A 115,343-nucleotide genomic window follows, 5' to 3' on the forward strand; every position below is an offset into this window, starting at 1 on the left:
CGTGGCCAGCGTGGTGTAGGCGCCGGTGATGGCATCCCCGTTCAGGACGCCGGTCAGGGTACCGGTCAGCACGGGGTTGGCCGCGCCGTAGACCTTGGTCTGGTTATTTGCTGCCACGGCCAGCGGGGCTCGGGTGATGGTGAGGTTCGCCGGTACGTATGTCAGGGTGTAGTTGGAGCCCGCCGTCAGCGTGTTCTGGCCAATGGCATAGCTGCCCACGCCCCCGCCGGCGGCGCGGCTCAGCACCCCAGTGAACGAATCACCCGTGGCCAGCGTGCCCGTGGTCATCTTGTAAGTCAACGGAGCTGGGTCGGCCGTGCCGTACGTTTTGGTCTGGGTATCGGCCGTCACCGTGATGGCGCGCGTGGTGATGGCGAAGTTGGCCCCGGTGAAGGTCAGGTTGTAGTTGCTCGTCACGTCCGTCGTGCCGTTCTTAATCACGAGCGTGCCCTTGTTGATGGCGTAGGCGCTGCCCACGCCCTCGCCCAGGGCCCGGGCCAATGCGCCCGAGAACTGGTCGCCGCTGGCCAGCGTGCCCGCTGTAAGACTATAAGTCAGTGTCGGGTCGGTGCCGCCGTACTCCTTCTTCTGGTTGGCATCGGCCGTTACCGTGATGGCGCGCTTATTAGATACAACTAAAGTGGCAGTTCCATCAACATTATCTGCAGTGACATTGAAGTTGTATGAACCTGCAGGAGTAGCGCTTGTAGTGGATACAGTCAAATCTGATGTTGCTGTTTGTCCATTACTTACATCAACACTTGAGGGCGAGAATCTGAAAGTTATGCTTGATATAACCGTTGCGGATAGACCGGTAGTTGTTATAATTGCTGATAGTGATGAAGTAACTCCAGCAGGAGCTCTTGATTTACCGACTACAGTTACTCCGTACAAGGTAGTAGCGCCACTCAGAACAGGGTTTGTACCTTGGGAGCCTACCGATACCCCATTGGCAGCAACAGAAACACCATCTGTAAACGAAGTTTTTGCGGTCAATCCAGAGCTTTGGCCCGTTGCAATTAGTGTAAACGATTCTCCTAAGTGAATAGGCTGAATAACAAATTGATTGTTATAAATATGCCCATTATTGTTAGCAGTGGCATACAACACAGTATTACCATGAGAAACGGTAGAGTGGTCAATTTCTAATTTGACCCGTTCCCCAACCATCCATCCATTGCCTTCTATTTTTACTGTGTCACCCGGCAAATAGTCTGACATATCAGTATAAACAGTCGCCGCACTTGTGGCTGCAGTTCCAGCCTGAGCATGTGCTGTCCCGAAGGAAGCAAACAAGCTCAGTAGCAGGAACAGCAAGAACCCGTAGGCCTTAAAGTATCTCCTGCTTGGGGTGGGGGGTAGGGCTGTGAGCATAAAGAAAATGGAAGTAGGAAAAGAGTTAAAAGCGCTGTTTTGTGACATAATCGCAAAAAATCAGAAGCTCTATTTGCTGCCCTAGGCACGTGGCCGGCTCAAGAAGTCACTCTTATATTCCGGTATATTCATCAAAACTAATAAATATAAAATTGATAACAAATATAAACTTTTAAAGTATTTGTGCATTTTAATAGCTTTTTTTTAATAATATCAGTTTACTGTAACCTTCATGGCAATACTTACTCTCCTCCATTTTTCGGGCTTGGGCTACTTCGTTCTCTCTTTAGTTCGGCTGCAGCCGATATCACTGTTACCTACTGTAATTTAGCCGATATACTGGGTAAAAATTACTATAAATCCTTAATTTAACTCTAAAATCGGACGAGGTATGCTCCCGCAGTGGCCAATGGCTTGCTGCAATCGTTCGCTTCCCTGGCTTTTTTCGTGCGGGGGTGTCTAGGCGCCCGCGACGCTCAGTTGGCGGCCCCTTCCGCAAAAAGGGGCGATAGCTGAGCCTTATTAAACGCTACTAAGGCCAACAGCACTAACCCGGTTATGGGCCCTGGACCCAAGCGCCATTAGACGATTCATGGTACCCATCCCAAAGCAATTGGCCGGATATGATTCTCAATCTGTTACTTCAGGACGGCAGGGTGGGTCAGGGTTCTGTACTGGGGTGGTTCAATAAAACGGACAGTGAGCTAAGGCAGGTTGTTTTTTCAGGTTCCGTTCAAACTGGTTGGGCGAGCGAGAGGAGAGTGGCGACGGTCCAGATTGAAGTAAGCGTCGAGGTAATGGGCGACTTCTAAGCGAGCTTCTTCGAGACTGGCGAACGCCCCGCCATGGGGCAGCAAATCGGTTTTGAGCGTGCTCCAGTCGGCTTTGGCCCGAGCGTTGTCGTAGGGGGTGCCTGGCCTGCTGAAGCTGGGCACCGCCCCGGCTTATGTAAGGCGAGCGCGGCACGCGGCGCTGGTGTATTGGCTGCCGCGGTCGGTATGGATAACTAGACCCGGCGCGGGCTGGCGCAGCGTCAGGGCCTGTTCCAGAGCTGTGAGGACGAGTTCGGTGGGCATCTGCGCGAATAAGTGCCAGCCCATGACGCGCCGAGAACAGGCGTCACGCCAGGTGGCCAAGTCGCACCAGCCCCGCTCAATCAGCGGCAAATAAGTAATGTCGCCTACCCGCACCATGTCAGGGGCGGTGGGCGCGGGTTGGCCCAGCAACCGATTTTCGGCCACGATGGCCGCCGGGTCGGCCACGATGGCCGCCGGGTCGGCCACGGGCGTGCGCGGGCGTTGCGCACGGGTACTCAGCACCTGTGGGCCGTGGCGGTGCAGCCAACGCCTGCTGGGCCGCTGGGTGCCAGGGCGCTGGGATAGCAGCAGGCAGCTTCACCCACTGATAATAACCGGCCGGGCTCACCGCCAGTACCCGGCAAAGTGCCTGCATGGGCCGGGGCTCGGCACAGGCTGAGATAAAGGCGTAGCGGCTCATGACTGAAGCGGTTGGGAGAGCCTGCGCGTAAAGTAGGCCTTGGTTACAACTTTTTCGAAATATCACGCTCCATTTCCACGCGCTTCAGCTCGGCCCGCAACCGCTTAATTTCGTCGCGTTCCGTGCTATAAGGCACGGCCGCCTCGAGGGCCTGACGCAGCCAGCGGCCCAGCAGGGCCGGCGAAATACCCTGGGCGCGGGCCACGTCTGCTTACCAAGCACCGGCCTTGAAGGCCGGTGTATATTTCTTGCGGGTGGTGGGCAGCCCACCAGGATTCGGTTTGTCAGTCATGAGCAGCGGAAGGTAAGACTTCCCACTGTCCGTTTCAGCTAGACCACCTCAATCATAACAAAGAAGCGTTGCCGTTGCCGTAAACTCTCTAGAGGGTTCACGGCAACGGCAACGCTTTTTTTACTTAAAAGCTATGCTACACCGAGCATGTTTTCACGAAGGCGTTTTCGCCGCTTTTTAGAAATTTCTATGCAAACTGTGTCTGGCTCGGCTCTTCCAAAAAATGATACTGCTTCGTCGGCGTCTTCAACTTGTTCACGCAATTCCCGCAAGTAGTCGCGAATCAGGTAAAGGTCGGCAAGTCGGTTATGGGCAGGGTGGGAGGGGGTGCGTAGACCTGGGTGTTGACGGTATTCAACCGCGGCTTCATCCAGTTCCTCAATGAAGTCGTCCAACCAGTTTGAATCGAACTCATAGCCATCTTCTTTCAAAAACGAATTCACAAGCTTTATGTAAGCTTGATGCAGGTCTTCTAATTGGCGCTCGATTTCCAATTTTAAATCGTCTTCATCATCCTCGTCATACGCTGCGACTGCCAAAGGCACGCGCTGAAGCGGTGCAGGTAGTTGTTTGAAGTCATAAGAAGGAGTCGGCTGGGGCTGGTGTACGGCAGCAGGTTGTGCCTTCTCATTTTCGCGGTTGTAACGGGCTTTACAGGCGCTGTCGCAAAATTGCTTATCCGCACGGCCTGAAATGGGGGTATCGCACTGAAGACATTCGCGAGGTTGTTCTTGAGGGTATTTCATGGTAGAGATGATTTAGTAGGACTTACGCACTCGACTAGACAAGTGCTTGGATGAGTGGTTTTTGGAGCAACTGCCGCAGGTAAGGAGCCCATTGCTGTTGGTGTGCCTGGTAAATGATTTGCCCCATCCGGCGGGCGTGTTGACGCAGCGAAACCCAGGCCAGGTAACAACACGTCAGATGGTTGCGCTGGGCCGCGGCCTTGCGGCACTGGCACTTCTCCGACCCGGTCAGTTGCTTGAAGCTGCGGTGAAATTCCTCCACTTGCCAACGCACCTGCACGGCCTCAATCACCATTTCGCGGGTCAGATGAGCAGCCAAATGGTTGGTAATGACCCATTCAATGTTGCCGTTTGTGGCCACCAACTTGAAGAGCTTTACCCCAAAGGGCACTTCTTTCAGGCGCACTTCCACGCCCTGGTTCCAGCCCTGGGGCGGCGGTTCGAGCGTATCCAGTCCCTGGTAGCCGCTTTCTTTGGTCAGACTCACCAACCGGTTGCTTTTCAGGGTCGTGAAAAACGTCCAACCCGCGCGGTGAATGCGCTTCAAATTCGTGCTGCCCGCGTACCAGGAATCAAATAAAATGGTGCGGGCCAGTAGCTTATCCTCGGATACGGCTTGGTCAAACATGGCTAGGAAATGGTCGTTTTTCGTCTGCCCGTCGTGGTCGGGCGCGTAGACGCGGTAATCCAGGGGCAGAAAGTCGCCCGCTTCCCCACTGCTGTGCACCAGATTGACCAGCCCGATGCCCGTGACCATGCCGTGCGCGTTGCCCGAGTACTGGCGCTTGGCCACGTCGATGAAGCGGCTGTAGCGCTTGTCCTGCACACTGTCGTCCACCAGCAGAAACGCCTCGGGCGAGTCGCGGAGCAACGGCAGAACCAACTCGCGCAACTGGTTGATGGGTAGCGTGCTCGTGCGCAAAAACCGGTTCACCTGGTCATGGCTCACGTCGGGCAGATGGGCCGCCAAATGCGTGCACGTGTAGTTGGTGGGCGTACTGAGCAGGTACTCGATGTAGGTGGTTTGGGTCAGCATGAGCGTGCGTTTTTGCCTAAAGTACCCCAAAGTGCGTAAGTCCTATTTAGTCGTCTGTTTGCCCTCCAAAAGCATTGTAGACGGCTAACTGGTTTAATTAAAAAGATTGGATGGGTGGGTAGTCCCAAAATATGGGGTAGCCATCTGGTTCGGTTAGTGCCCAACGAACTGGACCAGTAGTAAGCATTGTGGTGGGTGCAAAGGCCAGAAATTCGTCGGCCAAATCCCAGTTTGGGGGTCGGGCGAGGTTGGGGGCTTCCAAGTCATCGCGCACCTGCACTCGTACTCCTGCTTTGCGCATCTCTTTGGCGTACGCTACCCACTTGTCGGTTGCCCCGGTATCAGGAAACAACAGCACTTTACCACAAGAATTTAGCGCGGTGAGAACCTCCGCATCTTTCAACTGCGGGGCACCACACCCACCAGTGGCCAGCCATCGGTAAGCGGGTAAGAATACGGAGCAGAGAACCGCTGTTTTTTCTGCTTCAACGATGGCGACCGGGAGGTTATCAGGCGAAGCCAGTAAGTGTTGGCCGAACAGGCATTGGCGTAGGTTAAAGCCCGCTTGGCCTATCTTGGAATGTGCCCATTGGGGAACTACGTCATTGCCATTTGCCCCACGTTTGATGCGTTTAAGCGTCTCGACATCGTAATGGATGATTTTTCCGGTACGAACCACTTGACGCTCATCTACCTGCCAGAAGATGGTGCCACCGTTTTGTGTGGTTCCGATGTGGTAACGGCGAGCCAGGTCAAAGGCCACTTCCTCTGTTAGAAGTTGGGATAGGCCCTCGATGAAGGGATTACGGTCGTAATGGCCCAATGAGCGTTTTACTACCTCCCAGGCCACGGTACCGGCAACACGTTCTGAAGCGCGAGGTTTGGGTTTGTATGTGTCTTGGTAGGAGGGGGTAAAGGAATTGTAGTTGGGATTATCAGTAAAGAATTGCTTGGGCGTGTAGTGGTAGCCACACTGCGCTTGCCGGTTGCAGATGCCAACTCGTTCCCCTACGGGTGTAATTCAAAACTACGCGGCCCTTCTCCAATCAGGAAATCGGACCTGTGTCTGATGCCCTCAGCGATGCAAAGAGGCCTGTACCGATGACTGATGAAAAAGACAGCGCGTAGTTTTGAATTACACCCTTCCCCTACTGGCTCGCCCGTTTGGACGTTCAGGTAGCGTGTGAACTGATGTGGCTTCTCACAAGAAGGGCATGGATAGCGACTGGTACGGCCAGTATAGCGCTCCAGGATGAATTTGAAGTCATTCATGATGGTTAGCTATGAAGGGCTGTCAAACTTCGACAGCATGCGTGAAACGGCGCTCTTGTTGGCATATCCCAGCACTTCAGCAATTTCTGTTAGCGACTTGCCTTCATCGCGCAGCTTAGCGGCCGTTTCGTACTTTTCTTGGGTGTAGCCAGTCGATTTTTGATTGGTATTGTCGCCCCCTAAACTCGGGATTTTGGTCAGCGTCTCTAGCGACTGCCGTTCACCAGTTTCGTGAAATGTCAGGTCCTCGTCGAATGTGAGAACGTGGCTGTTCTTCTTGTCCTCGCTCGCCAGGTAGTTACCTTTCAGCACGCATAAGTGACGCTTCTCCGAATAAATTGGGTCGACACGTAGCTCCATCACCATTCGCATTTTAGCCTCGAACGCCTGCGAACCAACTACGTGGTGTTTCGAGGGTACTTGCTCGTCGCGGTACTTTCCGGTATGGTGCAGCAGGATGATGAGGCAATCGTGCTTAACGATGAGCTGGTGGTAAGCCTTGAAAAATGCCCGAACCGATTGGCTGTCGTTGAGCCGCCCATCAAACAAGTCGCTGAAAGCATCCAGCACAACTAAATCCGCAGGGTAAAGAGTAAGCACTTCGTCCAGCTGCGTTAGAAGGTCATCGGCATCGAAAAGGTATAATAGACGCTCGTAGTCGTCTATACTGCTGACACGACCCCGAATTTGCTTTCTGGTCAGGTATCCAAGGCTGCGCTGGTCGTCTTCCGTGCTCACATATACGGCCCGGCGGTGCGTTAGCGAAAGGGGCAGCCCCACAAACGTGGAGTCACCTAGAGCTACCGCCAGTGCGAGCTGCCGCAGAAATGCCGACTTACCTGTGTCGCTGCTGCCGACCAAGGCCACCAAACCCGTTTTAGGCAGGATGGGGTCCAGCAGCGTGGCCATCTTATCATTGCTGCCCTCCAAGAGCTGCCGAGCCGTGATGAACTTTCCTATCCCTTGAGTTTTGGAGCCATCCTCGTTTACTAGACGTTGCTGTAGAATTCCAGGTGTGAGGTAGTTGCGGCTCGCATGGTCTTTGATTTGGCTAGACATTGCGCTTTCCTTTCAAAGTAGGGAAAACGCCATTCCTTTTCAGGTCGGCATCAATAGCTGTGCGCGACCGCTTCGTCTTCTTGTTGAAAAACTCCTCAAGTTCATTTGCGTCGAACTGAATATTCTTGCCAACCCGGCGTGTCGTAACGTCTCCATTAGACGAAAGACGGTAGAGATACGAATCGCTTACATTGTACTTCTTCGAAGCCTGAGCAACGGGCAAGTACTTAATGTTGTCGGTTGGGCCACTAGAGCGTGAGGACAATTATCTTTACCAGTCCATTGGCAAAAAATAATAACCTTAATTATTAAAGTATATGCGTCGTCATGAAATCACGGACCAACAATGGGCTGCCATCGCGCCCCTTTTGCCTGGCAAGGTCACGGATTGCGGCGTGACAGCCAAAGACAACCGGCTTTTTTTCAATGCTATCGTGTGGATAATGCGCACTGGCTGTCCGTGGGCCGACCTGCCCGAGCGGTTCGGCAAGTTCAATTCCGTCTGCCGCCGTTTCCGCCGCGGGGCCCAAAAGGGCGTGTGGGAAGCCGCCTTTGAGGCGTTGAAAGCCCCTGAACTGGACTGGATGATGCTCGATTCGACCGTCGTGCGGGCCCATCAGCATTCGGCGGGCCAAAAAAAAGCAACCCCGAAACCGAGTGCCTGGGCCGCAGCCGGGGCGGGATGAGCACCAAGATTCATGCCTGCACCGAGGCCTTGGGCAACGCCGTGCGCCTGATTGCCACTGGCGGGCAGGCCGGCGACTGCCCGCAGGCCCTGCCCTTGCTCAAGGGCTTACAGCCGGGCAAAGTGTTGGCCGATACGGCCTACGACAGCGACGAAAACCGCGCCTATTGCGCTCAAAATGGCATTGAAGCCGTTATCCCCAGCCGTCCCAATCGCCTCGAACCGGCCCCGATGGACGCGGAAACCTACCGCGACCGCAACAAAATCGAACGCTTTTTTGGCCGTCTCAAGCAATATCGGCGCTTGGCCACGCGCTACGAAAAAACGGCCGTTTCCTTTCTGGCGTTCTGGCATATCGGTGCAATGATTGATTGGCTTAGATAAATAACTGATTGTTTTATTGTCCTTACGCTCTAGCCAGCTTGGCTATGGCCCTTTCAAACTCCTCTCGGCATACTTGCCGCAGGACGTCGGGGGGGAGGTAGATGAATGTGTGTTCCATTGGTACATCGGTGAATGATGATGCCAAGGACCGCCATATTGCTTTCTTGAAAAATGGCGCGCCAATCCAAACGCCATTTTTTTCTTTACCTAGTCACCTGTATATCAGTTAGAAAAAAATTATAAATTAATTTTTGGATTTACCTTTATACTCTTGAAGGCAGCTAAATCCTTCTTAAATGGGGCTTCCTCTAGCAAAGGTTCCAAGCTACTTGGGCGAAGAATTTTATCTATAGTATCCGATTTTGTGAAGGCGGATTGTACGGCCCTGTAAGGCTTATAATCCCGTACCCACCCCTTCTCTTTTAAAATCACCAGAAGCGCAGCAAGGGAGTTTTGGGTGCCAAGCCAATCTAGCTTGAGACTATCCATCCCCTCACCCTTTGTCTCGGGCTTGAATTGCCTCAAATAATCGGCAAATAATGTTTTGCGCGATGGGGGCAAGGTAGAATAAGTGGGTATGTCCAACTGGGTTGGATTCAGGCGCTGGTACTTTATCCTCCTGAAGACGAGTACTTGTAGTATGAATCGAAAGGCGTCCCTTGGGGATTTCACGCCTCTGCTCAATTCAGAAATATGATTATCTCCAACATCCTCGGATAAACGCCCAATCCTACGCAGAGTCGAGATGGTCATTTCTAAAGCCGAGGCTCCTAATCTGTATTCCTGCTCAAGGTGGTCTACAATCTCGTGTGTGTGGGTACCCCCAAATAATTCGGCCTCCCACCACTCAAGCACCCCTTCTTCTGCGTAGGCCTTATCCCGAGAATCAATGAACACTCCCTTGATTCGCCTTTCGGCTAAAGCCGCCACACGCACTAGCAGCTTCTCAAAAGTGGCAGAATCAATATTGGGGAGGAATGACTGTTCAAAGGACATTGCGATTGGGATGTTTACACCATGTTTACACCGGAAATTCTGGGCAAAAAAAAAGGCAGCTACGGAAAAGACCGTAACTGCCTGATTGTCTTCATTCACACCTTCAGTGGAGAATATCGGAGTCGAACCGATGACCTCTTGCATGCCATGCAAGCGCTCTAGCCAACTGAGCTAATCCCCCTGATTTGTTGTTTGCCGCCGTGCCATTTGCGCTTTGGTTCGACAAAAGTACAGCCGTTTTGCGGTTTGGCAAGCGCTGAGTGTGCTTTTTTTGCTGAGGTAGCGCAATTGCCAAGCAATCAGCCACAAAAAAAGAGGGCAGGAAGTAATTCCTGCCCTCTTCGAGGCTTCGGCTAGCCGAAAGGCTTAGTTGAAGATGTAGCGAACGCCCACCTGCGCCTGCCACCGCGAACCAAGGCCGCCAGTTTCGTTACGGAAGGTTTTGGTGAGTGGAACGCCGGGCGCGAGCACCGCCGGAACAGCGGGGTTGCCACCGCTGGCCGGGATTGCCGGGGTGACGATGCTCTGATTGGTCAGGTAAGGGAAGGTGAAGTTTGGCCGGCCCTGCTGGTCGTAGCCGGCAAAAGACAATGGGTTGGATACGTTTGCCGTGCGGAGGGTGCCCCAGCTGCTGTTGAGCAAGTTACCGATGTTGAATACGTCGATGCTGAGCTGCAAGGTGTTTTTATTATCGCCAATGGAAGTGAAAAGGTCCTGAAGCAGGCGCACGTCCAAGCGGTTCTGCCAAGGGCGCACGGCCCCGTTGCGCTCGGCATACTCGCCGCGCCGCGTTTTCAGGTAGTCGTCCTGGTCGATGTACTTGTTGAGGTCCGTCCACTGCTGGGCCGCCGAGTAGGTGCCACCGCCCTGGTTGGCCGAAATGGTGATATCGCGCAGCACAATCTCGCTTTGGTTCCGGGGAACGTATATCAGGTCGTTGCCCGCGCCGCCGGAGTTATCGCCGTTCATGTCGCCGGCATAGGTGTAGGAGAAGCGGCCCGCTGGAGCGGCCTCGTAGAACAGCGAGAAGGTGGTGCCGAGGTGATTGAGGTACTCGCGGCGATACGAGAGCGAAGCAATGACGCGGTGTTGCTGCAGGAAGTTAGAGTAGCTCAGCACGTTGGCATTCGGGTCGCCCGACACCGTGCGGTCGCGCCAGTTGGTTTGGGCAATGCTGCCGCCGTCGTTCACCGAGCGGGAATCGGTGTAGGTGTAAGCCGCCATCGCGTAGAGCCCATTGCTGAAGGACTTCTGGAGTTGGCCCGTTACCGAGTACGAGTACCCTTTGTTGGTGTTCTTCATCAGGATAGCATCGGTGATGACGGGGTTGGTGGCCGAAGCGCCGCCCTGACCATTGTAGAGGCGGTTGTTCTGAATCAAGCTGGGCCGGGTGTTGGGGGCAGTGCCCACCGGGGCCAGTGTGTAGAGCCCCGCGTTGGCCCCCGTGGTGTTGGGCACGCCAAAGGAGTAGAAAATCGGGCGGGTGTCGGGACCAACGGCGCGGCCAATGGGCTGGGGCAGGTTCACGTTTTGGAAATACACGGCATTCAGGTCCTGCGTGTAAAGCGCCTCCAGGGTGGCTATCACGCCGCCGGGCAACTCCTGGTCTACAGCCAGGTTGGTACGCCACACCTGCGGAAACTTAAAGTCGCGGGCCGTTACGGCCAGGTTGTACTGGGTGTTGGGGGCCGCGCCTGCGGGACGGTAGCGGTCCACGCTCGGGTCGAAGTAGTTGCCCACCGGACCCGTTGGGTCATTCGGGTTTACGGCCGCCGACACCTGCGCCCCGATTCGCGAAAACGAGCCAAACTGCACGCCGTTGTTGCCGGCCTGGTTGGACAGCCACACGAACGGAATGCGGCCCGTGAACACGCCCGTGCCGCCGCGCAGCTGGGTTTTGCGGTCGTCGTTCACGTCCCAGTTGAAGCCGATGCGCGGCGAGAGCAACACTTTGGTGTTGGGCAGCTTGTTGGTTTCCAGCTTCACACCGTCGCGGAAGGTCAGATTGGCTGCATTTTCGTTGCGGGCAATTTCCGAGAAAATAATCGGTACATCGCCGCGCAGGCCCACGGTCACTTTCAGGTTGCTCCGGGGGCTCCACTCATCCTGCGCATACAGGCCAATTTGCGCGGCCTCGGTTACGGCAAAGGGAAACGAGCCATCGGGGAGCGCCGAGTACGAAAGGTTGTAGCGCTGCGGAAAGGCAAGGGTGCCCGTGGTGTTGGCCGCAGGCACACCGGTAGTGGCGTTGCGGGTGTAGCCCAGGGGCGAGGCCGTGGTGCGGGCCGCGGCGTAAAAATCGTCTAGCCCGTTGAAGGTATAAGCACCGTAGTAGTTGGGCGAGAAGCCGTTGGTGAACTTGTACAGTTCATTATAAGTGCCCACCGTGAGGTTGTGCTTGCCCAGAAAGGCCGTGAAGTTGTCGCCCAGCTGGTACACGTCCGAGTTTAGTACATTGAAAGCCGTGAAGGGCTCGTAGCCGAGGGATGTGAAGCTGTTGGCAGCCGTGACTCCGCCGCCGGCCGCCGTGCGTGCGGTGGCCGTTCCGATGTCGACCAACGGAAAACTGCCGCCGCCCAGGCTTTCGCGCTCATCGCGAAAGGCGGAATAACCGGCCGTCAGGTTGTTGGAAAACCGGCTGCTAAAGGTGCTGTTCAACTCGGCAATGACAGAGTTGAGGTTGTTATTGATAACGTAGTACGACGAGGCGAAAGGCAGACCAAACTGCGACTGCGAACGGCCGATGTTGGCCGGCCCGATGGCTCCGGAGCCGCTTGGGGGCACGTCGCGGTACGAGCGCAGGTAGTTGTATTTCAGGCTGAAACGGTGGTTGCTGCTGATGTTCCAGTCGAGCTTGGCCGTGGCCTTGCGGCTGAACGAGCGCAGGTCATAATTCTGGTACGCCCCGGCATCGTAGCCGTAGTTGTCTTTGAGGAAATTTTTCAGAATATCAAGGTCGCGGACCGAAGCCGCCGAGGTGGTTGAGTTCGGCCCTGGTGCCGGGGCCCCGTCGCGGTTGGCGATGTAGCTGCCGGCGGGCGGGTCGATGCGGTCTTCCTGCTCGGCATTGACAAAAAAGAACAGCTTGTCTTTGATGATGGGACCGCCCGCGCGGAAGCCGAAGTTCTTTAGGTTGAAGTTGGGAAAGTCCCGCTGAAAGTCACCTACCTTACTTCCCACGAAATTCTGGTTGCGGTAGAAGCCATAAACTGAACCCGTGAACTTGTTCGAGCCGCTGCGGGTCACGGCGTTGATGCCGGCCCCCGTGAACGAACCCTGGCGAACGTCGTAGGGGGCGATGCTCACCTGAATCTGGTCAATGGCATCGAGTGAAATCGGCTGCGCGTTAGCCTGGCCACCTACTGTCGAGGATAGACCAAACGAGTTGTTGAAGATGGCTCCGTCGATAGTGATGTTGTTGTAGCCGCCGCTCCGGCCGCCAAAGCTCTGGCCATTGGCCTGGGGCGTGAGGCGGGTAAAGTCATCAAACGAGCGGCTGATGGTGGGCAGGCGCTCGATGGTTTCGCGCTGCACCGTGGTGCTGGCGCCGGTGTGGCCGGCGTTCATCACCGGGTCGCGGCGGCCGCTCACGGTCACTTCCGCCAGCTCGGTGCTGGTATCGCTCAGCTTCTGGTCGAAGCGCAGGTTTTGACCCAGCGTCAGGTTGACATCGTTGCGGTTTACGTCTTTATAACCCACAAAAGTCACCTTCACCGTGTACGGTCCCACCCGCATGTTCTGAATGTTGAAGCGCCCATCTGCGTTGGTGGGGGCTACGTACTGGGTGTTGGTGGGTGTGTGAATGGCAATAACAGTGGCCCCGGGCAGACCCGCGCCGGTTTTGTCGGCTATCGTGCCGCTCATGGCCGCCGTAGTAGCGCCCTGGCTCCAGCCCAACCGGGCGGTGAGGAGCATCAGCGCCAACAGCAATACGTGGCGTAAATGTGTATTATTCATGCAAAAAAAAATGGTAACCGTTAGAAAAAGGTGCCTGCCAAAAAGCAGGGACAAAGGTAAGGCCAATCCAAGTGGCTCTGCGTTACGGCAACTTTGCGATTGGGGCAGCCGATGAGCGTTTCTACAGATAGCCCACCAAGCCCGCGCGTAGTGGCTTGCCGAGCCACCGCATAAAAAAAGACGGCTGGATGTAAATCCAGCCGTCTTCCATAAGCTCATTCTGTACTGAGCCAGTTAGTTGTGCGTCACTACCGAAATGCGCAACGGGGTATTGGTATTACCGGCTATACCTCGGGTGTATAGGGTGTAGATTTTGCCGGCCACCAGCGTCACTACTTGCTGAGTGCCTGCGAGGGGAGTGGTTGCCACGCTGCGCACGTCAAGCGTGTACGGGCCGGCGGGTACCTCCGTGAAGTTGGCGAAGTTGGTGACTGTTGGCGTGGTACTGGGCGCTACAGCTTGCGTAGTGAAGGTGATATCACGGAAGCGTCGGGTAGGAACCGCCGAGAAGAGAGACGTAGCAGTGGGAACCGTGGTGGCGTTAAAAATCCCGTAGGTGCCGGAAGACGATAAATTCACGAAGCGAACCTTGGCTCTTGTTGCCACCGTGGGCGCAGCCAGGTTATCGGCCAAAACGATGGTGCGTACTCCGCCGGGGTCAGTTCCGGAAGCTGCACGGGTCGGGCTGTCCGTAAGAAAGACGGTGGTGTTGGTGTTGGTGTTGAAAGTAGGGCGTACGGCCACCTGCTGGCTATTCAGATTACCGGTAACTGAAAACCGCAACAGGCGCAGACCAGCCGGCAGGCTGGCATAAGTAGCAATTCCTAAATAGGGAATTGAGGCGAAAGCTGAAGTCGGAGCGGAGTTATCAATGCTAAGCAGCTGAGCGTCGTTTCCCCCGGGAGAAGCGTTTACAATCTGATAACTGGCCTGCGCGGTAGAAGCCGTTTCTATCGGGCTCGGCGCGGGGTAAGTTGGGTCATCGCAGCCAACCAACGCGCCGGCTACCGAAGTAGCCAGCGTGAGTTTGGTGACGAGCGAAACAAAAGAAAATTTCATACGAAAGTGCGGTTAGCTAAACTGACTGATTAAAACAAGTAGCGGGCACCAAACTGGGCCTGCCAGCGCGAAGCCAGCTGGCTAATCTGGTAGGCCACGGCTGGAGTAGTCGTAGTGCCGGTGCCGTAGCTGAAGGTAGGGCGGCCGGTGGTGCCGTTCTCCAGGCCTTGGTAGCGCAGCAGACCGAAGTTCTGGTTGGCTACGAAGTAGTCGCGGCCCCACTCATTGTTTAGCAGGTTGCCAAAGTTGGTGACGTCGGCCGTGAGCTGGAAGGTGTGGGTTTTGCTGCCCACCTGCACGTAGAAGTCCTGCATCAGGCGCACATCAATGCGGTGCTGCCAGGGGGTGCGGGCCCCGTTGCGGGCCGCGTACTCGCCGCGGTGCTTGCTCAGGTAGTCATCGTTCTCGATGTAGGCATTCAGCTCGCTCCAGGTTTGGGCGCTGGTGCGGCGGTCGTTCACGCCATCGGTCACCAGTACGATTTCGTTCTGGCTGCGCGGGATGTAAATCAGGTCATTCGAGCTGCCCGTGGGGTTGCCGCCGTCGCTGTTGATGTCGGAGCCAAAGTAGGTGTAGGAGAAGGGCGTGCCCGACTGCCCGTTGTAGAACGCCGACAGGGTGGTGGCAAAATGGCCGCCGTACTCCTTGCGGTAGGAGAACGAGCCAATCACGCGGTGGCGCAGGTCAAAGTTGGAGTACGACAGCGGCAGGTTATTCGGGCCCGATACGTGGGGGTTGAACTCCCAGGTCGAAACAGCTACCGAGCTGGAGCCTGAGTACAAGTCGCGCGACTGGCCGTAGGTGTAAGCCGCCGTGGCGAAGAAGTCGCGGTTGAACTGCTTCTTCAACTCTCCCGTGACGCTGTACTGGTAACCCTGGCTGGTATTGGTGAGCAGAATCACGTTGTTGAAGTCGCGGCTGTTGCGGTAGCGGTTCGGGCCGCCGGTGGCGGGGTTGTTGCCGGGCGTATACACCGGGCGACCATCGCCCTGTAGCGTACCGGTCGGGTTGGCCAAGTTAATGTCCTGGGGCAGCACATCGTTCAGCGTCTTCGAATAAATGCCTTCCAGCGTGGCCACGATACCGCCCGGCAGGCGGTAGTCCACGGCCAGGTTGGTGCGGAGCAGCTGCGGGTTACGGAAGTCCTTATCGGTTACGGCAATGCTGCCCTTCGAGGCCCGGGCCGGCAGACGAGAGATGGAGTCGGGGACGCCAACGGCCAAGCGTGGTGCGGGTAATGTTAGCGGTGTGGAGGCTCCAGTGCGGTCGAAGCTAGCAAAGTCTACGCCGGTGCCGCCGTACTGGTTCGAAATCCACACGTAAGCCGGGCGGCCGGTGAAGATGCCCACGCCACCCCGGGCCTGAAGCGTCTGGTCGCCGCGCACGTCCCAGTTGAAGCCCAGGCGGGGCGATACCTGCACCCGCGATTTCGGCAGGCGGTCGGTCTTAACATCGTAGGCCGCGCCTTGGGCAGGGCCGGTTTCCACGGCGTTGGCGAAGGTCGAGTCGACGCGTGGGTTGTACGACGGCGTGTCGAAATACACCGGCAAGTCGAGGCGCACCCCGCCGGTCAGCCGCAGCCGGTCGGTCAGGTTGTACTCATCCTGCACGTACACGCCAAACTGCGCGGCGCCAAACTTGGCGGTGGGCTTGCCGCCGGGCAGGGCGTAGTTCTGGCGGTATCGATAGGCGGCAGTATTGCCGCGCCCGACCAGGAAGCTGTTCAGGTCCGGGAAGTCGTAGCGGCCGGCGGCATCGTTTATAAACAGGTTGTCGAAGCGGAAAATCTCGTTGTTGGTGCCGAAGGTCAGCACGTGCTTGCCGGCGAACACGTTGAAATTGTCCGTGATTTCGAGCACGTCCTGGCTAAGCCGGTTTTGGGTCGAGCTACGCTCCGAGCCCGCTACCACGGTGTTGGCCCCGAAGGCAATGGTGACCGACGGGAACAGCGTGCCCAGCGTTTTGCGGCTGTCGCGGATGGTAGAATAGCCCACCAGCAGGTTGTTGGCGAAGCGGCTGCCGAAGCGGCTTTTCAATTCGGCCACCGTCGAGTTGGTGCGGCTCAGAAACCGGTAGCCGTTGTTGCCGAAGCGGAAGTTGGTCAGGCCCCGCGAAATGTTGTCGTCCGTGGCATCAACGAAGTTGTGCCGCAGCGTGAGCTGGTTGTTTTGGTTGATGTTCCAGTCCAAACGCAGAAAAGCCTTGTTCGACTGGGTTTCGGCGTTGATTTCACCAATGCTACCGGCATCGTAGCCGTAGCGGGTGCGCAACGTATTCGAAATCAGCTGCAAGTCGGTGTTGTTGACGAAGCTCACCACGTTGGAGCCAGTTTCGTTGCCGCCACCTGGCAGGGCGTTAGACGTGCGGAACAGCAGCGGCGCGCTGCGGCGGGTGATTTCTCCGTTCACGAAGAAAAACAGCTTGTCCTTGATAATCGGGCCGCCCAGACGGAAACCGGTCTGGTAGTCGTAAAACTCAGCCAGCTTGGTGCGCTCCCCGGTGGCGGGGTCGGGCGTGGGGCTTTTGCCCGCGGTGTTCTGGTTGCGGCCGAAAACGAATGCCGAGCCGGAAAATTCATTCGTGCCGGAACGGGTCACGGCGTTCACGCCACCGCCGCTGAAGCGGCCCTGCCGCACATCGTACGGCGCGATAACCACCTGAAGCTCCTGGATGGCATCGAGCGAGATGGGGTTGGTGCCCGCCTGGCCGCCCGGCGTGCCCGAGCCCCCGAGGCCGAACAAGTCGTTGTTGGAAGCGCCGTCAATCTGGATGTTGTTGAAACGGCCGTTACGGCCCGACAGCGAGTTGCCGTTGGCCTGGGGCGTGAGGCGGGTAAAGTCCTGAAGGCTACGCGAGATGGTGGGCAGGCGCTCGATTTGTTCGCGCTGCACGGTGGTAGCGGCTCCGGTGCGGCCGGCGTTCATCACCGGGTCGCGGCGGCCGCTCACGGTCACTTCGGTTAGCTGCGTAGAGCTGTCGTCCATCTTCTGGTCGAAGCGCAGGTTCTGGCCCAGTGTCAGGTTGAGGCCTTCGCGCGTGATGTCCTTAAAGCCTACGAAGGTGACCTTCACCGTGTAAGGCCCGCCTATGCGCATGTTCTGGATGTTGAAGCGGCCTTCCGAGTTGGTGGGGGCCACGTACTGCGTGTTGGTGGGCGTATGAATGGCAATAACGGTGGCTCCGGGCAGGCCCGCGCCGGTTTTGTCGGCTATCGTGCCGCTCATGGCCGCCGTGGTAGCGCCCTGGCTCCAGCCCAGTCGTGCTGTGAAGAGCATCAACGCCAACAGCAATACGTGGCGTAAACGTAAGTTATTCATACAAAAAAAGTTAGTGGAAATTATGAGCTTCTTTGAAAAGCGGGACAAAGGTAAGGCTTTCCTTAGCCGCTGAGATTACGGTAAATTTACCATTTATCGGGTACTACATACCTGGCCATTTTCGCCACAAAGGTAGCCGGCGTGAGAGTTTAGAGCCGCGGGCGCACGGCACGAATAAACCGACTGAGGTAATAGTCCGATTCCAGGCTGTTTTCGACCACGCCGAGCGACGTTGACGCGTGAATAAAATCCACGCCTTCGTCGTCGACCACCGTCACGAGACCGACGTGCGTGATAGCGCGGCTGCCCGGTGAAGCTCCAAAAAACACCAAATCGCCGGGTCGTAAATCGGTGGTTTTAACGCCCTCGCCCCACACGGCCTGCTCGTTGGATGAGCGCGGGATATTGACGCCCGCCTCGCCAAAGGATAATTGCAGCAGGCCTGAGCAGTCGAGCCCCAGCCGCGTGGTGCCGCCGTAGAGGTAGGGCACGCCCTGGTAGGAGCGGGCCGCGTCTACCACCGAAGCCAGGGTGCCGGTGGCGCTGCCCATGCGCGGGGCGCGCCGGGTCACGGTTTTAGTTTTGCTGCCGCTGGGTGTCACGCCCACCGTTTTGGTTTTGCCCGAGGGCCGGGCGCTCAGGCGGCTACCGCCCTTTTTCAGGCGCACCATCTCGCGGGCCGAGCGGTACTGGCCGTCGCGGTAATTGAGCTTGCGTTGGCAGCCGGCCAGAAAAACTAAAGCCAGCAGTACCGGTAGTATCTTCGTTGTCACCCTCCCCATTGGCTGCAAAGATAGTTTGCGCGGCCTTTCCGGAATCACCGCTCATGAACTTCAACGCCCTGACCCCCGAAATAATTGTGGCCTTAGAGGCCATTGTTGGCCCCGCGCACGTGCTCACGGCCCAGCGGGCCGAAGCCACTGCCACTGCCGATGCCTACGCCGACTACGGCCGCGACCACACCGAGGATTTGTATTTTGCGCCCGATGTGGTGCTGCGCCCGGCCGATGCCGAGGAAATCAGCCAGATAATGCGCCTGTGCCACGCGCATCGCATTCCCGTCACGCCCCGGGGCGCGGGTACTGGCCTGAGCGGCGGCGCCCTACCCATCGAGCACGGCGTGGTGCTGAGCACGGAGCGGCTCAATAAAATCATTCAGATTGACGAGCGCAACCTGCAGGCCACCGTGGAGCCCGGCGTGGTGAACGAGGCGTTCCAGAACGCGGTGAAGGAAGTCGGCCTGTTCTATCCGCCGGACCCGGCCAGCAAGGGCAGTTGCTTTTTGGGCGGTAATCTGGCCCACAGCAGCGGCGGCCCCAAAGCGGTGAAATATGGCACCACCCGCGACTACGTCCTGAACCTGCAAGTGGTGCTGCCCACCGGCGAAATCATCTGGACGGCCGCCAACACCCTCAAAAACTCCACCGGCTACAACCTCACGCAGCTCATGGTGGGCTCGGAAGGCACGCTGGGCATCATCACCAAGGTCGTGTTTCGGCTGCTGCCCTATCCGCAGCACAACATCCTGATGCTGGTGCCCTTCCGGCAGGAGGCGCAGGCTGCGGAAGCGGTTTCGGCAGTGTTTCGGGCGGGCATCATTCCCTCGGGCATGGAATTCATGGAGCGTATTGCCATGGAATGGTCGGCGCGCTACCTGGGCATTGCCCTCACCGTGCCCGACGATGTGCGCGCCCACTTGCTCATCGAACTCGACGGCCAGGACCTGGACCAGTTGTATAAAGAAGCCGAGCAGGTGTACGCCGTGCTGGAGGGCTACGATGTGGGCGAAATTTTACTGGCCGACACGGCCGCCCAAAAAGACGAGCTGTGGCGCATCCGCCGCAACATCGGCAACTCGGTGAAAGCCGCCGTTTACAAGGAAGAGGACACCGTGGTGCCCCGGGCCGAACTGCCTGCCCTGCTGAAAGGCGTCAAGGAAATCAGCACCCGCTATGGCTTTCAAACCGTATGCTACGGCCACGCCGGCGACGGCAACCTGCACGTCAACATCATCCGCGGCAACCTCAGCGACGAGATGTGGAACGTGGGCCTGCGCCAGCCCATCACCGAAATATTTGAGTTGTGCGTGAAGCTGGGCGGCACCATTTCCGGCGAGCACGGCATCGGGCTGGTGCAGAAAGGCTACATCGGCATTGCCCTTGCCGAAACCAATTTGAACCTGATGCGCGGCATAAAGAACGTGTTCGACCCAAATGGAATTTTGAATCCGGGGAAGATATTTTAAAACTGTAAGGCAAGTATAGTAGAACGTCATGCTGCGACAAGCGCAGCATGACGTTCGTTTTTACTCACAGTTGCCTACGGCCCTGGTGCCACTTTATTTTACTCCGCCACCGTCGCCAGCATCTTCGGCGCTGCCCGTTTGTGCGTGGCCTGCTCGTAGGCGTAGCCCAGCCCTAACAACAGTCCTTCCTGATAAGCCCCACCCACAAACGACAATCCGACCGGCAACCCGCGCACCATCCCCATGGGCACGGTGAGGTGCGGGTAGCCCGACACGGCCGCTGGCGTTGAAAAATCGGTGCCCGTGGAATAGTCACCATTCACCCAGTCGATGCACCAGGCCGGGCCGGTCGTGGCACCTACAATGGCCGTGAGCTGGTTGGTGCGCAGCATAGTGTCGATGATTTTGCGTGATTCCGTCACCGTTTTCAGTACGGCGGCTTTGTATTTGGCATTGTTCAGCCCATCGGTCGCTTCTGCTTGAATCAGGGTTTCCTGCTGGAAAAACGGCATGGCCTCGGCCGCGTGGGCCTTGTTGTAGGCAATAACATCGGCCAGGGTGCGCACGCTGGTCCCGGCACTGGCCAGGTACTTGTTCACACCTTCCTTGAATTCATAGAGCAGCACATTGAATTCAGCTTCGCCAAGCGGGTTTATCAGTTTGTTAAGCTCAACCTCCACCACCGTCGCCCCCTGGGCTTTGAGTGCGGCCACTGCTTCTTTGAGCAGCGCGGCCACGGCGGGCGGGCCGTTCAGGTGCGCTTTTTCTACCCCGAGGCGCTGGCCTTTGAGGGCATCTGATTTTAGGAAGGTGGTGTAGTCGGTGGGCCTATTGGCTGGTATGGGCAGCCGGGCCGGGTCGGTGGGGTCGGGGCCAGCCAGTGCGGCCAGTAGCAAGGCCGCGTCGCGCACGGTGCGGGCCATGGGGCCGGCCGTGTCCTGCGTGCTGGAAATGGGAATGATGCCACTGCGGCTCAGCAGGCCCACCGTGGGCTTGAGGCCGACAAGCCCGTTGCAGGACGCGGGCGATACCACCGAGCCGTCCGTTTCGGTGCCAATGGCCACGGCGCACAAATTGGCCGCCACCGCCGCGCCCGACCCCGCGCTGCTGCCGCTGGTGCTGCGGTCGAGCGCGTAGGGGTTGCGGCTCTGGCGGCCCCGGCTGCTCCAGCCGCTCACCGAGTGCGAGGAGCGGAAATTCGCCCACTCGCTCAGGTTAGTTTTGCCCAGCAGCACGGCCCCGGCGGCCCGTAGCTTCTGCACAATAAAGGCGTCCTGCTTGGCCTTATGGCCGATGAGGGCCGAGGCTCCGGCGGTGGTCATCATCTGGTCGCCGCTGTCGATGTTATCCTTAATCAGCACCGGAATGCCGTGCAGCGGGCCGCGCAGCTTGCCGGCCTTGCGCTCCCGGTCCAGGCCGTCGGCAATGGTGAGCGCATCGGGGTTGGTTTCGATGACGGCGCGCAGCATGGGCCCGGCCTCATTCAGCGCTTTGATGCGGGCCAGGTATTTTTCGCTGAGGCTCCGGGCCGTTTCGGTGCCTTTGGCCATGCGGTCCTGCAAATCGGCCACGGTGGCCTCGTGCAGGGCAAACGGTTCATCGGAAGTTTTCCCGGTGGTTGCAGCATCCGTCGGGGCGTCGGCTACCGGCTTGTCGGTGGTGGGCTGGCAGGCCACGGCGGGCAGCAGCGCGGCGGTGAGGGCCACGCGGGTACCATGATTTAGAAAAAGGCGACGGTCCATAAAAGACAACGCAAATAGAAGAGGAGGGCCGGAGAAAATGCTCCGCCCGGCAATGATACTGCGCAAAGGGCGGCAGACAACTCCCCGCCGCAGCCCACGGCCATTACCCTTGGCAAAACGCTACTGGTACCCCCACAAAATAACAGCCGGCCTTGGGAAGAGGTCGGCTGTTTTCTATTAAAACCGGAAGCCGCTGGGGCTCCAAATCATCCGTTTACCGGGCTTGCTGGTCTTTGAGCTTGTCCTCGCCACCGTAGGGCGCGCCGGCGGTGATGTCGCCGCGCAGGCCGCCGTGGTCGGTGGGGGTAGGGGCTCCGGTCTGGCCGTCGGTGGGCACGGGGCTGGCCGTGGCACTGCCGCTACTGCCGCCCGTAATTTCGGCCACCCGGGCCACGTAGCGCTGCTTGGCTTCGTCCTCGGGCACGCCCTTAAACTGGTTCCAGGAGTCCCACTGGGCCTGCGAGAGGCCGGCGGGGCCGCTGGCCTGGTCGGCTTCGGTGGGGGAGACTTCCCCCGCTTTCATGTTCACATCGCCTTCGGTAGCCTGCTTGTAGAGGCCGTAAAGCTCAGTCATGTGCTTGGCGGCCATGTCGCCGGGCAGGTTGTTTACTTGGTCGGCCGCAGCGCGGAATTGGTCGTTGGTATTCATAAAAGGCAAAAAAAGAAAAGAGAATGGAAGGATGAGCGGGCGCGGACAGCAGGAATAACGCTGCGTAGCCAGTGCCGCCAAAAATCCGTACAGGCGGGCTGCAGCGGCTGAATTCATCGGCAAACCTGCTGTTGTCAATACCCCGAGGCCGGGCTTTAGGTTGCGGGGTCGTACTTTTGCCTACGATTATGTGCGGAATAACCGGAGTATTTGCCTTTACGGAAACAGGTCGTCAATCATTGGCCAACCTGCAAGCATCCACCGATGCTATCATTCGCCGCGGGCCTGACTCGCAGGGCCATTTTGTCTACGACCAGTGCGGGCTGGGCTTCCGGCGGCTGGCTATTCTCGACCTCTCGACCGACGGCAACCAGCCGATGACCGACGCGTCGGGGCGCTATACCATCGTCTTCAACGGCGAGATTTTCAACTACCGCGAGCTGCGCGAGAAGCTGCTCAAGCGCGGCTGTAAATTCCATTCGCAGACTGATACGGAGGTCATTCTCCAGCTCTACATCACCGAGGGCCGCAGCTTTATCAAGAAGCTGAATGGGTTCTTCGCGTTCTCTATTTACGACAAGGAGGAAAACTCGCTGCTCATCGCCCGCGACCGGTTTGGCGTGAAGCCCTTGCTGATTTACCGCGACGAGGACAAGCTGTTTCTGGCTTCGGAAATGAAGTCCATCATGGCCCTGGGCGTGCCGCGCAAGCTCGATTACGTGGCCCTGAGCCAGTACCTGCAGCTCAACTACATTCCCGGCCCCGCCAGCATTTTCAAGGGCGTGAAAAAGATGCTGCCCGGCCATTACCTGTACATTAAGGACGGCAAGGTGGTGGGCAAGGCTTGGTACAAAATCCCCTACGACGCCAAAAAGGTCGCCAAAAATAAGCTCAGCTACGAGCAGCAGCAGCACAAGCTGGTCGACCTGATGGATGGGGCCGTGCAGCGCCGCCTCGTGGCCGACGTGCCGCTCGGCTGCTTCCTCAGCGGGGGCATCGACTCCAGTGTCATCGCCGCGCTGGCCGCCCGCCACACACCCCACCTGAGCACGTTCAGCATCGGCTTCAAGGACGAGCCGTTCTTCGACGAAACCAAGTATGCCAACCTCGTGGCCGCCCGCCACAAGACCAACCACACGGTTTTCTCGTTGACCAATAACGACCTCTACGAGCACATCCACGACATGCTGGACTACCTCGATGAGCCGTTTGCCGACTCCTCGGCCCTGGCCGTGTACATCCTCAGCCAGCGCACCCGCCAGAAAGTGACCGTGGCGCTGAGTGGCGACGGTGCCGACGAAATGTTTGGCGGCTACAACAAGCACATGGGCGAGTTCAAGGTGCGGCAGGGCGGCGTTAAGGCCGAAGCGGTAACGGCGCTGGGCTTCCTCTGGGATGTGTTACCCAAGTCACGCAACGGCTTTATTGGCAACCGTATCCGGCAGCTGCAGCGTTTTTCGCGCGGCATGACGGCCGGCGTGAAAGACCGGTACTGGGACTGGGCCAGCTTCGCCTCGGCTGCCGATGCCCGCAACCTGCTCAGTCCCGCCAGCCGGGCCAAAGTGGGTAAGAAACTAGCCGCCAAGCGCCGCAAAGACATTCTGGAGCACCTGCACGCCGACGGCGACCTCAACGAGGTGTTGCTCACCGACATGACCTTGGTGCTGCCCTACGACATGCTCACGAAGGTGGACCTGATGAGCATGGCCAACTCGCTGGAAGTGCGCACGCCGTTCCTCGATTACAAAGTGGTCGACTTTGCTTTCTCCATTCCCGTCACCAGCAAGGTGGACGCGACCATGAAAAAGCGCATTGTGCAGGACGCCTTTCGCTCCGAGCTGCCCGTGGAGCTCTACGACCGGCCCAAGCACGGCTTCGAAGTGCCCCTGCTCAAGTGGATGCGCGGCGAGCTGCGCTCCTTGATTGAGGACGACCTGCTGCGCGATGACTTCATCGAAGCGCAGGGCATTTTCGATGTCACGGCCATTCGCGCCCTCAAAACCCAGCTGTTTTCGCGCAGCCCCGGCGACGTACACGCCCGCATCTGGGGCCTCATCGTGTTCCAGACCTGGTGGAAGCAGTACATGGCGTAATGATTGGAAAAACAGGGATAAGAAAGGAGGAATCGGGAAGTCTGGCTGGGACTATGCCGCCTGTCGGCTCCTCCTTTTTTAGGCGTCACTTTTCGATTCCAAAGCTGGCTTTACTGGTGGGATTAGCCATTACGGCGGTACGTATCAGCCTGATTGGCAAGGGCACCATGGCGTTTGTGGACGAGCAGCGCTACGTCACCGCCATGCTGGGCCTCCGGGCCCTGGGCGAAGGCCACGTGCTGGAGTTTTTGCGGGCCATTAATTCGATGGGGGCCCGGCCCGGTGACGGCTTGTGGCGCGCCATCCCCGGCTTGGGGCAAGCTGCGTTGCTGCTGACCACCGGGCTCAATCCCAATTCTCCGCCGTCGCTACAAGTACCGCAGTTGTTCAATGTGCTCGTGATGAGCCTGAACATGCTGCTCCTCTACAAGATATACCGGCGGTTTTTCCAGGCAGGTATGGCCTTGCTCGGTATCGTGCTGTATTCAAGTCTGGTAAATACGAACCTCTACCTGCGCCACCTACTGCCCTACGACCACGCGCTATTCTTCTTCCTGCTGGCGCTGTGGTTGCTGCTGCGGCTCACGGCCCGCTCGGCGGGATGGAAATATGGGCTGGTTGGGGCGCTGGCCGCGTTTAGCTACGCCGTATACCCAGGCTATTTCATGGGTCCGGTGGTACTGCTGGCGCTGGGAACAGTGCTGGCTTTGGCCTCCCCAACCGATGGGAGTGAAGCAAAAACCGCAGGACGCTTGGTACCGGTTGGGCTTCAACTGGCAGGCGTGCTTTTGGTATTGGGGGGGCTACAGCTCCTCTCGCTTCTGGCGGATACTTCCTACTGGGCCAGTAGCCGCTACATATCCACCACTATCACCCAAGGCAGTTTCGATGAAGGCCTCAGCTTTATTGGCCGGTATTATTGGCAGGTTGAGGGCTGGATGGGATTTGGGCTGGTGTTGTTGTTTGGGATTGGTTTGCTGCGGTGCCTCGGGGCGGCTGTGCGGCAGCCCGCCTCGTTGTCGCTGGCAGCTCTGCTGAGCATTTCTTTTCTGGCCTGGCTGGGCTATGCCGGGGCCGTGCTGGCGCACAAGCTGGTGTTCTATGGCCGGATTCTGCATTTCTTCGGCCCGTTCATCGTGTTGGGGGCCTTGGTGGCGCTGCACAAGCTAGCCAGTGCCCGGCTGGCCGTAAACACGCTGTTGCTCATCTTCGGCAGTGCCTTGGCACTAGAGCATTTCGGGGCTTTTGCCAGTGCTTACAAAGCCATTGAGTACCCGAGTGATGTAGCCTATGACCACGGCATTCATGACTATAATCAGATTGCCGCCAATGAAATCAGCGTATGCGATAAGAATATCATCTTCAACCGCTTGTTCGGCCCCCGGCTGAGACCAATTCAGGTGATTGTACCACAACCAACCCGCTATCAATTCATCAACTTCGCCTATCTCTATCCCATCAGCTGCTACAAAGCTCCTGGGTTGAAGGCTGGAACCGTAGTCGCTGCAGTGCCATACTTCATGAAATACCCGGCTTACCAGTTCGAAGGCCACAACCAGGCCCAACGCGTTATTCTGCAGAATTATGCAGTTGAATTTCGGATTGTAAAAATGAACTGAAAATAGATAAATTATTGGAAGATTGCGTCATTAAATTGGCAGTATCTTTGCGGCATGCGCTTGTAATCGCCTCCGTACTCGTGCCAACGAGCGCTGAAGGCCTAATTTGCTGCGCTGAATTATTAATCTCTGCGCCCAACGCATCATATGAAAATAGCAGTTATAGGTACCGGTTACGTTGGTTTAGTGACGGGAACGTGTTTTGCCGAAGTGGGCATCGACGTGACCTGCATCGATATCGACCAGAAAAAAATTGATAATCTGCACCAAGGCATATTGCCGATTTACGAGCCGGGCCTGGAAGAAATGGTGACCCGCAACGTGGAAAAAGGGCGTCTGCACTTCTCCACGGACCTGACCGAAGCCATTAAAGACTGCGATGTAGCGTTTATCGCCGTGGGCACCCCGCCCGGCGAAGACGGCTCGGCCGACCTGAAGTACGTGCTGGCCGTAGCCCGCGGCATCGGTGAGCACATGAGCAGCTACGGCGTGATTGTGACCAAAAGCACGGTGCCCGTGGGCACTGCCGCCAAGGTGCGGGCCGAAATCGAAAAAGCTCTGGCCAAGCGCGGTACCGACGCCAGCGCCATCGAGTTTGACGTAGCTTCCAACCCCGAATTTCTCAAGGAAGGCGCGGCCATCGACGACTTCCTTAAGCCCGACCGCATTGTGGTAGGCATCGCCTCTGACCGCGCCGAAGAAGTAATGCGCCGCCTCTATAAGCCTTTCCTGCTCAACGGCCATCCGATTATTTTCATGGATATTCCGTCGGCCGAGATGACCAAGTACGCGGCCAACGCAATGCTGGCCACCAAAATCAGCTTCATGAACGACGTGGCCAACCTATGCGAAATCATGGGGGCCGACGTGAACATGGTGCGCCGGGGCATTGGCTCCGATGCCCGCATCGGGACCAAATTCATCTACCCCGGCATCGGCTACGGCGGCTCCTGTTTCCCGAAAGACGTGAAGGCGCTGATTAAAACCGCCCAGGAAAACGGTTACGACATGCAGGTGCTGCGCGCCGTGGAAGGGGTGAATGAGAACCAGAAATCAGTACTCTTTAACAAGTTGAGCCAGCATTTTGGCGGCGAGCTGCGCGGCCTGAAAATCGCCGTTTGGGGCCTGTCCTTCAAGCCCAAGACCGACGATATGCGGGAAGCTCCTTCGCTGGTCATTATCGAGAAGCTGCTGGCCGCGGGCTGCATCGTGATGGCCTACGACCCCGTGGCCATGCCCGAAGCCCGGCATTCGCTCGGTGACACCATTACTTACGCCAAGGACGAATTCGAAGCCCTCATCGATGCCGACGCGCTGCTAGTGGTGACGGAGTGGCCCGACTTTCGGGCCCCCAACTTTGAAGTAGTGGGACGCCTGATGAAGCAGAAGAATATCTTTGATGGCCGCAACATCTACGATGCCAGTGAGTTGAAAGACATTGGCTTCGTGTACCACTGCATTGGCATCAAGACTGACCACAAGGAGCCGGCTAGAGCTTAACTTTAAAACGTGTGTCATCTTGAGTGTAGCGAAGGACCTTATCACGGCTGCATTTTTTAGGGTAATCATTAATACCAAGTTGCACGGACGTGATAAGGTCCTTCGCTGCGCTCAGGATGACAAGAAAATTTATGTCTGAAGAAAAAAAACGCGTCCTAATCACTGGCGGGGCCGGTTTTCTGGGCTCCCACCTCTGCGACCGGTTCCTGGCCGAGGGCTACCACGTCATCGCCATGGACAACCTGATTACGGGTTCGCTCCAGAACATCGAGCACTTGTTTGGCAAGGAAGATTTTGAGTTTCACCATGCCGACGTGAGTAAGTTCGTGTTCGTGCCCGGCAAGCTCGATTACATCCTGCACTTCGCGTCGCCCGCGTCGCCGATTGATTACCTCAAAATTCCGATTCAAACCCTGAAAGTGGGCTCGCTGGGCACTCACAACCTGCTGGGCTTAGCCCGCGTGAAAGGGGCCCGCATGCTGATAGCCAGCACTTCGGAAGTTTACGGCGACCCCGAAGTTCACCCGCAGGTAGAGGAATATTACGGCAATGTAAACCCCGTCGGCCCCCGCGGCTGCTACGACGAGGCCAAGCGTTTCCAGGAAGCCATCACCATGGCCTACCATAACCATCACGGTCTGGAAACGCGCATCATCCGCATTTTCAATACCTACGGCCCGCGCATGCGCCTCGATGACGGCCGCGTGCTACCGGCCTTTCTCTCGCAGGCCCTGCGCGGCGAGAACCTGACCGTATTCGGCGACGGCTCGCAGACCCGCTCGTTCTGCTACGTCGACGACCTGGTGGAAGGCATCTACCGCTTGCTGCTCAGCGACTACCATATGCCCGTGAACATCGGCAACCCCGATGAAATCACCATTAAGCAGTTCGGTGAGGAAATTGCCCGCCTCACTGGCGTCGAGTTCAAGCCCACGTTCCAGGCCCTGCCCGAAAACGACCCGATGAAACGCAAGCCAGACATCACGAAGGCCAAGGAAATTTTGGGCTGGGAGCCCCGCGTGAACCGCGCCGAAGGATTGCGGCGTACCTTGGAATACTTTAAGGAGCACGTAAAGTAGCCGTTGGCGAGGCACTGGCGGTAGAATGCCGGGTTAGCGTCGTGGTGTTTTAGCAGGGGCTTGCTACCTTCGTGGCGTAGCACTGCCGGAATAACTGCGGGCGGAACCTGACTTAACAAGCGGCAGGCCGGTATAATCCTAGATTCTACCGGCCTGCCGCTTGGTTTGTTTTAGGAAGATACTTAGATATCGGCCATGAAGTCGCCCGTACGACGACTATGATCGAGACTGGCTTCATCTACGGTCCGGCTACGGTGGAGCTACGGCGCAGCCAATTAGCACGCTGCCACGAAGCGGCAGATGCGGGTAAGCTGCTGGGTTATTTGAAAAATGCAAGAAGAGTACTTTCAATATGTACATGTTATCCAGAGGACAACTGGCTCGTAGGAACTCCCTGTTGTCGGGACCTTCGACCTATTTCGCACCTGCATTTGTATTTTAAGCATGGAGAATCCCTTTCTCATCGACTTTCCTAAACTCGGGGCGCCGGAAATCGGCTACATTTCCGTTACGGAGCAGCAGCAGCAGGTTCCCTTTGAGGTGAAGCGGATTTTCTGGACTTACTACACGCCGGAGAGCATTGTGCGGGGCCGCCACGCCCACTATGCTACCGAGCAGGTGTTGATTGCTGCTGCCGGGCGCATCATTGTTACCACCGAGCTGGCCGATGGCACCATCCAGACCTTCCGGCTCGAAGACCCGCATGTGGGTTTGTACGTGCCCCCGCACGCCTGGCACACTATGCAGTACTCGCACTCGGCGGTGCAGCTGGTGCTGGCTTCGATGCCATATGATGAGGCCGATTATATCCGGAGCTACGACGAGTTTAAACGGGTATGGCAGAACAAGTAGCGGACTTGGCTCCGGTCTCGGCCCCAAACCCGGTTCTGGTCGCTGCCCGCGCGGCCGCGCTGGGCTTCTATTCGCCTACTCATTTCTTGCGCGAGTTGCCCGCGGCAACTCAGCAAGCCCAGTACGGCACCGGTGCCGCTGCCCGTTTTGGAAGCAGTGCCGGGGAGCAGGTGCTTGCCATGACAGCTGCCGAGGGTCAATGGCTGCTACAGCATTTGCCCTGGGATACCGAGTTTTTTGGCACGGACACCTACCGGTTATTCACGGGGCTATTTGGGGCCGAAACCAACCCGGCGGCGCTGGCGCTGGCCGCTGGCAGCCTGCGCGCTCAACTGGCCCAGCGGGGGCCGTACTATGCGTTCAGTGTGGTGCCGGCCGAAGACGTAGCCTTGCTGCAAGCGCTTAGCGGCGGGGGCTGGCGGCTGGTGGAAACCCGGCTCAACTTTTACCGGCCTACCGCGGAACCCTTGGCCACGCTACCGGCGGCAGTGCGGCTGGCTCGGTTTGATGAGGCGGCGCACATTGGGCGGGTGTCGGCGTCGGCCCGCAACGACTACGACCGGTTTCATGCCGACCCGTGGTTTGGGGCGGTCCGGGCTGATGCGATGCTGGCTCGTTACGCCGAGGCCACTGTGGCTGGTAGCTACGCCGCCGATGCCGTGCTGGTACCCGATGAACCCGGCCTGCCGGTCGACTCGTTTCTGGCTATTGGCGATTCTCCTGCCGACCCGACGGTGGCCGGTAGCGGGTCGTCGCGGGTGCTGCTCACCGCCGTAGGACCACAAAATCGGGGCTGGCACATCAGGCTAGTGGCTGAAACGGTGCGTCGGGCAGCGGCATTATCGTTGCCCTACGTGCTGATGACTACTCAGGTCACCAATCGGGCGGTGTTCCGTACCTGCGAGAAGCTGGGATTTCGGTTGGGAAGCACGACTCATGTAATGGCCTGCCACAGCCTCTGACTTTTTTGACTGTGCGCCAGATGCATTATTTTAAAATCCGTTGTTAGCCTACATTTATGCCGAAGCTTTCCGTTATCATTCCCTGTTATTTCAACGAGGACAACATTCCTATCACCGTACCGGAGCTCATTGCCAACGAGGCGAATTTTCCGGCTGGGTTGACGTTTGAGTACGTTTTCGTCGACGACGGCTCGCGTGACAACACGTTGCAGGCGCTGCTGCGCGCCCGCGCTCAGTACCCCGACCGGGTGCGGGTGGTGGAGCTGGTGGGCAACGTGGGCTCCTACAACGCCATCGTGGCGGGCATGGCCCATACCACTGGCGACTGCATGGCCGTTATCACCGCCGACATGCAGGACCCGCCCGAGCTGATGGTGCAGATGTACGACTACTGGCTCAAGGGCTTCAAGCTGGTCATCGGCAACCGGCAGGACCGCGAAGAAACCGGGCTGACCAAGAAATTCGCCGAAACGTTTCATTGGCTGATGAAGCACTTGGCGCTGAGCAATATCCCCGACGGCGGGTTCGACTTCGTGTTTTTCGACCGGCAGGTGCGCGACGACGTGGTGCGGATGCAGGAGCGCAACAGCAACGTGTTCTACCTCATGGTGTGGCTGGGCTACGCCTACGTTAATATTCCCTACGTGCGGCGCAAGCGGGAAGTGGGCAAGTCGCGCTGGACGGTGCAGAAGAAAATCAAGCTCTTTATCGACTCGCTGCTCTCGTTCTCCTACTTTCCCATTCGGGCCATCTCAGTGGCCGGCATTGGCCTAGGGACCATCGCGCTGTTGTATGGGCTGTATGTAATAGGGCTGAAGATTTTTGAGCCCCAGGGCCCCGCCGGCTGGACTGCCCTAATGGTCGTGGTCCTGTTCGTGTCCGCGTTTCAGATGATTGCGCTCGGCGTGATTGGGGAATACGTGTGGCGGGGCATGGATGCCGCCCGCAACCGACCGCTGTACGTGGTGAAAAGCCTGTATGGGGCCGACGCGACCCCGGTGGTATCGCGGTAGGAACCCCCTTCAATTCCGTAGCTAAACTCTTCCAACGTGTTGCTATTTGTTAAATTGCTGCTTACCACAATGGTCACGCTGCTGACCGCTTACGGGGTGGGCCATGCCGGGTTGCGCCTGGGGCGGATGGTCCCGGCCGACCGATTTTTTGCCTTATTTCTCTCTTTACTTACGGGCCTCACCATTGGAGTAGTGGGCTATGCGCTCCTGAAAACTCGGGGAGTAACGGTACTGCTGCCCTTGCCTCTGCTGCTGCTGGGCGTGCTGCTGGCCCTGCGCCGGGCGACGGGTCCAGTGGAGAGTGAGCAGAAGATTATTCCAGTGTCGATACTATCCCCACTGGCGTTACTGCTGCCATTGGGCCTGGCAATCTTTGCCGTGCGGTACCTGCTACTCTATGACGTTACGTCGGAGTTTTTGCTTACTCCTTTTCAGGATTATGTGTACTACGGCCGGCTGACCCAGCCTTTGAACGTAGCCGGCATTGAAACCAACGTGTTAGAGGCAGTATACCCGCAGTTTCTGACGGAGAACCCTTACCACTACTTTGAAATCTGGTTGAACGCGCTATTAGTGCGCGTTACGAATCTGCCCGCCGCCTGGTGCCTGTATCTCGGTACTTATTCCGTGCTCATTACCGTGGTCGGAACCGGATTTATAGCTATTCTGGCGCAGTTTCAGCTTGACCGCCGCTGGCTGCCCGTTCTCGGCGCGCTTCTATTGACTGCGACCGGTACCTGCTGGCCGGTAGTGTCGGACATTCCTTTCGTACACAACGGCGGCCTTATGGCGAGTGGGCTGCTCCCGGTGCTGCCCAAGCTGGCCCCCGTGTACCTCTTCGTGCTGTTGGCCATGCTGCTACTATTGCGGCGGCAGTACGTAGCCACCGGCATGGCCATGGCGGCGATGCCCCTCGTCTTTGTTTCCACTACTCCAGTGGTTGGGCTGGGGGCAGCTACACTCGCTCTGGGCTTGTGGCTGAGTCATCAGCTGTCCATTGGCAAGGCGCTGGCCATGGTAGTACCCATCTTGCTGGTGTGCCTGTTCATCGCGGGTTTCTACGGGCTGCAACCCGAGCCCTATCAGTTCCCTGGTACGGGGCGCGGCTTCACGCTGGCTACCATTATCCCGCGCACAGACGAAGTCCGTCTGCTTATCAATATCGGTATCGGAGCCCTGATAGTATTTGGTATCTACTACGGCGGGTACTTAGCCCTGCTACTTGCGCTGGGCGCGCACCGGCTACTTCAGATAGAGCGGCAGCACGTAGTGTTGCTAGGTTGGTTCGGGAGCTGCTTGGTGTGGGCTGCGCTCATGCGCGCTTTCGGCTCTCATTTTCTTGATAGTTTTCAGTTTTTCTCCAATATCATCGTGCCCGCAGCGGCTACGGTAGTAGCCGTGCTGCTAGGTGCAGCCTTGGCCAATGCCCCCCAGCGGCGCTACGTGGTAGCGGCAGCCGGGCTGCTTCTGCTGGCGGGTATCAACGGCTACAAGCTGTTTATTGACCGGCAGGGAATGCTGGAAACCACTCGCTACTCGCCCGCATTCCTGCGACAGGTGGGCCGCGTACTGCCCGGACTTGGCTCGCGGGGAGCCTATATATGGGCCAACGCCGACTACGAAAACGCCTTTATGCTGTCGCCCGATTCCTACACCTGCGGCAACTACGTGTCGAATTTCAAAAACAACTATGCCTTTACCACGCTCTCTCCACTCAACTTGGAGAACCGGAGCACGGACCCCCGATTCCGTCGCGATTCGGTGCAGGCCGAACAGGCGGTGCGCAAGTCCACCTTTTATCGGTTCTATCGATTCGAGCAGATGGCCGGACGGGTGCTGCCCCTGGACAGCGCTAAATACCAGTTTGTGGTGCAGCACGGAATAAGCTTTATCTGCACCTCGCGCCGTGCCCGGCTGCCCACCACCCTCCGGCCTCTGGTGCGGGCTACCTACACCGATGCCTATTCGGGGGAGGCGCTACATGTGCTGCGGGCTCCTGCTAAGGAATCTATCAGCGTCTATCCCATGTCGGCGGAAGCGCCTTAGCTCTTACCTTTGCGGTCTCAAAACTTAGGTCTTCTCTCTTGTATGAACGTTCCTTTTCTCTCCTTCACTCCCCAGCACGCGCCCATTCGGGAGGAAATACTGGCCGCCATTGCCGACGTGTACGATAGGCAGTGGTATGTACTGGGTGACCAGGTGCGGACGTTTGAGGCGGCCTATGCCGAATTCAACCATGTACAACACTGCATTGGGGTCGCCAACGGTCTTGATGCCCTCCATCTGGCCCTAGAAGTTCTGAACGTAGGGCCCGGCGATGAAGTGCTGGTGCCGAGCAACACCTACATTGCCACTTGGCTGGCCATCTCATTCGTAGGAGCTACGCCTGTGCCGGTCGAGCCCAACCCTCATACTTACAACCTAGACCCGGCTCAGATTGAGGCCGCCATCACGTCCCGCACCAAAGGCATCATGCCGGTGCATTTGTATGGGCAGGCCTGCGAAATGGGTCCGATTATGGCCGTGGCCAAAGCCCACGGCCTGTGGGTGGTCGAAGACAATGCCCAGTCGCAGGGCGCTACCTGGCAGGGTGGGGTCACGGGGAGCTTCGGCAACGTGAACGGGACCAGCTACTACCCTGGCAAAAACCTGGGAGCCTTGGGCGATGCCGGAGCCGTAACCACCAACGACGAGGAGCTGGCCGCGCGCATCCGCACGCTGCGTAACTACGGCTCCCAGAAGAAATACTACAACGAAGTCATTGGCCACAACTCTCGCCTCGATGAGTTGCAGGCCGCCGTGCTCAGCGTGAAGCTGCCCAAGCTCATGGCCTGGACCCGGCAGCGCCAGCAAGTCGCCCGCCTCTACGACCAGCGCCTGGCCGGCCTCGGTGACCTCGTTCTGCCGGCTGTGGCCGAAGGCGCTACCCACGTCTACCACCTCTACGTGGTCCGCAGCGCGATGCCTTGCAGCAGCACCTCACCGAAGTCGGCATCGGCACGCTCATTCATTACCCGGTGCCCCCGCATTTGCAACAGGCTTACGCGCACATGGGCATTGCGGCGGGCTCATACCCCATCGCGGAAGAATTGGCCGCTACCAGCCTGAGCCTACCCATGTGGCCCGGAATGACGGAAGAGCATGTTGCGGCTGTAGTAGCTGCGGTTGAGAGTTTTTACTAGAAGCCTTTGCATAATCCGCATTCTTGATGGGGGAGCAAATAGTAGTTTTCTTTTCTCAAAAATCATATAGTTGATATGACCAGCACCTCCTTTATTCGCACTGAATTGCGTCCTGACGGTATTCAGCTCCTGACTATTGACAGAATTGCGCAGTACAATGCCTTGAATATTGAAGCAGTGCAGCAACTCGAATATTTGCTGACTCAAGCTAAGGCCGATGTCAATGTTCGGGGGATAGTGGTTACGGGAGCAGGTAGTAAAGCTTTTGTGGCGGGCGCTGATATCAACGAATTTAAGTTGCTAGCTCCTTCAGAAAGCCGAGACTTTGCTGAGCGTGGCCAGCGGGTCCTGCAACAGCTTGAGGACATGCCCATCCCGGTCGTTGCGGCTATTAATGGATTCGCGCTCGGTGGTGGTTGCGAACTTGCGTTGGCCTGTCATATTCGCATCGCAAGCGAGCAGGCACAGCTAGGATTACCCGAAGTAAAATTAGGTATCATTCCTGGCTACGGTGGTACACAGCGCTTAACGCAATTGGTTGGTAGAGGACGAGCACTAGAGTTGATGCTATCAGGGGGTTCAATAAAAGCCGGTGAAGCATTTCGGATTGGGCTGGTCAACCGCGTGGTTCCTGCCGAACAATTATTAACTGTCAGTTTCGAAATACTTGCTCAAATGATTGCAAACGCTCCTTTCGCTTTGACAAAAGTTCTTGAAGCAGTTTCTGGTGCTTTAGCAGGTGGTATCAATGGCTACGAGATGGAGGCCGCTGCATTTGAGGCATGCTGCCACACCATAGACTTTCAAGAAGGGGTGCAAGCATTTGTAGAAAAGCGCCCGCCTGTTTTTACTGGCATGTAGGTATTACGCAATTTTAAAGTCTGCATAACTTCTTAAATTACCCCAATTCTGTGTGTTGTCTTTCGCCAATGAATTGACGGTGAAGGGTTGGAATATCAATGATTAACTAAAGTCAGCAGAAAGAGGATGCATAATGGTTTTATTCTGAGCAATTCAGGGGTGCACACTATTTGCAAACTTACTCGAAATACTCGTATAGCTAGATTTCGCTGAGCAACACTTGTTTTATAATCCTTTATTGCTCTCAATAACACTAACCATGTCAGTTTCTCGACTTATCGAATTTGCTAAAATTGGCTCATCAGAGCTAGGCTACATCTCGGTTGCTCAAAATAGCACTTTGCCTTTTGAAATAAAGCGAGTTTATTGGACATATTTCACGCCTGATTCCGTTGTTAGAGGTCACCATGCTCATTGGGATTTAGAACAATTAATTTTTGCAACAAACGGCCGCATTGAGTTTGTTTTGGAGGATGTGAGGGGGCAAAAAACTGAATACGTATTGGATTCCCCTAACATAGGCTTATACATTCCAAGATTACATTGGCGCACAATCAAGTTTTCGCATAGTGCAGTACTCATGTGCTTAACTTCTATGGAGTATGATGAGCAAGATTATATCCGGTTATATTCCGAATTCAAAAAATTGACTGCTCATGAAATTTAATAATCGTAATGTTCATTTGGGCTCCAACGTCCACATTGGAAAGAATGTTAGAATCGGTGATAACACAACTATCTACGATAACGTAATAGTTGGTGACAATTCTATTATCGCCAATGATTGTGTAATAGGCGAGCCGCAACATGCCTACTATTCTCAAGAGGATTACACAAATCCAGAGACTGTTATAGGGGCTGATTCATTTATTCGTAGCCATGCTATCATATATGCGGGCTGCACCTTTGGAAAAGGGTTGAATACTGGTCACCGTATCACGGTTCGTGAAGGAGCAGTTTTTGGTACAAACTGCTTGATTAGTACTTTAGTCGATATTCAGGGAAACGCGACGTTCGGCAATTATTGCCGTTTGTACAGTAACGTGCACATTTGCGAGTTTTCTAAGCTGGGAAACCACGTTTTTGTATATCCTTACACCATTTTCACAAATGATTCTCGCCCACCATCCAATAATTACGTTGGTCCGACGGTGGGAGATTACACGATAATAGCAGTGCATTCAGTGCTGCTTCCCGGCGTAAATATTGGCAGTAATTGCTTAATTGGTGCCAATTCAGTAGTGAGCCGGGATGTGCCTGGTTTTAGTTTTGCTGTAGGAAGCCCAGCTAAAGTCACTCGTGATATTCGTGAGATAGGTTCGAAGGAAAAAGAAGGAAGTCAATACCCTTGGATGTATAATTTCGAGCGGGGAATGCCATGGCAGGGAGTTGGTTTTGATGCGTGGAGCAAACAACAGATAAATTCTAATGCATCATAGTCTTTTTCTTTGAATGAGTAATATTCATCCGTCGGCATTAGTGGAAACCAATACCATAGGTTTTGGTACCACTATCTGGGCATTTGTGCATATTCTACCTGATGTTTTTATTGGTGATAATTGCAACATTTGCGACCATTGCTTTATCGAGGGCGGAGTATCAATTGGAAATAACGTTACCTTAAAGAGCGGCATTTACCTCTGGAAGGGAGTAACTCTTGAGGACAATGTTTTTTTGGGACCTAACGTTGTATTTACCAATGATTTGCGTCCGCGTAGCAAGCAATATGATGTTGAAATGATTCAAACGGTGGTTGCGCATGGAGCATCAATCGGAGCTAATTCTACTATACTGGCAGGGATTCGCATAGGGCGCTTTGCCATGACAGGCATTGGAGCAGTTGTAACTCGTTCTGTACCCGACCATGCTTTAGTATATGGTAACCCTGCGCGGCAGAAGGGATGGGTAGATACAAAAGGGCAGAGACTAGCAGCCGATGAATTTAAGCCAGGCCATTGGCATTCTTCAGGAGGAGATATTTACGTAGAAACCCCTGCCGGATTGCAACTGAAATAGGTATTTCTTTGCTACCTGGAGAATTTTAAATTAGTAATGGCTTTGCTCACTCTTAAACATATGCCCAAACTACCCCTTGTAACTGTGGGAGTTGCGTCGTTCAATAACGCCCAATATATTGTGGAAACATTAGATAGCATATACGCTTTAGATTATGCCGCCATTGAACTTATTATTGTAGATGATGCCTCCTCTGATGATTCTGTAGCCGTTATCGAAGATTGGCTCTCTAGGCGTTATGACTATAATGGTCGACTCATTGCCCATGCTACCAATCAAGGAGTATGTCGAGTCTGCAACAGGTTCGTCGAAGAATCACGAGGTAAGTATGTTTGTTTTATTGGTTCAGATGATATTTATCTGCCACACAAGCTAGCCGTACAGGTAGCAATCATGGAAGCGGCTGCGCCTGAAGTGGGAGTTGTGTTCAGCGACATTAGCAGGATGAACTCAGATGGTCAGGTAACGCTGCCTCATTTATATAGTGGCGGCGAAGCGGTACCATACGAAGGTTGGGTATGGCTGGACTTATTACGTCTGAACTATGTACAAGCAATGGGAACGTTGATGCGTCGGAGTTGCTTCGACATGGTAGGTGCTTACGATGAGTCACTTAGTTTTGAAGATTGGGATATGTGGCTACGCATAGCTCAGCAATTCCAATTTATTTACCATTCTGAAGTAACTGCCATTTATCGTGTGCATGGGGGTTCGGCTACGTTTCAGCGACGTGCTCAGATGGCTGAATCTTGTCTCAGATTGCTGCAAAAACAAATAGGGTTAAGCGCGGATGGGGATGTAATTATTACTCAACATATCGCCCATTATGCTGAAGTGCTTTACTTGTTAGACCATCCGGACAGCGTAAAATGGCTGACCCGTCGCTGGCAGGTCCGGTACGACACGCGCAGTTTGGCTCTGCTCGTGCTGGCACGGATGGGAATACCGGCCCGGCGCATGTCGCAAGTATCTGGAGCTATCAAGCGGCTAATTGGTAGGAGCACGCCTTCAGTTTGAACAATAGCCAAATATGTGTTCAGGGTCGCTAGTCAGAAGTGCTTGACTTTTGATTTGGTGTTTCTTTCATACCCAAGACATTCCGACTCTTTTATTACGCAATAATTTACATGCCTACAATTAGAGGAGTCCGCTATCGATTATCGAATGCCCTGCACGCCGCAGCCAAAAAACTGTTTATGCCCCCCGGCGGCGGCTCTATTCGGGACATTGGTCAAGGGCAAATCGGTTCCCAGTCGAAACGTGCGCTCATCGTGTACGTGCTGCACGTTATTCCTTATTACGTGGCTGGCAAACTTGATAGCGCGCCCATGCTCAACGAGCACTCTATGTATTGGGAAACCGTGGAGATGGTACGTCAGCTGAACGAGCGGGGCTACATCGTCGATTTCTACGACGTGCATTGTCCGGAGGCTATAGCCTGGGAGCGGTACGAGGTAGCCTTCGTGCAGAGCGACCGGCTGGCCGAATGCCCCGCGACGGCAAAGGTAAAAAAGGTGTTCTATTGCACCGAGAATTACTGGGCCTTTCAGAACCTAGCTGAAATGACCCGCTTGCGCGACTTTCATCGGCGCACCGGCATCTGGGTGCGGCCCGAGCGGCAGACGCGCATTAGCTTTTCCGACGAGTACGCCGACTATATTACCTCGTTTGGGACGCCGTTTCAGCGCGAGCTCTACCATCCCCGGCCCGAACGCCACCAGCTCAATATTTCGGTGGCCCAGCAGCCCGAACATGTGGTCAAGGACATTGCCGCTGCCCGCGCCAGCTTCGTGTGGCTGGGCAGCGGCGGAGCGATTCTAAAAGGCCTGGACCTGGCCGTGGAAGCCTTCGCCGGGCTGCCGGAAGCCACCCTCTACATTGCCGGCAACATTGAGCGCGAGGAGCGGCTGTGGCAGTGGCTGAAGCCGCAGCTGGCTCGGTACCCCAACCTGCGCTACTTGGGCTGGGTCGATGTGACTTCCCCGGCCTTTGCCAAGGTAGCTAATGGTAGCATCGGGCAAGTGTACCCCAGCGCTTCTGAAGGCGGCGCGGGGGCCGTCGTTCAACTCCTGCATTTCGGATTGATTCCCATCGTGACACAAACTGCGGCAGCTTGCTCGGCTCACTTGGGCTTCGAGATAGACTCTCAGGAGCCGGAAATCATTATTGCCGATATCCAGCGCCATGTGCGCACCCTCTTGGCCTTGCATGATGCCGACCTGCGCCAACGCTCCGACGCGGCCCGCGAATTTGCCGTGCAAAATCACACCCGGCCCGCCTACGCGGCCAGCTTTGGGGCCTTACTCGACCGCATGGAGTTATAGCCCCCAGGCTACGTAGTAAAATCGTACCTTTACGTAGCCAATGCCACGCCGCTTCCGGTACCACTGAAGGCCGGCCGCTTTTCTTTTTGTTGCCCATTACTATGTCCAAAACGCACGTCGTTATCACGTCCATCTTCGCGCCCACCGAGGCCGTTGCCAAAATCGCTGCCATGTCCGACTACCAACTGGTGGTAGCGGGCGACAAAAAATCGCCGGCCAGCTGGCAGGTCGATGGGGTAGAGTACCTGTCGGTTGCCGACCAAGAAGCCCAGGGATTCAGTCTGAGTACCAAGCTCCCTTTCAACCATTACGGGCGCAAGATGATGGGCTACTTGCACGCCATTCAGGCCGGGGCCAGCGTAATCGTGGATACCGACGACGACAATATTCCGTACGATGGCTGGGTATTCCCGGCTTTTGAAGGGACGTTCGCGGCTTCCCCAGTCAATAAAGGCTTTGTCAATATCTACAAGAATTTTACCAGCCACCATATCTGGCCCCGCGGCTATCCACTCGACCTGATTCTGGACGACACCCACAACCTGAAGAAAGCCGACCTGACCGAGACGACGGCCAAAATAGGCATGTGGCAGGGCCTGGCCGACTCCGACCCGGACGTGGATGCCATTTACCGGCTGATTGACAACACGGAGGTATTCTTCGACAAGCGCAGCCCCATTGTGCTGGCCGAAGGCACGCTTTGCCCCTTCAACTCGCAGAATACGGCCGTGCGCCAGGAGCTTTTCCCGTTGCTCTACCTGCCGGCTTTCGTAACATTCCGATTCACCGACATTCTGCGCGGCCTCGTGGCCCAGCCCATTATGTGGGCGCACGGCTACCGCCTGGGCTTCACCGAGGCCACGGTGCTTCAGGTGCGCAACCCCCACGACTACATGAAGGATTTCGAGTCGGAAATCCCCTGCTACCTGCACCCCAACCACGTTATTGCCGCTGTAACCCGCGCCATCGACAAAGGCAATACTGTGAGCGAAAATCTGCGCCGGGCCTATGCCGAGCTGGCCAAGGAGAACATCGTGACAGCCCAGGAAATTGAATTGCTGGACCTGTGGCTGGCCGACGTGGCGGCCCTGACCAAATAAGCGGCCCCATGCAGGAATTTCCTTCTGTTTCGGTGGTCATTCCGTCCTGGAATCAGGGCCGGTTCATTGACCGCACGCTGCTTAGCATTCTCAAACAGGATTACCCCGGCCCGATTGAGATTATCGTCTCGGACGGGGGCTCGACCGATGAGACGGTAGACGTGCTGAAGAAGTACGGCGACCGTCTCATCTGGTGGTCGGCCAAGGACGAGGGCTTCGTTGATGCCGTAACCAAGGGCGTAGTCCGGGCTACTGGCGAGATTCTGGCCATCCAAAGCTCCGACGACTACTACTTGCCCGGCGCTTTTCGTAAGATGGCGGCCGCGTTTCAGCAGTATCCCGAAGCCAGCTTCATTTCTGGGGGCGAGTATGCGATTAACCTCCAGGGTAACATCATTAGCAGCAGCGCTCCGACCGGGGCTATTACGCCGCGCACCATTCTGTTTCAAACGGTGCCGCCTCAGCACGCCACGTTTGTTAAGCGCCGGTTCTTTGAAGAAACCGGCGGCATGCGGCGGGAAGTGGATATGTGCGCCGACATCGACCAGTGGTACCGGGTAGCCCACCTGGCTGCCGGGCACTACATTCCCGACATGCTGGCCGTGTACCAGCTGCACCCCGACCAGCGCACGGCCACCAGCGACAAGTGGTTTCCGAACCTGGTGAAGATGGTAGAGCTCTGCGAGCAGGAGCCGCGCTACGGGCAGCTGTTTCACCTCACCGACGAGGAGCGGCGCAACCTCTACACCTATTGGGAGATTAATTGGACAGGCAAGCGTGACATGAGCGCCGCCCGGCCCATTGCCTTCCGCAAGTTGTCCGGTCTACTGGGGTACAGTGCCCGCACCCGCCGCATGATTCTGGGGGCTAGCATCAATCCGCTGGTGAAGAAACTGATGCCCCAAAGCCTGCTGAAAACTCTGAAACCAGTCCCCGCCGCCGCGGCTCAGGCCCCAGCCGTGGACCTGGACTGGTGGAAGACAGCTTAACTGTTAACTGATGTTACGCAGTCGTTGGGCATCTTAGCCCGTTTAGCAGCTTATGATGACTTGCACGCTGGACCTGTACACGGATTATTTGCTGAGTTCGACGGGTCCGACCACGGCCACGGGCTTATCGCGGCTGCTGGACGGGGCGTTGAGCCACGACCACATCACGCGCTGGCTGAGTCAGGGAACCTACGGCCCGGCCGAGGTCTGGCGGCAGGCCAAGCCCCTGATTCGGCAGGCAGAAGCCCGGCGGCCGACCGAAGAGTTTGCCGTGCTCATCGTCGACGATTCGGTGCTGGAAAAGGCGCACACCGACGCCAACGAGCTGATTTGCACGCACTGGGACCACAGCCAGCAGCGGTACGTCAAGGGCCTGAACTTCGTCACCTTGCTCTACCAGGCCGGGGAGTTGGCCCTGCCCATCGCCGTCGAGCTGGTGCGTAAAACGGTGCCCGTCTACCAGCCCAAGACCCAGAAAACCAGCTACCAGAGCCCGTTTACCAAGAATGAGTACCTGCAGCAGATGCTGCGCGTAGCCCAGCAACAGGTGGCCTACCGCTACTTGCTGGCCGACAGCTGGTATGCCTCGGCCGAGAACATGACCCTGGTGCGGGCCCTGGGCCACCACTTTCTTTTTGCCCTCGAAAGCAGCCGCACCGTGGCCCTGAGCGAAGCCGACCGTGCGCAAGGCCGGTTCCAGTCCGTGCAGTCGCTGGTGTTTCCCGATACGCAACCCTTGCGCGTCTATTTGCGGGCCGTTCAAGAGGCGGTGCTCGTGAGTAAACAAGTCTTTACAAACCAGGACGGGAGCCAGGGTATTTTGTATCTGGTCAGCAGCGACACCGACCTGGACCAGGCCCAACTGACCACGATTTACCAGAGACGGTGGAAAGTGGAAGAATACCACAAGTCGCTCAAACAGAATGCCTCGATGGCAAAATCACCCACCAAAACCCTGGCCACGCAAGCCACGCACTTCTTCGCCGCCGTGCTGGCCTACACCAAACTGGAGGTGCTCAAGCTCAAATGCGGCATCGGGCATTTTCGCCTCAAAGCCCAACTCTATACCGTCGGCCTGAAAGCCATGTACCATCAACTCACCCTACTCCGTGCGTAACATCAGCTGTTAAGACCAAGGGAACATATTCAGTCTCAGACTGCTTTAGAAAAAAATTAAGCATCAATAGCTTTGTATAAATGTATTAAATAATGGAAAAAAGTGCTAAAATCTACGTAGCCGGCCACCGTGGAATGGTTGGCTCAGCCATGATGCGCCGCCTGAAAAAAGCAGGTTACAATAATTTGGTAACGCGTACCTCAGCTGAGCTGGACCTGCGGAATCAGGCAGCCGTGACAGACTTCTTCGCGGAAGAGCGTCCTGAATACGTGGTGCTGGCTGCTGCCAAAGTAGGGGGCATCAATGCCAATAATACCTACCGGGCAGAGTTTTTATTCGACAACTTGATGATGGAGGCTAATGTCATTCATCAGAGCTACGTGCAGGGGGTGAAAAAGCTGCTGCTGCTGGGCTCGTCGTGCATCTACCCCAAGCTGGCTCCGCAGCCACTGCAGGAAAATGCCTTGCTGACCGGCCCTCTTGAATACACCAATGAGCCCTACGCCATTGCCAAAATCGCGGGTATTAAATTGTGTGAGACCTATCGTGCACAGTACGGTTGCGATTTTATCTCGGCGATGCCCACTAACCTTTATGGGCCAAATGATAATTACGACCTGCAAAACTCTCACGTATTGCCCGCCCTTATTCGTAAGTTTCACGAAGCCCGGGAAGCCGACTTGCCCGAGGTAGAGGTGTGGGGCTCGGGCAATCCGCGCCGGGAGTTTTTGCACGTCGACGACCTAGCCGATGCCTGCTTCTACTTGTTAGAGCATTACAGCAGCCCCGAGCCCGTGAACGTGGGTACCGGCGAAGACTTGAGTATTCGAGAACTGGCTGATTTGGTGGCGCGCACTGTAGGGTATACCGGGGCTTTACGCTTTGATGCCACTATGCCCGATGGTACCCCGCGCAAGCTCATGAACGTGGATAAGCTGGCCGAGTTGGGTTGGCGTTACCAGATTGGGCTGCCAGAAGGGTTGCGAGCTGTGTACAAGGAGTATGCTGAGCAGCCCGAAGCGGCGGTGATGCGGTAACTGTCAAGCCTGGCAGGCAGTTAGCCAGCACGACGCTTTGGGGGCCTGAAAAATAATTTCTTTGCTGTGGGTTGTAGAAGCCGACGGAACGGTACTGGAAGTTATATTTCAGTACAGGTTCTGTGGGCTTTTACAGCTTATAGAATGAAGCTATCCACTCAAATGTCAGCGGAGCTAATGGGAGACGCAAAAATGCGTATTTACACCGTTCTCGCAATATAATTCGTGATGAGTACAAAAGCACACACGCTAAGTCCTCGTAATATGATATGGCTTGTATTAATAAAAAAAACAAGTATATTTATCACTATTAATAAATAAATAAGCGTTTCCACTTGAATAGTTTATCTTTGTAGCCGCGTTCTCCGTACTCTGATGGCCCATAGTTCAACCGCGCCGCTCGCGCCATTTGTGAATCTTTCACCAGGCGGCACCATTTCTCTGTTTGCCACTTTCGTGCATCCTATGGCCCTGCAGCGCGTTGGCGATGTGCTGGCCAGTACCTTTCTTAGCGAAGGAAAGCTGGTTCGGGAATTTGAAGCCTGCTTGAGCACTGATTTGGGCCTGTTGCACCCGGCGGCACTCAACAGTGGTACCAGCGCACTGCATCTGGCCCTGGAGGTTGCCGGGATTGGAAGGGGTGACGAGGTCATTCTGGCTCCGCAAACGTTTATCGCCTCGGCCCTGACTGTGGTGCAGACCGGCGCCACTCCCGTTTTTGCCGACATACAGTACGAAACCGGCAATATCGACCCCACCAATATCGAGCACCGCATCACGGCGCGTACAAAGGCCATTATGGCGGTACACTGGGGGGGCTACCCTTGCGACCTGGCCGAAATACAGGCCATTGCCGACCGGTATGGGCTGGTGGTAATTGAGGATGCCGCCCATGCGCCGGGCGCAACCTATCAGGGCCGCGCCATTGGCTCGATTTCCGATTATACCTGCTTTTCGTTTCAGGCTATCAAGCACCTCACTACCGGTGATGGCGGCGCGCTGTGCGCCCGCGACCCGGAGAAGGCCTACGAGGTATTCCGCCGACGTTGGTTTGGTATTGACCGGGCTAGCTCGCCGGTATCGGAGCTGGGAGAGCGAGAGTATGACCTGACCGATATAGGCTACAAGTACCACCTCTCAGACTTTGCCGCGGCACTCGGGCTGGCCAATCTGGAGGGCTTTGGCGAGCGGATGCTGCGGCGTAGGGCCCTGGTGCGCCGGTATCAGGATGGATTACAAAACGTGACCGGGCTGACGCACTTCGTGCATCAGCCCGACCGTGAAAGCGCGCACTGGCTGTTTGGATTTCACGTGGCGGACCGGCTGCAGTTTGTCCGGCGGCTCAAAGCCAGCGGAATTGCCAGTTCGGTGGTGCATGACGGTATTGACCACAATAGCTTATTCGGTGGTAAGCGTTCGGAACTGACGCAGCAGCGCCGATTCGACCAGACCCAGATTCATATCCCCATGCATGATGAACTGACCAGCGAGCAGGTGGATTACATTATACACACAATTCGACAGGGATGGTAAACTCAGCCATGCAAGTTGTGTTATTCGGGGCCTCAGGCTTTGCTGGCCATAACGTGGCCGATGCGCTGCGCCAATATGGCGTGGCATTCGTGGGCGCGTCGCTCAGTACGGGTGTCGATTTGCGAGACCCGGCCGGAACCGCCGCGTTTCTGGCACGGCACCGGCCCACGCATATCATCAATTGTGCCGCCCACGTGGGCAGCCTCAACTACGTGACCGACCAAGCCGCTACCGTGATAGTCGACAATGCGCGCATGATAATGGGCATGTATGAGGCTGTCGCGGAGGTCTGTCCCGAAGCATTGGTCATCAATCCTATTGCCAACTGCGCCTACCCGGCTGCGTCCGATATCTTTCAGGAGGACGAGTGGCTGAATGGTCATCTGCATCGCTCGGTGCTGAGCTACGGGGCCAGCCGCCGCTTACTATGGGCCGTGGCCGAGTGCTTCCAAATTCAGTACGGGGTACGGAGCATTCACCTGCTCACGCCCAATATGTACGGTCCTTACGACTCCACCGACCCCGACAAAGCGCATGCGTTGAATGCGCTGATTTCTAAATTCGTGAAAGCTCGGAATACTGGTCAGGCTGAATTGGATATCTGGGGAACCGGGGCGGCGATTCGCGAGTGGCTGTTCGCCCCCGACTTTGCGCGGCTGGTGTGGGAAGTGCTGCAACATCCTGACCGGGTGGGGCTGGAAGAACCAACCAACCTGGCCCAGCACGAAGGCATCAGCGTAAAGGAACTAGTGGCAGTCATTCAAGCCATCTTCAATTACCAGGGCAAGCTCGTTTGGGATTCTACGAAGACTGATGGAGCCCCTAAAAAAGTGATGAGCGATGTAAAGTTTCGTCAGGTATTCCCTGATTTCGAGTTTACGCCTTTTACACAAGGAATCGCGACTACAATTGCTTACTACGAATCAGTTTATCCGTATTAAGTAATGGCTACCGCCCACCTGTTGCATTCGCCGGCCTATGATACCACCAAGCTGCTGAGCTGCGGTGAGGATGTATTCATCAGCGCCAACGTGGAAATCCGGCGGCCCCGTCTCATGCGGGTGGGCAGCCACGTCGCCATTGATTCGGGCCTCTACCTGACTACTGCTGCCGAAATCGGCGATTATACCCACCTGGGCCCTTATCTGACCATCATCGGTGGGGCAGAGAGTGTTTTTGTTATGGAGGATTTTGTAACCATCGGAGCGGGGAGTCGGCTAGTCTGCGGCTCTGACCGTTTCCTGGGCGATGGCTTCACCAGCATCACCGTGCCCGAGGAATTTCGGGATACCGTGGATATTGGTGTTATTCGCTGTGCCCGCTTCGCGGGCATTGGGACCAATGTGGTAATTATGCCCAATGTGACGATTGGAGAAGGCAGCGTGGTGGGAGCCTGCTCGCTGGTGACAAAGGACACCGAGCCCTGGACTATCTACGTGGGCGTACCAGCCCGGCCGGTAAAGGTTCGGCCGCGTGAAAAGATGCTGGAATATGCCAGGCAAATGGGCTACTAGGCTGGTTTTTCGCGTATCATCAATTAAGTTACTTCACCCGCCGCAATTTATTTATGCCCGACTACGCACTCTCTTACGTCCTCACTACTTACAACAAGCTGCCTTACTTGAAGCAGGTGGTGGAGCGGTTGATAGCGGCCCGGCAGTCCGACGAGGAAATTGTAGTGGCTGACGGGGGAAGCAAGGATGGAACGCCGGAATATTTGCAAGGTTTATTTGATGCTGGTCTGATTCAGCAATTTGTATCGGAGCGCGACCGAGGTGAGGCCCACGGCTTTAACAAGGCGATGCTACGGGCCAAGGGCGAAGTATTGAAGCTAGTGACCGACGACGATGCTTTTTGTTATCCGGCCATCCAGGAGGCTAAGGCATTTATGCTGGCCAATCCGGAAGTAGACGTGTTGGCGGGTAATACCGGGCTGATACACATTGAGCATCTGGATTCTGCCATGCTTTACGACGACGTAGCCGAGAACTACCGCCGCTGGCTTTTGCACCAGGAAGTTGTCTGGATGATTGGGCTACCGCTCATTATCCGGCGCAGCTCGCTGGCCATTACGGGATTGTTTCACACCGGCGTTGTGCAGGTTGATACAGAATTCACCTATCGTATCACCAGCCTGAACGTGAGCTTAGCCTGGAGCACAGCTATGCTTAGCGTACGGATTGAAAATCCGCAGAGTAACTTTCGGGTTATGAACCAAGGCAAAGGGGCCGATACCAGCTCCCGGGAGGCTGACCGAATGCGCTATTATTACGATAAGCGCTTTGGCAATGACCTGGGCAGCCTACTGCGGCAGCGTGTGCCATACATTGAGTGGTTGAAAAAACCTTTACGGCCACTTAAACGAGTGCTTTTTGCGATACTAAAACGTCCTGACTACCAGAGTAATGCTACGATGCCTACTGGATACTCGTCCAACTCCGCGCCCCTTAGTGCCAATGCTCAGCTGGCCGCAGCTTTTGTGGTGGCCGACAAATTTATGGCTGAGTATAACCGTGTACATCCTACCGAATTTCTTTTCAAAAATAATCAATTGACCAAGGCAATGGGCTAGGCTTAGGCTGATGCCCGTCCGCACTTTACCAGCGAAGCAAAACGATATGAAAGTTGCCCTCATTACCGGTATTACGGGTCAGGATGGTGCCTACCTGGCCGAACTCCTACTCGAAAAAGGCTACGAAGTACATGGCTTGAAACGCCGTTCCTCGCTTTTCAACACTGACCGCATTGACCACCTGATGGCCGATAAGCACGGCCGCAAAAATCCTCGCCTCACCAATCATTATGGCGATTTGTCGGATTCAACCAATCTTATTCGCATCATTCAGGAGGTGCAGCCCGACGAGATTTACAACCTTGGGGCTATGTCACATGTGAAGGTGAGCTTTGATGCCCCTGAATATACGGCTGACGTAGATGGGGTAGGAACGCTGCGCATTCTGGAAGCTGTGCGCTTACTAGGTCTTGCCAAGAAAACCAAAATCTACCAAGCTTCCACCTCGGAGCTTTATGGCTTGGTGCAGGAAGTACCTCAGAGCGAAACTACGCCTTTTTACCCGCGTTCGCCTTATGCCGTGGCCAAGCTCTACGGCTATTGGATTACGGTGAATTACCGCGAGGCCTACGGCATGTTCGCAGTGAACGGCATCCTGTTCAACCACGAAAGCCCTTTGCGCGGCGAAACCTTTGTGACTCGCAAAATAACGCGGGGAGTAGCCCAGATTGTACTGGGAATGCGCGACGATATTTCGCTCGGCAACCTTGATGCCAAGCGGGACTGGGGCCATGCTAAAGACTATGTGGAAGCCATGTGGCGCATTTTGCAGCAAGACGAGCCCGAGGATTTCGTCATCGCTACCGGCATCACTACTACCGTGCGCGACTTTGTGCGCCTAGCTTTTGCCGAAGTAGGCGTGGAGGTGGCCTTTGAAGGGGAAGGCGTGGGCGAAATTGCCCGCGTAGTAAACTGCTCCATGGGCGAATACCAAGTGGCGACCGGTACCATCGTTTGCCGCGTGAACCCAGCCTACTTCCGTCCCACCGAGGTAGAACTACTCATTGGCGACCCGACCAAGTGCAAGGCCAAGCTGGGCTGGGAACCTAAGTATGACCTGCCCGCCCTGGTGAAGGATATGATGCAGGCTGATGTCGAGTTGTTTAAGCGCGATGCTTATCTAATGAAAGGTGGGCACAAAGTGAACTGGCAGCATGAGCAGCACCAGTAAGCTACTAGGGTTCATACCAAGAGGGCGTGATTAAGCGGGCTCAGAATGTGGTGCGCCGCAACGTGCAGGCGTTGCGGCAGCAAGGTTCCTTTGCGCAAAACTTCGCCGTTACGTTTTCGGGAACAGCGGCCGTGGCCGTTATTGGCTTTGCGGTCACCCCTATTATGTCGCGGCTATACGCTCCGGCAGCTTATGGCTTGTTTGCGGTATTCAATACCATGGTCGGCAACATCGCGCTGCTGTCCACGCTGGCTTACCCGTCGGCGTTTCTGCTGCCGCGGCTACGCAAGCGGTTCTATGCCCTCGTGCAGCTAAGCATGGTGCTGGCCATCGGGATGCTGCTGGTAATGCTGCTGCTGGTGTTTCTGTTCAAGCAACCACTGCTGCGGCTGCTCAGCGCAGAGGCCTTGGGCAATTGGGTGTACATGGTGCCGGTCAGCGTGTTTTTATTTAACATGATGATGCTCATGAACTCTTGGTACCTGCGAACCAAGGATTTTGGTAAGCGCGCCGGCATCGATGTGGGCACTTCACTGGCTGGCCGCGCCCTCACCTTGGGGGCGGGGGTGGTGCTGCACGGTAGCCCGACGGGTCTGCTGCTGGGCGACTTGTTTAGTAAGCTAACTGGGGCGGGTACGATGCTATTCAGTGGTATTCACCGGCAGGTGGGGGAGGTGTGGCGCTCGTTTTCCTGGGTGCGCATCCGGGCAGTAGCGTACGAATACCGGGAGTACCCGTTTTTTGTGATGCCCACCGGCTACCTCAACACGCTGGCTTCCCAGCTTCCCGTCTTCTTTCTCACCAGCTCGTTTGGAACTACCGCGGTTGGGCTATACGCCTTTTCGACCAGCCTGCTGGAATTGCCTATCGGCTTGATTGGTAATGCTATTGCTCCGGTTTTTTTGCAGAAGGCCACTGAAATATATGAGCAGGAGCCCGAGCGACTAAAGCAGCTATGCCTGGGCCTCTACAACAAGCTGTTTTACCTGGGCTTACTTCCATTCGGAATCATTACCGTATATGGCGACTGGATTTTCAAGTTTGCTTTTGGCGCCCGCTGGGAGCAGGCCGGCGTGTTCACTGCCTATTTGGGCTACTACTACATTTTTAAGCTGGCTTCTTATGCCACCAGTCCCATCTATGCGGTATTTCGGAAGCAGCGCACCGTGCTGCTGGGCACCGCGCTGCTGGTGCTGTGCCGGGCGGCCAGCCTGACGCTGGGCACCTACACGCACGACCTGAACCTGGGGATGCTGCTGTTTGGGGTGAGTAGCCTGGTTGTTACTTTCCTTATAGATATGCATATCCTGCACTTGCTCAAGCTGCCGGTGTTGCGCGTGGCTATCCGCAGCATTCTGCTCGTGCTGGTTACGCTGGCTGTGCTGAAAGGACTACGCATCGGACTGGTGCACTTTTTCGGCTAAAGCAATTTCAGGGCCTCTTCTTTACTTGACTGATAAGCAACTGTGAACACCCCTTTTTTCTCCATCGTTATTCCCACCTACAACCGGGCTGACCTTATTGGTCTGACACTGGACTCGGTGCTGGCCCAGACGTTTGCTGAGTTTGAGATTTTGGTAGTGGACGACGGCAGCACCGACCACACGGCCGCCGTAGTGCGCGCTTACACCGATTCGCGTTTGCAGTACCTGCCCAAGGTCAACGAGGAGCGTGGGGTGGCCCGCAACTACGGTTTGGCGCGGGCTACCAGTGAGTATGTGCTGTTTTTGGACTCCGACGACTTGTTTCATCCTGGTCATCTTGCTGCCTTGCACGCCGCCATTCGGGCTCAGAATCCGCGCCCCAACTTCATTGCCACCAAGTACGATTTCGCCCGTGACGGGGAACATCGGCCCAGCGGTTTGCACCCGCTGCCAGCAGGGCCGCTGGGGTTTGAAACTTTTTTGCAGGGCAATGTGCTAGCGTGCAACGTATGCGTGCGGCGGGAAAACCCCGCCCTGCACCCGTTTGAGGAGGACCGCCGGTATGCGGCTGTGGAAGACTGGATGTTCATGCTTCAGAACACCCAGCGCGATGCCGTGCAACTGGTTGACGCGCTGACGCTGACCATGAACGACCACGACCAGCGGTCGATGCGGGCCGATAACCAAGGGCTTATCCGTCGGCTCGACCTTGCCGCCGGCTGGATGCAGCAGCACCTGACCCTGACCCCGGACCAGCGCCGCCGCCTGCTGGGGCGATTACACTACCTGTGTGCCATTCATGCCCACATAGATGGCCACCGCCGCCAAGCCCTCGCGTATGCCCGGCAGGCTGCCCCCGGCCTGCCGTTACAGCAGGCTGCCGGGCTGCTGTTGCGCTGCCTGAGCAGCCCTTCATCAATCCAATGGTTGAAGGGCCGGCTTGGACGCTAACCCTTCACTCCGCCTATTTCGTACCAAGCTGCGATGCGAATACTTTTTCTGGGTTATTGGGGATTTGAAGACCCTTTGACGACTGCGACCGTGTTGCCGCACCTGCGCCTGCTTCAGGACCGAGCCGATGTTGAGGCCATTCAGCTCGTGACGATAGAGCGGGAAGAATCAGCGCTTAGGCCGCCCGCGCTCAAATTGTCTTTCACGACCAATAAAATCACGTTTGCGCCCTTGCTTTCTCCGCCCGGGGGGAATGTGCTAATAAATAAAACAGCGGATTTTTTGCGTTTTCCACGGGTTTTGGCTGCACAGGCAAAAGCGTTTGGAGCTGACTTTATCTTGGCGCGCGGTGCTCCGGCCGGTTCGCTGGCCTACTTAGTATGGCAGCGCATAGGCATTCCGTTCTACGTTGAATCTTTTGAGCCTCACGCCGAGTACATGCGCCAAGTGGGGGTCTGGTCACGATTCGACCCGCGCTACTTATTTCAGCAATATTGGGAAAACCGGCAGAAGCGGCATGCCCAGGCCTTGCTGCCCGTAGCCGAGAACTACCGTCAGCAGCTTTTGCGGGAAGGGGTATCACCCAAGCGGGTAATCACCGTGCCTTGTTCGGTAAATCTCGTCGACTTTGCTTTTGACCCCAAGGAGCGTGGGCAGACGCGCGCGCGCCTGGGATTTGCGCCCGACGCGTTGGTAGGCGTATACGCAGGTAAATTCGGAGGAATTTACTACGACGACGAAGCATTTGTCTTGTTCCGGAAAACGGCCGATTTTTTTGGCCCGTCTTTTCGGCTGTTGGTTCTGAGTCCGCAGCCGGCCGCCGAAATTTTGCTTAAATTAGCGGCTGTCGGTATCGAACCGGCGCAGGTAAAGGTTGTATTTGCGCCCTTCTCTGAAGTACCTAGGTACTTGTCTGCCGCTGACTTTGGCTTCGGCTTGCACCGACCAACGCCTTACGTTTCGCCTATTAAGGTAGGCGAATACTGGGCCAATGGCTTGCCCGTGCTACTTACCGCAGGAGTCGGCGACGATTCCGCCATCATTGAGCGCGAAGGTGGCGGCGCAGTATTTAACTTGGAGCAGCCCGGTAGTGTGCCAATAGCCCTGTTAACCCTTCAGGCGCTATTGGAAGCCTCAGATTGCCGTGCTAATACGTATCAACTGGCCGTCCGATACCGTTCAATAGAGCGTGCCCGGGAGGCCTATGCTGCTTTATTTTAGCTTTTAAGCGACAACAGCCAGGTACAGCTGTCCTACTCTCGTTTCATGCGTATTCTATTTCTGAGCTATTGGGGGCTGAACGATGGCCTGACTACCTCCACGGTTTTTCCACACCTGCAACTACTACAGGACCGCCCTGATGTGACGGCCGTGCGCTTGGTCACTATCGAGCGCGGTTCGGATGCCCAAGCGGCACTGGTGTTTGAACCGGGATTTGCTGCGGGCAAGATTTCATTTGAGCCCTTGCGCTCCCGGCCCAGCGGCAATGTTATTCTCAATAAAATTGAGGATTTCACCCGTTTCCCAAAGGAGCTGATTCGGCAGATTGCCGAGTTTAAACCCGATTTTATGATTGCGCGGGGCGCGCCGGCCGGGGCGCTGGCCTATCTGGTGTGGCAGAAAATCAAGCTGCCGTTCTACGTCGAGTCCTTCGAGCCGCACGCTGACTACATGCGCGAGTCGGGCGTTTGGCGAGCCTACGATCCCCGCTACCTCTTTCAGCGGCACTGGGAGAAGCGCCAGAAGCAGTTGGCCTTGGGCTTGATGCCGGTAGCCGAAAACTACCGCCAACAGCTTATTAGTGAGGGGGTGCTTGCCGACCGCATCGTGACAGTACCGTGCTCGGTCGATGCAATGGCCTTTGCCTATGATGCCACTGCGGGCCAGCGGGTACGCCAGCGCCTGGGCTACACGGCCCCGGCCCCGGTAGTGGGTATTTACGTGGGGAAGTTTGGCGATATCTACTATGATGAGGAGGCCTTTGAGCTGTTCCAGGCGGCGGCCAATCATTTCGGTCCCGAATTCCGCCTGATAATTCTCACCCCCAACCCCGAGGCCGAGGTGCGCCGTAAGCTGGAAGCCGTCGGCCTTGGGCCCGACCGCGCTTTTGTGACCAAAGCCCCACACGCCGAAGTGCCCAATTACTTGTCGGCGGCCGACTTTGCGTTTTCGCCCATCCGCCCCGCGCCCTGTCGGCGGTTTTGTTCGGCCATCAAAATTGGCGAGTACTGGGCCAGCGGTTTACCCGTTTTGGTTACGCCGGGGGTGGGGGATGACTCCGCCATTGTAGAAGCCGAAGCGGGCGGTGCGGTATTTGACTTGACTGAGCCGGGTAGCGTGCCGGCGGCTCTAGCCCGGCTGGCCGCACTGATGCGCATGCCCGGGCATCGGGCCCGCATCCACGAGTTGGCCGTGCGCTACCGTAGTCTCAACCGGGCCCGCGAAGCGTACCAAGCATTGCTACCGGGGGCAGCCACCGCGCAATAAGGCGTTTTTGCCTAAATTTAGCTGCGTTCCGGCACTTTTGCCGCTCTTAGTCCTGCCTTGTGTCCAGTACTCGTCCGCTTCTTTCTGTTGTCAGTCCGGTTTATCGGGCGGAGGCCCTTGTGGAAGAACTGGTGCGGCGTATCCGGGCCAGTGTTGAGCCCCTCACGCAGAATTATGAAATCGTGCTGGTCGATGACCGTAGTCCCGATGATTCATGGGATATTATTAAACAACTGGCGGTCAGCGACTCGCGCATTCAGGGCATCCGTCTTAGCCGCAATTTCGGCCAGCACCAAGCTATTACTGCTGGGCTTGACTGTAGCCAAGGAGAATGGGTGGTAGTGCTGGACTGTGACTTGCAGGACCAGCCCGAGGAGATTCCCGCGCTTCTGGCTCGGGCGCAACTGGGCTACGACCTAGTACTGGCCCGCCGCACCAACCGGCAGGATTCGTGGAGTCAAAAAATACTCTCACGCCTGTTTTACCAGGTGCTGACTTTTCTGACCGATACGCCGCAGGACGCGGCGGTGGCCAACTTCGGGATTTACCACCGGCGGGTAATTACCGCTGTGCTGACTATGCGCGAGAATATTCGCTACTTCCCCACCATGGTGCGCTGGGTGGGCTTTCGCAGGGCGTATCTTGACGTAGCGCACGCTGAGCGCGCCATCGGTTTGAGCAGCTATGGTTTGGGACAGCGGCTGCGATTGGCCCTGGATATTTTGCTTGCTAATTCTGACAAACCCCTGCGTTTAACCATAAAATCCGGCTTGTTATTGGCGGGGGGAGCCTTTTTATTCGTGCCTGTGACCTTATTCCGGTATTGGGTGGGGCAAATTTCCCAACCCGGCTACGCCAGCCTGATAATTTCTATCTGGTTTTTTTCGGGGCTGCTGCTCTCGGTGCTCGGCATGGTGGGGCTTTATATCGGCAAAACATTTGAACAGGTGAAAAACCGCCCGATTTACATCGTGGACGAGGCTACTGATAATGCTTACCTTCTATGAAGCTGGGAGCGGAGGTGCAGTTGTTGGCTTGGGACAGCGAATGGCTGGGATTTCCGGTGGCACGATTAGTAGTCGGGGCCGACGGTTCGGCCACGGCGGTGTCTACGACTATGGCGCAGTGTCGAGCGTCCGGCATCAAGTTGCTGTATTTGCTGGTGAACCCAGCCTGCACTGCCGCTTCAGCGGCAGTGCAGGCTGCTGGGGGATGGCTCGCTGATGTTCGGCTGACCTACCGACTATTGCTCGCTAGCGGCATTTCGCTGGCACCGTTGCCGCTTGGCATTGCCTTGGCAATGGCTACGGAGTTCACTCCCTCGCTCGAAGAACTCGCGTGGCGGAGCGGAGAATATTCTCGTTTTCGGCGCGACGCTCGAATTGGCGACATGGCATTCCGGGCGCTTTATACCCGCTGGCTGCACCAAGTGCTGGCGGATGGCTTGGTGTGTGTGGCCACCACGGAAAACGAGAAAGTGGCGGGTATGCTGGCCTTTGAAGCGCGCGACCACGAGACGGCCAGCATTGCGTTGCTGGCGGTGGCTCCCACGGCCCGGCGCCGGCATGTGGGGCAATGCTTAGTGCAGATGGCCCAGCAGCAAGCCCGGCATCAGGGGTGCACCGAGCTGCGCGTGGTGACGCAGGGAGTCAACCAACCGGCCCGGCAGTTTTACGAGCAGTGCGGATTTAAATTGCTGCGCACCGAACATTACTACCACCTGTGGCTGTGATGAGCGTGGACAGCCCACTGGCCGGCGCGTAGCTTTGTCCTGCCATGCACATTCCGATTCCCTTCAACAAGCCGTATTTTTCGGGCGACGAGGCACGTTACATCGAGCAAGCGGTGCGTTCCGGTAAAATCAGCGGCGATGGAATGTTTACGGAGCGAGTGCATCGGTTTTTCGAGCAGGAGCGGGGTTTTCAAAAAGTGCTGCTTACTACCTCCTGCACCGATGCGCTGGAAATGGCAGCCTTGCTGCTCGCCATCGAGCCGGGCGATGAGGTCATCATACCGTCGTTCACGTTCGTGAGTGCGGCTAATGCATTCGTATTGCGCGGGGCGCACATCGTATTTGCCGACAGCACGGCGCTCAATCCTAATCTCGATACCAGCACCCTCGAAAACTTGGTAACGCCCCGCACGCGCGCTATCGTACCGGTGCACTATGCGGGCATTGCCTGCGAGATGACCACCATTTTGGCCGTGGCCGACCGGCACAGCCTGGCCGTGGTGGAAGATGCGGCTCACGCCATTGACAGCTACTACCGGGGGCAGCCCCTGGGCACGCTGGGCACACTGGGTGCTTTCTCGTTTCACGAAACCAAGAATATAATCTCGGGCGAGGGCGGCATGCTGGCCATCAACGAGACTCGGTTGGGGGCGCGAGCCGAAATTATTCGTGAGAAAGGGACCACCCGCTCGGCATTCTATCGGGGAGAAGTAGATAAGTACGGTTGGGTGGATATAGGCTCTTCGTTCCTGCCTTCGGACATTATTGCTGCGTATTTGTGGGCGCAAATTGAGCACTTAGCCGATATTCAAGGCCAGCGCCGGGCTATTTGGCAGCGCTACTACGCGGCGCTACAGCCGTTGCTGAGCCAGGGAATTGGTCTGCCCGTGCTGCCCGACTACGCTACTAACAATGGTCATCTGTTTTACCTCATATGCCGCAGCCTAGCTGAGCGCACAGCCCTCATTGCGCATCTCAAAGGGCGCGGCATATGGGCGGTATTTCACTACCAGCCCCTGCACAGCAGCGCCTACTACGCGGCTCAGCATGACGGCCGGTCCCTGCCTTGGGCCACCCATTACGCCAATTGTCTCGTACGCCTGCCACTATTCTACGAGTTGATTGAACCCGACCAGCGCCGTATTACTGATGCCGTGCTGGACTTCTTTCACATGTATTAATCTCCTTTCCGTGCGTATTTTATTCTTGATTCCGTATCCACTTGGCCGTGCTCCATCGCAGCGCTTTCGCTTTGAGCAGTACCTCGACGCGCTAACGGCCCACGGCCATTATTATCGGCTCGCCCCATTTATATCGGTGGCTACTTGGAGTATTCTCTATCAGCCTGGCCATGCCGCTAAAAAAGCAGGAGGAATTTTGGCGGGGTTTATTCGCCGGCTGTTATTGCTGTTTTCCGTACCCACTTACGATTTCGTTTTTGTGCATCGGGAGGCGGCGCCGGTTGGTCCGCCCGTGTTCGAGTGGCTGATTGCAAAGGTGCTGGGCAGGAAAATTATCTACGATTTTGACGATGCCATCTGGCTGGCCAACACCACAGAAACCAACAAGGTGGCGGCAGGAGTAAAGTGGCACCACAAAGTGGCCGATATTTGTCGATGGGCTTACAAAAACAGCTGTGGCAATATCTATCTGGCTAATTATGCCGGGCAATTCAACCCTAATACCGTCGTCAACCCCACCACCATCGACACGGTAAACCTGCACAACCAAGTGCGTGACCAAACGGCGCCCGGTCGTCTGGTGATTGGCTGGACGGGTACACACTCTACCCTTAAATACTTGGACCAGGTGGTGCCCGTGCTAGCAAAACTGGAAGCGGAAGGGCTGGAATTTGAGTTCCGGGTAATTTCCAATCAGCCGCCCGCCTTTTCACTCCGCTCCCTGGTCTTTGTTCGTTGGCAAAAAGATACCGAAATCGCGGACCTACTGGGGTTTCACGTGGGTCTGATGCCGCTGAAAGATGACCTGTGGGCGCAAGGCAAATGTGCGTTCAAAGCACTGCAATACATGGCATTAGGTATTCCAGCGTTGGTGTCGCCAGTGGGAATGAACATGGAGGTGGTGCAGCACGGTCAGAACGGTTTCGTGTGTGCTAACCCCATCGAATGGGAAGCCAGCCTCCGGCAACTGCTGGCTGATGCCGCGTTGCGACAGCACCTTGGTAAAGCCGCCCGGGCGACCATCGAGACGCGGTACTCGGTTGTGGCTAATACCCCCAACTTTCTGGCTTTATTTCGATAATAGCAACCGTTTAACGCAATCAGAAAACAGCATAATGCCTTATGCTGCCTGGGCGCGTCGGTCCGTTGTGGAAGCACGATTTCGCACGACTGATTTAACTGCTGCCTTGGTTTGAGCCAAGCTTTGCAAGATGTACAGCCCACCCAGGTAAAACGGAATCATGGGGATTTTGTAGCGCACTAGTGTTCCAAAATTGGAGCTAGTGATGCCGACGGATGCCGCAAATACCACCGCAAATACAAAACAGAGTACCAGTACCGGGTGCTGGCCGATGATACCAAACGTTCGTGCCACGCCTGTTCGCCAAAAAATGCGCAGGGTGAAAAGCAAGATAAAGCCAGCCTCCAAGGCTGAAAGCAACATCACTGGGTTGTGGGCTTCCCAAACGAATGGGCGGAAGAGGGCGGTGCCCACGGCTTGAGGCGCAAGTTTGGCCATACTGCCTAGGCTGCCATCCAACTCACCTAAGTAATAACCGGCGCCCTCTTGTTTGACGCTTTGCTGGTAGAGGTAGTCAGCAGTAATCTTACTACGCTCGCCAATTTTATCTACATCATACTTATCGTCTCCTTTGGTAAGATTAGTGGCAGCATAAAAAGCTAGTGCCCCGCCCAACGCTAGAAACAGGGGCTTTGCTAGTAGGCGCACGCTTTGATTTCTGATGCGGGAATTAGTTTCGTTGAAAACCCAAAGCAGTGCGCCAGGAAGAAAGCATAGCAGAATATATACTTTGATTGAGAATAGTGCATAGGCCGCAGCAAAACCAATCAGCGCGCACTTGAGTACGGCCTGTCGCTGCACCGCGCCCCGATAGAGGGCGTAAAACAGCCACCCCAAGGCACCCAAACACAAAGAGTCTTTAAGAAGTCCTGAGCCCCAGAAAAACATGGATGGCACATAAAATACCGTCCAGGCAAGTTGCTTGTATACGTGCGGCCTTATTTTGGCAAATGTGATATACATCGCCCATATTCCACTGAAGCTGATGGTAGCGAATAGCAACGCAATAACCGTGTAATTATTGAAGCAAAACAGACCCAGAAAGGCTGCGAAGCGGGAAACTAAGTATTCGGTAGACCCGGCTTGGTGCCAAAACATTTGCACCACGTAGGGAGCCGTCTCGGGAATGTTATCGCCGCCCCCATCGAGGAGGAGTTTCCAGCCGGTTGCGAATGACTTGTCGAATGCCGAATTGATGATTTTGGCATGATAGAAGTAATTGAACGTATCACCTCCGTTGTAGTAAAACTGATATATCAGTCCCAGCCCGATGGCCCCGACAAACTTCAGCGTCAGGGCCGGAATGAAATAAGGCTTGGTAAATTGGTTGGTGACTGCCGGGCGAACCAGATACGCCAAGGCATAAAGGATGCCCAGATAGATGGGAGCTAAAAATAAATCGGAGAGTTCCATCTTCTAAATCAGGACTTACCGTTTTTCTTCAGCCACGCCTTAGCCTCTTTGTGCTGCTCCGATTTGCGGTCGGCTTTATCCAGTATTACAGTATAGTAGCGTTTTGCTGCCGCCAAGTCCTTGGCTTTGACCGCCATGCGGGCAAGGTTAACATTGGAAAACAGGTAGAAACCGCCAGAGTTGTCGCCGGTGCTTTCGGCAAACACGATACACCGCTGGTAATAGTCCTTGGCTTTGGCCATGTCGCGGTAGCGGTTTTGCATCAGGTAGCCCAGAAAGTAGCTGGCGTAGCGCCCGCTGATGCCCTCATAGCCGGGCATGCCCCGGTTTATCTTATCCAGAATTTCGCGGCTCACCCGCTCGCAGTCGGCAAATTCGCCTTGGTCGTAGGCCAGCAAAGCATAGAAGCGTTGAAAATAGCCGTTGTCGGGGTAGGTGGTGGCGAGATACTTTGCTATTGGCATGGCCTCCTCGGCATTATTCTCCTCGTTTTTAAGGATACGCATGAGAAAAGACCGGGCTTCAGTCGCGGTGTAGAAGCCGTTGTTGGCTACGCTACGTAACTGCTGAATCCCCACTTTCTTATCGCCTTTGGGAAAGAACAGCAGCACAGGTTTGAGCAGGGTATAGTTTTCGCCAATCCAAACCGAGTAATAGTTGAACAGCGCCTGCCCGAACTGAAATTCCGGGCTCAGGTCATTCGCCTCCTGACTCTTCTTGAGGTAGTTGAGTGAGCGGCGGGCATCTACGGTAGCCTTGCGCCAGTCGTGCCGCTCGCCGTGCAGCCGCGCCGAAAACCCGTAGGAGGCCGATAAGAAAAAGCTGGCCTCGTAGTTATTATTATCGGCATCGTACAAGCGCTGGGCCTTGGTGACGGCCGTGTCCATGTAGGCCAAAAAGGTCTTGTCGTATTGTAGCGTCTGAAGCTGCGTGGGCACGATTTTCCACCACGTATTCAGTCCCAATAAAAAATACGGCATGGGGTGGTTAGGGTACCGCCGCCGCAACGAACGAAACTGCTTTTCCGCCCGGTCGTACTTGAAGTTGTAAATGTTGTTAACTGCACCGTCCAGTTCCTGCTGGATGTCTTTATCGAGCAGGAGCCAGCCTTTGGTGTCGATGGCCGAAGGCAGAACGCCCACCGTATCGAGGGCCACTGTGGGGATGGGCGGCGACGTACGAATGGTATCGGGTGTCTGGGCCCGGCCCAGTAGCGGCATCATAAGCAGCCCCAAGCAGACCCAAAATAGCGTACGCAGCATAAATTGATAGTAGAAGATAGACCCAAACTGTAAATCGATTACTGGTTGGAACCCATTTACGGGCCTGCTAAAGTACGGACTTTGACTTACTTTTGGGCGTACTTCCCTTTGTCCATGCAACTGTTGCACTCCCTCTGCCGGGTCCCGGCCCCCGCCGGTAATGAAGCCGCCCTCACCCAGTTTGTGCTGAACTACGTGCACGAGCACCAAGCCAGCTGGGAGCATCGGCCCGAAATTGTCGCTGACGACCGGTTTCAGGACTGCATACTGCTGGTGTTTGGTCAGCCGCGCACGGCCATTTTTGCGCATCTTGACAGTATTGGGTTCACGGTGCGCTACGGTCGGCAACTGGTACGCATCGGCGGTCCGCAAGTAGAGGCCGGCTACCGATTGGTGGGACAAGATTCGCAAGGACTGGTAGATTGTACGTTAACTGTTGATAATGAAACGGGTGAATTGGGTTACGCGTTCCACCGTGAGATTGACCGCGGGACCGAGCTTACGTTCTATTGTGACTTTCGCGAAACGGTCACCACGGTGCAAAGCTGCTACCTCGACAACCGTCTGGGGGTGTGGAATGCTCTGCGTCTTTGTGAAACGCTGGAACACGGCATCATTGCCTTCTCCTGTTGGGAAGAGCACGGCGGCGGTTCCGTGGCGTACCTGGCTAAATTTATCTACGAAACCTATGGCGTGCGCCAAGCCTTAATTTCGGACATTACCTGGGTTACCGAAGGCGTACATGCTGGTCAGGGCTGTGCCATTTCGCTGCGCGATTCCCTCATTCCGCGCCGCGCCTACGTCGACCGTATTCGGGCCATTGCCGCAGCTTCGGGCATCGCGCACCAACTCGAAGTAGAAGGCAGTGGTGGCTCCGATGCCAAGGAGTTGCAACACGCGGCTGCGCCGTGGGACTGGTGCTTTATCGGGGCCCCCGAAGACCATGTGCATACGCCCAACGAGCTGGTGGACAAGCGCGACATTGAAAGTATGCTGGCGTTGTACCGGGTGCTAATGCAGGAATTGTAGCGCGGCTGATGGTCAGCTTTTCAGTTGTTGAAGAGCCAACCAAAGGTGCTTTTTTCGAGGGGCCTGAACGGGGAAGTGATTTTCGTAGCAATTTCCGCTATTTTGCGGGCCGAAAACACACACTTTCACATTTTTCCGTTCTTATTCCCCTTTTATGACCCCATACCTTTACGCTGTGCCCGCGCTGGGCATATTCGCATTGCTCTACACTTGGCTGCGGGCCGGCTGGGTGACTAAGCAAGATGCTGGTGATGAGCGCATGACCACCATTGCCGGCTATATCGCCGATGGGGCCATCGCCTTCCTCAAAGCCGAATACAAGGTGCTGGCCCTGTTTGGACTCATTGCGGGGGCCTTCCTGTTTTATCTGGGCAGCACCAGCGGCAACTCCAGCCCCGTTATTGTCATTGCTTTCCTGCTTGGGGCCGTGTTCTCGGCCCTGGCCGGCTTTATCGGGATGAAAATTGCCACTAAAGCCAACGTGCGCACGGCGCAGGCAGCCAAAACCAGCCTCAGCACGGCCCTGAACGTGTCGTTTTCGGGTGGTTCGGTGATGGGTATGGGCGTGGCCGGTTTGGCTGTGCTGGGCCTGGGGTCACTGTTCATCGTGTTCTATAAGATGTTCGTGCCCAGCGGTCTCGCCAATGGGATGGAAATGGTAAAGGCGCTGGAAGTTCTCACCGGTTTCTCGCTCGGCGCCGAAAGCATTGCCCTGTTTGCCCGCGTGGGCGGCGGCATCTATACTAAAGCAGCGGATGTGGGCGCTGACCTCGTGGGTAAAGTGGAAGCCGGGATTCCGGAGGACGACCCCCGCAACCCCGCAACCATTGCCGATAACGTGGGCGACAACGTGGGCGACGTCGCCGGCATGGGAGCCGACCTATTTGGTTCCTACGTAGCTACCATTCTGGCGACCATGGTGCTGGGCCGCGAAGTAACCGTGACCAACGACCAATTCGGGGGCCTCTCGCCAATTTTCCTGCCGATGGCCATCGCGGGCATGGGCATCTTGGCCTCGCTTATCGGTATTTTGTGCGTGCGGGTGAAGGAGGGAGGCAACGTGCAGGCCGCTCTCAACCTGGGCAACTACATCTCGGTGGCCATTTCCGCCGTTGCCTCTTATGGCCTCATCATGTGGATTTTGCCGGCTGGCAATTTTACTATCCGGGGCATTAGCTTCGATGCCCTGCACGTATTCTATGCCGTATTGGTCGGCCTCGTGGTTGGTACGCTAATGAGCATCATCACCGAGTACTACACCGCCATGGGCAAACGCCCGGTGAATAGCATCATTCAGCAAAGCAGCACCGGCCACGCCACTACCGTCATCGGCGGTTTGGCCGTGGGCATGGAATCAACGGTGCTGCCCATTCTGGTGCTGGCCGCCGGTATCGTGCTGAGCTACGAAGCGGCGGGCCTCTACGGCGTGGCCATTGCCGCTGCCGGCATGATGGCGACTACCGCCATGCAGCTGGCCATTGACGCCTTTGGTCCCATTGCCGACAATGCCGGCGGCATCGCCGAAATGTGCGAGCTGCCCAAGGAAGTGCGCGAGCGTACCGACATCCTCGATGCCGTGGGCAACACCACTGCCGCCACCGGCAAGGGCTTCGCCATTGCCTCGGCGGCCCTGACCTCGCTGGCGCTGTTCGCTGCCTTCATGGGTACGGCCAACATTACGTCCATCGACATCAGTAAGGCCCCCGTGCTGGCGGGCGTATTCATCGGGGCCATGATTCCCTTCATCTTCTCCTCGCTGGCAATTGCCGCCGTGGGCCGGGCTGCCATGGCCATGGTGCAGGAAGTGCGTCGTCAGTTCCGCGAAATCCCGGGCATCATGGAGGGCACGGGCCGGCCGGAGTACGAAAAGTGCGTGGCTATTTCGACTCAAGCCGCAATTCGGGAAATGATTTTGCCGGGCGCAATTGCCTTGCTCACGCCGATTATCGTGGGGTTCGGCTGCCGGGGCATGTTTTCGAATGCGTCTTCGCCCGAGGTGTTGGGTGGTCTGCTAGTCGGTGTCACGGTGAGTGGCGTGCTCATGGCCATGTTTCAGAGCAACGCTGGTGGTGCCTGGGACAACGCCAAAAAGTCCTTTGAAAAAGGGGTGATGGTGAACGGCGTGATGCAGTACAAAGGCTCGGATGCCCACAAAGCATCCGTAACCGGCGACACCGTGGGCGACCCGTTCAAGGATACTTCGGGCCCAAGCATGAACATTCTCATCAAGCTGATGAGCATTGTGTCGCTGGTAATTGCGCCTCACATCGCCGAAAAAGGCGGTGAGCGTGGCATGGCCCCGGTGCAGCTGGAAAAACAGCGCATTGAAACGGCGGTGCAACCCCGCGTGCGCTACGCCGAAAGCCTTGCTCCGGCCGCTGCCAAGGTTGTTCTCACGGCTCTGCGTCAAGTAAAATAATTTTTTTCAGCACCCTGAACCGCTCTGTTTTCAATAGTTAATAGATGGTAATTCATTGCTGAAAAGCTGGGTAATCGAAGGCCGCTGCCATTTTGGTAGCGGCCTTTTTCATGAATTTCCCACAGGGTGTAAGCTGCACCGAGCTAGCGGCTGGCCTAGTGAATGAGGTTTCACTTCATGTGACTCCCGCTTTGCCCGGCAAATAAATCCGAAACTTTCGCGGGGCCGTACGGTCAATCCGTGGCTAACTTCGCGGCTCATTATCCCCGCGCCGCATGGGCCAATCGCACGTTACCATTCACGATAGAGTTTTTCGGCCCTACCTGCCCGCCGCTGCGCTCGATGAAGCGGTGAGTACCCTGGCAACCCGGCTGAGCGCCGATTATGCCGGTCGGGAACCCTTGTTTGTGGTTGTGCTCACGGGAGCATTCATGTTTGCTTCCGACTTGCTCAAGCGGATGACGGAACCCTGCGAGATTGTCTTTATCCGCGTGGCTTCGTATGAGGGCACTGATAGCACCGGCGTGGTGCAGGAAGTGCTGGGCCTGCGCGAAAACATCCAGGGGCGCCACATCATTATTGTCGAAGATATTGTGGATACGGGCACGACCATGCACCACTTGCTGCCCACCCTCCTGGCCAAAGGTCCGGCTTCGGTCGAGATTGCTACCTTGTTTTACAAACCGGCCAGCCTGCGGCACGAGCTCGACCTGCGCTACGTGGCGCTGGAAATTCCCAATGACTTTGTGGTGGGCTATGGTCTTGACTACGATGGCCTGGGGCGCAACCTGCCCGATGTGTACGTGGCCGTGTAGCCGGTCCTTTGTTACCGATTGATTAACTTGCCCAAACCTACCAAACCTTCTCCCTCGCGCAACTTTCTTGTTCATGTTGAATATCGTGCTGTTTGGCCCGCCCGGTGCCGGTAAAGGAACCCAGAGCCAGAAACTCATCGCCCATTACAACCTGGTGCACCTGAGCACCGGCGACCTGCTGCGGGCCCAGATTGCCCAAGGCACTGAGCTTGGCCTCACCGCCAAAAAGCTCATGGACGAAGGTTTGCTGGTGCCCGATGCCGTCGTTATCGGCATGATTGGCAGCGCCCTGGAAACCAACCCTCAGGTAGGTGGCTTTATTTTCGATGGCTTCCCGCGCACGGTGGCCCAGGCCGAAAGTCTCGACCACCTCATGGCCGAGCACAACACTCACATTGGCTGTATGATTGCGCTCGAAGTGCAGGAGGAGGAGCTAGTGACCCGCTTGCTGGAGCGTGGCAAAACCAGCAACCGCCCCGACGACCAGGATGAAACCAAAATTCGCCGCCGCGTGAAGGTGTACAACACCGAAACCGCCCAGGTGGCCGGCTACTACGCCACCCAAAAGAAATTCCACGCCCTCAACGGCATTGGCCCGATTGACAGCATCTTCGCCGAAATCTGCGGGCTGATTGACCAGCACAAAGCTGCCGTGCCCGAAACTCCGGCCGCCGCAACCAACGAGGTAAAGGCGTAACTTTACGTTTTTAACACGACTGTCATCTTTTAATACGACTGTCATCCTGAGCGTAGCGAAGGACCTTATCACGTTAGAAAAACCGGCATTTGAACGTCTGTTCTGCCGTCCTTCCTAACGTGATAAGGTCCTTCGCTACGCTCAGGATGACCGTTTTTTACCTTAATACTTCAATTCCTGTGGCCTCAAGTAACTTCATCGACTACGTTAAACTCATCTGCCGCTCGGGCAAAGGCGGCGCGGGCTCGCACCACTTTTTCCGGGCCAAGGGCCTGCCCAACGGTGGCCCCGATGGCGGCGACGGCGGCCGGGGCGGCCACATCATCCTCGAAGGCAACTCGCAGCATTGGACCCTGCTGCACCTGCAATACCAGAGACACGTGTTTGCCAAAGACGGCGAGGGCGGGGGCGAAAACCTGCGCAGCGGCGCGCAGGGCGAAGACATCGTGCTGCAAGTGCCGCTCGGCACCGTGGCCCGCGACCCGGATGGCACCCACATTTTGGAAATCACCGAGCACGGCCAGCGGCTCACCCTCGTGCCCGGCGGGCGCGGCGGCTGGGGCAACGACCATTTTAAGAACTCCATCAACCAGGCTCCCACCTACGCGCAGCCCGGCGAGCCGGCCATTGAAGCCATCATCGTCTTGGAGCTGAAGCTGCTAGCCGATGTGGGTCTCGTGGGCTTCCCTAACGCGGGCAAAAGCACGCTGCTGTCCGTGGTATCGGCGGCTAAGCCTAAGATTGCCGATTACGCCTTCACCACCCTGGTGCCCAACCTGGGCGTGGTGGCCTACCGTGACTACAAATCCTTCGTGATGGCCGACATTCCCGGTATCATCGAGGGCGCGGCTGAGGGTAAGGGACTGGGCACCCGTTTCCTGCGCCACATCGAGCGTAACTCCATGCTGCTCTTTATGATAAGCTGCGACTCGCCCGACATTACGGCCGAATACAAGGTGCTAATCGGCGAGCTGGAGCAGTTCAACCCCGACCTGCTGGACAAGAAACGCCTGCTGGCCATCACCAAGTCCGATATGATTGACGAGGAGCTGGAGGCCGAAATCCGACAGTCGCTTCCGGCTGAGGTGCCCGCCATCTTCATTTCCAGCCTAGCCAATAAGAACATCGTGCAACTGAAAGATATGATTTGGAAGGCGTTGCATGAGTAGATTATTCGTCACCTAACTGTCCATAGGTATCATTGTAGATGTCCTGAAGCAGCTTCCCATTAAAAGACCAATAAGGACTTGGGGCAACGCTGTAATCTATATTTAATACTTTGCGCGTTGCAGCAGTCAATGACATTTCTTCTCCATTCAACTGTACCCTTTTAGAATCTACTACTGTTACGCTTACCGCATTCACCTTGCAGGTGAGTAGGGCGTTAGGAGGAATCTGCATTTCTGTGAAATTGAGTGGCGGGCGCTTCTTCTTAAGCTGAGTGCCAGCATCAACTTCCGATTGTGCGATTTCAATAGTTGTCGATTGATTTTCAATTTCATCCGTTGCGTCCTGGACATGGAGCAGCTTCAGAATCACGATTGCTTGGCTGGCCTCTATCGTAAAAAACTCGCGTTTGGGATTTACCCGATGCGGCGCAAAAGCAAGGTGTAAGGCTTTCTCTACTTCCTCTGAGTTGGGGACTTTACAGACAAATTCTAGATTGAATGGGACCGGAACACCAGTTGTGTACAGTTGGTCAATTCGGGTCTTTGCATCGTCATGACTTGTGCGTCCAATCTTAACCATGCCTGGCATTGCTGGATTTGTTAGAACATAAACGACACTTAACTGAGTAGAAAATGGTGCGGAAGGGTTCATCAACTTTGATATTTTGTAGAGCTGTAAAGATAGAAACTTCTAATGCCACTATGGCAGCCCACGCCCCTTTGGCAAGTGAATTGCGCCCGCAACGTGACTAACCGGCTAACCCCGTGAAAAACCCTTTCCGACGAATATTTCCGCAAATGGCTAACGATAACAACCTGCCCCAGGACGACAATCTGACCACTGACCCCAGCCACACCGCTGGCGAAATGGCCGATAACGAAGGCGGCGAAACCACCGACCCGGATATGACGGCCACTGGTGCGCCCGCTTCCGAGGCGTCCCGCACCGACGCCGAGCTGGTGGACCTCAAAGACAAGTATTTGCGCCTGGCCGCCGAGTTTGAGAACTACAAGCGCCGCACTACTAAGGAGCGGATTGAGTTGTTCAAAACTGCCAGCCAGGAACTGATGGTGGCCCTGCTGCCGGTACTCGACGACTTCGAGCGCGCCCGCAATGCCACGGCCGTTACCACCGACGCCAACGCCGTGCGCGAAAGCATCGAAATAATTCAGAGTAAGCTGAACAAAACCTTGCAGCAAAAGGGTTTGACCGCCATGGAGGCCAAGGGTGGCGACTTCGATGCCGAGCTGCACGAGGCTATCACCCAGATTCCCGCGCCCAGCGACGACTTGAAAGGGAAAATCGTGGACGAGGTGGAGAAAGGCTATTATTTAGGTGATAAAGTGATTCGCCACGCCAAAGTGGTGCTAGGGCAATAGGTTTAAACTAACTGTCATCCTGAGCATTTTGCGCATAAAACAAAGTTTAAGGACCTTATTACGACTGAACGAGTTGCAGTAATCAATTCGACGCAAAAGTGATAAGGTCCTTCGACTTTGCTTTATGCGCAAAATGCTCAGGATGACAGACGATTCTTAAAGGAGAAAATGGCTACGAAGCGCGATTATTACGAGATACTAGGCATTGCCAAAAACGCGGCCGCGGACGAAATCAAGTCGGCTTACCGGAAGATGGCCATCAAGTTCCACCCCGACAAGAACCCCGACGACCCGTCGGCCGAAGACAAGTTTAAGGAGGCGGCCGAGGCTTACGAAGTGCTCAGCCACGCTGAAAAGCGCGCCCGATACGACCGGTACGGCCATCAGGGCATGGGCAACGGCGGCGGCGGTGGCGGGCCGCAGAACATGGAGGACATCTTCTCGCAGTTCGGCGATATTTTCGGCGGCGGCGATGGTTTCTTCGGCGGCGGGCGGCAGGGCGGCGGACGGCGGCAGCGCAAGGGCTCGAACCTGCGTATTAAGCTGAAGCTCGACCTGGAGGAAATCGCCAACGGCGTAGAGAAGAAAATCAAGGTGAAGCGCTACGTGGCCTGCACGCCGTGCAGCGGTACCGGCGCTAAAAACGGCACCGACCTTAAAACCTGCTCCACCTGCCAGGGCCAGGGCCAGACTAAGCGCGTGGTGAACACCATGCTCGGCCAGATGGTGAGCAGCAGTACCTGCCCCACCTGCAACGGCGAAGGCAAAACCATTGTGAGCACCTGCGACGTGTGCAAGGGCGAAGGCCGGCAGCTGCACGAGGAAGTGATTCCCATCAACATCCCGGCGGGCGTGGCCAACGACATGCAGCTGAGTATGAGCGGTAAAGGCAACTTTCCCGAGCGCGGCGGCGTGCCCGGCGACCTGCTGATTCAGATTGAGGAGGAGCCGCACGAATTCCTGAAGCGCGACGGCAACAACATCATGTTTGAGCAGTACATCTCCTTCGTGGATGCGGCTCTGGGCGCGAGCCTGGAGGTGCCTACCATTGAGGGCAAGGTAAAAATTAAGGTGGACCCGGGCACCCAGCCCGGCAAAATTCTGCGTCTGCGCGGTAAGGGCATCAAGGACCTGAATGGCTACGGCCGCGGTGACCAGCTCATCCACCTGAACGTGTGGACGCCCAAGAACGTGAGCAACCAAGAGCGTGAGCTGCTGGAGAAGCTGCGCGATTCGGACAACTTCACGCCGCACCCCGGCAAGAATGAGAAGGGCTTCTTCGAGAAAGTGAAAGAATACTTTGCTTAAGGTCCTTCAGAGGCAGAAAAGCCCGCTTTCCAATTGAGGAAGGCGGGCTTTTCTGCTTAATGCCTCTTGGCATTTTTCAAAATTGAGCTAGAGCGGTTCCGGGGTTAGTGTACGTGTAGCGTGGACTCTGCGAGTCCGCGTGTAGGTCGGGCCGGGCGCGGACTCGCAGAGTCCACGCTACATCGCCTACGTACACGAACTCCGAAACTGCTCTAGGCTGGCATTGGTGCTTACAGCAACGGCTTCACTTGGTAACCTTGCTGGCGAAGTAGCGCCAGCACGCCGCTGGGGCCGCCCAAGTGGGCCGCGCCCACGGCAAAAAAGGTTGGTTTGCTGAGCGCTTGCTGCGCCATGAGCGGTATCCAGCGCTTGTTGCGGGCGGTGACGAGCTGGTCTTCGTACTCTTGCAGGCCGAATTTGCTGCCCATCGACTTTTTCAGGAGGCCCTCTACGTCCTGGGCTTGGTAGAGCTGAAGCAGGTCGCGGAATTCCTGCTGGGCTTCGGCGCGCTTCACCACCATATCGGACAGCAGGTGGGCCTGCTTGTCGCACGGAATATTGTCGAACAGGCTCATTTGTTCGGCCACCGTTTCTAGGCCAATGACTTCCAGCTGCTTGGCTTTGGCAATTTCGACTAACGCCATTTCGTAGCTTCCCACCGGGCAGCCCAACATTTTGGAGTAGAGCAAACTGGAGAGCAAGAGCGGCTTCATGGAGCCCATCTGGGCAAAAGGCATTTTCAGCTCGTTGGTATAATAGTCGTTCACCACGGCGTATTCCTCCTTGGTCATGCAGCCTTGCACGGTTTGGCCGGCGGGCAGCGTGAGCCGACTGCGCATTTCTTCGCCCATCGTGGGGCTGTCCATGTCCAGCTCCAGGGCCACTTGCTGCGAGTTGCCGACGGCTCTTTTAACTGCCTCGCTCACTTTGAGGTCGTCGGCGCAGAGCAGGTGAATAGTCCCAAACACATAGGACGGCTTGGCCAGCTTGTTGCCCGAAATTTCCCAAAGCAGAGATTTGGTGGAAGCGGCGACGGGTGTTGATTGGGTGGTTCTAGCTGCTTTTTGGGCGTGGGCCAGGGGGCTGGCTACTAACAAAGCGGCGGCCAGTGAAAGGGTTAGAAGGCGCATTTTTTTTGCAGAAAAAAGATGAGAAAATTGGAAGGCGTGAGTCGGTTATCTGGCTTGCGTTTCGGCGGTTGGTTTGTGTGTGGCTTGATGCAAGGCGCGGCCTATGTCGTAGCTGAAAAGGCCGATAGAGGCACCCAGCAATAGCAAGGAAGTCAAGCGGCACCAGGTTAAAAGTGGCTTCACAGCAACCCGGGCTGCAGGAGAACCATCGGACACATCAGAGAGCAGTAGGGCACCGGCAAATAGGCCTGCAGCCAGCGCGGCGAAGTAATAGCCGACCACGAGCTGAGAAACGCTCCCCAAGCCGAAGGCGATACTGGCAATGACGTTTGGTTTTTTCATGAGGCAGATTTGGATGATAGCCGTTGCTTTGGGTCATTCATCGTCCATCTGCGGCTGGCATTACATCCACCCAGATAAAATATATATTCGCAATATTATTCGGCTTGGCGCTGTAATGCCGGGGTTTGCCGCTGCGATTAACTTTCGGAAATCTTTCCCCTGCATGTCTTCCGCTGCTCCATCTGCTGATTTTGTTGCCGTACTGCACGAGTACCAGCCGCTGCTGCGGCGCGTGGCGCGCCTGTACTGCCAGGATGCCGACGACCGGCAGGACTTATTTCAGGAAATGGTGCTGCAGCTGTGGCGGGCGTGGCCGCGCTACGTGCCGCAGCCGGGAGCCAAGCTGAGTACCTGGCTCTACCGCATTGCGCTGAACGTGGCCATTTCGAACCTGCGCCAGCGCACCCGCCGCCCCGCGCCGGGCGAGTTGGATGCCGAAGCCTTGGCCGTGGCGCAAACGTCGGACTCCGACTTTGATGCCGACGACCGGGCCGTGTTGTACCGGGCCATTGGCCGCTTGTCGGAGGTCGATAAGGCCTTTGTGCTGCTGTACCTCGAAGACCGGCCTTATGATGAGATGGCCGATATCCTCGGCATCACCCAGAATAATGTGCGCGTGAAAATGCACCGCGTTCAGGACAAGCTTCGCACGCTCATGGGCCAGCCGGCCTAACGTAACCACCTCTTTTTATGGAACTTGATGAACTCCGCCGGCGCTGGCAGCAGGCGCCACCCACGGCCGACCTGACCGAAACGAGCCTGAAACAACTGCTCAAGCACCGCTCTACTAGCTTGGTTGAGAAAATGCGCCGTAACGCCCGTCTGGAAGCTGGACTGACTGTGCTGGTAATTATGTTGCTGCCGGCTTACATTGTTTACACTGACATTGTTTACGCTGACGAGCTGCCCCTTCAGCTTTGGGGTAAGTTCATGCTGGTGCTGGCCGTAGGTATGTTGTATTACTACTACCTCAAGCTGGGACTGCTACAGCGCATGGCCCACGCCGAAACGCAGGTGCGCCAACACCTGAGCCAGCTTTGTGCCGGGCTGCGGCAACTGCTGCGCTTCTACTACCGCCTCACGCTGGCAACAGGGCCTTTCGGGTTCCTGATGGGGCTGGGCTTCGCCGTAAGCAAGGAGTACGCCCACAGCCGGCTGACGCCAGGCTATGTCGTTGATTGGGAAGCGCTTGGCATCATGACCGCAGTGATGCTGGTGGGTGGCGCCCTGCTGCAAGTGGGCACTGTGTACGGTACGCGCTGGTACCTCCAGTACCTCTACGGCCAGCACCTCGACCGCCTCGAAGCCAGCCTGCGCGAGCTGAGCGACGAGCCGGCCGGCTGATATTCCGTCCATTCGGCTACATTTAATCCGTCAATCAACCCTTTTTCTCTGTGAAACCAATACTGGAAGCCATCGACGTGCACAAGGCCTACGCCAACCACGTTGCCCTCTCAGGCGTGAGCCTGGAAATTCCCGAAGGCAGCATCTTCGGCCTGCTCGGGCCCAACGGCGCGGGCAAAACCTCGCTCATCCGCATCATCACCCAGATTACGGGGGCCGATGAGGGTGAAATCCGGTTTCGGGGCGAGCGGCTGAATCCCTCGCACATTGCCCAAATTGGCTACCTGCCCGAAGAGCGCGGCCTCTACAAAAAGATGAAAGTAGGCGAGCAGCTGCTTTACCTGGCGCGGCTGCGGGGCCTGAGCCGCGCCGATGCTACGGCCCGCATCAAGCAGTGGCTGAGCCGATTCGAGATAAAGGAATGGGCTAATAAGAACGTGGAGGACCTGAGCAAGGGCATGCAGCAGAAGGTGCAGTTTATTGCCACGGTGCTGCACGAGCCCAAGCTGATTATTCTGGATGAGCCGTTCTCGGGCTTCGACCCCATCAACGCCAACCTGATTAAAGACGAAATTCTGGACCTGCGCAAGCAAGGCGCGACCATTATTTTCTCGACGCACCGCATGGAGTCGGTGGAGGAATTGTGCGACAATATTGCCCTGATAAACCGCTCGCGCAAGGTGCTGGACGGTCCCATTGGCGTGATTCGGGACCAGTTCAAAACCAATACCTACGAGGTGGAAGGCCGGGGCAAGCTGATGGTGGTGCATCCCGACTTTGAAGTGGTGGAGCAGTCGGAACGCGAAAACGGCCATTTCTACGCCCGGGTGCAGCTGCACGCCGGCGTGCGGCCCAACGACTTGCTGCGCTACCTCATTACCAATGTGGAAGTGGAGGCGTTTCGGGAGCAGATTCCGAGCATCAATGAGATTTTTATCCGGCGCGTGCGCGAAACCATGCCCGAAACGCTGGTGGAAGAAACCGCTTAAACTCGTCTGTCGTGCCCACGCAGTCAGCCGCTCGCGGCGACTGATATTGGCAATTCTAATTACAGATTCCAGCAGTTGCGGGTGGGATGAGGTCCTTCGACCTTGCTTCATTCGCAACATGCTCAGGATAACATAAAACAACAATCATGGTCTCTAAATTCTTACTCGTTGCCCAACGCGAATACCTGACCCGGGTCCGCAAAAAAGCATTTATCGTCCTGACCCTGGCCGTGCCGCTGCTACTGGCCGGCTTCGGCTTCTTTATCGTTAAAATTGCCAGTTCTGATAACGACAGCACCGACGTGGTGGAGGTGCGCGATGACAGCGGCCTCAACCTGACTAGCCGGTTGGTAGGCACGTCACAGCTGCGCTTCGAAAGCACGACTGAAAGCCTTGCCAACGCCAAAAAAGGCTTTCAAAAAGCCAAGCACGACGGCTTGCTCTACCTGCCGGCCGGGCTGGATGTGGAAAAGCCCGCGGGCGTGCAGTTCTACGGCAAAGGCAACATCAGCCTGAAAAAGCAGCTGGCCGTGGAAACCGCCCTGAACAAAGCGTTTTCGGAGCTGAAAATGCAGAAGTCCGGTCTTTCGCAGGAGCAGCTCGACCGCCTGCGCTCCAAAGTCAGCCTGCAAACCATCAGCCTCGACGACACCGGTAAGGAGGCCGATAGCAACGCCCTGGCCACTTCGGGCATGGCCTACGTGCTGGCGCTGGCTATTTACATGTTCATCTTCATCTACGGCGTGCAGATTATGCGCGGGGTGGGGGAGGAGAAGTCGAGCCGGATTATGGAGGTGATGCTGTCGTCGGTGAAGCCGTTTGACCTGATGATGGGCAAAATTGTGGGCATTGCGGCCGTTGGGCTCACGCAGTTCCTGCTGTGGGGCCTGCTGTCGTTTGGGGTGTCGTCGCTGCTGATGCCCATCCTGATGCGCGATGACAAGCCCAAAACCGAAGTGGCCGCCACCCCGACGCCCGCCCCCGGCACCAGTGCCACGGCAGCCGCCAACGACGAGCCGCAAAGCGCCGCCGAAGGCTTCGACCGTGGCATCAGCAAGCAAACGGAGCAATCGAACCCCGCTGGCCGCTTCAATATCTTTAAAACGCTGGGCGATTTGCCCTTGGGCACTATTCTGTTCGGCTTCATCGTGTACTTTCTGGGTGGCTACCTGCTCTACGGGGCGCTGTTTGGGGCCGTGGGGGCGGCCGTGGACGACCAGACCGATACCCAGCAGTTCATGTTTCCGATTACCATGCCGCTCATCCTGAGCTATGTCGTGGGCGTATCGGTGATTCTGCGCAACCCCGACGGGCCGGTGGCTTTCTGGATGTCGATGATTCCCCTGACCTCGCCCATTGCCATGGTCATCCGCCTGCCCTTCGGCGTGCCGGCGTGGCAGCTGGCGCTGTCCATCGGGCTGCTCATTCTGGGTTTCATCGGCACGGTGTGGGTGGCGGCCCGCATCTACCGCGTGGGGGTTTTGATGTACGGCAAGAAGGTGACCTACAAGGAGCTGGGTAAGTGGATGTTCTATAAGGGGTAGCGTTGTTGTATTCAGGAAAACCTTGAACGTCATGCGGCGCTTGTCAGGGCATCTTTGCCACAACGCTAAAATCAGTTAGCGGCGCGGTGGAGACGCTTTGACTTCGCTCCGCATGACGTTCTTTCGTAGTATGACAACCGCCTTGTTCCGCTCATTTCTCATTCTTTGTCTGGCTTTCACCGGCCTCGCCTTCACCGGCGACCGGCCGGCCTACCGTCTTTTCACCGCCGCCGGCCAACCCGCCGATTACGACCAGATGATGCAGGAACTGGCGCAGGCCGATGTCGTGCTCTTCGGTGAGCAGCACAACGATGCCGTCGCCCACTGGTTGGAATTGCAGGTGACTAAGGACCTGCTGAAGCTGAAGAAGCCCGGCCAACTGGTGCTGGGGATGGAAATGTTTGAGCGTGACGTGCAGCCGCTGGTAGCGCAATATGCCGCCGGCATGCTGGCCGATACCGCTTTCCTGCGTCAGGCTCGTCCGTGGCCCAACTATGATACCGACTATCGCCCGCTGCTGCAGCTGGCCCGCGAAAACCGGGTGCCCGTGGTGGGTACCAACGCCCCGCGTTCCTTTGCCAGAGTCGTGGCCCAGCGCAGCCTCACCGCCCTCGATAAAATTCCGGCAGCCGACCGCGCCCTACTCGCGCCGCTGCCGCTGAAGGTTGACTACGACTTGCCCGGCTACAAAAACATGGCCGCCATGTTCGGCGGCGATGGCAAAGCCCACGGCGGCGGGGCCCAGAACATCATCCAGGCCCAGGCGCTGAAAGATGCCACCATGGCCCACTTCATCCAAACCAGCCGCCAGGATGGCCAAATCCTGCTTCACTTCAACGGTAGCTACCACTCCGATAACCACGACGGCATCGGGGCCTACTTGCGTCAGTATGCGCCCAAGCTCCGCGTGCGCACCCTCAGCGTAGTGACCCAGGAGCAGCTTCAGACGCTGGACAAGGAGCAGGTGAACGTGGCTGATTTTGTGGTGGTGGTGCCGGTGGATGCCAGTAAAACGTATTAATTTAAGGCTCAAGCATAAAACATAAGCGAGCAGGAAATGAAATATTCATGCATCTTCAAAGAAATATATCAGTCGCAGCTGGGGCCACTTGAGTTGCTGATAAATTCAAGCAACCAGTTATTCGCGGAAGAAAATAAAAAGGGTGTTCTTGTCACTGCTGATTACGAGGTGGTGATTAAAAAAATAGCTCCCTATTTTGACTGGCTACCAGCAGGAATGCAGGTTGAATCTGCACAAGCGTGGCTTTTTTACCTTAGCAAACGGAACGCAGGCAGCGAGCAACTTAGCTTCAGCATAGCGTTGCAGGCAACAAATACAGTCGTGCAATGCGGAGCGGCAACGGGACAAAATCTGATTGCAGTTGAGTTCGAAAACGGCACCCGCCAAATGCACATTGGTACAGAAGATGAGGATGCAATGGCTTATCGGGCATCAATTAGTGACCATATGCCAGCACGATTTGAAACCCTATTGTCGAAATACGAAATGGAGGTAACCACAATAACCGCGTGTGGCCTGTTCACCCAAATTCCTGTTTTGGTAATGGGCGAGCAGTTTTACTTTCATTACATCGTGGCTGAAAACCCGTGTTTACAATCAACTGATTACCCCAATGAGGCGGATGCCTCGACATGGTTTGCGGTTGAGCAATCTAAAATGCAGTTAGAGCGAAGCTGGCGTGTGCAATCGTAAATTGTTGGCCCCAAACAGCCTCACTCATTTATTCACTCATGCCTAGTACCGACACCCAGAAACAAGACCTATTTCAGCAGGTAGCCGCGAAGCTTCAAAAACAAGGATTCACCATTGCCAGAGAGGACCAAACGCGCCCATGGGGCGGTTTTTTCGTCATTCAGGAAGACCAGGCCCAGAATTTTGCCAACACTTATTTCGATGGTCTTTCGGTGGAGGAACTGAAGATTTCTGGCAAGCTCAGTCCCAAGGTGTTGCTGGTGGCTCCCGGGCAGCGCCTGAGCTGGCAGTACCACCACCGCCGCGCCGAAATCTGGCAGGTGGTGCAGGGTCCCGTGGGCGTAGCCACCAGCGACACCGATGAGCAGGGCGAAGTGAAAAGCTACGCAGTGGGCGAGCGCATCGTGCTGAAACAAGGCGAGCGGCACCGCTTGGTGGGCCTCGAAGGCTGGGGCGTACTGGCCGAAATCTGGCAGCACACCGATGCCGGCAATCCCTCGGATGAGGACGACATCGTGCGCGTGCAGGACGATTTTGGGCGCTAAGCAGTCGTGCACAAGTAACCGTAGTCAACTAAAAAGAACGTCATTCCGAGCTTGCCGAGGAATTTCGCCGGAGTCATCCGCGCCGCCTACTGGCGCGAGCGAGATTCCTCGGCAGGCTTGGAATGACGTTCTTCTTTATCCGGTTACTTATGCGTGGGCACTTTAATCAACCGTTTTGAGCATAAAAAAAGCCCGGCAGACCCGGGCTTTTTTTATGCTCAAAACGGTTGATTAAATCCTGAATCGTGTCGGCGGCTATTCCTCGGGCTTGACCTTTTTCAGGGCCTCGGCCAGCGACTGCTGCAACTTGGCGCCGGAATCGGCCGGGGCGGTTTCGCTGATGTTGTACTGCTTTTGCATTCGTTCCCATTCCTCAATCGGGATGAAAACGCCGGTAATTTTGCCTTTGTCGTCGGAAAGATATTTAATGTCCATAGGGCTGCTGAATGAGTTGAGGCAAGAGGCTGGTGGGTAGATACGGTGGCAAATTACTCGCCCGGATGGTACGTTTTTTCGGCGTGCGCCTTCACGTCTTCCGGGTAAAAGCGCACTTCCTTAAACTGGCCCTTGCAATATAGAGCGGCCTGGTCGGTGAAGTGCGGGGTGCCGGGCCGGCTGCTCTGCCCACCCGTCATCACGGAGCGGGCCACGATGCGCGGGCCGAAATCGACCACGGCCACGAAGCTGTTGCCGATGTCGCCGTAGCGCTTTTTGGTGCCCGGGTAAGCCTGCGCCTTGAACGAAGCCAGCGAGCCCCAGTTGGCCGACGTGAAGGCCACCGGTAGGCTAGGCTGCTGGTCGTCGTAGGTTTCCGCCACGCGGCCGGTGAGGCGCTGGAAGCGGTTGACTTCACCCCAAGGCATCTTCCAGGTGCCGAAGTCGCGGGTGAGGTCGTCGAGGGTTTCGGCCAAGGTGGCGATTTTTTCCTGCGGTGTGGTGCTGCTCATTGCAAAACGGGTGAAGGCGATGTAGTCGAGCTGAGGCTGGGCGGCCGGCACGCGGGCGCGAACCAGGGCCTGAATCCGCTCGGCCCAGTAGATGGCCACCGTTTGGGCCACCGAGGTTTGGCTGTAGCCGCGGTTCCAGGCGCGCAGCAGCCCGACGGCTTCGGCCACGGCTGGGGTCGCCTTTTCGGCCGCGGTGGGCTGGTAGGCGGCCAGCAGCGGTGGCAGCAGGTCGTCGAAGGCGGTGAGGTGCGGGTCGTTGGCGGCCGCAACCAGGGTGTCGAGGGTGAAGCTGGCTTTGCTGCCGAGCACGCGTGCAGCGTTGAGGCCGCGGTAGTTTTCGGCATCGGGGGCCATGTAGGCGGGGTATTTGGCGGCGGCCGGGCTGCTGGAACCGGACACGGTGAAGGGCGTGGAATTGCAATTCTGGATGAAGCCACTGGCCGGGTTGTGTACCTGCACCAGCTCGTTCACCCCGTGAAAGCCCTGCCACTCGGTGGCCGAGGTGCTGCCGTCCACGGGCTGGTTCCAGTCGAACTTGGGGCTGCGCTTGGGCATGTAGTTGCCGTGCCAATAGGCCGTATTGCCCTTGGTATCGGCAAATACGGTGTTGTTCGAGGCGTTGCCGTTCAGCTTCATTACCTCCTGAAAGCTGGGGTAGTCCCGGGCCTTGGTGCGCAGGTAGGACTGCCGCAACGCCGCGAGGGGCTCGTTCATCATGCGCACGGCTACCCATTGCGTCTCGGATTTCTGGCCCACCACAGGGCCGTGGTGGGTGCGGTAGGTGGTGAACTCCTTGCGCAGCAGCTGGCCGCCTTCTTTGTAGGGCAGCGACACTTTTTGCACCACCACGGGGCGTAGCTTGCCGTCGTATTTGTAGTAAAATGCGCCGCCTTTTTTCTCGATGGTTTCGAGGTACTCGTCCATCGAGTCGGCGCTGCTGGAAGTGTGCATCCAGCCGCAGTGCTGGTTGAAGCCCTGGTAGACAAAAAACTGGCCCCAGGTCACGGCGCCGTAGGCATTCAGGCCCTGCTCGCTCACCATCTGCACCTCGGAACGGAAGTAGAACGACGTGTGCGGGTTGATGAGCAGCAAGGCGTGGCCGTTGGCGCTTTTGCCCGGCCCAACGGCAAAGCCATTCGACCCAATCTCGTCCCGGTCCTTGCGCCCGGCGTCGGCATCAATCCAGGAGCTGGACTTTTTCTGTCCGTAAAACGACTTTAGCCGGCCCACCGATACTACGCTGATGTTGCCGCCAATGCTGCCCTCGCTGAACATGAGCGGCATCCAGGGCTGGAAACGGCGTAGCAGCCGAGGCTGCACCGTGGGGTGAGTGGCCAGGTAATAGTTGGTGCCGTCGGCGAAGGCTTCGAGTAATTTTTTCAGGTCGGCCGGGCTTTTTTTGTAGATGGCAATTGCTTGCGTAGTATCCATAAAGAGGCGGGCGCGCAGGTCGTGGTACAACTCCTTTTCGCCCTCCACTTCGGCCAGGCGGCCGATGGCATCAAGGTAATTGGTTTCGACGCGGTTGAAATCGTCCTCGCACTGCGAGTAGAGCAGGCCGAACACTGCGTCGGCATCGGTCTTGCCATAAATATGCGGCACGCCCCAGGTATCGCGAATAATCTGGACTTGCTGGGCCTGCTGCTGCCAGCGGGCCACTTCTGCTTTGGTGAATTTTTGCGCCTGGGTAGTCAGCGCCAGCAGGCACAGAAGGAGCGATAGGGAATGCCGCATAGTAGCCGGGTTAATTAAAATGTCAACCCAAAGAAAACGAAAAAGCCCCGACCAAAAGGTTCGGGGCTCACAAATCAGTGACGCAAAATGCTGGCGGGTACTAGGCCGAGAACGACGAGCCGCAGCCGCAGGTGCTTTTGGCCTGGGGGTTGTTGAATACAAAGCCGCGGGCGTTGAGGCCATCTTGAAAGTCAACTTCCATGCCCAGCACGTACATGGCGTGCTTTTTATCCATAATGAGCTTGAGGCCATCGAGGTCGTAGGTTTCGTCGGCATCCTTGGCTTTGTCGAAGCCGAGCAGGTAGCTCATGCCCGAGCAGCCGCCGCCCTGCACACCAATGCGCAGGCCGTAATCGGCCGGGACGTTTTTTTCCTGGATGATGTTTTTCACCTCCACTACGGCGCGGTCGGTAAGGGTAATGGGGGCGAGGGTGGCAACAGAAGCCATAATGTAATGACGGTTTAAAGCGAGAGGGATGCAAAGATACAGCAGCTACCGGAGTAGCTCGCGACGCCGCTATCAGGGAGCAAACAGCAGTTGGGGGCCGGCGGTTCACGGCGTAAATTTGCCCGAAGTGCGGTAAGCTTTTGCTTGCCGCCGATACCATGACAACTACCCGTTAACTGGTCAGCGAAAGCCTGCCTTCTAAATGGATTCGACTACCTATTTCTTCGACCTGCTCAAGATTACCCTGCCCGCGCTCATCGTGGCTGGGGCCATCTACCTGCTGTTCCGGCAGTTTCTGGACCGGGAGCAACAGCGCCGCCTGATTGAAATGCGCTTAGAAAGCAGCAAAGCCACACTGCCGCTGCGCCTGCAGGCCTACGAGCGCATCGTGCTGTTTCTGGAGCGCATTTCGCCCAACAACATCCTCGTGCGTCTGAGCAGCGCCGGCTCCACCGCGCCCGATTTTCACCGCTTGTTGCAACAGGAAATCCGGGCCGAATACGAGCATAATCTCTCGCAGCAGCTCTACATTTCGGGCGATGCCTGGACGTTGGTAAAAGAGGCCAAGGAAAACGTGCTGACCATGGTTAACCGCGCTTTCCACGGCCTGCCCAACCCCGGTCAGGCGCGCGGCACCGAGCTAGCCAAGCGCATTCTCGAAGGCCTGATGCTGGACGGGGCCGAGCCCACCGCGCAGGCGCTGGCCGTGGTGAAGAACGAGGCCGCCGGGCTGTTTTAAGGTAGTGGGTGCGCCTTGCAATGACAAAGGGCGCTTACACGGCCACTGCCACTGCTTCAATAGCGCGCCTGTAGCATTCCTCGTAGCGTGGCACAATGTATTCTACGTCAAACTCCTCGGCGCGGGCGCGGGCGGCGGCTTTGAAGCGGGGTAGGTTCGCATCGTCCAGTACGTAGAGGGCATTTTTCACCATGTCGGCCACGTCCCCGATTTCGCTCAGCATCCCGGTTACACCGTGCACGTTGAGCTCGGGGATGCCGCCGGCGTTGGTGCTCACCACGGGCACCTCGCAGGCCATGGCTTCGAGGGCGGCGAGGCCGAAGCTCTCATTTTCCGAAGGCATCAGGAACAAGTCGCCCACGCTGAGCACTTCCTCCACGGCTTCGAGCTTGCCCAGGAAGCGCAGGTCGCGGTGCACGTCGAGGTCGCGGGCCATTTTCTCCATGCGGTTGCGGTCGGGGCCGTCGCCCACCAGCAACAGCTTGGCCGGAATCTGCTCCCGCACGCCCACGAAAATGCGCAGCACGTCTTCCACCCGTTTCACGGTGCGGAAGTTGCTGGTATGAATGAGCAGCTTCTCGCCCTCGGGGGCAATAGCAGCCCGGAAATGGCTTTTTTCCTGCTTTTTGAAGCGGTTCAGGTCGATGAAGTTGGGAATGACAGTGATGTCCTTCTCGATGGCAAAGTACTGGTAAGTTTCGCGCCGCAAGTCATCCGAAACCGACGTTACGCCGTCGCTCTGGTTGATGCTGAACGTAACCACCGGCTCGAAGCTGGCATCCTTGCCCACCAGGGTAATATCGGTGCCGTGCAGCGTGGTCACCACCGGAATCTGGATGCCGCGGGCACGCAAAATCTGCTTGGCCATGTAGGCCGCCGAGGCGTGCGGAATGGCGTAGTGCACGTGCAACACGTCGAGCTTCTCGTTCTGCACGATGTCGACCATCTTGCTGGTCAGCGCCAGCTCGTAGGGCGGAAACTGGAAAAGCGGGTACGCCGGCACATATACCTCGTGATAAAAGAGGTTTTCGTTGAAGAAATCGAGCCGTACGGGCTGGCTGTAGGTGATGAAATGCACGCGGTGGCCACGTTGGGCCAGGGCCTTGCCCAGTTCCGTGGCCACCACGCCAGAGCCGCCAAACGTGGGGTAACAAACGATACCGATATTCATAAAGGAAGTAACGCGAAAAGCTGCCGCGCGTTCTGCGTAACCGGAATTGGTCAGCGATGTTGGCGCCGGAGCAGTATTCTTGCTAAATACAACGCAAGCGCAACATCGTTGCGCGGTGCCATCCATTGGAATCTGCGCACATGCAATTCAGTAGGCCCCTGATTAATTGCTTGACGGGACTACAGCTTGAAAAAATAAGTGCCCGTCAACTGCACCACGCGGTTGTAAGCGGCATCCTGGTAGAAGTTGTGCCCGTGGTCGTAGACCTGGTCAGCACTGTTCTGGTGCAGGTTCCGTAGCCCCAGGCTGCAGCCGAGTTGCACCTGAACCGGGCCTCGCCGGTAGCCAATCCCAAAATTAACGCCCGCATCCAGGCGGCGGTTATTGGAATCGGGGCCATAAGCTACCTTTTCGTCAGTGCTTTGGGAGGCAAATCGGACAAAGGGCGAAAAGCCTGAGATGGTGCCGCGCTGCCGGCCGCCTACACCCAGCGCCACATAGGGCCCCGCGAACACCTGGAAGCCGTGCAGGGTGTACACCACGTTCACCGGCAACTCCAACCAGTTGTAGCGGTTGACCGTGGACATTGCTGTGCCACTCATGCCTGCGACACCACTAACATAAGTAGCGGCACTAAACTGCTCACCTTTTTGCGAAAATACCAGGGCTGGCTGCAACGCAAACCGACGAAAGGCCACCTCCAGCACCGCGCCCGCCTGCCAGGCGTAAATAGCCGACTTGCTGGCCGAATAATAATACTGGGAGCTTGGGGAAGTACTGGCCGGCTCTACCGTGGAAGTGGCCCGATTGAGGCCGCCACGCAGGCCCAGCCGGAAAGTGGGTTGGGCCGCAGCGGAAGCGGCACTCAGCAGCACAGTAAAAAGCAAAAGGTAAAAGCGAGCCATCGGGAAAGACGATTAGGTGAACAATGCCACTCTGACCGCCCGTCCCGCCTGAACGTTGCGCGGGGCTTATTCTTTTAGCTTCCCCGCCGCCAACGACTTGTAAATCACCTCCTGAATCCGCGTGCGGATATTGTATTGGCGCAGCTTGTTGTTGCCGGCATCGGGGTACACGCGGTTGGAGAGGAAGATGTAGAGGATGCCGTTATCGGGGTCCATCCACACGCAGGTGCCCGTGAAGCCGGTGTGGCCAAAGGTGCTGGCCGGTGCCAAGTTGCTGGTGGGGCCGGTGGGCTTGCTGGGGTCGCCGTGGTCCCAGCCCAGGCCGCGACGGCTGCCACCACCCTGCGGGCGGGCAAATTCGGTCACGACAGCCGACTGGAAGTAGCGGGTGCCGCCGTAGCGGCCGTTTTGCAGGTTCATCTGCATCAGCACGGCCAGGTCGTTGGCGGTGGCAAATAGGCCAGCGTGGCCACCCACGCCACCGACCAGGGCCGCGGTTTGGTCGTGCACCGTGCCTTGCAACTGCTCCCGGCGATAGTACGTGTCGTTTTCGGTAGGGGCAATGCAGCTTTTGGGAAAGCGCTGCAACGGGTTATACGTCATACTGCCCAGGCCCAGTGGACGGTAAAAATTGTCCTGCAGAAAGTTCTCGATGGGTTGCTTAAGAATTTTCTCGCACACCCGCTTCATCACCATAAAACTCAGGTCCGAATACTCAGTGGGGTACTTGCCCTTGATTTTGGGCAGCAGGCTGGAGCGCATCGTCCAGGCCCACACCGAGTCATCGGCGGCTTTCGTGCTGTACTCGCCGGGCACCACCTCGTTAGGGAAATTATCAGAGCGAGTGCTGGCGTAGAAAGTCGGCTTCAAACCATTGCTGTTAATGGTGCGCTCCCAGGTAGGAATGCCCGGCTTGAGGCCAGCCTGGTGCAGCAGCACATCGCGAATGGTCATGTCGCGCTTGTTGGTACGGGCCAATTCAGGCAGGTAAGTAGCCACTTTTTCCTCCAGGTTCAACCGGTTCTGGTCTTTGAGGTACATCACGGCCTGGAGGGTGCCGGCCACTTTGGTCACCGAGGCCAAGTCGTAGAGCGTGTTGCTGGTTACGGGTTGGCTCTGGTCGTAGGTGCAATAGCCGTAGCTCTGGTCGAACACCACGGTGCCGTTTTTCGCCACCAGCACCTGGCAGCCGGGGGCGGCGGCGTAGGTCTGGCTCTCCAGGGCAATGTTGTCAATCTGGGCCAGTACGCGGGAACTCAGGCCTTCGCTTTCGGGGGTGGCGTAGCGCAGGCGGTGCAGGTCGAGCGTAGCCAAGCCATCGCTCACCTTCATGTTGGGCGACACCGTGACCGGCAGCTTGCCCCGCGCCGGCAACGCGCCAAATAGTACCTGTGGCACCACCAGCTGCGCCGCGTAATGGTCTTCGTAGCCGCAAACCAGGGTACGGGCGCTTTCCAGAAACTTCAGCGAATACGCATTGCCCATGGCCACCACCACCGTTTTGAGGCGGGGATTGGCTTCGAGCTGCTTGATGAATTTCAGCGCCCCATCGCCCAGGCCGTAGTTGTGGCTGGGCGTGTTATTCATGTTGTGCAGGCTCACCACCACCACGTTGTAGCCCTGCAGGCGGCTGCTGATGCGGGCAAATGTGCTGTCGTCGGCGTAGCGGTTGGGTACGGCGTACACCGGCCCAGGCTGGTATTTGTTGAAGATGGTCGCGTACGGTCCCTCAGCCTGGGTACCAATGGTAATGGCCGCGATGCGCAGCGTATCAAGCCGCTGGAAAGGCAGGAGATTATCGTCGTTTCTAACCACCGTCACGGCATGCTCAAAAATATTCTGAGCCAGCACTTTCGTGTCGGGCGTATTCAGGCTGTCGCGCAGAGTCGCCAGGTTGGTCGGCTTGTAGTCGGCCAGTCCCGCCCAATACTTGGCCCGCAGAATCTTACGAATGCGCAGGTCCAAATCTTCCTGCTTCAGCTTGCCCGCCGCCACGGCCTCCCGAATGCGGAGCAGGGCCGACGGCACGTCTTCCGAAAACAGCAGCACGTCGTTGCCAGCCGCCAGCGCCATGGCATCCAGTTCGCCGTCTTTGTACAGCCGGCTCACGCTCTTCATATTCAGCGCGTCGGTGAATACAAGGCCTTTAAAGCCCATCTTGTCCTTCAGCAAATCCGTCACCAACGCGTGCGACAGCGTGGTGGTCTTAGCATTAGTCGTGTCGAAAAGCGGCATGTATAGGTGGGCCACAATCACGCCCATCACCCCTGCCTCAAACGACTGCTGGAAGGGCACCAAGTCCACTTTCGTGAGCCGGGCCATGTCGGTGTTGATGACCGGCAGCGACACGTGCGAGTCGGTGTCGGTATCGCCGTGGCCGGGGAAGTGCTTGGCCACCGCCATCACGCGGCTATCCTGCAGGCCCTTGATGTATTGGATGCCGAGCTTGCCCACCTGCACCTGGTCCTCGCCAAACGAGCGGTTGCCAATCACCGGGTTGCCGGGGTTGGAGTTCACATCGAGCACCGGCGCAAAGTCGACGTGCACGCCCAGCGCGCGCATTTTGCGGGCGATGTTGCGGCCCATCTGGTACACGTACTTGGGGTCGTCCATGGCCCCCAGGGTCATCTGTTTGGCGAAATGCGCCGACGAGTCGAGGCGCATATCGAGGCCCCATTCGGCGTCCATGGCAATGAGCAGGGGCACCTTGGCGGCGGCCTGCAAGCGGTTGGTCATGAGGGCTTGCCGCTTGGGGCCGCCCTGCATAAACATCACCCCGCCAATGTTTTGGTTGCGCACCTGGCGCTCAATGCGCTCGACGTGGCTGCGGTCCTTGTTGGAGTAAGCGGCCACCATAAACAGTTGGCCCAGGCGCTGCTCGGGGGTGAGCGAGTTGAATACGCTGTCGACCCAGGCCACTTCGGCCGGCGAGGTCGGCATGGGGTCGGCCGGCAGTTTTTTTACTTCAGAAAACGACAGCAGCAATCCTGTGGCCAACAGCAAGGCTGCGAAGCCTAACCGGAAAGGAATGCGCATCAGCCCCGTGGGGGTGGTGGGTTGGTTCAAGAGGCAAACGGGCCGCGGGGGCCGTACTTTTGTCGTGGGTAATGGCGGAACCCGCCAGCCAGGTTTGGTGGTTCCAAATGTGGCCGACGGCGGAGCAAAACAAGCACGGCGTGAGCCGTGAAAATTTGTGCCGTAACTCCGCTATTTAGCCACAAAGCTACGCAGAAAACCCCGGCGCGGGTTTGAAACGCGGGGAGTTTCTGGTTAGTATCCGGTGCGTTTCCACTTGTTTACGTGCTGGTTAGCTCCTTGCTGCCCGCTTTTCACCCGTCGCTCCCTGACTCCAAAAGATGCCCGATATCATTCATTTGCTCCCCGAATACCTCGCCAACCAGATTGCGGCCGGCGAGGTGGTGCAGCGCCCCGCTTCGGTGGTGAAGGAGCTGCTGGAAAATGCCGTCGATGCCGGGGCCACGCAGGTGCAACTCATTGTGAAAGAGGCTGGTAAGCAGCTCGTGCAGGTCGTCGACAACGGGGCCGGCATGTCGCCCACCGATGCCCGCATGAGCCTGGAGCGCCACGCCACCAGCAAAATTCGCAGCACCGAAGATTTATTTCGCATCCGCACCCTGGGCTTCCGCGGCGAGGCCCTGGCCAGCATCGCGGCCGTGGCCCAAGTGGAAATCCGGACCAAGCAGCGCGAGCACGATACCGGCAGCCTGCTGCTGGTAGAGGGTTCGCAGGTGACCAGCCAGCAGCCCACGGCCTGCCCCGATGGCACTAGCATCGCCGTCAAGAACCTGTTCTTCAACGTGCCCGCCCGGCGCAACTTCCTCAAGAGCAACGCCGTCGAAATGCGGCATATTCTCGATGAGTTTCAGCACGTAGCGCTGGCTAACCCGCAGATTGCTTTTTCGCTCTACCAAAACGAGCTTGAAGTGTTTGGCCTGCCCGCCGGTAAGCTCAGCCAGCGCATTGTAGCGCTGCTCGGCAACGGCTACAAGGAGCAGCTGGCAGCCTGCGAGGAAGTGACGCACTCCATTTCGGTGCGCGGTTTCGTGGGCAAGCCGGAGTCATCGAAGAAAAGCCGGGGCGACCAGTTTTTCTTCGTCAACAACCGCTTTATCCGTTCGGCTTACCTCAACCACGCCGTGCTGGCGGCCTACGAAGGCCTGCTGGCCCGCGATACGCACCCGTTCTACGTGCTGTTTCTGGAGCTCGACCCCAAGGCCATCGACATCAACGTGCACCCCACCAAGACGGAAATCAAGTTCGAGGACGAGAAAACCGTGTACGCCGTGGTGCGGGCCGCCGTGAAGCAAAGCCTGGGCCTGCACAACATCGCGCCCTCGCTGGATTTCGACGGTGATGTGAACTTTGCGCCCATCCGCCCGCTCCGGGCCGGCAGAAGCACCGGCGAGCCCGACGACCACCTGCCCGTCATCACGCCCGCCGCTCGTGCCGCGGCCAGTGCCGACAGCTACCGTCCCGACGCTTTAGCATCGGCGGTTTCGGGTTCCGGCCGGCCCGGGGGCAGCAGCTCGGGCTTCAGTAATTTCCAGTCCGATACCCGGCGCGACGGCTACGAGCGGCCGCTGCCGCCGCGCCCCAACGAGCAGGCCCGCCGCGAGCTGGAAGCTTTTTACCGCGAGCTGGGCCAGCCCGTGCGCGACGACGCTGCCATTGATGAAGTGACGGCGCGCAGCTTCGCTACGGCCCCGGTCGCCGATGCCAGTGAAGCAGCCCTTCGGCGCGAGCCCGCCAGTACCGCTGATTTGTCGTTGGGCCTCACCACGCCGGAGCCAGTGCCGGGCCGCCCAAGCCCCGCCCGTGAGGGTGGCTCGGGTAGCCGCGCCGTGCAGGTGCAGCAGCGCTTCGTGCTGGTGCCCGTGAAATCGGGCGTGCTGCTGATTGACCAGGAAGCCGCCCGCGAGCGGATTCTCTACGAGCAGTACCGGCAGGAGCTGGCCCGCGCCGTGGGCTCGTCGCAAACCTTGCTTTTTCCGCGCACGGTCACGTTTTCGCCCGTCGATTTTGCCGTGCTGCGCGAGCTCACCGAGCCGCTGCACGCGCTGGGTTTCATCTTCGCCGAATTTGGACCGAATACCATTGCGGTGGAAGCCATTCCGGCCGGCATGCCTGTTCAGGATGAAAAAGACCTGTTAGAAAGCCTCATCGAACAGTTTCGCACCGCCGCGGGCCCACTCAAACTCGACCGCAGCGAGAGCCTGGCCCGAGCCCTGGCCCGCCGCGTGGCCGCCGGCACGGCCACCGCCCGCCTCCCCGAAGCCGAGCTAAGCGCCCTGGCCGACCGCCTCTTTGCCTGCCAGGTGCCCGGCTACACCCCTGACGGCCGTAAAACTCTCGTGCTGCTCGATGGTCAGCAGCTGGCCGACTTTTTCCGTAAGTAGCGCCACCCGTTGGTCCTTTGCTCCCCCGTGCGGGCCACTAGCTTTGCACGCACTTTTTATCAATATGCCCGCCGGCGTGTTGTTCGCTGATTAACCAGCGGCTTGCTGGCGTTACCGACCATCCATGTTCAACCTGACTCCCGTTGTTCGCAATTTGCTTATTGCCAACGCCGCTTTCTTTTTAGCCCAAATCAGTTTATTGCCCCTGCTCACGCAAGTGGGCAGCTTGTATCCCATCGGTTCGCCGTACTTCTACCCCTGGCAGTTCTTGACCTACATGTTCCTACATGGTGGCTTCTTCCACATTTTGTTCAATATGTTCGCCCTGATTTCTTTCGGCCCATTACTTGAGCAACGCTGGGGAGGACAACGGTTTCTGGTGTTCTGGCTGATTTGTGGAGTAGGGGCCGGTGTGCTTTATGAGGGAGTTAAGTATTTTGAAATTAGTAAATTGGAGGCTTCCCAACAGGAGTTTAGAACACATCCTTCCGGCGCAACATTTGCTGAATTCTACCGTGACAATATGCCCGGCGACGAGAGATACGCGCCGTTGGCCTTAGCCATGACCCGCAATCCGGAAAATACCGAATATGTCGCTTCGGCTACCGCCACCATCGACGCAATTGTGTCGAATAGCCGCCGGGGAGTAGGAATGTTAGGAGCATCTGGTGCCGTGTTCGGGATACTGTTCGCGTTTGCGTATTTGTTCCCGAATAGTAAGATGATGATTTTTCCCATTCCCGTACCGATTGCAGCCAAATACCTTGTTTTTGCTTATGCTCTTTATGAACTGTATAAAGGCATCAACCCCTCGCCCGACGATAACGTGGCCCACTTTGCCCACCTCGGTGGTCTGCTTGTTGGTTTCATTGTAGTCAAGATTTGGGAGCGGGGCCGGGAGCGTTTTTACTAGTTGATTGTTACCCAAATTATCTACGCCGCCCGGCCACCTGTAGCCTGGCCAAATTCGTATAATCCGTTTAATTCGTGCAATGAGCATCGTTCAGGATATCCGCACCGCCTTTAGCCGCCGCGACAACGCCCTCATCCAACTCATTCTGCTGAATGTGCTGGTGTTTGCGGCAGTGGTGCTGCTTGAGGCAATTACCTACTTATCGCAGGCCCCGACGGTGCAGCTATTGGTAATGCGGCAGCTGGAGCTGTCGGCCAACCTGGGCGTGCTGGTCCGCCACCCCTGGACGGTGCTGACCTACGCCTTCACCCACCAGGGCTTCTTTCATATTCTGTTCAACATGCTGAACCTGTACTGGTTCGGTCAATTGCTGCGTGAATACCTCGGCGACCGCCGCTTGGTGAGCCTCTACATTTTGGGCGCCTTGGCGGGAGCCGCTGTGTTCCTGCTGGCCTACAACCTGATTCCGGTGCTGCAGCCCGCCGCTGCGGCCGGGCAGTCGGTACTGGGGGCGTCGGGTGCCGTCACGGCTATCATTGTGGCGGCTGCCACGCTGCTACCCGACTACACGTTTACGATAATTATAATCGGCCCGGTCAAGATTAAGTGGATTGCGGCGGCCGTGGTGCTCATTTCGCTGGCTGGCATCAACAGCGGCAACACTGGCGGTGAAATTGCCCACCTGGGTGGGGCGCTGCTGGGCTTCCTCTTCATCAAGCAGCTGCAAGCCGGCCGCGACCTGGGCCGCCCGGTGCAGGCCGTGGGCAACTGGTTCAGCAACCTCACCACGCGCCGCCTCGCCATGCGCGTGAGCAGCACTACGCGTCGGCCCGAGCCGGTGGCTGCCACGGCCGCCAGCAGCGGCAAGAAGCCCGCCGTGCCGGGCCAGCCCCTGCAGGATGAGATTGATACTATTCTGGAAAAGATTTCGCGCTCCGGCTACGAGAGTCTTTCCAAGGATGAAAAGCAGAAGCTGTTTCGGGCCAGCCAGCAGTAGGAGCTACGCCTCGCGCAGCCAGGCTTTAGCCATCTCCATGTCCTCGAAAAGGCGCATCTCAAATTGACTGCCCACCCGGGTTATCATTTCGGCGGCCGAGGCCTGGCCGAATATGCCCGGCGAAACGATGTGGGCAAAGCGCTTCAGGCCCATGGCCAGCGCCTGCGGCATCCAGTTTTGGGCAATCCAGTCGTTGGCCGAGTTCCATGAGCCTACCACCTCGCGGTTATCATTCAGCATGAGCGGGCAGGGTTTTTCCCGCAAAAATTCGAGTGTAGCCTGGCAGCCCTGAATAACTTTTTCGGTATGCAGAACGCCTATCCAGTTAGTATATATCCACTTGTTGGCCTCATCAAATTCGATGGTTAGATAAACTTTATCAAACAAATTGGTGACCTCTTTTTTCATGGACGTAAAATCGGGTAGTGTGCCAGCACTGCAAGGTAGGCAACATTTGTAGCAAACTAAAGGAATGAACCGGGCAGTTGCGTCCACGCTGCAACGGCTCAATCGGGTTCCGAATCGGGCCGTTTTATTGAATGTGAGATAAATCCAGTTACATAAAAATAGCCGGTCCTGTGAGGAGCCGGCTATTTTTTGTCTCAATCAGAAATTATGCAACGGCCGTCATTTTGTCCAGCGCTTCCATCACCTCTTTCACGTGGCCGCGCGAGGTTTCGAGCAGGGCTTTTTCGTCGTCGTTGAGCTGCAATTCAATCACGCGCTCCACGCCGTTTTTGCCGAGGATGACCGGGGTACCGAGGTACACGCCGTTGATGCCGTACTCGCCCTGCAGCTCCAGGCACACGGGGAATACCCGGCGCTGGTCGCGCACGATGGCTTCCACCATTTGGGCCGCGGCCGCGCCGGGCGCGTACCAGGCCGACGTACCCATGAGCTTCACCAGCTCGCCGCCGCCGTTCTTGGTGCGTTCCACAATGGCATCGAGCTCGGCTTTGCCGATGAGTTCGGTCACGGGAATGCCGCCCACGGTGGTGTAGCGGGGCAGGGGTACCATGGTATCGCCGTGGCCGCCCATGAGCACCGCTTGAATATCTTTCGGGCTCACGTTCAGGGCCTCGGCCAAAAAGGCGCGGTAGCGGGCCGTGTCGAGGATGCCGGCCATGCCGAATACTTTTTCGCGGGGCAGCTTGGCCGTGAGGTGGGCCTGGTAGGTCATCACGTCGAGCGGGTTGCTCACGATGATGATAATGGCGTTGGGGGAGTGGGCCACTACCTGCTCGGTCACCGACTTCACGATGCCGGCGTTCACCGAAATCAGGTCGTCGCGGGTCATGCCGGGCTTGCGGGGCAGGCCCGACGTAATCACCACCACGTCGGAGCCCGCCGTGCGGGCATAGTCGCTGGTCACGCCCACGGTGCGCGAGTCGTAGCCGAGGATGGGGGCTTTCTGCCAGATATCGAGGGCTTTGCCTTGGGCAACACCTTCTTTGATGTCAACCAGAACAATTTCGTTGGCAATTTCACGGGTGGCGAGCACATCAGCGCAAGTTGCGCCAACGTTGCCGGCTCCGACTACGGTAACTTTCATGGGAGGAGAGTTGAATGAAAAAACGGTATCGGCCGTAAAAGTAAGACCGAACCAAAGATTGCGCCGGTAGAAAGTCTGTGTTTTTCTAGGACGGTTGATACATTTGGGCTTCGGCTACATCCGTTGCACGGTGAGCACACGTGCGGTAGCTTCTTCTACCTTGAACCGGTCGTCGACGCGCCAGCCCACCACCCAGCAGATTTTGCCGTCGGCCGACGTCAACACGCGCACGTCATCTTTTAGGTTGAGCGGCACTTTCTGGTCGATGAGAAAGTCGCTGAGCAGCTTTTTGCCCTTCATGCCGAGCGGCATAAACCAGTCGCCTTCCTGCCATTTGCGCAGCGTGAGCGGGAATTTTATTTTATCGGCGTCGAGCGCAGCGGTGCTTTTCGAGCGCGGGATGATGAAGTGCCGGGCATCGTCGTGCAATTCGGCCCGCAGGCGCATGCCGTCGGCGAGGAGGTCGGTTTGGCTCTCGGCCAGTTGAAAGGTGCCGAATTGCGTGAGCCGGCGCGGGGTGATAACCAGGTTGTCCCGGTCCTTCACCAGCCGGTGCGTGGGCGAGTCGAACCGCCGGCCCGACTCGCCGGGGAAGGCGGCCACGATGTCCTTAACCATCAGCCAGGCAAAGCCGAAGGGCCGCAGAATCTCGTGCAGCACCAGGGCCGTGGCGGCCGTTTTTTGCAGGGTGGCGATGTTGAGGTAGGTGACCTCGGCGTCGTCGCGGCGGGCCTGGGCGGCGGTATCGGCCACGTAGCGGCGCACAATCTCCTCGGCCCCGCCCACGCGCTCGGCCGTGCCGTGCATGGTTTCGTCCAGGTTGGGGTTGATTTCGCGCAGCACGGGCAGCACCTCGTGGCGCAGCAGGTTGCGCTGGTACACGGGGCTGTCGTTGCTGGCGTCTTCGCGCCACTTCAGGCCGCGCGCTACCAGGTAGTCGTGCAGGTCATCGCGGCCCAGGCACAGCAGCGGCCGGATGACGGGGCCGTTTTTTACCTGAATGCCGTGCAGCCCGGCCAGCCCGGTGCCGTGCGTCAGGTTCAGAATCATGGTTTCGGCCTGGTCGCGTTGGTGGTGGGCCGTGGCGATGTAGGCCAGGTCCTGGGCCACCCGCACCTGCTCGAACCAGCGGTAGCGCAGCAGGCGGGCGGCCATCTGAGTCGAAATACCTTCCTGCTCGGCAAATTCCTTGGTTTGGAAAAACTCGGCGAAGTAGGGGAGGCCGTACTGCTTGGCCAGCTTGCGCACAAACTGCTCATCGGCATCGGCTTCTTCGCCGCGCAGGCCGAAGTGGCAGTGCGCCACCGCCACCTGCGCGCCCAGGCGGTGCAGCACATCGAGCAGCACCACCGAATCGAGGCCGCCGCTCACGGCAACCAGAATGGGGTCGTTTGCTAGGGAGAAAAGCGCGTGCTCTTCAATAAAATGGCGAACGGTATCAAGCATAAGAATAGGAGGGGCCAGGTGCCCGGCAGGTACTACACCGCAAAGATGGCCGTTAGCGCGGACCCCGTCCTTACCTTTAGGCCACGAATGACCTTGTTCCGCGTCTTTTTTCTTTTGCTGCTGCTCTCGCCGCTGCTTGGGCAGGCCCAGCGTCCGGGTGCGCAGCCGGTGGTGCCGGTGCCCGCAGATGCCGCGCCGCGCCCGCCGGCTACGGTGCCGCCCAAGGGCAAAGGCTCGCCCATCAAGCTGCTGACGGCCGGTGAGCTGGTGGGCGGCGATTTTGCCGGGGTGAAAATCCGCAAGCTGCTCGGCAACGTCAGCTTTCAGCAGGACGACGTGTTTCTGTACTGCGATTCGGCCTACCAATACCTTGACCGCAACCAGGTGGAGGCGTTCAGCAACGTGCGGGTGCTGCAGAGCGATACGATGACCATTACCGGCGATAAGGGCTTTTATGACGGTGATAAGCGCACTGCCCGTATGGTGGGCAACGTGGTGATGCGCGACCCGCGCATGACTCTGACCACGCCTTCGCTCGACTACGACCTGAACCGTAAAACGGCCTCCTACACCGAAACCGGCCACCTCACCGACCCGCAAAACACCCTCGATAGCCAGCAGGGCTACTACGATACCAACTCCAAGGTATTCGTTTTCAAGCGCAATGTGCACCTCGTTACGCCCGATTCGGAACTGAACAACGACACGCTGCGCTATAACACGGTCAGCAAAATTGCCTACTTCAACGGCCCCACCCGCATCAAGGGAAAATCGGGCAACCTCTATGCCGAGGGCGGCACCTACAACACTCGGACCCGGGTATCGAACTTTAGGCAAAACGCCAAGATTGACACGCCCAACTACCTGCTGGGCGGCGACCGGCTGGTGTATGATGAAACCAGGCAGTACGGCGTGGCCAACGGGCACGTCTCGCTGATTTCGAAAAAGGACAACCTGACCCTGCGCGGCGATGCCGGCAAGTACTGGCGGGGCCTGGGCCGCACTAAGCTCTACGGCGGCCGGCCGGTGGTGCGCAACATCAGCGGCAACGACACGCTGTACATGGCCGCCGACACGCTCATCAGCATGGAAGCCCGGCCCGGCCAAACCACCACGCGCACCGTGCTGTACGCCTACCCCAGGGTGCAGATTTTTCGGGGCATGATGCAGGGCGTGTGCGATTCGCTGACTTACGACCGGCAGGACAGTATTATCTACATGAACCGCAACCCGGTGCTGTGGCAGGCTAAAAACCAGCTGTCGGCCGACTCCATTCAAATCCGCTCGAAGCGCGGTAAGATTGACGAGATGCGCCTGCAGGCCAACGCGTTTGCCGTGGACCAAGACACGCTGCTGAACTTCAATCAGACTAAGGGCCGCAACATGATGGCCTACTTCCGCGACAACAAGCTCCGGCGGGTGGACGTGTTGGGCAACGCCGAAAGCATCTTTTACGCGCTCGACAACGACACCGCCACCACCGGCATGAACCGGATGCTGTCGGCCAACATGCGCCTGCTGTTCGTGGAGAGCAAGCTGAATAAAATATCGGTCCTCACCAATCCCGAAGCCAAGTTTATCCCGCCCCACGAGCTCAAGCCCGACGACGAACGGCTTAAGGGTTTTCAGTGGCGGGCCAAGGAACGGCCCACCCGCCGCCAGGTGTTGGGCAAGCAGTTCGACGACCGGCCGAAGAAGCGAAAAGCCGTGAGAAAGGCCACTAAGGCTACGACCAAAAGCAAGACGGCCAAACCCAGCTCGAAGCCGAGAGCCGTGCCCGCAAAAGCTCCTGCCAAAAAAATAGTGCCCAAAGCAACAGCGCCAAAGCCCGCCGCCGCGCCGGCTCCCCGCCGTTAGCTGCAACCTTTGAGTGCCCGTTGGCGCTCTTGCTGCCGGATGGCCGCGTTGCCAGCGGCCGCCGGTTTGTCTTCGCCGGCTCAAATCGTTACCTTTGCACCCCTTATGCCGATTTCCCGCCTCACGGTTCTGTTTCTGCTCGTTAGTACGCTCATTCTGGGCTCGTGCGCCAGTGGCTACCAAAAGTTGCTGAAAAGCACCGACGTCAATAAAAAGTACGAAGCTGCCGTAAAGTATTACGAAAAAGGCGACTTCTTCCGGGCCGGAACCCTGCTCGAAGACCTGATTCCACTGCTCAAGGGCCGGCCCGAGGCCGAGAAGGCCCAGTTTTACTTCGCCAACACGAACTACAAGCAGCGCAACTACGTGCTGAGCGCGTTCTATTTTAAGTCGTTTACCGACACGTATCCCAATTCGGAGTACGGCGAAGAAGCTTCTTACTTGCACGCCAAGTCGTTGTTTCTCGACTCGCCGGGCTTTGAGCTTGACCAGACCAACACGGTTTCGGCGCTTGAGTCTATTCAGGATTTCCTGAACCGCTTTCCGACCAGCAAATTCAAGGACGAAACCGACAATATGTCGCAGGAGCTCCAGAAGAAGCTGGAAAACAAGGCTTTTGAAAGCGCGAAGCTCTACTTTCAGTTGCGCTATAACCAAGCTGCGGTAGTGGCTCTCACCAACTTCCAGCAGCAGTACCCGGCCTCGGCCTTTGCCGAGCAGGCGGCTTTTCTGCGTCTCACGGCTCAATATGCCTGGGCTCAGGAAAGCGTTGAATCGAAACAGCGGGAGCGTTTTCTGGGAGCGGTGAGCTTCTACCAGCAGTACCTGGATGCGTATCCCAAAAGTAGAAATATAAAAGCCGCCCAGGATATGTACGACGTCAGCCAAGCCGAAATCGTCAAGCTGAAAGTTTCGCCCGCTGCGGCATCCAACTAATTTTGTCATTAATTCAGCCCATGAAACCTAATCCCAACACTCCGTCGAGCTCCATCATTACGCGCAACGTGGCCGACATCACCAGCGACAACGGTAACGTGTACGAGGCCATCGCCGTGATTTCGAAGCGTGCCAACCAACTGTCGATTAAGCTGAAAGAAGAGCTGAACGACCGTTTGGCCGAGTTCGCCTCCACCGTGGATAACCTGGAGGAAGTGTTCGAAAACCGCGAGCAAATCGAGGTTTCCAAGCATTACGAGCGCATGCCCAAGCCCACCAGCCTCGCCATTGAGGAGTTCCTGCAGGGCAAAATTGCCTACTCCACGCCCGAGCCGGAGGAAGTTCCGGTGCCCCGCGAGCTGTTCTAAGCATTCTTCCGACTATCGGACAAGTTAAGCAAGGGCGTCATGCTGAGCGAAGCCGAAGCATCTCTACCGCGTAAGTAATTAGTTACTATTGCGGTAAGGATGCTTCGGCTTCGCTCAGCATGACGCCCTTGTTATGCGCAAAAAATAGCAGCGTTTTTATGCCGGAACCAACACCTGATACCAAGCCGCTGACCACGCAAAACGCACTTGCCGGCCGCCGCATCCTGCTGGGCGTGAGCGCCAGCATTGCGGCCTACAAAGCCGCGCCGCTCACGCGCCAGCTGGTGAAGGCCGGCGCCGAAGTGCAGGTCATTCTCACCGAAGCCGCCGCCGCGTTCGTCACGCCGCTCACGTTGGGCACGCTCTCCAAAAAGCCCGTTCTGACGGGCTTTTTGCGTGATGCCGCCGCTGGCGAATGGCACAACCATGTAGACCTGGGTTTGTGGGCCGATGCCCTGCTGATTGCGCCGGCCAGCGCCAATACCATCGGCCAGCTTGCCACCGGTTTATGCCCCAATTTGCTCTGCGCCGTGTATTTGTCGGCCCGCTGCCCGGTGTTTCTGGCCCCGGCTATGGACGTGGATATGTTTGCTCATCCCGCCGTAACGCAGAATCTGGCGCGGCTACGCTCCTTCGGCAACCATGTGTTTGATTCGCCCAGCGGTGAGCTGGCCAGCGGCCTCAGCGGCCCCGGCCGCATGCTGGAGCCGGAGGATATTGTGGCGGAGCTGGAGGCGTTTTTTGGCAATCAGTGAAGCTAAAAAAAACGGTCATGCCGAGCTTGTCGAAGCATCTCTACCGCTTCGTTATAATCAGTTGAATTAGTTGCGCGGTAGAGATGCTTCGGCTACGCTCAGCATGACGTTCTGCGATTTTACCCTTCCCGATTAACAATAAATGCACGTTCTCCTCACTGCTGGTCCTACCTACGAGCCCATTGACCCCGTTCGCTTTCTTGGCAACCGTTCGACGGGCAAGATGGGCTACGCGCTGGCCGAAGCCTTCGTGGCGCAGGGCGCAAACGTGACGCTCATCAGCGGCCCCAGCCAGCTACCGGACCCGGCCAGCGCCCGCATCCGCACGGTGCGGGTGGAAACGGCGGCGGAGATGTTTGCCGAGGCTGCGAAGGTGGCTGAGGCGGCTGATGTGTGGGTTTTTGCGGCGGCCGTGGCCGATTACCGGCCGGTTCAGGTGGTGACCGACAAAATTAAAAAATCGGGCGAAACGCTGACCCTGGAGCTGGTAAAAAACGTGGATATTGCCGCCACGCTCGGGCAGTGCAAGCGCGCTGAACAATTTGCGGTCGGTTTTGCGTTGGAGACGACGAACGAGCTGGCCCACGCCCAGGACAAGCTGCATCGAAAAAACTTCGACCTTATCGTGCTCAATTCGCTGCGCGATGTGGGCGCGGGCTTCGGCCACGACACCAACAAGGTGACGGTGCTGGATGCGGCCGGTCAAATCGTTAATTTTGAGTTGCAGTCTAAAGCCGACGTGGCCCGCGGACTGGTTAGCCTGATTCTGGCCCGCCGGGCCCCAACTGCCTGATGCTTCTTTTGCGAAAACTACTTGCGGCCCTGCCGATTTGCGCATCCCTGCTATTAACCGGCCCCGCTGCTCACGCCCAGGAATTGCTGGCCGAAGTGCGGGTTTCGACCGAGAACGTGACCATCTCGGACCCCACCATCGTCACGCAGATGCAGAACGACATTCGCACGTTTCTCAACAACCGCGCCTGGACTACCCAGACCTACCGGCCCGAGGAACGGATTCGATTAAAAGTGTTTATCGGCATCACCGGCATCCCGCAGAACGGCACCTATAATGCCACCATGCGCCTGATTTCGACGCGCCCGGTGTACGGCACCGGCTACGATACCAACGTCATCAGTATCGTTGACCGCAGCTTCAACTTCAACTACTCGTCGCAAAACCCGTTGGATTTTTCGCCTAACAGCTTCGTTTCCAACCTGTCGTCGCTGCTGGGCTACTACGCCTACATTGTTATCGGCCTCGACTGCGACACGTTTGCTCGGCTGGGCGGCACTCCGTATTATGAGCTGGCCCGCAACGTGGTCAACTATTCGGCCGGCCAGACCCAGACCAACGAAGCCGACGAAGGCTGGCGCGGCACTGGCTCGCGCGAACGCCACTTCCTGCTCGACAATATCACCGACCCGCAGCTTGAGGCCTTCCGCACGGGCCTCTACGGCTACTATCGCCAAGGCATGGACTTATTTATTGAAAAGCCGGAACAGGCCCGCGCCTCGGTGATGACGGCGCTGACCGGCGTGCAGAAAGCGGCTCTTATTCGCCCCGGCACCCTGTTTGCCCGCGCCTTTTTCGATGCCAAGTCCGACGAAATTGCCAATATCTTCCGCACCAGCCAGGACGTGCAGCAAAAGCAGCAACTCGTGACAATGCTGACCGAAGTAGACCCTGGAAATTCGGCGAAATATCAAGCGGTGCTTAAATAGAATTCTAGAATAAAAAGAACGTCATGCTGAGCTTGTCGAAGCATCTCTACTGCTTCGTTGCAGAATTAATTAGTTACTCCTGAGGTAGAGATGCTTCGGCTGCGCTCAGCATGACGAGCAAAAATTTTATCCGACGACCCAATTAAAAATATGTTAGTCGATTTACGCATTAAAAATTACGCGCTGATTGAGCAATTAGAATTGCGTCCGTCGCCGCTGCTCAATATAATTACGGGTGAAACCGGGGCGGGTAAATCCATCATGCTGGGCGCTATTGGCCTGTTGCTGGGCAACCGCGCCGACTCGCGCATGCTGTTCGATACCGAGCGCAAATGCGTGATTGAGGGCCAGTTCAATATTGCTAATTACCAGCTGCAGGATATTTTCGAAGCGGAAGATTTGGACTACGACACGCACTGCATTCTGCGGCGCGAAATCAGTCCGAACGGCAAGTCGCGGGCCTTCGTGAACGACACGCCGGTGACGCTGGAAGCCCTGCGGAAAATCGGGGCCAACCTGATGGATATTCACTCGCAGCACGACACGCTGCTGCTGGGCGACGGCGTATTTCAGCTGAACCTGCTGGACTTGTACGCCGGCCTGGTGCCGCAGCGCACGATGTACAGCCACGCCTTCCGGCAGTACCGTAAGCTGGAGGCTGACCTCCAAACCCTGGAAAGCCAGGCGGCACAGGCCAGCAAGGAGCTGGACTACAATAGCTTCCTGCTGAATGAGTTGGAAGAGGCCCGCCTCGATACCGAAGACCAGGACGCCCTGGAGCAGGAGATAAAGCAGCTGGAGCACGCCGAGGAAATCAAGTATAAGCTGAACCAGGCGCTGCACGGCTTGCGCGACAGCGAAAGCTGTGCCACCGGCAATATGAAGGAGGCCGTGAGCTTGCTGGGCCAGGTGGCCAGCTACGCCGACAACTTCCGCGAGCTGCGTGAGCGCCTCGACAGCTGCCTGATTGAGCTGCACGACATTGCCGACGAGGTAGAAACCGCTGAGCGCCGTACCGAAGGCGACCCCGCCCGTGCTGAGGAATTGCAGGACCGCCTCAACGTGCTCTACACGCTCCAGCGCAAGCACCAGGCCCGCGACCTGCAGGCACTGATGGCCGTGCGCGACGAGTTGCGCCAGAAGGTAAGCTCAGTATTGAGCCTGGACAAGGAAATAACCCGCCTGCGCAAGGATTCGGACGCGGCGTTGGCTTCCGTGACCAAGCAGGCCGCTAAGCTCTCGGAGAGCCGCCGTAAGTCGTTCCCACACTTCGAGAAGCAGCTGGGCGCGTTGCTGGCCGACCTCGGGATGCCGCACGCGCGCATTGTGGTGCAGCACAGCACCGGCGCGCCCGCTACCAGTGGGACTGATGTGGTAAGCATCCTTTTTACCGCTAATAAGGGCGCCCAGCCTCAGACGCTAAGCAAGGCGGCTTCGGGGGGCGAGTTTTCGCGCCTGATGCTGTGCATCAAGTACATGCTGGCGGATAAAACCGCGCTGCCTACCATCGTATTCGACGAAATTGATACCGGGATTTCGGGCGAAATAGCCGTGAAGGTGGGCCGCATGATGCAGCAGATGGCCCAGAAGCATCAGCTCGTGGCTATTTCGCACCTGCCCCAAATGGCGGCGGCCGGCGATGTGCACTACTTCGTGTACAAGGAAGACCGCGCCGACCGCACGGTAAGCTGCATCCGCGAGCTGAACCAGGACGACCGCATCAAGGAAATCGCGCACATGATTGCGGGGGCCAAGCCCAGCGAAAACGCCTACCAGAGTGCCCGTGAGCTGCTGGCGCTACGAGGCGAGGTGGCGGCGTAAGAGTGGCTGAGCGGCGGAGTGACTGAGTGAATTGTTAACTTGCGCTGCAATTCAAGCTGGTCTAGCGGCCGGCTGCCTTCACTTCGTTACTCAATTACTCAGTCAATCAATGGCTAACAACCTCCTCGCCGGCAAAGTCGGCATCATTTCCGGCGCGCTCAACGAACATTCCATTGCCTGGAAAGTGGCCCAGCGGGCGCACGCCGAAGGTGCCCGCTTCGTGCTCACCAACGCGCCGCTGGCCATGCGCATGGGCGAAATCAACAAGCTGAGCGAGGAGTGCAACGCGCCGATTATTCCGGCCGATGCCACGTCGACGGAAGAGTTGGAAGCGCTGTTTTCGGGCGCGCAGGAAAAGCTGGGGGGTAAGATTGACTTTGTGCTGCACAGCATTGGCATGAGCGCCAACATCCGCAAAAAGAAGCACTACGGCGAGCTGGACTACAAATTCTTCCAGCAGACGATTGACGTGTCGGCAATGTCGTTTCACAAGATGATGGCCGTGGCCGAGAAGCAGGACGCCATGAACGAGTGGGGCAGCATTGTGGCCCTGAGCTACATCGCGGCCCAGCGCGCCTTCCTCGACTATACCGACATGACCCAGGCCAAGGCCATGCTCGAAAGCATTGCCCGCAGCTACGGCCAGCGTTTCGGCAAGCTGAAAAAGGTGCGCGTGAACACCGTGTCGCAGTCGCCGACCAAGACCACCGCCGGCACCGGCATCACCGGCTTCGACGCGTTTTATAACTTTGCCGACATGATGTCGCCCTTGGGCAACGCCCCGGCCGAAGCCTGCGCCGACTACTGCATCTCGCTGTTCTCGGACCTCACCCGCTACGTGACCATGCAAAACCTGATGCACGACGGCGGCTTCAGCACCACCGGCATCTCGGCTGAGATTGTGGATATGATGACCAAAGCAGCCAGCGCTTCGCAGGAGTAGGCGGTAGATTGTTGAAAAGAAAAAGCTCGGCTGGATGGCCGGGCTTTTTGCGTTTTTCGCTGAGCATTAATAAAAAGTGCGGCTGAGAAGCACCGATAACTCCGAATAGCGCTCAAGCTGATTGAAGGCTACGCCGGCTTGAAAATCGCGGCCGAAAGGATGAGTAAGGCGGGCCTGCCATTGCCAGTAGCCCGTCCAACGCGTGGCCTGCACAGCACCCGCCAGCAGGAAGGGCTGGATGTAGTAATACGTTTGCAGGCCGAAGCTGTAGCCAAAACCGGCAGTGGAAACGGCATCAGGCAAAGCCAGCGACTGGTGCTGCGCATACCCGCCGCCCAGCAGAAACACAAGGTAGGGCAAGGAGCCAATGGTGCGGAAGCTGCCAATGCTCACCATCATTTTGTAGCTACTAAAGCGCACATTGACGGGCACCGCTTGTAGTTGCTCGTAATGGAGGGCTTCTGAAATCGTGAAGCGACGTTGCCACAGCGCGGGCAATTCGAGGCTGGCTGTGAGGACATGATTTCGGCCAAAATTGGTTTGGTAACTTGCCGTTGCGGTGAGGGGCAGCCGCACTAAGCGGTTGCCATAGAGCTTTAGGGTGCCTCCGAAAGGCGCGTACCGAACCCCGCTAGCCAGTCCGATTTCGGCGCGTGGAGAAGTGCTTATGCCGCATTCGATAAGCCGGCTGTCCAGCGCCAGCCGGGTGGTACTGTTGCTGCTGGGGGCCACGCGCCGCCGTTGCGTAACGTAGCCAATCGAGGAGAATGTCAGCGCGATGCTATCGGGGGTATCTGGCACCGCAAGGGTAAAATAGCCGTCGTGGTCGGAAGAAATACCGTTGATGGTGCCAGTTTGTAGAATAGTCACTCCCGGAATGCCCAGGTCACTTTTTAGCTCCAGCACTCGTCCCGAGACGGTAGTTTGTTGGGCGTGGGCGGGCAGTACGAATACCAGGAAGCAGCAGAGTAGTAGGAAACGATGCATCGGGCCGGGAATAAATGAGCTACCAGACTGATGCACGACTGGCACTCATTGCATATTGGGTCAGAAAAAAACACTGTGCTTCTTAATACCCCCGGCTCAAATCCACTAGATACTCCAGCGGCTGGCCGGCTTGCAGCAGTTCCAGGTTGCGCAGCAGCACGTCTACCTTGGCTTCGTCTTCGTGGTGCTGGCCACCGCCGGTATGCTGGGTGAGCAGCACGTTGGGCAGGTTCCAGAGGGGGCTGTCGGCGGGCAGGGGCTCCACGGCGGTCACGTCGAGCACGGCCCCGCCGAGGTAGCCGGCTTGCAGCAGGCGCAGCAGGGCGGGCTCGTCGGTGGTGTTGCCGCGGCCCACGCTGGCGTAGATGCTGCCGGGGCGCATGGCCTCCATCAGCTCAGCCGAAAAGAAGCCTACGGCGCTGCCGGGCAGAGTATTTATCACGATGTCGGTGGCAGGCAGGGCGGCTTTCAGGTCTTCTATGGAATGCAGCTGGGCCTCGGGGTGGGTACGGGCCAGCAGCTGCACCGGGCACTCAAAGCCGGCCAGCTGCTGGCGCACGGCCAGCGCAATGGCCCCGGCCCCGAGTACCACCACGTGCTTGCCGCGCAAGAGGCCCGAGCGGTTGCGCACGTAAGCCCCGCCTACCCATTTCTTCTGGGCTTGCAGTACGGCCAGCTCGGGCAGGTGGCGGTAGAGGGCCAGCAGGCCTCCCACCATGGTTTCGGCGCAGGGCCAGGCAAAAAAGTCGCCCATGTTAGCCACCGGAATGGACAGGCGTAGGTGGCGGTAGCGCTCAAAGCCGGCCGAATCGACTTGCCAGAACTGTAACAAGGGCGGCGCACCCGCCGCCAGCCACGCCGGCGGCGGGTTGCCGAGCAGCACCTCGGTTTCCTGGAAGGCAGGAAATTGCTGTTCGGTGGGCAAGTCGGCAGCAAACGTGACTTCGAAGAACGAGGGAAGCTGCTGCTGCAGGTAAGCGCGGGCAGAGGCACTCAGGGGGGAATAAACGAAAAGGCGCATGAAGGTGCCGTCGGGGCTGCGAAGGTTTGTTAAAGAATACCGTGCTTGTACGGAGTCCTGCAAAGGTGTTGCGATTTTAACGCTTTCTCCGGGAAGCGCCGGCTGCTGCCCAAAGTAATTTTGGGTTACTTCGGGCGCGCGACTCCTTTTCGCTATCTGCTCAACCCCCACCAAATGTTCATCCGTCAAAACATTCTCATCACCGGAGCCAGCTCGGGGCTGGGCGAAGGCATGGCCCGCGAGTACGCCCGCTTGGGCCGCAACCTGGCCCTGTGCGCCCGGCGCACCGACCGCCTCGACGCGCTGAAAACGGAGTTAGAAGCCGCAAATCCCGCTATCAAAATCTTTGTGCGCGCCCTCGATGTGAACGACCACGACCAGGTATTTGACGTATTTCGGGCCTTTCAAGCCGACCTGGGCACTATCGACCGCGTCATTGTGAATGCGGGCCTGGGCAAAGGTGCGCCGCTGGGCACCGGCCAATTCTCCGCCAACCTGCAAACGGCCCAGACCAATTTTGTGGCGGCGCTGGCACAGTGCGAGGCGGCGCTGGAGATTTTCCGGGCGCAGAACGCGGGCCACTTGGTCGCTATTTCATCGGTGGCAGCCATGCGCGGCATGCCCCGCGCCCAAACCACGTACGCCGCCACCAAGGCCGGGCTGGCGGCCCTCGCCGAGGGCATCCGGGCCGAGTTGCTGAACTCGCCCATCAGGGTCAGCATCCTGTACCCCGGCTACATTCGCTCTGAAATCAACGCCAAGCTGAAAAACACACCCTTCATGGTGGATACTGAAACCGGCTGCCGGGCATTGGTAAAAGCCATTGAGCGCGAGCCCGTGCAAGCTTTCGTGCCGGGCTGGCCCTGGGCCGTGGTGGCCCGCGCCATGAAGTGGCTGCCGCTGCGCTGGGTGCAGAAGCTGCTGTAGAACCGGGCTTACGGCACCTGGCGGATAATGAAATTCTTCAGCGGGTTCTTTTTGATAATGGTCACCAACTGGCCGTTGGTATACTGGTACTCGTCTTCGCGGCCGGCGCGCCGGGCGTGGTAGCGGGCGGGGGCGTCCCGGCCCACGTCAAAGTAGTCGCCAAAGTATTCGGCGTAAGCCCGCTGCTGGCCAACGGGCTCACCAAAAAACAGGTTGGTGACGGCGTAGGTAATCGGCTTGGTTTCGGTGGCGCGGTAGAGGTGCTTGTACTGGTCGGCCACGATGTCGTAGTGGGTACCCTTCCACTCGGCCCGGGACGAGAAGTCGCCCTGATTGGTGTGGGCCTCCACCGTGGAAAGTTGGAGCTGGCCGCCGCGAAACCGGTTCATCACCTGGTAGTAGATTTTGAGGTGGTAGAACAGAATGTCCACCTTCACGTCGCTGACGAGGGTGTACACGACCTCGGTTCCCGCCTGGAGCTGGCGCGTGGCCGTCATGGTGCCCACGCGCAGGCCCGCTACTTCGATGGCGTACCGGCGTGTTTCGGCCGGGGCCGGTTTGGCACCCTGGCCGAAAGCGGGCGACATCAACATGCTGAGCAGTAGGGCAAAATTTTGCCAGAAATAGCGCGGGCCAGCTAATAACTGCATGCTTGGCGGTTCGCTAAAAGGGTAAATACAGTGTTCATGAGGATAAGATACGGCCAGGCGAACTCAAGAAGTGGGGCGCGCAAAAAGCTGTACGAAGCCGGAACCCGTACAGCTTCAACGACGAGGTATTTTTAGGTTCGGAAACCAAATGCCGCTAAAATATAGAAATTGCAGCGCAATTAGAGGCCTTACATGACCATAAGCGTTATCATTCCAACCTACAACGAGTGCGCCACCATTGGCCGCCTGATACAAGACCTGCGCCGCTACGATGTTGACAGACAGGTGGAAGTGCTGGTAGTAGATGCCAATAGTCCCGATGGCACCGCCGCCGCCGCCCGCCAGGCCGGAGCCACCGTGCTGCTCGCCCCCAAGCCCGGCCGGGCCGTGCAGATGAACTACGGCGCGGCCCACGCCACCGGCGAAATCCTGTATTTCGTACACGCCGACGTGGGCATTCACCCCCAGTACGTGGCCACGCTGCAAGCCGCCGTGGAGCAGGGGCACGCGGCCGGTTGCTACCGGTTTCGGTTCGATTCGCCGCACCCGCTGCTGCGCATCAACAGCTTCGGCACCCGGTTCAAAGGTATTATGAGCCGGGGCGGCGACCAGACACTGTTCGTCACGCGGGCGCTGTTTGAGCGCCTCGGCGGCTTCAATGAGCATTTTGTCATCATGGAAGACTTCGAAATAATCCAGCGGATTCGGCGGGTGGCGTCCTTCTTCATCGTGCCGCAGGACGTGTTGGTGTCGGCCCGTAAGTACGAAACCAACGGCTGGCTGCGGGTGCAGCTTGCCAACCTCACGGCGTTCTCGCTCTTCTTCCTAAAGGCCTCGCCGGGGCGCATTGCCCGCACCTACAAGGCCATGCTCAACTACCGCTGATGCCCGGTACCGTTCTTGTGACCGGGGCCAACGGCTTTTTGGGGCGGCACCTGGTGGCCGAGCTGCGGCAGCGCGGCCACCAGGTGCGCGCGCTGCTGCGGCCGGGCACCACGCCGCCTTTCCCCGCCGAGTGGGCCGTGGAATACCGCCAAGCCGACCTAACCCAGCCCACCACCCTGGCCGGCGCGGCCGATGGTTGCGCGGCCATCATTCATGCCGCCGCGCTGGCCCAGGTGAACCCCGCTCGCAACCCTGCCGTGTGGGCCGTGAACCTGGGCGGCACCCAGGCCGTGCTGCGCCTGGCCCGCGCGGCTGGCGTGGCGCGGCTGGTGTACGTGGGCACAGCCAACGTATTTGGTTTTGGCTCACTGGCCCGGCCCGGCGACGAAACCTATCCCTACGCCGGCCAGCGCTACGGCCTCGACTACATGGACAGCAAGCGCGCCGCCACCGACCTCGTGCTACGGGCCGTGGCGCAGGAGCACTTGCCCGCCGTGCTGGTGCATCCCACATTCATGCTCGGCCCGCAGGATGCCAAGCCTACGTCCAACGCCCTGCTCCTGGAGCTGTACCGGGGCCGGCTGCCCGGCTACCCGCCCGGTGGCAAAAACTACGTGCACGTGCGCGACGTGGCGGTGGCTACGGTGAATGCGCTAAGCCAGGGCCGCGTGGGCGAATCCTACATTCTGGGCAACGAAAACCTGAGCTACCAGGCCGCCTTTCAGCTAATGGCGCAGGTACTGCAAGTGCCGCCGCCGCGCTGGCCGCTGCCCGCCGGGTTGGCACTGCTCTATGGCAAAATCTGCGATGCGAAAGCCCGCCTGACGGGCCAGCCGGCGCAACTCAACGCCGCAATGGCCGCCGTAGCCAACGACGGGCACTATTTCAACCCCGCCAAGGCCCGGTCCGAGCTGGCCCTCCTCCAAACCCCCATCGAACAAGCCGTGGCCGAAGCCCTGGCCTGGTTCAAAACGCATCAGTATGTCTGAGATAATTACCGGCCTACGGCCCCGGCTTGCCCAGCCCTGGCCGGCCGGGGCCGGGCCGTTTGCCGGCCAGGTGGCCATCGTTACCGGCTCCGAATCGGGTATTGGGCGCGAAACAGCCCGGGCGCTGTGCGCGGCCGGCGCGGCCGTGGTCCTCAATGGCCGCAACGCCGAGCGCCTGGAGCACACCCGCCAAAGCTTCGCCGACGCTGGCCTGACGGTGGTGAGCTGCGTGGCCGACGTCACGGACTACGCCAGCTGCGAGCGGCTGGTGGCGGCGGCCATCCAGGCCTTTGGCCGGCTCGATGTGCTGATAACCAACGCCAGTATTTCGCAGCGCGCCTACTTCGCCGATATGCAGCCCGAGGTGTTTCAGCGGGTGTTCGATAGCAACGTGTACGGCTCGGTGTATCCGCTCAAGGCTGCGCTGCCGCATCTCATCCGCACGCGGGGCAGCGTCACGTTCATTTCTTCTATTTCGGCGCTCAACGGCATGCCCAGCGGCTCGGCCTACTGCGCGGGCAAAGCGGCTTTGTCCAACCTGGCACACACGCTGCGGCTCGAGCTGGACCATACCGGCGTGCATTTCGGGGTGGTGCACATCGGTTTCACGCAGAACGATGCCGACAAGCGCGTGCTCGACGCGGCCGGGCAGCCCGTGCTCATTGCCCACCGGCCGCCGCGCTGGCAAAAGACTCAGGCCGGGGTGGCGGCCATCATCCTGCGGCACATTCGCCGCCGCCGCAAGCGCACGGTGATATCGGTGCTGGGAAAACTTATTGTGCTGCTGCATACTTTCTTTCCTCGGCTGGGCGACTGGATAGTGCTGACCACCACCCGCCGGCTGCGGCATTTTTACGAATAAGGCCGCTGCTAAATCCTGGGAGAGTTCTTTGTTCGTACACGTATCTTTAACTGGCGTTCTACCCGCCTCTTTCATACGGCCACCAGTTGGGCCGCCGCCACCTTCGCAAACCAATGAAATCACTCAAGGCCAATGGCCACCAGTTGGCTGACTCAGCTTTTCAGCTCACCGTATTGCGTCAGGAAGTGGCCGAAACGCTGCACCTGCCGCTGTTTCACCAAAAGCTGACGGATGTTGGGCTGTTCCCGCTGCGGCCGGTGGCCCCCGCCGTGCTGCAAATCAATGTGGGCAAGATGTGCAACCAGGTGTGCAAGCACTGTCACGTAGACGCCGGCCCCGACCGCAAGGAAATCATGACCCGCGCCACCATGCAGGAGTGTCTCGACGCGCTGGCCCAGACCGATATTCCCACGGTGGACCTCACGGGCGGGGCACCCGAGATGAACCCCGATTTCCGTTGGTTTGTGGAGGAAATCACCAAGCTGGGCCGCAAGGTGCTGGTGCGCTGCAACCTCACCATCATCGTAGCCAACAAAAAGTACTACGACCTGCCCGAGTTCTTCAAAGCCAACGGGGTGGAAGTGGCCAGTTCGCTGCCCTTCTACAGCGCCAGCAAAACCGACAGCCAGCGCGGCGACGGCGTGTTTGAGGACTCTATCAAGGCCCTGCGCATGCTCAACGCCGTGGGCTACGGACAGGAGGGCTCCGGCCTGGTACTGAATCTGGTGTACAACCCCGCCGGCGCGTTCCTGCCCGGCTCCCAGAAGGGCCTGCAGGAGCAGTTTAAGCGGGTACTGATGAAGGACTTCGGTATCGTTTTCAACGAGCTGTTCGCCATCACCAACATTCCCGTGAGCCGCTACCTCGACTACCTGATTGAGTCGAAAAACTACGCGGGCTACATGGAAAAGCTGGTCACGGCCTTCAACCCCGTAGCCGCCGAGGGCGTAATGTGCCGCAGCACCCTATCAGTGGGTTGGGACGGCGGCCTCTACGATTGCGACTTCAACCAGATGCTCGACCTGTACGTGGCCAGCCCGGTGCAGCACATCCGCGATTTCGACGCCGAGGCCCTGGCTCGGCGCACCATCGTGGTCAACCAGCATTGCTACGGCTGCACGGCCGGCAGCGGCTCCAGCTGCGGCGGCGTCACGGCCTGAAAAATAGCGACCTAGCCGCGCCAGGCGGCTAGGTCGCGGGCCGAGTCTACGTCGTGCAGCACCGGGAGCTGGGCCACGCGTAGCCCCAGCCGAGCCGCATCGGCCAGGGTGTCGGGCAGCACGGTAGCGGTGCTCCAGTCCTTGTTGGCGAATAGCGCCGGTTGCAGCTCGCGCAGCCCCAGCAGGTAGTACCCGCCGTCTTCGGCCGGACCAACTACCAGGTCGTGAGTTTCGAGAGCGGCAAATGCCTGCTGTAAAATGGCTGGCTGGAGCCCCGGGCAATCGGTGCCGATGATAACTACGCGGCCCGCCCCGGTGGCAAATGCTTCGCCAAACGCGTGGGCCATTCGCTCGCCCAGCAGGTCGGCGGGCGGCTGTACGCGCCAGGGCAGGCCGGGCCACTCGGGGCGGGGCTGCGCGGCATCAGCGGTAGGGTGGGGGGCTTCGGCCAGCCACACGGTAGCGGGCACTTCGGCAGTCGTCACGGCGGCGGCTGTTAGGTACAGCAGCTCGCGGTACACCTCCAAGGCGGCTTCGGGGCCAATATCGGCTGCCAAACGGGTTTTTACGCGGCCCAAAACTGGTTCGCGGGCGAATATGAGTAGGTGTTGGGGGCTTTCGGAAGCTAATGACGACATGCTGGCGCTACGTTGTTTGGTCGGGTACAAACTTCGGCATAACCAGCCGAAATGGACTGCAGACTTGTTTCCGAATAAGAAACAGTCGAAAGTTTTAGCAGATTTTGATAACTGAAAGGTCTTTTTTGCTTGGCCAAGCCAGTATCCTTTGGCTCTTTGAGCGGCCACCGTTTCCGGCTTCAAATACTGCTTGTAAAACACCCGATTTCTTATTGAGGAACAAGTCCAACTGGTTTAGGTCGGCCCCGAACACGTTGTGCTTTCTGGCTAAACACTTCGGTTTTTTAGCTGCCTCAGACACTGCCCCCAATCCCTGAATTCACCCATGAACATCCAATCCGCCTACAATGCCTGGGCCGAAACCTACGATACCGTCCTCAACAAAACGCGGGACCTGGAAGCCGCTGCAATTCGCCAGCTCCTGGCCGATGTGCCGTTTGTGGAGGTGATTGAGCTGGGGTGCGGCACGGGCAAAAACACCGAATGGCTGGCGGCAACAGCGGCGCACGTTACGGCCGTGGACTTTTCGGCCGAAATGCTGGGCAAAGCGCAGGCGAAAATAGCCCGCGCCAACGTCCGGTTTCAGCAGGCTGATATTACCCGGGCGTGGGACTTTGCATCGCGCCCGGCCGACCTGGTGACGTGCAGCCTGACGCTGGAGCACATCCAGGATTTGGGCGCTGTGTTCCGGCAGGCGGCGCTGGCCCTGCAGCCGGGTGGCGTGTTCTACATCGGCGAGCTGCACCCCTTCAAGCAGTACCAGGGTACCAAGGCCCGGTTCGACACCGGAACCGGTGTGTTTGAGCTTGAGTGCTTTGTGCACCACGTTTCCGATTTTATGGCCGCAGGCCAGGCCAGTGGGTTCCAGTGCGTGGCGCTTCGCGAGTGGTTCGATGAAAATGACCGCGACACCGTACCGCGAATACTAGCACTATTATTTCACCGAGGCACCGTTATTTGAAGAAGCCGGGGTGTTCGATTGGTCAATAAATAATTGTAATAGTGCTATATATATATCGCAAAATTTAGGGTCAAATTACAGACAGTCCGCTGATTGTTGCGTAGAATTAAAATAATTTAACATTGGTTGTTAATCACTCATTTTCAATAGTTTAGATTTAGATTCTGCTGGTTGACTTGTTGGCACGGTCGGAAAAAAGCGGAACCAGGGAAATAATTCTGCGCTAGGAAGAGTTAGCAATGTGGTAGCAAGCCGCTGCCGATGGCGTAAAATGTCATCTACACCGTACCACCATCATACCTTTTTTATGCTGCGTACCGCTCTGTTATTTTTCTGCATGTTGGGGTTTTTCGCCGCCGAAGTTCAGGCCGCACCCGCTGCTGCTACGGCTCGCCCCATCCACCGGCACAAGCCGACTGCTGGTAATTACGTGCCCGTTTACCGCCTCTACCGGGGTCATAGCCGGCGTAAAAAAGGAGTCTTTAGCGTGTTCAGGCATCATGGCAAGCGGCACAATGCCGCCACCTCGCCTAAGGCAAGGGCCCGGCGCGGTACGCTCTAAAAGCGTCAAATTTCATCGTGAGCTTCAACCGGCTGCTTCTACTACAGAAGCAGCCGGCTTTGTTATCAGCCTCTAGCAACGAGCGGTACTGCCTGCACCGTCTTAGGTAACCACGTGAAACGCGGGTTGGGGTAGGCCGGACTGGCCGGAAACACCGACTAATCCGTCCACTTTTCATACCCATGTCTCACCACCGCTTACTTGCCGCCAGCCGGGCTACTCCACCAATCCCAGTGTGCGGGTCAGTTTGTTTCTCGGAACGTGGATGGTGAGGCTCTGGTCGCGTCGTTCGGAGCGGGTCCGGCGGCGGTCTATCAGCGCCTGCAGCTTTTCAGCAGCTGTCTCACGCGAAAAAAGCACCTTCGTCACGTCTACCACCAGCGCCACGGCCCGGGGCACGGGCACACTCACCTGTTGGTAGTCAGGGCCGGGCGGGGGTGGGGTAGGCAGCGCGTGCGTTTGGGCCGCACCACTGGCGGCCCTGAGCAGTAGCGCAGTAAGCAGAATGGGTAACTTCTGGCTTGACATGACTTGCGGAAGGATACCGCAAAGATGCCGTCAAAAGCGTATTGGTTGCCCGGTTCAGGCTATTTTTTCTTTAAAAAGACGCAAAGTGCGGTCCCAGGCCAGCTTGGCGGCCTCGGCATTGTAGCGGGCCGGCGAAGTGTCGTTGTTGAAAGCGTGGTTCACCCCCTCGTACACATACAGCTCATACTTGGTGCCCGCTGCTTTCAGGGCCGCTTCGTAAGCCGGAATGCCGGCGTTGATGCGCTGGTCGAGGCCGCCGTAGTGCAGCATCAGGGCACCTTTAATTTTAGGCGCATCTTCGGCCTTGGCCTGCTGACTGTAGTAGGCCACGGCGGCGTTCAGCTTGGGGTCGTGCACGGCCAGCTGGTTGGCTAGCCCGCCGCCCCAGCAAAACCCCACGGCTCCGGTGCGGCCGTTGCTGTCGCGGCGGCTGCGCAGGTAAGCCAGGGCCGCGAGGTAGTTGTTAAGATTCTTGGCGGGGTCGAGCTGGCCAATAAGCTCACGGCCCTTGTCTTCGTCGGCGGGCGTACCGCCCAGCGGCGTAAGCGCATCGACGCCCAGCGCCAGGTAGCCGGCCCGAGCCACGCGCCGCGTCACGTCCTTAATATGGGGCGTGAGGCCCCGATTTTCATGAATAACGACCACGGCCCCGCGCTTCTTCCTGCCCTTGGGGTGCACCAGGTAGCCGCGCATAGTAGCACCGTCGCCGGGCCAGCTCACTTCTTCGGTTTCCAGGTCGTCGTTTTCGGGCGTGATAGTGGCCGCTGCCGCGTAGCCGGGCTCCAGCATCGCCAAGGCTGCCAGCGCCAGCGCCGCGCCGCCGGACAGTTTTTTCAGCCGGTCCATGAATTCCTTGCGGCTGAGCGGGGCGTGGGTGTACTCGTCAAATAAATTGATGATGCGCTGGTCCATGAGAAAACGAAAAGTGAAAGGCTGAAAAAAGTATGCTGCCGGGCCGCGCCTGATTAGGCTTCTTCCCGGTTGACGGTATCCGGGCTGAAGGCTGGCACGCATACCGACCAGTATTCGCATTCTTCATCAAACGGATTGGAGTAGCGTACCCGCGCCCCGCCCTTAATCAGCAGGGCCTGCCCGGCTTGCAATTCCACCACGTCGCCGTCGATTTCGAACTGCTTGCGCCCGCGTACCACAATGGTGAATTCGTCGAAGCTGGGCGTTTGGTACGGCTCGCTCCAATGTGGTGGGGCTACCATGTGCGCCAGGCTGTAGGCTGAAGTGCCGGTGCTGGCCCCGCCCACGTGCTCCTCAATGAGCTTGCCATCGGTGGTGGGTACTACAAAAGGTGCGGGATTGAGGACGTAGCGTTTGTCAGACATCGTTTTTTGTTTGGGTAGGAGATTTATTGTACTAAACAGCAAGGAGTTGGTCGAAGATGAAAGAACAGGCATGCTAGGCGCAGTCGAAGCATCTCTACTACAGGAGTAAATAAATACTCTTCGCGGTAAAGATGCTTCGACTACGCTCAGCATGACCTCCGCGCAATATTTTGCGCGCTCTTACGGCTTCAGCTTCTCCAGTAACTTAAAAGCCCGTGAATTGTATTTCCAGACAAAGAAATACGGCGTTTGCACCGCGCCAAACTGCACCCGGATGCGCTCCACGGCCGGCAGCATGCTGCCTTCAAAGTCGAAGCAGGCCAGCCCCAGCACCTCGCTGGCGTAGCGAATGGCTTCCCACACCAGCAGAATGCCCGCGCCGCTCTCGCGCAGGGCCGGGTCGTCGCCCGACAAATGATAGTAAGCGGCCTGCTGGTCCCAAATCAATAAAGCAGCCGAATGCACCCGTTCCTGGGCATCCACGGCAAAGAAGAACTGACGGGCTCCGTGCGCGGCCAGCGCCGCATCGTGCCGCGCAAACTGCGCCCACGAATATGGCACGGCCAAGCCCTGCCGGTCAAAGCTCAGCTTATTAAGCCGGTAAAATTCCTCGGGTGGCAGGTGGTGCACCACCCGTACCTGCTGCTGCGCCTTCTGAATGTTGCGCCGCAGGTTACGATTGATGCCGGCCTCAATCTGGGCGAGTTGGTGCAGGCCGTTGAGGCGGTAGGTGTAGTAGGTGGTTTGGCGGAAGCTCTGCCAGTAGAAGGGCAGCCAGTTGGTAACCGTGGGATAAAAATTCTGCTTGAAAGCCGCAAAAGCCGGCAATTGACGGATTAATTCCTCTAGTAACCCGTGTTCTTTTTTGAGTACGCCCCGAAACTCCGGCAGCAGGTACGGCCCTAGCATTTTCACGAAGGACGGCATCGTGACGTACCGAAACGGGCCTTTTCGCTTGTGGAAATAGGGCAGCGCCCCCACCACGCGGCCGTTGTCGTGGGCCAGCACCACATCCCAGGCCCCGCCTTCGGCGCAGGCATCGAGGTACCACGGCTGCGCAAACACCGGCACATCGGGCGCGGTGCGGCAAAAATCGCGGTACTCATCAGAAGCAGACATCAACGCTGAAACGTTAGTTGGGGGCCGAAGTGGTGCAGGGGCCGGTGGTGTAGGTGCGTACGCCGGCGTTGCGGGCCGCGCAGGCGTTGGAATATGTCTTGCCATCGCAGCCGCACACGGGCGCATATTCCATGGTGCAGATGCCCTGCGGGTTAACTTTGGCGGGGTCAATGCAGGAAGTAGCTGTTGGTGCGGCCTTGCGCTGGCACGCCGGGGCCAGCAGCAGCGCCGCGCCCAGTACCCAATAGGTTTTCATAAGCAGCCGGTGAGGAGTTGGGCGAATCTACGCCCGGTGGCCCCAATTCCCGCCGCAATGCTCGTTCAAGGCCGGTATTGAATTGCCGGACTCCGGAAAATTTCCCACTAACCTCAACCTCGAACGTTGCCCACCGTATAGGCACCCAGAAAGAGTACTGCCATATCGCAATCTATTGCTGGAATAAGGCCCCGTATTTCTTCTGCCTCAATCCTAAATCCCTCAATTCACCTTCATTACCACTCTCATGTCGTACCAAGAAGAAGACAACAACGCCGGTAAAATCCTTTTAGCCGCTCTCGCCGGTGCCGGTGCAGGCATCATTGCCGGCATGCTGCTGGCCCCCGATAAAGGTTCGGCGACCCGCGAAAGCTGGAAAGGCGCGGCTACTAAATACAGCGGCCAACTCGGCGAGCAGGCTACCAAGTTGGGCTCCGACCTCGAAGCTAAATTTAAAGAATATTCCGGTAAGCTCGAAGACATGGGCCTGACCGGTGCTGGTGC

Annotated in this window: 105 protein-coding genes, 1 tRNA gene and 3 pseudogenes (1 of these 109 cut by a window edge); 68 read left to right on the plus strand and 41 right to left on the minus strand. The window is 57.5% G+C overall.

Translation table 11 applies throughout. The features are described 5' to 3' along the window. Positions 1 to 723 (minus strand): MBG domain-containing protein (locus tag IEW17_RS07690; protein WP_229748871.1); only part of this gene is annotated, 723 nt, incomplete at its 3' end. Between IEW17_RS07690 and IEW17_RS07695 the strand changes: the two genes are divergently transcribed. After that, positions 710 to 1,045, plus strand: a complete 336-nt coding sequence (locus IEW17_RS07695) for a hypothetical protein (protein WP_188561458.1) — start codon at positions 710 to 712, stop codon at positions 1,043 to 1,045. The genes IEW17_RS07690 and IEW17_RS07695 overlap by 14 nt on opposite strands. A 1,051-nt stretch (positions 1,046 to 2,096) precedes the next feature. Here the strand turns inward: IEW17_RS07695 and IEW17_RS21460 are convergent. From IEW17_RS21460 to IEW17_RS07730, 9 genes and pseudogenes are all read right to left on the minus strand, one after another. Then, positions 2,097 to 2,309 (minus strand): integrase core domain-containing protein, encoded by a 213-nt coding sequence (locus IEW17_RS21460; RefSeq protein WP_188561459.1) that lies wholly within the window; start codon positions 2,307 to 2,309, stop codon positions 2,097 to 2,099. 9 nt (positions 2,310 to 2,318) lie between these two features. Beyond that, entirely contained in the window at positions 2,319 to 2,693 is a 375-nt protein-coding gene (locus tag IEW17_RS07705; protein WP_188561460.1) for a DDE-type integrase/transposase/recombinase, read from the minus strand. Positions 2,694 to 2,914: 221 nt separating this feature from the next. Continuing rightward, complete coding sequence (locus IEW17_RS07710; RefSeq protein WP_188561461.1) at positions 2,915 to 3,076, minus strand: hypothetical protein; 162 nt, start codon at positions 3,074 to 3,076, stop codon at positions 2,915 to 2,917. Positions 3,077 to 3,294: 218 nt separating this feature from the next. Further along, positions 3,295 to 3,909, minus strand: a complete 615-nt coding sequence (locus IEW17_RS07715) for a hypothetical protein (RefSeq protein ID WP_188561462.1) — start codon at positions 3,907 to 3,909, stop codon at positions 3,295 to 3,297. 34 nt (positions 3,910 to 3,943) lie between these two features. Continuing rightward, positions 3,944 to 4,945: an IS701 family transposase gene (locus tag IEW17_RS07720; RefSeq protein ID WP_229748872.1), complete on the minus strand. Its 1,002-nt coding sequence runs from the start codon at positions 4,943 to 4,945 to the stop codon at positions 3,944 to 3,946. A gap of 97 nt (positions 4,946 to 5,042) precedes the next feature. Beyond that, entirely contained in the window at positions 5,043 to 5,768 is a 726-nt protein-coding gene (locus IEW17_RS07725) for a DUF6371 domain-containing protein (protein WP_188561463.1), read from the minus strand. Between the two features lie 117 nt (positions 5,769 to 5,885). After that, positions 5,886 to 5,966: pseudogene (locus IEW17_RS21465) on the minus strand (hypothetical protein); the annotation flags it as partial. Further along, the gene (locus IEW17_RS21470) at positions 5,954 to 6,217 is read right to left on the minus strand and encodes a hypothetical protein (RefSeq protein ID WP_373286160.1); all 264 of its coding nucleotides are present in this window, start codon (positions 6,215 to 6,217) and stop codon (positions 5,954 to 5,956) included. The pseudogene IEW17_RS21465 and the gene IEW17_RS21470, both read right to left, overlap by 13 nt. 9 nt (positions 6,218 to 6,226) lie before the next feature. Then, positions 6,227 to 7,276: an AAA family ATPase gene (locus IEW17_RS07730; protein WP_188561464.1), complete on the minus strand. Its 1,050-nt coding sequence runs from the start codon at positions 7,274 to 7,276 to the stop codon at positions 6,227 to 6,229. Positions 7,277 to 7,620: 344 nt separating this feature from the next. On the opposite strand from IEW17_RS07730, the pseudogene IEW17_RS07745 reads away from it, so the two are divergent. Continuing rightward, positions 7,621 to 8,345, plus strand: a pseudogene (locus tag IEW17_RS07745) (IS5 family transposase); the annotation flags it as partial. A 237-nt stretch (positions 8,346 to 8,582) separates the two neighbouring features. On the opposite strand, the gene IEW17_RS07750 reads toward IEW17_RS07745, so the two are convergent. From IEW17_RS07750 to IEW17_RS07775, 6 genes are all read right to left on the minus strand, one after another. Then, on the minus strand, positions 8,583 to 9,440 hold the full coding sequence (locus IEW17_RS07750) for a hypothetical protein (protein WP_188561467.1): 858 nt from the start codon (positions 9,438 to 9,440) through the stop codon (positions 8,583 to 8,585). A gap of 8 nt (positions 9,441 to 9,448) precedes the next feature. Further along, positions 9,449 to 9,522: transfer RNA gene (locus tag IEW17_RS07755), tRNA-Ala, on the minus strand. Positions 9,523 to 9,707: 185 nt separating this feature from the next. Further along, on the minus strand, positions 9,708 to 13,298 hold the full coding sequence (locus IEW17_RS07760) for a TonB-dependent receptor (protein WP_229748873.1): 3,591 nt from the start codon (positions 13,296 to 13,298) through the stop codon (positions 9,708 to 9,710). A gap of 234 nt (positions 13,299 to 13,532) precedes the next feature. Then, positions 13,533 to 14,357: a DUF4397 domain-containing protein gene (locus IEW17_RS07765; RefSeq protein WP_188561468.1), complete on the minus strand. Its 825-nt coding sequence runs from the start codon at positions 14,355 to 14,357 to the stop codon at positions 13,533 to 13,535. 29 nt (positions 14,358 to 14,386) lie between these two features. Further along, the gene (locus IEW17_RS07770; RefSeq protein ID WP_188561469.1) at positions 14,387 to 17,674 is read right to left on the minus strand and encodes a TonB-dependent receptor; all 3,288 of its coding nucleotides are present in this window, start codon (positions 17,672 to 17,674) and stop codon (positions 14,387 to 14,389) included. Positions 17,675 to 17,823: 149 nt separating this feature from the next. Beyond that, complete coding sequence (locus IEW17_RS07775) at positions 17,824 to 18,456, minus strand: C40 family peptidase (RefSeq protein WP_188561470.1); 633 nt, start codon at positions 18,454 to 18,456, stop codon at positions 17,824 to 17,826. Positions 18,457 to 18,500: 44 nt separating this feature from the next. Here IEW17_RS07775 and IEW17_RS07780 point away from each other — a divergent pair, with 44 nt between their 5' ends. Further along, entirely contained in the window at positions 18,501 to 19,919 is a 1,419-nt protein-coding gene (locus IEW17_RS07780) for an FAD-binding oxidoreductase (protein WP_188561471.1), read from the plus strand. Positions 19,920 to 20,017: 98 nt separating this feature from the next. Here IEW17_RS07780 and IEW17_RS07785 read toward each other — a convergent pair whose 3' ends face one another. Then, positions 20,018 to 21,661, minus strand: a complete 1,644-nt coding sequence (locus tag IEW17_RS07785; RefSeq protein ID WP_188561472.1) for an amidase — start codon at positions 21,659 to 21,661, stop codon at positions 20,018 to 20,020. A gap of 214 nt (positions 21,662 to 21,875) precedes the next feature. Next, positions 21,876 to 22,310, minus strand: coding sequence for an acyl-CoA-binding protein (locus IEW17_RS07790; RefSeq protein WP_188561473.1), 435 nt, complete (start codon positions 22,308 to 22,310; stop codon positions 21,876 to 21,878). Positions 22,311 to 22,498: 188 nt separating this feature from the next. On the opposite strand from IEW17_RS07790, the gene asnB reads away from it, so the two are divergent. The 32 genes and pseudogenes from asnB to IEW17_RS07950 all read left to right on the plus strand — a co-directional run bounded on the left by asnB (position 22,499) and on the right by IEW17_RS07950 (position 58,186). Next, positions 22,499 to 24,403 (plus strand): asparagine synthase (glutamine-hydrolyzing), encoded by a 1,905-nt coding sequence (asnB, locus tag IEW17_RS07795; protein ID WP_188561474.1) that lies wholly within the window; start codon positions 22,499 to 22,501, stop codon positions 24,401 to 24,403. Between the two features lie 116 nt (positions 24,404 to 24,519). Then, positions 24,520 to 26,022, plus strand: a complete 1,503-nt coding sequence (locus IEW17_RS07800; protein WP_188561475.1) for a glycosyltransferase family 39 protein — start codon at positions 24,520 to 24,522, stop codon at positions 26,020 to 26,022. 147 nt (positions 26,023 to 26,169) lie between these two features. Continuing rightward, positions 26,170 to 27,522: a UDP-glucose dehydrogenase family protein gene (locus IEW17_RS07805; protein ID WP_188561476.1), complete on the plus strand. Its 1,353-nt coding sequence runs from the start codon at positions 26,170 to 26,172 to the stop codon at positions 27,520 to 27,522. A 131-nt stretch (positions 27,523 to 27,653) separates the two neighbouring features. Continuing rightward, positions 27,654 to 28,601 (plus strand): UDP-glucuronic acid decarboxylase family protein, encoded by a 948-nt coding sequence (locus IEW17_RS07810; protein ID WP_188561477.1) that lies wholly within the window; start codon positions 27,654 to 27,656, stop codon positions 28,599 to 28,601. Positions 28,602 to 29,045: 444 nt separating this feature from the next. Continuing rightward, entirely contained in the window at positions 29,046 to 29,453 is a 408-nt protein-coding gene (locus IEW17_RS07815) for a sugar 3,4-ketoisomerase (protein ID WP_188561478.1), read from the plus strand. Further along, complete coding sequence (locus IEW17_RS07820; RefSeq protein ID WP_188561479.1) at positions 29,438 to 30,415, plus strand: GNAT family protein; 978 nt, start codon at positions 29,438 to 29,440, stop codon at positions 30,413 to 30,415. Before IEW17_RS07815 ends, IEW17_RS07820 begins: the two co-directional genes overlap by 16 nt. A 56-nt stretch (positions 30,416 to 30,471) precedes the next feature. Then, the gene (locus IEW17_RS07825; RefSeq protein ID WP_188561480.1) at positions 30,472 to 31,428 is read left to right on the plus strand and encodes a glycosyltransferase family 2 protein; all 957 of its coding nucleotides are present in this window, start codon (positions 30,472 to 30,474) and stop codon (positions 31,426 to 31,428) included. 69 nt (positions 31,429 to 31,497) lie between these two features. Then, on the plus strand, positions 31,498 to 33,474 hold the full coding sequence (locus tag IEW17_RS07830) for a hypothetical protein (protein ID WP_229748874.1): 1,977 nt from the start codon (positions 31,498 to 31,500) through the stop codon (positions 33,472 to 33,474). A 42-nt stretch (positions 33,475 to 33,516) separates the two neighbouring features. Further along, a pseudogene (locus IEW17_RS07835) lies at positions 33,517 to 34,610 on the plus strand (DegT/DnrJ/EryC1/StrS family aminotransferase). A gap of 75 nt (positions 34,611 to 34,685) precedes the next feature. Next, positions 34,686 to 35,471 (plus strand): enoyl-CoA hydratase/isomerase family protein, encoded by a 786-nt coding sequence (locus IEW17_RS07840; protein WP_188561482.1) that lies wholly within the window; start codon positions 34,686 to 34,688, stop codon positions 35,469 to 35,471. A 259-nt stretch (positions 35,472 to 35,730) separates the two neighbouring features. Beyond that, the gene (locus IEW17_RS07845; RefSeq protein WP_188561483.1) at positions 35,731 to 36,138 is read left to right on the plus strand and encodes a sugar 3,4-ketoisomerase; all 408 of its coding nucleotides are present in this window, start codon (positions 35,731 to 35,733) and stop codon (positions 36,136 to 36,138) included. Next, entirely contained in the window at positions 36,128 to 36,910 is a 783-nt protein-coding gene (locus IEW17_RS07850) for an acyltransferase (RefSeq protein WP_188561484.1), read from the plus strand. The genes IEW17_RS07845 and IEW17_RS07850 overlap by 11 nt, the downstream gene beginning before the upstream one ends. 13 nt (positions 36,911 to 36,923) lie before the next feature. Beyond that, the gene (locus IEW17_RS07855) at positions 36,924 to 37,487 is read left to right on the plus strand and encodes an acyltransferase (RefSeq protein WP_188561485.1); all 564 of its coding nucleotides are present in this window, start codon (positions 36,924 to 36,926) and stop codon (positions 37,485 to 37,487) included. Positions 37,488 to 37,547: 60 nt separating this feature from the next. Beyond that, positions 37,548 to 38,504: a glycosyltransferase gene (locus IEW17_RS07860; protein ID WP_229748875.1), complete on the plus strand. Its 957-nt coding sequence runs from the start codon at positions 37,548 to 37,550 to the stop codon at positions 38,502 to 38,504. A 110-nt stretch (positions 38,505 to 38,614) separates the two neighbouring features. Then, positions 38,615 to 39,811: a glycosyltransferase family protein gene (locus tag IEW17_RS07865; protein WP_188561487.1), complete on the plus strand. Its 1,197-nt coding sequence runs from the start codon at positions 38,615 to 38,617 to the stop codon at positions 39,809 to 39,811. 101 nt (positions 39,812 to 39,912) lie between these two features. Then, complete coding sequence (locus tag IEW17_RS07870; RefSeq protein WP_188561488.1) at positions 39,913 to 40,911, plus strand: STELLO glycosyltransferase family protein; 999 nt, start codon at positions 39,913 to 39,915, stop codon at positions 40,909 to 40,911. 8 nt (positions 40,912 to 40,919) lie between these two features. Beyond that, the gene (locus tag IEW17_RS07875) at positions 40,920 to 41,900 is read left to right on the plus strand and encodes a glycosyltransferase family 2 protein (protein WP_188561489.1); all 981 of its coding nucleotides are present in this window, start codon (positions 40,920 to 40,922) and stop codon (positions 41,898 to 41,900) included. Positions 41,901 to 41,952: 52 nt separating this feature from the next. Next, the gene (locus tag IEW17_RS07880; protein WP_188561490.1) at positions 41,953 to 43,017 is read left to right on the plus strand and encodes an IS701 family transposase; all 1,065 of its coding nucleotides are present in this window, start codon (positions 41,953 to 41,955) and stop codon (positions 43,015 to 43,017) included. 92 nt (positions 43,018 to 43,109) lie between these two features. Beyond that, a complete protein-coding gene (fcl, locus tag IEW17_RS07885; RefSeq protein WP_188561491.1) occupies positions 43,110 to 44,054 on the plus strand; it encodes a GDP-L-fucose synthase in 945 nt (314 codons plus the stop codon). 411 nt (positions 44,055 to 44,465) lie between these two features. Further along, entirely contained in the window at positions 44,466 to 45,587 is a 1,122-nt protein-coding gene (locus tag IEW17_RS07890) for a DegT/DnrJ/EryC1/StrS family aminotransferase (RefSeq protein WP_188561492.1), read from the plus strand. An 8-nt stretch (positions 45,588 to 45,595) separates the two neighbouring features. Continuing rightward, positions 45,596 to 46,528: an NAD-dependent epimerase/dehydratase family protein gene (locus IEW17_RS07895; protein WP_188561493.1), complete on the plus strand. Its 933-nt coding sequence runs from the start codon at positions 45,596 to 45,598 to the stop codon at positions 46,526 to 46,528. Between the two features lie 3 nt (positions 46,529 to 46,531). Next, positions 46,532 to 47,101, plus strand: coding sequence for an acyltransferase (locus tag IEW17_RS07900; RefSeq protein WP_188561494.1), 570 nt, complete (start codon positions 46,532 to 46,534; stop codon positions 47,099 to 47,101). Positions 47,102 to 47,154: 53 nt separating this feature from the next. Further along, on the plus strand, positions 47,155 to 48,159 hold the full coding sequence (locus IEW17_RS07905; RefSeq protein ID WP_188561495.1) for a glycosyltransferase family A protein: 1,005 nt from the start codon (positions 47,155 to 47,157) through the stop codon (positions 48,157 to 48,159). A gap of 46 nt (positions 48,160 to 48,205) precedes the next feature. Then, a complete protein-coding gene (gene gmd, locus IEW17_RS07910; protein ID WP_188561496.1) occupies positions 48,206 to 49,330 on the plus strand; it encodes a GDP-mannose 4,6-dehydratase in 1,125 nt (374 codons plus the stop codon). Positions 49,331 to 49,356: 26 nt separating this feature from the next. Then, positions 49,357 to 50,754 (plus strand): lipopolysaccharide biosynthesis protein, encoded by a 1,398-nt coding sequence (locus IEW17_RS07915; protein WP_188561497.1) that lies wholly within the window; start codon positions 49,357 to 49,359, stop codon positions 50,752 to 50,754. Positions 50,755 to 50,796: 42 nt separating this feature from the next. After that, positions 50,797 to 51,705, plus strand: a complete 909-nt coding sequence (locus IEW17_RS07920) for a glycosyltransferase family 2 protein (RefSeq protein ID WP_188561498.1) — start codon at positions 50,797 to 50,799, stop codon at positions 51,703 to 51,705. A gap of 33 nt (positions 51,706 to 51,738) precedes the next feature. Continuing rightward, positions 51,739 to 52,926 carry a glycosyltransferase gene (locus tag IEW17_RS07925; RefSeq protein WP_188561499.1) on the plus strand — a complete coding sequence of 396 codons (1,188 nt, stop codon included), beginning with the start codon at positions 51,739 to 51,741 and terminating at the stop codon, positions 52,924 to 52,926. A gap of 45 nt (positions 52,927 to 52,971) precedes the next feature. Then, on the plus strand, positions 52,972 to 54,192 hold the full coding sequence (locus IEW17_RS07930; protein WP_188561500.1) for a glycosyltransferase: 1,221 nt from the start codon (positions 52,972 to 52,974) through the stop codon (positions 54,190 to 54,192). Between the two features lie 59 nt (positions 54,193 to 54,251). Continuing rightward, positions 54,252 to 55,199: a glycosyltransferase family 2 protein gene (locus tag IEW17_RS07935; RefSeq protein ID WP_188561501.1), complete on the plus strand. Its 948-nt coding sequence runs from the start codon at positions 54,252 to 54,254 to the stop codon at positions 55,197 to 55,199. Beyond that, positions 55,196 to 55,924: a GNAT family N-acetyltransferase gene (locus IEW17_RS07940; RefSeq protein ID WP_188561502.1), complete on the plus strand. Its 729-nt coding sequence runs from the start codon at positions 55,196 to 55,198 to the stop codon at positions 55,922 to 55,924. The genes IEW17_RS07935 and IEW17_RS07940 overlap by 4 nt, the downstream gene beginning before the upstream one ends. Positions 55,925 to 55,968: 44 nt before the next feature. Continuing rightward, positions 55,969 to 57,105, plus strand: a complete 1,137-nt coding sequence (gene rffA / locus IEW17_RS07945; RefSeq protein WP_188561503.1) for a dTDP-4-amino-4,6-dideoxygalactose transaminase — start codon at positions 55,969 to 55,971, stop codon at positions 57,103 to 57,105. Between the two features lie 10 nt (positions 57,106 to 57,115). Next, the gene (locus tag IEW17_RS07950; protein WP_188561504.1) at positions 57,116 to 58,186 is read left to right on the plus strand and encodes a glycosyltransferase family 4 protein; all 1,071 of its coding nucleotides are present in this window, start codon (positions 57,116 to 57,118) and stop codon (positions 58,184 to 58,186) included. A 39-nt stretch (positions 58,187 to 58,225) separates the two neighbouring features. Here IEW17_RS07950 and IEW17_RS07955 read toward each other — a convergent pair whose 3' ends face one another. Continuing rightward, positions 58,226 to 59,599, minus strand: coding sequence for a hypothetical protein (locus tag IEW17_RS07955; protein ID WP_188561505.1), 1,374 nt, complete (start codon positions 59,597 to 59,599; stop codon positions 58,226 to 58,228). 8 nt (positions 59,600 to 59,607) lie between these two features. Then, positions 59,608 to 60,861, minus strand: coding sequence for a tetratricopeptide repeat protein (locus IEW17_RS07960; RefSeq protein ID WP_229748876.1), 1,254 nt, complete (start codon positions 60,859 to 60,861; stop codon positions 59,608 to 59,610). A gap of 114 nt (positions 60,862 to 60,975) precedes the next feature. Here IEW17_RS07960 and IEW17_RS07965 point away from each other — a divergent pair, with 114 nt between their 5' ends. The 5 genes from IEW17_RS07965 to obgE all read left to right on the plus strand — a co-directional run bounded on the left by IEW17_RS07965 (position 60,976) and on the right by obgE (position 66,990). After that, on the plus strand, positions 60,976 to 61,890 hold the full coding sequence (locus IEW17_RS07965) for a M20/M25/M40 family metallo-hydrolase (RefSeq protein WP_188561506.1): 915 nt from the start codon (positions 60,976 to 60,978) through the stop codon (positions 61,888 to 61,890). 154 nt (positions 61,891 to 62,044) lie between these two features. Beyond that, complete coding sequence (locus tag IEW17_RS07970) at positions 62,045 to 64,309, plus strand: sodium-translocating pyrophosphatase (protein WP_188561507.1); 2,265 nt, start codon at positions 62,045 to 62,047, stop codon at positions 64,307 to 64,309. A gap of 275 nt (positions 64,310 to 64,584) precedes the next feature. Next, on the plus strand, positions 64,585 to 65,124 hold the full coding sequence (gene hpt / locus IEW17_RS07975) for a hypoxanthine phosphoribosyltransferase (RefSeq protein WP_188561508.1): 540 nt from the start codon (positions 64,585 to 64,587) through the stop codon (positions 65,122 to 65,124). A 73-nt stretch (positions 65,125 to 65,197) separates the two neighbouring features. Continuing rightward, a complete protein-coding gene (locus IEW17_RS07980; protein WP_188561509.1) occupies positions 65,198 to 65,821 on the plus strand; it encodes an adenylate kinase in 624 nt (207 codons plus the stop codon). 179 nt (positions 65,822 to 66,000) lie between these two features. Beyond that, entirely contained in the window at positions 66,001 to 66,990 is a 990-nt protein-coding gene (obgE, locus tag IEW17_RS07985; RefSeq protein ID WP_188561510.1) for a GTPase ObgE, read from the plus strand. A 1-nt stretch (position 66,991) separates the two neighbouring features. Here obgE and IEW17_RS07990 read toward each other — a convergent pair whose 3' ends face one another. After that, entirely contained in the window at positions 66,992 to 67,642 is a 651-nt protein-coding gene (locus tag IEW17_RS07990) for a GIY-YIG nuclease family protein (protein WP_188561511.1), read from the minus strand. A 146-nt stretch (positions 67,643 to 67,788) separates the two neighbouring features. Between IEW17_RS07990 and IEW17_RS07995 the strand changes: the two genes are divergently transcribed. After that, the gene (locus tag IEW17_RS07995; RefSeq protein WP_188561512.1) at positions 67,789 to 68,370 is read left to right on the plus strand and encodes a nucleotide exchange factor GrpE; all 582 of its coding nucleotides are present in this window, start codon (positions 67,789 to 67,791) and stop codon (positions 68,368 to 68,370) included. Between the two features lie 168 nt (positions 68,371 to 68,538). Next, positions 68,539 to 69,678 carry a molecular chaperone DnaJ gene (dnaJ, locus tag IEW17_RS08000; RefSeq protein WP_188561513.1) on the plus strand — a complete coding sequence of 380 codons (1,140 nt, stop codon included), beginning with the start codon at positions 68,539 to 68,541 and terminating at the stop codon, positions 69,676 to 69,678. A gap of 230 nt (positions 69,679 to 69,908) precedes the next feature. Here the strand turns inward: dnaJ and IEW17_RS08005 are convergent, their stop codons facing one another. After that, a complete protein-coding gene (locus tag IEW17_RS08005) occupies positions 69,909 to 70,808 on the minus strand; it encodes a TraB/GumN family protein (protein WP_188561514.1) in 900 nt (299 codons plus the stop codon). Between the two features lie 45 nt (positions 70,809 to 70,853). Next, complete coding sequence (locus tag IEW17_RS08010) at positions 70,854 to 71,150, minus strand: hypothetical protein (protein WP_188561515.1); 297 nt, start codon at positions 71,148 to 71,150, stop codon at positions 70,854 to 70,856. Between the two features lie 163 nt (positions 71,151 to 71,313). Between IEW17_RS08010 and IEW17_RS08015 the strand changes: the two genes are divergently transcribed. The 7 genes from IEW17_RS08015 (at position 71,314) to IEW17_RS08045 (ending at position 77,286) form a co-directional block, all read left to right on the plus strand. After that, positions 71,314 to 71,823, plus strand: coding sequence for an RNA polymerase sigma factor (locus IEW17_RS08015; RefSeq protein WP_188561516.1), 510 nt, complete (start codon positions 71,314 to 71,316; stop codon positions 71,821 to 71,823). Positions 71,824 to 71,840: 17 nt separating this feature from the next. Next, positions 71,841 to 72,494 carry a hypothetical protein gene (locus IEW17_RS08020; protein ID WP_188561517.1) on the plus strand — a complete coding sequence of 218 codons (654 nt, stop codon included), beginning with the start codon at positions 71,841 to 71,843 and terminating at the stop codon, positions 72,492 to 72,494. Between the two features lie 50 nt (positions 72,495 to 72,544). Beyond that, the gene (locus tag IEW17_RS08025; RefSeq protein WP_188561518.1) at positions 72,545 to 73,483 is read left to right on the plus strand and encodes an ABC transporter ATP-binding protein; all 939 of its coding nucleotides are present in this window, start codon (positions 72,545 to 72,547) and stop codon (positions 73,481 to 73,483) included. A 146-nt stretch (positions 73,484 to 73,629) separates the two neighbouring features. Then, a complete protein-coding gene (locus IEW17_RS08030; RefSeq protein WP_188561519.1) occupies positions 73,630 to 75,027 on the plus strand; it encodes an ABC transporter permease in 1,398 nt (465 codons plus the stop codon). 130 nt (positions 75,028 to 75,157) lie between these two features. Next, positions 75,158 to 76,048 carry a ChaN family lipoprotein gene (locus IEW17_RS08035; RefSeq protein WP_188561520.1) on the plus strand — a complete coding sequence of 297 codons (891 nt, stop codon included), beginning with the start codon at positions 75,158 to 75,160 and terminating at the stop codon, positions 76,046 to 76,048. Positions 76,049 to 76,084: 36 nt separating this feature from the next. Beyond that, a complete protein-coding gene (locus IEW17_RS08040; RefSeq protein WP_188561521.1) occupies positions 76,085 to 76,741 on the plus strand; it encodes a hypothetical protein in 657 nt (218 codons plus the stop codon). Between the two features lie 38 nt (positions 76,742 to 76,779). Continuing rightward, on the plus strand, positions 76,780 to 77,286 hold the full coding sequence (locus tag IEW17_RS08045) for a cupin domain-containing protein (RefSeq protein ID WP_188561522.1): 507 nt from the start codon (positions 76,780 to 76,782) through the stop codon (positions 77,284 to 77,286). Between the two features lie 255 nt (positions 77,287 to 77,541). On the opposite strand, the gene IEW17_RS08050 is transcribed toward IEW17_RS08045, so the two are convergent. The 3 genes from IEW17_RS08050 to IEW17_RS08060 form a co-directional block, all read right to left on the minus strand. Beyond that, positions 77,542 to 77,721, minus strand: a complete 180-nt coding sequence (locus tag IEW17_RS08050) for a hypothetical protein (protein ID WP_188561523.1) — start codon at positions 77,719 to 77,721, stop codon at positions 77,542 to 77,544. Between the two features lie 53 nt (positions 77,722 to 77,774). Then, positions 77,775 to 79,967: a penicillin acylase family protein gene (locus IEW17_RS08055; protein WP_188561524.1), complete on the minus strand. Its 2,193-nt coding sequence runs from the start codon at positions 79,965 to 79,967 to the stop codon at positions 77,775 to 77,777. A 100-nt stretch (positions 79,968 to 80,067) separates the two neighbouring features. Then, positions 80,068 to 80,415: a HesB/IscA family protein gene (locus IEW17_RS08060; RefSeq protein ID WP_035566984.1), complete on the minus strand. Its 348-nt coding sequence runs from the start codon at positions 80,413 to 80,415 to the stop codon at positions 80,068 to 80,070. A gap of 202 nt (positions 80,416 to 80,617) precedes the next feature. On the opposite strand from IEW17_RS08060, the gene IEW17_RS08065 reads away from it, so the two are divergent. Beyond that, complete coding sequence (locus IEW17_RS08065; protein WP_188561525.1) at positions 80,618 to 81,154, plus strand: DUF7935 family protein; 537 nt, start codon at positions 80,618 to 80,620, stop codon at positions 81,152 to 81,154. 34 nt (positions 81,155 to 81,188) lie between these two features. Here IEW17_RS08065 and bshA read toward each other — a convergent pair whose 3' ends face one another. The 3 genes from bshA to IEW17_RS08080 all read right to left on the minus strand — a co-directional run bounded on the left by bshA (position 81,189) and on the right by IEW17_RS08080 (position 86,296). Then, on the minus strand, positions 81,189 to 82,325 hold the full coding sequence (gene bshA / locus IEW17_RS08070) for an N-acetyl-alpha-D-glucosaminyl L-malate synthase BshA (RefSeq protein WP_188561526.1): 1,137 nt from the start codon (positions 82,323 to 82,325) through the stop codon (positions 81,189 to 81,191). Positions 82,326 to 82,504: 179 nt separating this feature from the next. Beyond that, a complete protein-coding gene (locus IEW17_RS08075) occupies positions 82,505 to 83,230 on the minus strand; it encodes an outer membrane beta-barrel protein (protein ID WP_229748877.1) in 726 nt (241 codons plus the stop codon). 66 nt (positions 83,231 to 83,296) lie between these two features. Next, on the minus strand, positions 83,297 to 86,296 hold the full coding sequence (locus IEW17_RS08080; protein ID WP_229748878.1) for a serine hydrolase domain-containing protein: 3,000 nt from the start codon (positions 86,294 to 86,296) through the stop codon (positions 83,297 to 83,299). A gap of 290 nt (positions 86,297 to 86,586) precedes the next feature. Between IEW17_RS08080 and mutL the strand changes: the two genes are divergently transcribed. The 3 genes from mutL (at position 86,587) to IEW17_RS08095 (ending at position 90,557) form a co-directional block, all read left to right on the plus strand. After that, positions 86,587 to 88,647 carry a DNA mismatch repair endonuclease MutL gene (gene mutL / locus IEW17_RS08085; protein ID WP_188561528.1) on the plus strand — a complete coding sequence of 687 codons (2,061 nt, stop codon included), beginning with the start codon at positions 86,587 to 86,589 and terminating at the stop codon, positions 88,645 to 88,647. 124 nt (positions 88,648 to 88,771) lie between these two features. Further along, the gene (locus tag IEW17_RS08090; protein WP_188561529.1) at positions 88,772 to 89,560 is read left to right on the plus strand and encodes a rhomboid family intramembrane serine protease; all 789 of its coding nucleotides are present in this window, start codon (positions 88,772 to 88,774) and stop codon (positions 89,558 to 89,560) included. Between the two features lie 79 nt (positions 89,561 to 89,639). Beyond that, positions 89,640 to 90,557: a rhomboid family intramembrane serine protease gene (locus IEW17_RS08095; RefSeq protein WP_188561530.1), complete on the plus strand. Its 918-nt coding sequence runs from the start codon at positions 89,640 to 89,642 to the stop codon at positions 90,555 to 90,557. A gap of 3 nt (positions 90,558 to 90,560) precedes the next feature. On the opposite strand, the gene IEW17_RS08100 is transcribed toward IEW17_RS08095, so the two are convergent. The 3 genes from IEW17_RS08100 to tilS form a co-directional block, all read right to left on the minus strand. Next, a complete protein-coding gene (locus IEW17_RS08100) occupies positions 90,561 to 90,965 on the minus strand; it encodes a hypothetical protein (protein ID WP_188561531.1) in 405 nt (134 codons plus the stop codon). Between the two features lie 205 nt (positions 90,966 to 91,170). Continuing rightward, positions 91,171 to 92,109 (minus strand): malate dehydrogenase, encoded by a 939-nt coding sequence (mdh, locus tag IEW17_RS08105; protein ID WP_188561532.1) that lies wholly within the window; start codon positions 92,107 to 92,109, stop codon positions 91,171 to 91,173. Positions 92,110 to 92,223: 114 nt separating this feature from the next. Then, positions 92,224 to 93,555, minus strand: coding sequence for a tRNA lysidine(34) synthetase TilS (tilS, locus tag IEW17_RS08110; protein ID WP_188561533.1), 1,332 nt, complete (start codon positions 93,553 to 93,555; stop codon positions 92,224 to 92,226). Between the two features lie 87 nt (positions 93,556 to 93,642). Between tilS and IEW17_RS08115 the strand changes: the two genes are divergently transcribed. From IEW17_RS08115 to IEW17_RS08150, 8 genes are all read left to right on the plus strand, one after another. Beyond that, positions 93,643 to 95,412 (plus strand): OstA-like protein, encoded by a 1,770-nt coding sequence (locus IEW17_RS08115; protein ID WP_188561534.1) that lies wholly within the window; start codon positions 93,643 to 93,645, stop codon positions 95,410 to 95,412. A gap of 105 nt (positions 95,413 to 95,517) precedes the next feature. Further along, entirely contained in the window at positions 95,518 to 96,348 is an 831-nt protein-coding gene (locus tag IEW17_RS08120) for an outer membrane protein assembly factor BamD (protein ID WP_188561535.1), read from the plus strand. Positions 96,349 to 96,368: 20 nt separating this feature from the next. Next, positions 96,369 to 96,716: a DNA-directed RNA polymerase subunit omega gene (locus IEW17_RS08125; protein WP_188561536.1), complete on the plus strand. Its 348-nt coding sequence runs from the start codon at positions 96,369 to 96,371 to the stop codon at positions 96,714 to 96,716. Between the two features lie 158 nt (positions 96,717 to 96,874). Next, on the plus strand, positions 96,875 to 97,471 hold the full coding sequence (locus IEW17_RS08130; protein WP_188561537.1) for a flavoprotein: 597 nt from the start codon (positions 96,875 to 96,877) through the stop codon (positions 97,469 to 97,471). A gap of 142 nt (positions 97,472 to 97,613) precedes the next feature. Next, positions 97,614 to 98,264 carry a phosphopantothenoylcysteine decarboxylase domain-containing protein gene (locus tag IEW17_RS08135; protein ID WP_188561538.1) on the plus strand — a complete coding sequence of 217 codons (651 nt, stop codon included), beginning with the start codon at positions 97,614 to 97,616 and terminating at the stop codon, positions 98,262 to 98,264. Positions 98,265 to 98,272: 8 nt separating this feature from the next. Further along, positions 98,273 to 99,193, plus strand: coding sequence for a type IX secretion system protein PorD (gene porD / locus IEW17_RS08140; RefSeq protein WP_188561539.1), 921 nt, complete (start codon positions 98,273 to 98,275; stop codon positions 99,191 to 99,193). 150 nt (positions 99,194 to 99,343) lie between these two features. Next, on the plus strand, positions 99,344 to 101,014 hold the full coding sequence (gene recN, locus IEW17_RS08145; protein ID WP_188561540.1) for a DNA repair protein RecN: 1,671 nt from the start codon (positions 99,344 to 99,346) through the stop codon (positions 101,012 to 101,014). A 109-nt stretch (positions 101,015 to 101,123) separates the two neighbouring features. Then, positions 101,124 to 101,957, plus strand: coding sequence for an enoyl-ACP reductase FabI (locus IEW17_RS08150; protein WP_188561541.1), 834 nt, complete (start codon positions 101,124 to 101,126; stop codon positions 101,955 to 101,957). Between the two features lie 66 nt (positions 101,958 to 102,023). Here the strand turns inward: IEW17_RS08150 and IEW17_RS08155 are convergent, their stop codons facing one another. Together IEW17_RS08155 and IEW17_RS08160 are read right to left on the minus strand one after the other, a co-directional pair. Further along, positions 102,024 to 102,944 carry a carboxypeptidase-like regulatory domain-containing protein gene (locus IEW17_RS08155; protein ID WP_188561542.1) on the minus strand — a complete coding sequence of 307 codons (921 nt, stop codon included), beginning with the start codon at positions 102,942 to 102,944 and terminating at the stop codon, positions 102,024 to 102,026. Positions 102,945 to 103,026: 82 nt separating this feature from the next. Further along, a complete protein-coding gene (locus tag IEW17_RS08160; protein ID WP_188561543.1) occupies positions 103,027 to 103,965 on the minus strand; it encodes a D-2-hydroxyacid dehydrogenase in 939 nt (312 codons plus the stop codon). A 174-nt stretch (positions 103,966 to 104,139) separates the two neighbouring features. Here IEW17_RS08160 and IEW17_RS08165 point away from each other — a divergent pair, with 174 nt between their 5' ends. Then, the gene (locus tag IEW17_RS08165; RefSeq protein WP_188561544.1) at positions 104,140 to 104,892 is read left to right on the plus strand and encodes an SDR family oxidoreductase; all 753 of its coding nucleotides are present in this window, start codon (positions 104,140 to 104,142) and stop codon (positions 104,890 to 104,892) included. A gap of 8 nt (positions 104,893 to 104,900) precedes the next feature. Here the strand turns inward: IEW17_RS08165 and IEW17_RS08170 are convergent, their stop codons facing one another. Beyond that, positions 104,901 to 105,542 carry a DUF6134 family protein gene (locus tag IEW17_RS08170; RefSeq protein ID WP_229748879.1) on the minus strand — a complete coding sequence of 214 codons (642 nt, stop codon included), beginning with the start codon at positions 105,540 to 105,542 and terminating at the stop codon, positions 104,901 to 104,903. Between the two features lie 192 nt (positions 105,543 to 105,734). On the opposite strand from IEW17_RS08170, the gene IEW17_RS08175 reads away from it, so the two are divergent. From IEW17_RS08175 to arsS, 4 genes are all read left to right on the plus strand, one after another. Continuing rightward, a complete protein-coding gene (locus IEW17_RS08175) occupies positions 105,735 to 106,427 on the plus strand; it encodes a TIGR04283 family arsenosugar biosynthesis glycosyltransferase (protein ID WP_188561545.1) in 693 nt (230 codons plus the stop codon). Next, positions 106,427 to 107,416 carry an NAD-dependent epimerase/dehydratase family protein gene (locus IEW17_RS08180; protein WP_188561546.1) on the plus strand — a complete coding sequence of 330 codons (990 nt, stop codon included), beginning with the start codon at positions 106,427 to 106,429 and terminating at the stop codon, positions 107,414 to 107,416. The genes IEW17_RS08175 and IEW17_RS08180 overlap by 1 nt, the downstream gene beginning before the upstream one ends. Next, complete coding sequence (locus tag IEW17_RS08185) at positions 107,409 to 108,278, plus strand: SDR family oxidoreductase (protein ID WP_188561547.1); 870 nt, start codon at positions 107,409 to 107,411, stop codon at positions 108,276 to 108,278. The genes IEW17_RS08180 and IEW17_RS08185 overlap by 8 nt, the downstream gene beginning before the upstream one ends. Before the next feature lie 113 nt (positions 108,279 to 108,391). Next, a complete protein-coding gene (arsS, locus tag IEW17_RS08190; protein WP_188561548.1) occupies positions 108,392 to 109,438 on the plus strand; it encodes an arsenosugar biosynthesis radical SAM (seleno)protein ArsS in 1,047 nt (348 codons plus the stop codon). Between the two features lie 11 nt (positions 109,439 to 109,449). Here arsS and IEW17_RS08195 read toward each other — a convergent pair whose 3' ends face one another. Beyond that, positions 109,450 to 110,076 carry a TIGR04282 family arsenosugar biosynthesis glycosyltransferase gene (locus IEW17_RS08195; RefSeq protein WP_188561549.1) on the minus strand — a complete coding sequence of 209 codons (627 nt, stop codon included), beginning with the start codon at positions 110,074 to 110,076 and terminating at the stop codon, positions 109,450 to 109,452. 325 nt (positions 110,077 to 110,401) lie between these two features. Here IEW17_RS08195 and IEW17_RS08200 point away from each other — a divergent pair, with 325 nt between their 5' ends. Continuing rightward, a complete protein-coding gene (locus IEW17_RS08200; protein ID WP_188561550.1) occupies positions 110,402 to 111,037 on the plus strand; it encodes a class I SAM-dependent methyltransferase in 636 nt (211 codons plus the stop codon). Positions 111,038 to 111,815: 778 nt separating this feature from the next. On the opposite strand, the gene IEW17_RS08205 is transcribed toward IEW17_RS08200, so the two are convergent. The 5 genes from IEW17_RS08205 to IEW17_RS08225 all read right to left on the minus strand — a co-directional run bounded on the left by IEW17_RS08205 (position 111,816) and on the right by IEW17_RS08225 (position 114,839). Beyond that, positions 111,816 to 112,127: a hypothetical protein gene (locus IEW17_RS08205; RefSeq protein ID WP_188561551.1), complete on the minus strand. Its 312-nt coding sequence runs from the start codon at positions 112,125 to 112,127 to the stop codon at positions 111,816 to 111,818. A 54-nt stretch (positions 112,128 to 112,181) separates the two neighbouring features. Then, positions 112,182 to 113,039: a dienelactone hydrolase family protein gene (locus tag IEW17_RS08210; protein ID WP_188561552.1), complete on the minus strand. Its 858-nt coding sequence runs from the start codon at positions 113,037 to 113,039 to the stop codon at positions 112,182 to 112,184. A 53-nt stretch (positions 113,040 to 113,092) separates the two neighbouring features. Further along, the gene (locus tag IEW17_RS08215) at positions 113,093 to 113,464 is read right to left on the minus strand and encodes a cupin domain-containing protein (RefSeq protein ID WP_188561553.1); all 372 of its coding nucleotides are present in this window, start codon (positions 113,462 to 113,464) and stop codon (positions 113,093 to 113,095) included. A 180-nt stretch (positions 113,465 to 113,644) separates the two neighbouring features. Continuing rightward, complete coding sequence (locus IEW17_RS08220; RefSeq protein WP_188561554.1) at positions 113,645 to 114,583, minus strand: GNAT family N-acetyltransferase; 939 nt, start codon at positions 114,581 to 114,583, stop codon at positions 113,645 to 113,647. 13 nt (positions 114,584 to 114,596) lie between these two features. Further along, positions 114,597 to 114,839 carry a Kazal-type serine protease inhibitor family protein gene (locus IEW17_RS08225; protein ID WP_188561555.1) on the minus strand — a complete coding sequence of 81 codons (243 nt, stop codon included), beginning with the start codon at positions 114,837 to 114,839 and terminating at the stop codon, positions 114,597 to 114,599. Between the two features lie 247 nt (positions 114,840 to 115,086). On the opposite strand from IEW17_RS08225, the gene IEW17_RS21330 reads away from it, so the two are divergent. Then, positions 115,087 to 115,343 carry the 5' portion of a CsbD family protein gene (locus IEW17_RS21330; RefSeq protein ID WP_188561556.1) on the plus strand. Its footprint extends 181 nt past the window's final position, so 257 of the gene's 438 nt are visible here — the first part of the coding sequence; it begins with the start codon at positions 115,087 to 115,089; the stop codon falls past the right edge of the window.

It is taken from the genome of Hymenobacter frigidus, from assembly GCF_014640435.1.
Taxonomy (GTDB): domain Bacteria; phylum Bacteroidota; class Bacteroidia; order Cytophagales; family Hymenobacteraceae; genus Hymenobacter; species Hymenobacter frigidus.

Coding starts and splice junctions, on each gene's coding strand:
- IEW17_RS07715 (WP_188561462.1), bottom strand. CDS start 3,909: ATGAAATACCCTCAAGAACAACCTCGCGAATGTCTTCAGTGCGATACC.
- IEW17_RS07720 (WP_229748872.1), bottom strand. CDS start 4,945: ATGCTGACCCAAACCACCTACATCGAGTACCTGCTCAGTACGCCCACC.
- IEW17_RS21470 (WP_373286160.1), bottom strand. CDS start 6,217: ATGAATGACTTCAAATTCATCCTGGAGCGCTATACTGGCCGTACCAGT.
- IEW17_RS07730 (WP_188561464.1), bottom strand. CDS start 7,276: ATGTCTAGCCAAATCAAAGACCATGCGAGCCGCAACTACCTCACACCT.
- IEW17_RS07760 (WP_229748873.1), bottom strand. CDS start 13,298: ATGAATAATACACATTTACGCCACGTATTGCTGTTGGCGCTGATGCTC.
- IEW17_RS07765 (WP_188561468.1), bottom strand. CDS start 14,357: ATGAAATTTTCTTTTGTTTCGCTCGTCACCAAACTCACGCTGGCTACT.
- IEW17_RS07770 (WP_188561469.1), bottom strand. CDS start 17,674: ATGAATAACTTACGTTTACGCCACGTATTGCTGTTGGCGTTGATGCTC.
- IEW17_RS07775 (WP_188561470.1), bottom strand. CDS start 18,456: ATGGGGAGGGTGACAACGAAGATACTACCGGTACTGCTGGCTTTAGTT.
- IEW17_RS07780 (WP_188561471.1), top strand. CDS start 18,501: ATGAACTTCAACGCCCTGACCCCCGAAATAATTGTGGCCTTAGAGGCC.
- IEW17_RS07785 (WP_188561472.1), bottom strand. CDS start 21,661: ATGGACCGTCGCCTTTTTCTAAATCATGGTACCCGCGTGGCCCTCACC.
- IEW17_RS07790 (WP_188561473.1), bottom strand. CDS start 22,310: ATGAATACCAACGACCAATTCCGCGCTGCGGCCGACCAAGTAAACAAC.
- asnB (WP_188561474.1), top strand. CDS start 22,499: ATGTGCGGAATAACCGGAGTATTTGCCTTTACGGAAACAGGTCGTCAA.
- IEW17_RS07805 (WP_188561476.1), top strand. CDS start 26,170: ATGAAAATAGCAGTTATAGGTACCGGTTACGTTGGTTTAGTGACGGGA.
- IEW17_RS07810 (WP_188561477.1), top strand. CDS start 27,654: ATGTCTGAAGAAAAAAAACGCGTCCTAATCACTGGCGGGGCCGGTTTT.
- IEW17_RS07815 (WP_188561478.1), top strand. CDS start 29,046: ATGGAGAATCCCTTTCTCATCGACTTTCCTAAACTCGGGGCGCCGGAA.
- IEW17_RS07820 (WP_188561479.1), top strand. CDS start 29,438: ATGGCAGAACAAGTAGCGGACTTGGCTCCGGTCTCGGCCCCAAACCCG.
- IEW17_RS07825 (WP_188561480.1), top strand. CDS start 30,472: ATGCCGAAGCTTTCCGTTATCATTCCCTGTTATTTCAACGAGGACAAC.
- IEW17_RS07830 (WP_229748874.1), top strand. CDS start 31,498: ATGGTCACGCTGCTGACCGCTTACGGGGTGGGCCATGCCGGGTTGCGC.
- IEW17_RS07840 (WP_188561482.1), top strand. CDS start 34,686: ATGACCAGCACCTCCTTTATTCGCACTGAATTGCGTCCTGACGGTATT.
- IEW17_RS07845 (WP_188561483.1), top strand. CDS start 35,731: ATGTCAGTTTCTCGACTTATCGAATTTGCTAAAATTGGCTCATCAGAG.
- IEW17_RS07850 (WP_188561484.1), top strand. CDS start 36,128: ATGAAATTTAATAATCGTAATGTTCATTTGGGCTCCAACGTCCACATT.
- IEW17_RS07855 (WP_188561485.1), top strand. CDS start 36,924: ATGAGTAATATTCATCCGTCGGCATTAGTGGAAACCAATACCATAGGT.
- IEW17_RS07860 (WP_229748875.1), top strand. CDS start 37,548: ATGCCCAAACTACCCCTTGTAACTGTGGGAGTTGCGTCGTTCAATAAC.
- IEW17_RS07865 (WP_188561487.1), top strand. CDS start 38,615: ATGCCTACAATTAGAGGAGTCCGCTATCGATTATCGAATGCCCTGCAC.
- IEW17_RS07870 (WP_188561488.1), top strand. CDS start 39,913: ATGTCCAAAACGCACGTCGTTATCACGTCCATCTTCGCGCCCACCGAG.
- IEW17_RS07875 (WP_188561489.1), top strand. CDS start 40,920: ATGCAGGAATTTCCTTCTGTTTCGGTGGTCATTCCGTCCTGGAATCAG.
- IEW17_RS07880 (WP_188561490.1), top strand. CDS start 41,953: ATGATGACTTGCACGCTGGACCTGTACACGGATTATTTGCTGAGTTCG.
- fcl (WP_188561491.1), top strand. CDS start 43,110: ATGGAAAAAAGTGCTAAAATCTACGTAGCCGGCCACCGTGGAATGGTT.
- IEW17_RS07895 (WP_188561493.1), top strand. CDS start 45,596: ATGCAAGTTGTGTTATTCGGGGCCTCAGGCTTTGCTGGCCATAACGTG.
- IEW17_RS07900 (WP_188561494.1), top strand. CDS start 46,532: ATGGCTACCGCCCACCTGTTGCATTCGCCGGCCTATGATACCACCAAG.
- IEW17_RS07905 (WP_188561495.1), top strand. CDS start 47,155: ATGCCCGACTACGCACTCTCTTACGTCCTCACTACTTACAACAAGCTG.
- gmd (WP_188561496.1), top strand. CDS start 48,206: ATGAAAGTTGCCCTCATTACCGGTATTACGGGTCAGGATGGTGCCTAC.
- IEW17_RS07925 (WP_188561499.1), top strand. CDS start 51,739: ATGCGAATACTTTTTCTGGGTTATTGGGGATTTGAAGACCCTTTGACG.
- IEW17_RS07930 (WP_188561500.1), top strand. CDS start 52,972: ATGCGTATTCTATTTCTGAGCTATTGGGGGCTGAACGATGGCCTGACT.
- IEW17_RS07940 (WP_188561502.1), top strand. CDS start 55,196: ATGAAGCTGGGAGCGGAGGTGCAGTTGTTGGCTTGGGACAGCGAATGG.
- rffA (WP_188561503.1), top strand. CDS start 55,969: ATGCACATTCCGATTCCCTTCAACAAGCCGTATTTTTCGGGCGACGAG.
- IEW17_RS07955 (WP_188561505.1), bottom strand. CDS start 59,599: ATGGAACTCTCCGATTTATTTTTAGCTCCCATCTATCTGGGCATCCTT.
- IEW17_RS07960 (WP_229748876.1), bottom strand. CDS start 60,861: ATGCTGCGTACGCTATTTTGGGTCTGCTTGGGGCTGCTTATGATGCCG.
- IEW17_RS07965 (WP_188561506.1), top strand. CDS start 60,976: ATGCAACTGTTGCACTCCCTCTGCCGGGTCCCGGCCCCCGCCGGTAAT.
- IEW17_RS07970 (WP_188561507.1), top strand. CDS start 62,045: ATGACCCCATACCTTTACGCTGTGCCCGCGCTGGGCATATTCGCATTG.
- hpt (WP_188561508.1), top strand. CDS start 64,585: ATGGGCCAATCGCACGTTACCATTCACGATAGAGTTTTTCGGCCCTAC.
- IEW17_RS07980 (WP_188561509.1), top strand. CDS start 65,198: ATGTTGAATATCGTGCTGTTTGGCCCGCCCGGTGCCGGTAAAGGAACC.
- IEW17_RS07990 (WP_188561511.1), bottom strand. CDS start 67,642: ATGAACCCTTCCGCACCATTTTCTACTCAGTTAAGTGTCGTTTATGTT.
- IEW17_RS07995 (WP_188561512.1), top strand. CDS start 67,789: ATGGCTAACGATAACAACCTGCCCCAGGACGACAATCTGACCACTGAC.
- dnaJ (WP_188561513.1), top strand. CDS start 68,539: ATGGCTACGAAGCGCGATTATTACGAGATACTAGGCATTGCCAAAAAC.
- IEW17_RS08005 (WP_188561514.1), bottom strand. CDS start 70,808: ATGCGCCTTCTAACCCTTTCACTGGCCGCCGCTTTGTTAGTAGCCAGC.
- IEW17_RS08010 (WP_188561515.1), bottom strand. CDS start 71,150: ATGAAAAAACCAAACGTCATTGCCAGTATCGCCTTCGGCTTGGGGAGC.
- IEW17_RS08015 (WP_188561516.1), top strand. CDS start 71,314: ATGTCTTCCGCTGCTCCATCTGCTGATTTTGTTGCCGTACTGCACGAG.
- IEW17_RS08020 (WP_188561517.1), top strand. CDS start 71,841: ATGGAACTTGATGAACTCCGCCGGCGCTGGCAGCAGGCGCCACCCACG.
- IEW17_RS08030 (WP_188561519.1), top strand. CDS start 73,630: ATGGTCTCTAAATTCTTACTCGTTGCCCAACGCGAATACCTGACCCGG.
- IEW17_RS08035 (WP_188561520.1), top strand. CDS start 75,158: ATGACAACCGCCTTGTTCCGCTCATTTCTCATTCTTTGTCTGGCTTTC.
- IEW17_RS08040 (WP_188561521.1), top strand. CDS start 76,085: ATGAAATATTCATGCATCTTCAAAGAAATATATCAGTCGCAGCTGGGG.
- IEW17_RS08045 (WP_188561522.1), top strand. CDS start 76,780: ATGCCTAGTACCGACACCCAGAAACAAGACCTATTTCAGCAGGTAGCC.
- IEW17_RS08050 (WP_188561523.1), bottom strand. CDS start 77,721: ATGGACATTAAATATCTTTCCGACGACAAAGGCAAAATTACCGGCGTT.
- IEW17_RS08055 (WP_188561524.1), bottom strand. CDS start 79,967: ATGCGGCATTCCCTATCGCTCCTTCTGTGCCTGCTGGCGCTGACTACC.
- IEW17_RS08060 (WP_035566984.1), bottom strand. CDS start 80,415: ATGGCTTCTGTTGCCACCCTCGCCCCCATTACCCTTACCGACCGCGCC.
- IEW17_RS08065 (WP_188561525.1), top strand. CDS start 80,618: ATGGATTCGACTACCTATTTCTTCGACCTGCTCAAGATTACCCTGCCC.
- bshA (WP_188561526.1), bottom strand. CDS start 82,325: ATGAATATCGGTATCGTTTGTTACCCCACGTTTGGCGGCTCTGGCGTG.
- IEW17_RS08075 (WP_229748877.1), bottom strand. CDS start 83,230: ATGGCTCGCTTTTACCTTTTGCTTTTTACTGTGCTGCTGAGTGCCGCT.
- mutL (WP_188561528.1), top strand. CDS start 86,587: ATGCCCGATATCATTCATTTGCTCCCCGAATACCTCGCCAACCAGATT.
- IEW17_RS08090 (WP_188561529.1), top strand. CDS start 88,772: ATGTTCAACCTGACTCCCGTTGTTCGCAATTTGCTTATTGCCAACGCC.
- IEW17_RS08095 (WP_188561530.1), top strand. CDS start 89,640: ATGAGCATCGTTCAGGATATCCGCACCGCCTTTAGCCGCCGCGACAAC.
- IEW17_RS08100 (WP_188561531.1), bottom strand. CDS start 90,965: ATGAAAAAAGAGGTCACCAATTTGTTTGATAAAGTTTATCTAACCATC.
- mdh (WP_188561532.1), bottom strand. CDS start 92,109: ATGAAAGTTACCGTAGTCGGAGCCGGCAACGTTGGCGCAACTTGCGCT.
- tilS (WP_188561533.1), bottom strand. CDS start 93,555: ATGCTTGATACCGTTCGCCATTTTATTGAAGAGCACGCGCTTTTCTCC.
- IEW17_RS08115 (WP_188561534.1), top strand. CDS start 93,643: ATGACCTTGTTCCGCGTCTTTTTTCTTTTGCTGCTGCTCTCGCCGCTG.
- IEW17_RS08120 (WP_188561535.1), top strand. CDS start 95,518: ATGCCGATTTCCCGCCTCACGGTTCTGTTTCTGCTCGTTAGTACGCTC.
- IEW17_RS08125 (WP_188561536.1), top strand. CDS start 96,369: ATGAAACCTAATCCCAACACTCCGTCGAGCTCCATCATTACGCGCAAC.
- IEW17_RS08130 (WP_188561537.1), top strand. CDS start 96,875: ATGCCGGAACCAACACCTGATACCAAGCCGCTGACCACGCAAAACGCA.
- IEW17_RS08135 (WP_188561538.1), top strand. CDS start 97,614: ATGCACGTTCTCCTCACTGCTGGTCCTACCTACGAGCCCATTGACCCC.
- recN (WP_188561540.1), top strand. CDS start 99,344: ATGTTAGTCGATTTACGCATTAAAAATTACGCGCTGATTGAGCAATTA.
- IEW17_RS08150 (WP_188561541.1), top strand. CDS start 101,124: ATGGCTAACAACCTCCTCGCCGGCAAAGTCGGCATCATTTCCGGCGCG.
- IEW17_RS08155 (WP_188561542.1), bottom strand. CDS start 102,944: ATGCATCGTTTCCTACTACTCTGCTGCTTCCTGGTATTCGTACTGCCC.
- IEW17_RS08160 (WP_188561543.1), bottom strand. CDS start 103,965: ATGCGCCTTTTCGTTTATTCCCCCCTGAGTGCCTCTGCCCGCGCTTAC.
- IEW17_RS08165 (WP_188561544.1), top strand. CDS start 104,140: ATGTTCATCCGTCAAAACATTCTCATCACCGGAGCCAGCTCGGGGCTG.
- IEW17_RS08170 (WP_229748879.1), bottom strand. CDS start 105,542: ATGCAGTTATTAGCTGGCCCGCGCTATTTCTGGCAAAATTTTGCCCTA.
- IEW17_RS08175 (WP_188561545.1), top strand. CDS start 105,735: ATGACCATAAGCGTTATCATTCCAACCTACAACGAGTGCGCCACCATT.
- IEW17_RS08180 (WP_188561546.1), top strand. CDS start 106,427: ATGCCCGGTACCGTTCTTGTGACCGGGGCCAACGGCTTTTTGGGGCGG.
- IEW17_RS08185 (WP_188561547.1), top strand. CDS start 107,409: ATGTCTGAGATAATTACCGGCCTACGGCCCCGGCTTGCCCAGCCCTGG.
- arsS (WP_188561548.1), top strand. CDS start 108,392: ATGAAATCACTCAAGGCCAATGGCCACCAGTTGGCTGACTCAGCTTTT.
- IEW17_RS08195 (WP_188561549.1), bottom strand. CDS start 110,076: ATGTCGTCATTAGCTTCCGAAAGCCCCCAACACCTACTCATATTCGCC.
- IEW17_RS08200 (WP_188561550.1), top strand. CDS start 110,402: ATGAACATCCAATCCGCCTACAATGCCTGGGCCGAAACCTACGATACC.
- IEW17_RS08205 (WP_188561551.1), bottom strand. CDS start 112,127: ATGTCAAGCCAGAAGTTACCCATTCTGCTTACTGCGCTACTGCTCAGG.
- IEW17_RS08210 (WP_188561552.1), bottom strand. CDS start 113,039: ATGGACCAGCGCATCATCAATTTATTTGACGAGTACACCCACGCCCCG.
- IEW17_RS08215 (WP_188561553.1), bottom strand. CDS start 113,464: ATGTCTGACAAACGCTACGTCCTCAATCCCGCACCTTTTGTAGTACCC.
- IEW17_RS08220 (WP_188561554.1), bottom strand. CDS start 114,583: ATGTCTGCTTCTGATGAGTACCGCGATTTTTGCCGCACCGCGCCCGAT.
- IEW17_RS08225 (WP_188561555.1), bottom strand. CDS start 114,839: ATGAAAACCTATTGGGTACTGGGCGCGGCGCTGCTGCTGGCCCCGGCG.